The organism is Exiguobacterium sp. s56, assembly GCF_018618255.1.
In the GTDB taxonomy this organism is placed as follows: domain Bacteria; phylum Bacillota; class Bacilli; order Exiguobacteriales; family Exiguobacteriaceae; genus Exiguobacterium; species Exiguobacterium chiriqhucha.
Genome location: NZ_JACSLR010000004.1, coordinates 56,179 through 167,867 on the forward strand (window position 1 = coordinate 56,179; position 111,689 = coordinate 167,867).

Here is a 111,689-nt window from a genome sequence, read left to right on the forward strand (position 1 = left end):
AATTGGCTTTTTCGTCATACATCATATGCCCCTTTCAAAAGACGGTCAAACAGACAGGCGCGGTGCAAGCGAGGCTTGGCCCGCAGTTTCATCGAGGAAACGATTCCTGTCCTTAGCTTACGAAGGGGGTGAAAGGTTGGAAAGTTAGGTCAACACGAAAGAAGTGGTGAAAAAGATGAAAAATGTGACGAAATTGTGTCCGTAGCATATCCCATTTCTCACACTACTCGATGAATTGCACAAACCACAAAAAAACCGCAGACATGAAGTCTGCGGTTGAAGGCTTATTTGACGGCTTGGTCTTTGATTGGGAACCAGCCGGCACGTGTTGTGATGGCGTTCCAGAGCGGAGCCGGGACGGCGAGTTCGGCTTGTTTGTTCAAGTCGAGTTCGGTCTCGATTTCGTCTTCACGACCGTCTTTCACTTTCTCGAGCCAATCCGGGTCGATGATGAGTTCGCGGCCGAGCGCGGCGAGGTCGATGACGTTCAGTGCGTCTTCGACTTGACCTGGGCGCTGGAGCTGTCCGACTCCGATGAGCGGGACGGCACCGTTGATGCGTTTAGCGATGCGATCAATCGACCGCTCCGTCACGTTCTCGTTCCGCATTGAACCGATATTGAAGTTCCAGAGCGAGGCGTGGAGGTAGTCGAGATTTTCTTCGAGCAACATATCGATCAATACGTCCGTATCGTCGAGCGTGATGCCTGGCTCTTCGACTTCTTCAGGCGAGAAGCGGTAGCCGATTAAGAAATTGTCCGCGCCTTCAGCTGCACGTTTGACCGAGCGAATGACTTCACGCGGGAATGTGAGGCGTGCGTTTACGTCGCCACCGAAGCGATCGTCGCGTCGATTCGAGTGAGGTGAGAAGAACTGTTGAATCAAATACGTGTTCGCCCCGTGAATCTCGACGCCGTCAAAACCGGCCTCAATGGCACGACGTGTCGCTTCGCCGAACGCCTCGATGATGGCTTCGACTTCTTCAGTCTCAAGGGCGCGTGGTGTGGCGGCACCTTCACGGACCGGTGCGATGGCGCTGGCGCTTACTGGTTGTTCGTTCGGAACGAGTTCCGGAGGAGACATGCGTCCTGCATGGAAGATTTGAAGAATCGCTTTCGCGCCTTCCGCTCTCAAACTTTCAGCGAGCTGACGAAGCCCAGGGATGAACTTGTCGTCATTCACACCGAAGGCGTTCGGGAACCCTTTGCCGTCTTCGGTCACGTAAGCACACGCCGTGATGGCGAGGCCGACGTTCTTCGCTCGCTTGCGGTAATAGGCAAGTTCGTGTTCCGACACTTCACCCGTCGGTGCTGACGAATAATGGGTCATCGGCGCAAGTACGAGCCGATTGTGGAGCTCGACGCCGTTTTTGAATTGGAAAGGTTGTAACATGCGTTTCATAAAAAAACTCCTCCTTGTTGGTGATACCTTGAAGTCTAGTCTTCTCATTTTGAAATTGCGAGCGGGACGCTTTCTGAGGAGCAGGTTGCACACTCCGTGAGCGGGTCGATGGTTGAATGCTAGAAAATGGGGTATAATACAGGAGAAAAGTTGATAACCGGTTGGAGACTACAGAGAGACCACGACATGGGGGGCGAAGCCTTGTTTTGTTGTGGTCTCTTTTCGCATACATCGAACCGGATTCATTATAGGAGGGGACAAGATGGAAATCAGAAATTTCTCAGCAAAAGAACGTGCCAAACGATATGAACAGTTAACGGGTGAACGTCACGACGTGCTCGTCGTCGGCGGAGGAATCACCGGTGCCGGAATCGCGCTCGATGCCGCGTCTCGCGGAATGAAGACGGCCGTGCTCGAAATGCAAGACTTCGCAGCCGGAACATCGAGCCGTTCGACGAAACTCGTCCACGGAGGGTTGCGCTACTTGAAACAGTTCGAAGTCGCGCTTGTCGCCGAAGTCGGAAAAGAACGCGCCATCGTCTATGAGAACGGGCCACACGTCACGACGCCAGAACGCATGCTGTTGCCGATGCATAAAGGCGGCACGTTCGGACCGCTTTCGACCGCGGTCGGCTTGATGGTGTATGATTTCTTAGCGGGCGTCAAACGCGCCGAGCGACGTTTGATGTTGAAGCCGGATGAAGTCATTCAAAAAGCGCCGCTCGTCAAAAAAGACGGTCTTGTCGGTGGCGGTTATTACGTCGAATATCGGACAGATGATGCCCGTATGACGATTGAAGTCGCGAAAGAGGCGGCCAACCACGGCGCTCTCCTCTTGAACTATTCGAAAGTGACTGGTCTAATCTATGAGCAAGGCAAAGTCGTCGGCGTCCACGTTGAAGACCAAATCGACGGCAAGACGTACGATGTCTATGCGAAGAAAGTCATCAACGCGACCGGACCTTGGGTCGACGTGCTCCGCGAACAAGACGGCTCGAACAAAGGGAAGATGCTCCGTTTGACGAAAGGGATTCACCTCGTCATTGACCAGTCGAAATTCCCGCTCAAACAAGCCATCTATTTCGATACACCAGACGGCCGGATGGTGTTCGCGATTCCGCGTGACGGCAAAGCGTACGTCGGGACGACAGACACGTTCTTCGATAAGGATAAAGCTCACCCACGCATGACGACCGAGGACCGCGACTATATTTTAGAGGCAATCCACTATATGTTCCCAGACGTGAACGTGACGGCAGATGACGTCGAGTCGAGCTGGGCCGGGATTCGTCCGCTCATCTATGAAGAAGGCAAAGACCCGTCTGAAATCTCACGGAAAGATGAGGTTTGGCAGTCTGAAAGCGGCTTAATCACGATCGCCGGTGGGAAGTTGACCGGTTATCGCAAGATGTCAGAGACGGTCGTCGATTTGGTGGCGAAACTGCTCAAGCAAGAAGAAGGCATCGTCTTCCTCGCTTCGCGCACGAAACATATGCCGATGTCGGGAGGCCATGTCGGCGGTTCGAAAGGGTTCGATGACTTCTTGACGAAGAAGAAGGCTGAACTGAAAAACCTTGGTCTCGATGACGTCAAAGCCGAGCAACTCGTCCGTCTCTACGGATCGAACATCGATCGTGTCATCGAACGGATGGACTCGAACGCGTACGACCTTCCAGAGTACGTCTATGCACAACTCATGTACGGCATCGAAGAAGAGTCGGTCGTTCGGGCCATCGACTTCCTCGTCCGCCGCACCGGAGCGATGTTCTTCGACATCGACTTCGTCCGCAACTATAAAGACGGCGTGCTCCGTTGCATGGCCGATGTCTTCAAATGGTCGGATGCTCGTCTCGCTGAAGAGCGGGCCGAGATCGAGAAAGAGATTGATCTCGCGGTCGTCCCTGTCACGGTCGACTAACGAAATAAAAGGAACCTCGCCGCGGCGAGGTTCCTTTTCATATGCCTAATTCTTCATAATACGCCATGATGCGTTCGTCGAGCGCCTCGACGATGTCCGGTTCGCCGAACAAATACAGATAAAGATACGTGCCGTCCTCACGATCCACTTCTGTTTCGAGTGTCAGTGTGGTCGGTCGTCCTTTAAAGATGACATCGATTGTGCCGAGGGCGTGCACGTTCGCTTCGTCGAGTTCCGGATCAGAAGCCAGCTTTTTGATGCGGGCGATGTCACTGTCTGCGATTGGCTCATCGAACGTCTCGGATAAGACGGCGAACGTCTCCGGCAATTCCTCGAGATCGGTCTCGACGGCAGCGGCGAGCGGTATCTCTTCTTGGTCTTCGCTGAAGACGTTCACCACGAGTCCGACCACGCTTCCAATCGTCAAGATGAACAATATGTATAACAAATATGGTTTCATGCTTTCGCTCCTGTTCGTTTCATGTTTTCAGTATATCAGCGCACCGGGTGTTTAGAAATAGGGAGACAATGGTATTGAAAAAGATGGAAAAGAGAAAGGCGGGGGAGTTACGATGAAACGAGCATGGGCAATCGGTGGCGTCGTCCTCATCTTATTTCTCGGTTGGCAGTTCGTCGATACGAATCGGCTGTTTGCCGACGTCTACTATACGAAAGTGCCGAGCACAAACGTCACCGACCAAGGAAAGAGACATACGTATGAAACGATTGGCTATGATGAAGACGGCAAGAAACGACCAATCACGTTCGAGGCACCGATTCGGCTGGCCGAAGGCGATTTTTTGAAACTGTATGTGAAAGACGAGCAGACGGTGACGGCCTACGAGCCGGTACCTGAGTCGGAAGTACCGGCCCAGTTAAAGGACGAACAGACCGAAGAACCGGTATCGATACCGTTGCCTTGATTTCAAAATAGGTCCGTCGCCAAACGAAATCGGATTTGGTATGGTTAGACTAGTGCAAACTATGGAGAGAAGGTAGATGGATGTCACGGATGTTGATCGCAGACGACCAAGACGGGATTCGGTTGATGTTAGCGCAAGTGTTCCAAAGCCTCGGCATCGAGGTCGACACGGCGAACGACGGACAGAACGCTTGGGAAAAGCTCGAACAGAACGGATACGATTTAGTATTGCTCGATATGAACATGCCGCGCATGTTCGGTCATGAAGTACTACGCAACATGCGCCAACGGAACATCGACACCCCGGTCATGATTATGACCGCGTTCGGGGAAAAATCGACGCTCGAAGAAGTGCAACGACTTGGCATTACCGCGCAATTTGAAAAGCCGTTCGATATTTATCGGATGATTGAAAAAGTGAAGGAAGTCCTCAAAATCACGTAATTCGTCACGAAGATGACATATGTAAACGCTTGCGCAGAGCCATTTCTATGCCCGAATAGCATAGGCACAAGTTTCGACGTGTGTTATAATGGGAACGAATTGCACGGGGGCATTTTTCCCAAAGTGCACAATAGCGAACAGACAGGAGGATGTCATTATGCCATTAGTATCAATGACAGAAATGCTTAACAAAGCATTCGAAGGCAAGTATGCAGTAGGCCAATTCAACATCAACAACCTCGAGTGGACGCAAGCGATTCTTCGCGCTGCGGAAGACGAGAAATCACCAGTTATCCTCGGTGTATCAGAAGGTGCAGCGAAGTACATGGGTGGCTTCACAACAGTTGTTAAAATGACTGAAGGTCTCATGCACGACTACAACATCACTGTTCCAGTTGCAATCCACCTCGACCACGGTTCATCTTTCGACAAGTGTAAAGCAGCAATTGACGCTGGTTTCACGTCTGTTATGATCGACGGTTCACACCACCCGATCGAAGAGAACATCGAAATGACGAAACAAGTCGTTGAATACGCACACGCTAAAGGCGCTTCAGTTGAAGCGGAAGTCGGCACAGTCGGCGGCGAAGAAGATGGCGTTGTTGGCGGCGTACAATACGCTGACCTCGACGAGTGCGTACGCGTCGTGAAAGAAGCGAAAGTTGACGCTCTTGCGGCAGCACTCGGTTCTGTACACGGAGAATACCAAGGCGAGCCTAAACTCGGCTTCAAAGAGATGGAAGAAATCGCAGAAGCGACTAAAACTCCACTCGTTCTTCACGGCGGTTCAGGTATTCCTGAGCACCAAATCAAAAAAGCAATCGAGCTCGGTCACAGCAAAATCAACGTTAACACAGAGTGCCAACAAGAATGGACTCGTGCCGTACGTGAGAAGCTCAACACGGACTCGAAAGTATATGACCCACGTAAAGTCATCGGCCCTGGTGTCGAAGCGATCTACAACGTCGTTACTGGCAAAATGCGTGAGTTCGGTTCAAGCAACCAAGCATAATCCTGTCACATCAGTCGGCTCTCTTTGCGAGAGCCGGCTTTTTTTATTGAAACGTAAGCGGTTAGGGTACCGTATATAGATGAAAAGGGGGAGTTTGCATGAAGTATCAAGAACGTTCGACAGAATCATTTTGGCGCATTTTTTATATCGTCGGTCCCATCATTATAATTGGTATGACGTTGGCCTTTGCCGCGCTGCCGGTCATTCTCATCCTCATGAATCCGAAACCGTGGTTGATTCCGCTGTTGTCACTCACTGTACTCGGCGGTTACGGCGTGTATCGTTTCTTGCAACTGTTTCGCCAGCTGTTCTGGAAAGAGCGGCACCAGTCGCACTATGAAGTGACCGCGACATATATTGAGGGGACGACGTATCGGCACGAGCCGGGTGAGTCAGTCGAGCAATCGTTCCCGCTCGACGCAATCAAGCAAGTCGTCTTCTTCCCGGCCATCGTCCGAAAGACAGAAGCGGCCATGCCGCATCCCTATAGACGACGGACGATCGAGTTGTGCCCGATGCTCGCCATCATGACTGACGAGGATTCAATGGAAATCTTGTTCGACCAACGCGATCTCGCCGCGTTCGAACAGTGGATTCAGTATTTTATCGAAGATAGCGTGCCAGTTTTCTATACACCGAAACGGCTCTACTGGATCGGGGCGAACATCGCGACACGGCGGGAGCGGTTCGATATGCTCCGTCGACCCGAAGAAATCATCCCGTTCACGTATACAGGCAATCTCGTGACCGACGAAGAGACCGCGGTCGGACTTTGGATCGAGACGCATGGGTCGGAGCGCTTAAAGGAAGGGCCGTATCAAGCGTATGAGACAAAACAAAAAAACGTGAAACGATGGACGGCAGTGGGGACGCTTGTTGGCGTTGGTTTACTCATCGGATCGATGTTCGCCATCGCCGGCTTGACGTAAAGGGTGTAGCAATTCCATGACAATTTCCTCATAATAAGAAGTGTAAGCGATCACAACACCATTCGAGGAGGAATTGTACATGCGTTTTTTCATTGATACGGCAAACGTGGAAGACATCAAGAAAGCTCATCAGATGGGCGTCATCGGGGGAGTGACGACGAATCCATCGCTCGTCGCCAAAGAAGGCGTCGATTTCCATACACGGCTACGCGAAATCTGTGAGATCGTCGGGGATCTCTCAGTCAGCGCGGAAGTTATTGCGCTCGACGCAGCGGGTATGGTGGAAGAAGGAAAGGAACTTGCGGCCATCGCGCCGAATATTACTGTCAAGGTACCGATGACGCCAGCAGGGATGGAAGCGGTCAATACGTTTTCACAGCTCGGCATCAAGACGAACGTGACGCTCATCTTTAACGCCAACCAAGCGCTACTCGCGGCTCGGGCCGGCGCGTCATACGTCTCGCCATTCATCGGTCGTTTGGACGATATCGGTCAAGATGGTCTCGACCTCGTCGAGACGATTGCCAATATCTTTGCCATCCATGGTATCGATACAGAAATCATCGCAGCTTCCGTTCGCCATCCGGTCCACGCGACGAAGGCGGCTCTCCTTGGAGCCGACATCGCCACGGTACCATACAAAGTCATCGAACAGATGATGAAACATCCGCTCACTGACAAAGGGATCGAGCAATTCTTAGCGGATTGGAACAACGCTCAATCCAAATAAGTTTGTCGCAGAAAGGTTTGATCTTCGTGGAAATTCTCCATATCGTAGGACAGCAAAAACTTGAAGGAACAGTTGACATTAGCGGTGCCAAACAGAGCGCCTTGCCTTGTCTCGTCGCAGCACTTTTGACGGAAGAACCGGTGACGATTGAGAACGTCCCCGTCATTGAGGACGTCGAAGTGATGCTCAGTCTATTACAAGAACTCGGCGTCGCGATTGAACGGGACGGGGAGCGGATGACGCTTCATGCGAAAGATGCCGTCGCCATGCCGCTGCTCGGCTCAGAGACGCGTAAAGTCCGAGCCGCTGTCTATTTGCTCGGGGTGTTTGCGGCTCGTTTTGGGAAAGGGGCCGTCGGGCTTCCCGGTGGATATGCGATTGGTCCACGACCGATCGATTTACATTTGAAAGCACTCGAACGTCTCGGCATTAAAGTCGAGAACGAGTCGGGACTTTATCATGTGAACGCCGAAAAGCTGGAAGGAAATCGAATTTATCTCGATCTCCGTTCGTTCGGGGCGACAGTGAGCGCCATGCTCGCGGCCGTGCTCGCTAACGGGACGACCGTCATCGAGAACGCGGCCATCGATCCGGAAATCGTCGACGTCGCGACGATGCTCACTTCGATGGGGGCCCATGTCATCGGGGCGGGCACCGACGAGATTCGCATCAAAGGGGTCGACAAGCTCCACGGCTGTACACACACGCTCATTCCCGATCGGTTAGAGGCTGGGACGTTCATGATTTATGGCGCGGTCGCGGGTGAAGTGACGGTTCGAAACGTCATTCCGACTCACTTAGAAGGCGTCATTCAAAAACTACTGGATTACGGGGCCGACGTCGAAGTCGGGGAAGAGACGATCACGGTGCGGGCGAACGCCTTTAAACCGATTGATATCCGTGTCTTCCACTATTCGGGGTATCCGACCGACCTGCAGCCGATCATGTCGGCCGCACTGTTGAAAGCGGACGGAACGAGTATCGTCACCGACAAGCTGTACGCCCAACGCTTCCGCCATATCGCGGAAATGCGGCGCATGAACGCACAGATTACGCTCGAGGACGCTTCGGCCGTCATTCGCGGCGGGACAACGCTCGCCAATGCGGAAATGGAATGTGCAGACGCACGGAGCGGGGCAGCCCTCGCCTTAGCTGGGCTTCAAGCGAGTGGCGAATCCACGGTGATCCGTGCGGAAAAATTGAACGATTCATATGTCGATTTCGTCGGCAAACTAAAACAACTCGGCGCGCTCGTCTGGGTCGATGAGGTGTCCGAGTAAAAAGGGGAGAATTCGGGTGGAACGTAGTTTATCAATGGAATTGGTCCGAGTCACAGAAGCGGCAGCGCTATCTTCGGCTCGTTGGATGGGTAAAGGCTTGAAAGAAGAGGCGGACGATGCGGCGACGACCGCGATGCGTGAAGTGTTTGATACGATTCCGATGAAAGGGGTCGTTGTCATCGGGGAAGGCGAGATGGATGAGGCACCGATGCTCTATATCGGTGAAAAAGTCGGGAACGGCTATGGCTCGCGCCTCGACGTCGCTGTCGATCCACTCGAAGGGACGAGCATCGTCGCGACGGGAACATGGGGAGCGCTTGCCGTTCTCGCGGTCGCTGACGCCGGTGACCTTCTTCACGCGCCGGACATGTATATGGACAAGATTGCCGTCGGTCCGGAAGCGGCCGGATTGATCAGTCTCGACAACTCGATTGAAGAGAATATCGCCATCGTCGCCAAGGCGAAGAACAAGAACGTCGAAGACGTCGTCGTCACGATTTTACATCGTGATCGTCACGAAGAGATGATTCAACGTGTCCGCGCGACGGGTGCTCGTATCAAGTTGATTCCTGACGGAGACGTGGCCGCGGCCATCAACACGGCGTTCCCGAAAACGGGTGTCGATTTGTTGCTCGGTTCGGGTGGTGCGCCGGAAGGCGTCATCGCGGCCGTCGCGATGAAATGTCTCGGCGGTGACTTCCAAGGTCGCCTGCTTCCTGAAGACGAAGCCCAAGAGAAACGTTGCCAAGACATGGGCATCGCCGATACGGGCCGGATTTTGCTGTTAGACGACCTCGTCAAAGGTGAAGATTGCATCTTCGCGGCGACGGGCGTGACGGACGGGGAACTCCTCCGCGGCGTCCAGTTCACCGGGCAAGGCGGTCAGACGCACTCGGTCGTCATGCGAGCCAAGTCAGGAACGGTCCGCTTCGTCGAAGGCATCCACTCCTTGAAGAAAAAACCGAAAATGGTCATGAAACCTTAATTCTCTCGAGCTGTGGACATTGCGTCCACAGCTTTTTTGATGTGTTCCTACATATTTATTATGCGTTAGAACGGGAATAGAGAGTCAGGAGGTGTATACAAATGATCGAAGTGGAATCGCTCGTCAAAACGTTCGGGGACGTGGCGGCCGTCGATGGGATTTCGTTCTCGGTCCAGAAAGGAGAGATTTTCGCTTTCCTTGGACCGAACGGGGCTGGCAAGTCGACAACCGTGCAAATGTTGACGACGCTCGTCCGACCGACCGAAGGGAAGGCGCGGGTGAATGGATTCGATGTCGTCAAACAAGAGAAGGACGTCCGCCTGTCGATTGGCGTCGCCCTGCAAGAGACCGGAATCGACAAAGTGTTGACCGGGCGGGAACTGCTCGTCTTGCAAGGCCGGTTGTTCAAGATGACGAAACAAGAGGCGGAGACGCGCGCCGAGGAACTGCTCCGTGTCGTCTCGCTCACGGAAGCGGCCGACCGGAGAAGTGGCACATATTCGGGCGGGATGCGGCGTCGGCTCGATTTAGCGCTCACGCTCGTCCATCGACCGACCGTCTTGTTTTTAGATGAACCGACGACCGGGCTCGACCCGGCGAGCCGCATCGAGATTTGGAACGAGGTGAGACGGCTCAACGAGGAGTTCGGCACGACGATTTTCTTGACGACTCAGTACTTAGAAGAAGCGGATGAACTGGCCGACCGGATCGCCATCATCAATCATGGGAAAATCGTCAGTGAAGGGACGGCTGAGACATTGAAACGACTCGTCGGCGGCGAGACGATTGCGATGACGTTCCACAGCAATCAAGAAGCGTCTGCAGCCGCTGCGTTGTTCGGTCATACGGCGACCGGGCAACACGTGGCGTTCGAGCTCGTCAATCATACGCTGATGGAAGTCGTGCGCCAGCTCGATGAACGGTCGCTTCAACCGGAACGTCTGACCGTGAAGCAACCGTCGCTCGATGACGTCTTTTTGAAAGTGACCGGTGAGTCATATGAAGGAGGTGTGCCCGATGTGGACTGAGACATGGCTCTTCACGAAACGGAGCCTCATTACGACGATTCGGAATCCGTTTTCGTTCATCCCGAACTTGATTATTTCCGTCTTCTTCCTACTCGTTTACACGAGCGGATTATCGAGCGTCGCATCGCTTCCTCAGTTTGATGGGAGCGCCTATTTAAACTTCATCTTGCCGGTCTCCATCGTGTCCGGGGCGGTCGGTGGGGCCGGGGGGACGGGACAAGCGCTCGTCCGTGATATCGAGAGCGGCTACTTCGCCCGCTTGCTTCTGACTCCCGCGACGCGGACGGCGATCGTGCTCGGCCCGATGATTGCCGGGATGTTGCAACTGCTCGTCCAGACGCTCCTCATCTTCGGGGTAGCGTTCTTGCTCGGTTTGTCGATTCCGGTCGGTCTGCCTGGATTCTTGTTCACGGTGCTGCTTGCCATCGGATTCGGCCTTGGTTTTGCTGGTTACTCGGTCGGTGTCGCGTTAAAGACACGGAACGCTCAGGCTGCACAAGCCGGGACGCTCTTGTTCTTCCCGCTCATCTTCTTGTCGACGACGTTCGTCCCGAAAGAGTTGATTGAGGCAGAATGGCTCAAAGTAGCGGCGACGTTCAATCCGACGACGTACATCTTTGAAGGGATGCGTGCCGTCTTGACGCAACCGACGATCGACTGGAGCGCGTTATCGGCCGGACTTGCCGTCGCCGGGGCGATGAGCGTCATCATGGTCGTGTTCGCGGCGACGAACGCACGCGGTGCCTTGAAACAAAAATGACGAGCGGGGTTCAGCCCCGCTCGTCCTGGTCGATCATGAACGTCACAATCAAAAAGAGAATAAAACTGATTAACGAGACTGTGCCCCCGACGATGAAATACACAAGGGTGACGGTCTCATTCCATTGGAACGGGTTCATCGTGTAGAACCACATCCCGCTCGTCAATCCGATTGATCCGATGACGGCCGTCCACCCGTGAATCGTGACGAGCAGTTGGTTCCGGACCGCATATAAGCGATAGAAGACTCCCCAGGCGAAGACCGATAGCCAACCGGCGAGCAGAATATGGGCGTGGATCGGACGAAAGGCATAACTGCCGGCGCCCGACATATGCGACCCGAGCGCCGTCCCGATGACACCGAACAGCGCGGCGAGGCGAATCAAGCGAAGACTCCAAATCTTTTCCATGGCATAGAACAACTCCTTCAGCGTGATGGCTTTATCGTAACGAAGCCAGATGAACGGAAGATGAACGAACGTAAAAAAACGACCCAGTTCCTATGAACCGGGTCGTTTGGTCGTTTAAATTAGAGGTATGATCCTGCACCGACATAACGTGGTGCCCAGTAACCTGATGTGAAGCTCGCGTATTTCACGCCGCCTGTTTCAGAGTTGATCATTTGTGTTTTGCTGAGTGCCATTCCAACGTGTTGGATCGTGCTTCCGTTGTGTGAGAAGAACACGAGGTCGCCGGCTTGAATCGCTGACTTCGAAACTTTTTTCGAGTTAGCGTATTGCGAGCGTGAATCACGTGGGATCGATTTGTTGATGGCTTTCTTGTAAACGTGACCTGTGTAACCTGAGCAGTCAAAACCAGAAGTTGTCGTTCCGCCGTAACGGTAAGGTGTACCGAGGTACTTCTTCGACTCAGCGACAAGTTTTGTACGAGCGCTTGATGCAGAAGCAGTTGTTACTTTCTTCGCAGTCGCTGTCTTCGTGTTTGCTTTCAAGTACGTGTAAGTAGATGAAGCTGAGATATAACGGTGAGACCCTTTGTAGTTGATTTTGTAGAATGAACCAACTTTGCCAAGGTATGTATAGCGTTGGCCTTTGTTCATCGTTGTCGTGACTTTCGAGCTGAGCGACGGTGCTGTGCGGATGTTCAAGCCGTTAACTTTCGAGTAAGCGAATTTACCAGTAGCGGCTTCTGCTTGTTCACCTGTTGTGAAAGCAAGACCCGAGAAAGCGAGAGTGGCAGCGACAATAATAGATGCGAAACGCTTTAACATAGTGTATTTCCCTCCGTTTTTTAAAATAAAACCCTAAGTGGCTGTATATGATCGATGTGTGTTAACAAGATTAGAGCACAAGTTGCGGATATTACCCGGTTTCCTGTGCAAATAAACTATATCATGCGCAAGACCGATGGCATTTTTCAATCACAAGACAAAAACAGTTTTCTTGTAACATATTTGAAACAATATGCGAGAATAGAGACTTATTTGTTACATACATAGTAAAAAGGTTGTTATGTTTTCAACAACAGGGGAATAGACTGACATAAAGCCGTTTTTCAAACAGTGACGGTTTGACTGAAGTGTGATTAGATGAATGAGGAATGAACGTTTACTTTTGAAATATAGAATCATGAAAGACAGGTGACTTGAATGAGTCAAACGACTGAACCGGCTAAAAACTACACGCTTCGGGAACTCGAGACGAAGACGTTGAAAGAGTTATATGAGATTGCGAAAGAAGTGAACGTGCCTCAGTATCGCGAGGCACGTAAACGTGAGCTCATGTTCCGGATATTGAAATCACAGGCAGAATCAAAAGATCTTTATTTCCTCGAAGGAATCCTAGAGATTATTCCGCCTAACCCACAGTCGCAAAACGATGGCGGTTTTGGTTTCCTACGCCCCATCAATTACTCGCAATCGTCTGAAGACATTTATATCGCGGCTTCGCAAATCCGCCGCTTTAACCTCCGTAACGGCGACCTCGTGACGGGGAAAGTCCGGAAACCGAAAGAGAATGAACGGTTCCAAGGGCTTCTCAGCGTCGAGGCGGTCAATGGCGAGACGACGGATTCGACGCGCAACCGGGATTACTTCCCGGCGCTCACGCCGATTTACCCGGAACAACAGATGGTGCTCGAGACGGAGCCAAACCATTTGTCGGTCCGCGTCATGGACATGATTGCTCCCGTCGGCTTCGGGCAGCGAGGGTTGATCGTCGCACCGCCTAAGGCAGGGAAGACGTCCCTCTTAAAAGAGATTGCCAATTCGATCACGACGAACCATCCGAACGTCGAGTTGATTATTCTGTTGATTGATGAGCGGCCGGAAGAAGTGACGGACATTCAACGTTCGGTGCCTGGTGCAGACGTCGCCTACTCGACGTTTGACGAGACACCGGAAAACCATGCTCGCATCTCGGAGCTCGTTCTCGAACGGGCGATGCGCCTCGTCGAACATAAGAAGGACGTGGTCATCTTGCTCGACTCGATCACGCGTCTGACGCGGGCGTACAACTTGTCCGTCCCGCCGAGCGGACGGACGCTCTCCGGCGGGATTGACCCGGCCGCGTTCCATAAACCGAAGAAGTTCTTCGGGGCGGCCCGTAATATCGAGGACGGCGGCAGTTTGACGATTCTCGGCACGGCACTCGTCGATACGGGTTCGCGCATGGATGACGTCATCTATGAAGAGTTCAAAGGAACGGGCAACATGGAGCTGCACCTCGACCGCAAACTGGCGGAACGTCGGATTTTCCCGGCCATCGACATTCGTCGCTCGGGAACGCGCAAGGAAGAATTGCTGCTCGGCAAAGGCGAACTCGACTCGCTTTGGACGATTCGTCGCACGATGAACGAGTCGCCAGACTTCGTCGATCAGTTCTTGCGCCGGGTCCGCGAAACGAAAACGAACCTCGACTTTTTTGCGGCGCTTGAGGCCGATAAGAAAAAGAGTCGACGCCCGGTGAAAAAAACGAAAACGGACTTGTAAATCCTTGAACCGGGTGCTATTATATTCTAGTGAACTTTCTCTAGGTTGAAAGAATACTTAGGGCAGAAGGAGTTGAAAAGCAATGAAACAAGGAATCCACCCAGAATACCGTAAAGTCGTATTCATGGACTCGACGACTGAGTTCAAATTCATCTCTGGTTCGACTCGTTACTCTAACGAGACAATCACGATGGAAGATGGTAACGAATACCCACTCATCCGTGTCGATGTATCTTCTGATTCGCACCCGTTCTACACAGGTCGCCAGAAATTCGCATCTGCGGACGGTCGTATCGAGCGCTTCAACAAGAAGTACCAACGTTAATCGTCAACTTGTATGCACACCGCCTAGGGATTGCCCTTGGCGGTTTTTATTTTTTTTAGATAGAAGTCAACCCTTTTTCTTCAAGAAAAAGATGGGTATAATCGGGAAGCGATTAACGAAGGAGAGGGCGAAGTAGAATGATGCATGTGACGAACCGTTACGGTTGGATAGAAGTGATTTGTGGGAGTATGTTTTCTGGGAAATCGGAGGAACTGATCCGCCGTGTCCGTCGGGCGCACTACGGGAAAATCCCTGTCCAAGTGTTCAAACCGGCAATCGACGATCGGTACCACGAAGAGAACGTCGTCTCCCACAGCGGCAACTCGGTCGTGGCCGTGCCGATTCAATCGAGTCAAGACTTATACGATGCGGTGCGTGAAGAGACGCAAGTCATCGCCATCGACGAGGTTCAGTTCTTCGACGAAGGGATCGTCGACGTGATCGAGCAATTGGCGTCAGAAGACAAACGTGTCATCTGCGCAGGCCTCGACATGGACTTCCGAGGTGAGCCGTTCACGATGATGCCAGAGCTGTTGTCGCGTGCCGAATTTGTCACGAAGCTGCAGGCCATCTGTCTATCATGCGGGGCGCCAGCTTCTCGGACGCAACGATTGATTGACGGTGAACCGGCGCGTTTCGAAGACCCGGTCATCTTGGTCGGCGCTTCCGAGTCGTACGAACCGCGTTGCCGTCATTGCCACGACGTCCCGAATAAACCACGCCCAGTCCGCCATACAGTGGCCGACTGACGTCGACGGACCGCCCTTGGCGGTTCGTTTTTTGCTATAATGAAGACAGTTCGATTTGACGGAGAAAGGACGGATCATCATGTTTGACCGTTTGAGCGTATTAGAAGAACGCTATATGCAATTAAATGAGATGCTCGCTGACCCTGAAGTGCTCAGCGATGCGAATAAATTACGACAATATTCAAAAGAACAGTCGCAACTCGAAGAAACGGTGCAGGCGTACCGTCACTATAAAGAGACGAGCACGGCGTATAAAGAAGCAAAAGCGATGCTCGAGGACCGCACACTCGATGCTGATATGCGCGAGCTCGCCAAAGAAGAGATGTCACTCCTCGAGCCGGAAGTGAAGGCGCTCGAGGCGAAATTACGCGTCTTGCTGTTACCGAAAGACCCGAACGACGACAAGAACGTCATCGTCGAGATTCGCGGGGCAGCCGGCGGAGACGAGGCGGCACTGTTCGCAGTCGACCTATACAAGATGTACACGCGTTTCGCCGAGCGGCAGAACTGGAAGGCCGAATTGATTGACGCCAACTATACAGAACTCGGCGGTTTCAAAGAAGTGACGTTCCTCATCAACGGGACGGGTGCCTATTCGAAACTGAAGTTCGAGAACGGGGCGCATCGGGTCCAACGTGTCCCATCGACCGAGTCGGGCGGACGCATCCATACGTCGACGGCGACCGTCGCCGTGTTGCCGGAAGCAGAGGACGTCGAAGTGCACATCGATATGAAAGACGTCCGTGTCGACACGTTCACATCATCGGGTCCAGGCGGCCAGTCGGTCAATACGACCCAATCGGCCGTGCGCTTGACGCACATCCCATCGGGGCTCGTCGTCTCGTGTCAGGACGAGAAGTCGCAACATAAAAACAAAGACAAGGCGCTCAAAGTACTCCGAGCCCGCCTGTATGACAAGATGCAAAGCGAACACCTACAAGAACTGTCGGCGCAACGCAAATCGGCCGTCGGGACGGGAGACCGCTCAGAGCGGATTCGGACGTATAACTTCCCGCAGAGCCGTGTGACCGACCACCGCATCGGGCTGACACTCCAAAAGCTCGACCGCGTCCTCGCCGGGGAACTTGAAGATATCATCGACGCCCTCGTCATGGACGAACAGGCCCGTCTGATGGAGGATGTCGATTGATGCGGATCGCGGCGAGGCTGAAACAAGCGGAACGGGAGCTCGAGGCCGCTAATCGTGATGCCTCGATGGCGGAGTGGTGGCTCATGCACGTCCTTGACGTCGATCGGACGGGACTACTCATCCGTTTGTCCGATGAATTGACGACGGAAGAGGCGAAGTCGTTTGACGCCGGGTTCGAGCGTCTCTTGGCAGGTGAACCGGTCCAACACTTGATTGGTCACGCCCCGTTTTATGGACGGATGTTCGAGGTCAATCGTGACGTCTTGATTCCGCGTCCGGAAACGGAAGAGCTAATTGAATGGGTCGTCGAGCATGTGCATAATGTCTCCGACGATGAGATCGTCGACATCGGGACGGGCAGCGGCGCAATCGCCGTCACACTCAGTCTCGAGCTAGGTGTCCGTGTCCAAACGGTCGATATTTCCCGGGAAGCAATCGCTGTCGCCGAGCGTAATGCAGCGTCCCTCGGGGCGGATGTGTCCTTCCATGAAGGAGATTGCCTCGCGCCGATTACCGACAACTCGATTCGCGTCCTCGTCTCAAATCCGCCTTATATCGAGGCGGACGAACTGCTCGATGAGACGGTCGCGGGCTTCGAGCCTCACCTCGCCTTGTTCGGCGGAGCGGACGGGCTCGACTTTTATCGAACGATCATCGCCGACTCGATGCGCGTCTTGTGTGCCGATTGGCAATTGATTGCATTTGAAATCGGGTATAATCAAGGACAAGTTGTGAAATCGTACCTGTCCGAACGTTATCCTGAAGCAGAAACGGGTATTTTAAAAGATATAAACGGCAAAGACCGAATCGTCTACGCCGTGAGGGAAGGGATTGCGCATGGAAACGAATTGGATCAAGCCGACAGAAGTTGAGGAAGGGGTACGTCTCTTGAAGGCTGGCGAGGTGATTGCCATCCCGACGGAGACTGTCTACGGACTCGCCGGAGATGCGACGAACGATGTCGCCATCAAAAAGATTTTCGAGGCGAAAGGAAGACCGTCGGATAACCCGCTCATCGTCCACGTCGCCACGGTCGAACAGGCCGAACATTTCGCGCAAACCATCCCGCCGGTCGCGAGACTCTTGATGGAAGCGTTTTGGCCCGGTGCCTTGACCATCATCTTACCGTCGAACGGTCGGGCGTCGTCACTCGTGACGGCTGGTCTGGATTCGATTGGATTGCGGATGCCGGACCATCCGGCCGCACTTGACTTGATCCGCACGTCCGGTCTTGGACTGGCAGCACCAAGTGCGAACCGCTCGGGACGTCCATCACCGACGTCGGCCCGGCACGTGGCAGATGATTTGACCGGTCGGATCGCGGGTATTATGGATGGGGGACCGACAGGCATCGGCGTCGAGTCGACCGTAATCGATTGCACGGCAGAACCGGCGACGATTTTACGTCCGGGCGGCGTGACGAAAGAAGCGATTGAAGCGGTTATTGGCCCGGTCATTCTCGATGCCAACTTGAGCGATGAAACAGCTGCGCCACGATCACCAGGAATGAAGTACACCCATTACGCCCCGAGCGCACCCCTGTATTTAGTCGAAGGGGGACGTGAAGACCTCGTCCGTGTCGTCATGGCGCGGCAGGAAGCGGGCAAGCGAGTTGGCGCACTCGTGTTCGATGAAGCGACGACCCCGGCTGACGTCACCCTCTCTCTCGGGACTTCGATGGAGACGGCGGCCCAGCGGCTATACGAGGCGTTGCGTAAATTTGATGAGACGGATGTAGAAGAGATTTACGTGAATCGGATTGAACCGACGGGAGTCGCTCTTGCCGTTTATAACCGCCTCTACAAGGCGGCTGGCGGTAAAGTCATCCGTCCATAGGAAGAGGCTTAAGGACATAGAGGAGGATCACGCGATGTCGATGAAACGCGTATTATTCATATGTAGTGGGAACACATGCCGAAGCCCGATGGCGATGGCCCTGCTCCGTTCGAAAGTGACGGGGGACGAGTTCGATATTCGTTCAGCCGGACTTCGGACGATGCAAGGGTTTGATGCATCAGAAAATGCACTCCAAGTGTTGCGTGAACGAGGAATTGAGCTCGAGCACGTGACGCAAACGTTTGACGACGTCCTCGGACGCTGGTCGGACGTCATCTTGACGATGACACGGGCGCATCGTGAACAGATTCGGGACACGTATCCGGATTTGGCCGATCGCACATTCACATTATATGAGTTCGTCACGGGACTCGAGCGCGATATTAACGACCCGTTCGGAGGGTCGATGAACGTCTATCGCCAAGTCCGAAACGAACTCGAACCACTCGTGAATCGACTTGTGCTAAAATTGACGAATGACGGGTCAAAGGTGACGAAACCACCGAGACGCCTACCAAAGAAGACGGGGGAATGACGGAATGAAAATCGCAATCGGCGCCGATCATGGCGGATTCAATTTGAAGAAAGACATCATCGGATTATTGGAGGAGCTTGGACACGAGTATAAGGACTTCGGGACACACTCGGCCGAGTCAATCGATTATCCGGACGTAGCCATTCCAGTCGCCGAAGCAGTCGCGGCCGGTGAGTTCGACCGTGGCATCTTGATTTGCGGGACTGGAATCGGCATCGGCATTGCCGCCAACAAAGTGAAAGGCATCCGGGCGGCACTCGTACACGACTCGTTCAGCGCAAAAGCGACGCGTCAACATAACGACTCGAACATCATGACGATGGGCGAGCGCGTCATCGGACCGGGTCTTGCACTCGACTTAGTGGCGACATGGCTCGATACGGACTTCGAAGGCGGACGCCACTCGAACCGTGTCGACAAGATGAGCGCTTACGAAACGAAGTGACGACGATGAAGGCGGAGCTTTTGAACTTATTGACGGAGTTGCATGAACGGTTTCCGTTAGATGAGGAAAAGATGCTCGTCATCGGTTGTTCGACGAGCGAGGTCGTCGGCAAGACGATCGGGAAAGCGGGTTCGATTGATGTGGCGTCGGATTTAATCGAGGCGTTCCTTGCGTTTCGGGACAAGACCGGCGTCCATCTCGCCTTTCAAGGCTGCGAACATATCAATCGCGCCCTTACGATCGAGCGACGGACCTTGAAACAGTTCGGGTTGACGGAAGTGACGGTCGTCCCAGTCCGCGCGGCGGGCGGGGCGATGGCCGAGAAGGCGTACGAGCGTTTCGACGCCCCGTGTGTCGTCGAATCGATTCAAGCGGACGCCGGCATCGATATCGGCTCGACACTGATCGGCATGCATTTGAAGCCGGTCGCGATCCCGGTCCGGTTGTCGGCGAAGCAGCTCGGTGAGGCGTACGTCACGTTCGCCATCACGCGACCGAAATTGATTGGCGGCCCACGGGCCCACTATCCAGCAAAATAAAGAAAGCCGGTCTGCGCGACCGGCTTTCTTTTGCGTTATAACTCTTCACTGAACAAATATGAGATGACCATCGGGAACCGATCGCGCCAAGCGAGCTCGTTATGGACACCTTCCTCGATGACCTCGAAGCGGATATGTTCGACCTTGTCGCGCAGCAGGGCGTAGACCCGCTCGCTCGACTCGAGATACATCTCGTTCGTCGGACCGTCCGCTGACGGCTGTTCGACTTCTTTGCGGCCGACGTCCATATACAGACGTTCGACGCCGTTCAAATCACTCGCGTCAATCAATTGCTCGAGCTCGGTCTGGTTGAACCAGAACGCCGAGGACAATGAAGCCACGCGCTTGAAGACATCGGGATAGACGCAAGCGGCGTAAATCGAAATCAAGCCGCCCATCGAGCTGCCCATCATCGCCGTCTCGTCCGGCTTCGTCCGATAGTTCGCGTCAATCATCGGCTTCAACTCTTGGGCGATGTATTCAATGTAGGCCGATCCTTGTCCACCGAGCGTCACGTCTTGACCGAGCAAGCTCTCGCCGATGTACGGGTTCTCCCACGGACCGTACTCGTCGAGCCGCATCTCGCCGGGGGCGCTGTCGATGCCGACGATGATGATGTCGCGCTTCGAGGCGTCCATATACTCGCCGGCGCGCCAGCTCATCTTATAGCTCGCGTCCTCGTCGGCGAACACGTTCTGTCCGTCATGCATATAGAGCACGGGATAACGTTTGTCCGTCGTGTCGTAATCGGCCGGCGTATAAATCCGAATCGTCCGCTCGCGCTCGAACGGGGTGATGGTAATTTGTTTTGTCTCAATCATAAGTAGCCTCCTCTGATCGTCTTCTTTCATATGATACCCGACTTGCCCGTGGATTAGACGATACCCAAAAAAAGAAGCATATGTTACGATGGGGGTGTTGATTTTTAGACATTCAGAGGGGGTTTCAACATGGTAAACACGACGAAGTTGAAAGTACAGGATGCGGAATTGTTTGAAGCGATGCAACACGAGCTCGGTCGCCAACGCGAGAACATCGAACTCATTGCCTCGGAGAATTTTGTCTCAGAAGCAGTCATGGAAGCGCAAGGCGGCGTGCTCACGAACAAGTACGCGGAAGGTTATCCAGGCCGTCGCTACTACGGCGGTTGTGAGTTCGTCGACGTGGCCGAGAACTTGGCCCGCGACCGCGCCAAGGAGCTGTTCGGTGCAGAACACGCCAACGTCCAGCCGCACTCGGGTGCCCAAGCGAACATGGCCGTTTACTTCACAGTCCTTGAAGCCGGTGACACGGTGCTCGGCATGAACTTGTCGCACGGTGGCCATTTGACGCACGGAAGTCCGGTCAACTTCTCAGGCGTTCAGTACAATTTCGTCGAATACGGTGTAGACAAAGAGACAGAACACATCGATTATGACGTTGTCGCAGCCCTCGCGAAAGAACATAAACCAAAACTCATCGTCGCTGGTGCCTCGGCGTACCCGCGGACGATCGACTTCGCCAAGTTCCGTGAAATCGCCGATAGCGTCGATGCCTACCTTATGGTCGACATGGCCCACATCGCAGGTCTCGTCGCAGCCGGTCTTCATCCGAACCCGGTCGAGCACGCGCATTTCGTGACGACGACCACGCACAAGACGCTTCGTGGTCCACGCGGCGGTATGATTCTCTGTAAAGAAGAGTTCGCCAAGGCAATCGACAAGTCGATTTTCCCAGGGATTCAAGGTGGTCCGCTCATGCACGTCATCGCAGCGAAGGCCGTGGCGTTCGGGGAAGCGCTCCAACCTGAGTTCAAAGAGTATCAGGCACAAGTCATCAAGAACGCACAGGTGCTCGCGCAAGGGCTAGAAGAGGAAGGGCTCCGCATCGTATCGGGCGGTACGGATAACCACCTTCTCCTCGTCGACCTCCGCGGCATCGACATCACCGGGAAAGCGGCCGAGCATGCGCTCGACGCAGCCGGCATCACGGTCAACAAGAACACGATTCCATTCGATCCGGCATCACCGTTCGTCACGAGCGGGATTCGTCTCGGGACGGCCGCGATGACGACGCGCGGATTGAAAGAAGACGATATGCGTGAAGTCGCTCGCTTGATCGGACGCGTCTTGACGAACCATGAAGATGAAGCAGTGCTCGCGGAAGCGCACGAAGCAGTTCGCGCGTTGACGTCGAAGTTCTCGCTCTATCCTGAACGAGACTGACGAATGGACGTACGGACACTCGCAGATCGGGAACTTGCGGAACTGCCGCTCATCGATATGACGGAATGGCTCGTCCGAAAAGGCGAGCATGACCCGACGTTTCGCCTCGTCGCGAACGAGTTCGGGGTCGTGACGACGCTACTCGACCACGGGTATTATATCGAGGCAAGTGAACGGATTGTACCGCTTCTCGGAATGAAAGTGCCGGCGGCGTTTCATCGGCTCGGTCTTGCGCTCGAAGTGAAGGCGAACGGAAAGAAGGCGGCCAAGCGCCGCTTTCGTTCGTTCTCGCCGGCTGTCACCGGTCATGCGGACTTGTCGGCTTGGCGTAACGCCTTCAAATGGAACAAATCGTGGCTCGGTCTGCCGCTCGTCGTTGGTCTCGGTCTGGTCGCACTCATCTTTTGGCCGGATTCGGAGCCGCCGCCCGTGACGCCGACCGCATCAAACGAACGGGTCGAAACGGTGACGGAGGACGAGGCGCTCGCGAAACGGTTAGAAGAGCTCGAGCAAGAAGTTGCTCGACTCGAGGAAGCGAACGAGGCGCTCCAAACCGAGGACGAGACGACCGAAGCCCCTGAGGCACCGGCCGTCATCCCGCTCGGCGAAGTCGAAACGCTCGTCTCGGACAAACGGTACGAGGAAGCCGATGCGCTCCTCATCGGCAAGGCGAAAGCCGGTCAGGAACAGGCCGTCGGGTTTTATCGGTTGCTCGTCGACAACAAGCTCGGCGAAGCAGAGATCGCCGATTATGCCGCCTATGTCGACACGTATCCAGAGTCGGGATATAAGGCGGACGTCTTATGGATGAAAGGCATCGCTGAGAAGAAGGCCGGGGACGACACATACCGGACGACGCTCGCCGAAGTCGCCGCCATGGACGGGACGTATTGGGCCCCGATTGCCAAATCGGTGCTCGAGGAAGAATGAGGTCGCAGCCGTGCTGTGACCTTTTTCTCATCAAATTTTAATCTGTTTCACCGCTCTTTCTCAGCTCGCTCCCGTACAGTAAAGAAAAAGGATAAGGGAGAGGGACATATGCGCTCAACTAGCAGAGGAAAGATTGGAAGATTGATTCGAGGAGTGGCCGTCGGTGCGCTCGCATTGACACTCATGGCGGCAGGTGTCGCCGGGTTCTTATTATTCACCTTGACCGGTAACGCGTGGCTCGACCAAATCGCTCAAGTCGGGACTGATTTGGCGTTTCAGGCGGAAGGGATTGAAACGACGTTTGACCGGATGGGCGATTCACTCGAATTGCGCATCGAACAAGCGATTCCAGAAGCAGTTCGTCCGTTTTTTGACTGAGGAATCCGGGAACACTTAGAATGATGCGTCGGGCGGACTGCTCGGCGTTTTTTTTAGAAAGGATGAATGGAATGCCTACGATTCTCGTCGTTGAAGACGATGCTAAAATTGCCAGATTACTCGAACTTGAACTCATGCATGCCGGTTATCAAGTCGAGGTCGCCCATGACGGGCGGGCCGGGCTCGACCGGGCGCTCGCCGGTGGGATTGACCTGATGTTGCTCGATGTCATGTTGCCGCAGATGAGCGGACTCGAAGTCGTGCGCCGCGTCAAAGAAGAGCAGCCGCTCCTTCCCGTCTTGATGGTGACGGCACGCGGGGACCGCTACGATAAAGTGAGCGGGCTCGACCTCGGGGCCGATGATTACATCACAAAACCGTTCGAAATGGAGGAGTTGCTCGCGCGGATTCGGGCGTTCTTACGGATGCGTCAACACGTCCAAGTCGATACGAGTGAACGGGTCCTTTCCTATGAGGGGCTGACCGTCGACGTCAATCGCCATGAAGTGGTGTGTGAGGGGCAAAACGTCGACCTGACCCGAAGGGAGTTCGATTTGCTCGTCTATTTGCTCGAACATCCAGAACGCGTGCTCACGCGCGATCAACTCGTCGAGCACGTCTGGGGCTTCGATTATTACGGGGACACGAACGTCGTCGATGTGTACGTCCGCTATGTCCGGAAGAAACTCGGTGGCTCCTGGATTCAGACGGTCCGAGGCGTCGGCTATATGTTGAAGCGTGGTGAATAATATGAAGCTACGGACGAAGATCGCCTTGGCGATGGCGGGGTTCATGTTGTTTTTACTCATCACCTCGTTCGGTGTCGCCTGGCTCGTCTCGCGGCAACAGATCGTCGACGCCCGCTATGATGTCTTGCGCCAAGCACTCAGCTTGCTCGAGGAAGACGAGCGGAACCAACAAGCCGTCTTGTCGTTGCACGAGGACAGTGTCGTGCTCGAACGGCAAGCGAACGGCGATTGGGGCATCATCGGCGGCCAGGCCGAAGAGAGTTTACGTTTTCCCGTCAACTTCGGAGAACCGGCGCTCGTCGATGATTGGTTCGTCATCGCGACGTCGAACGGGCTCGGCTACGCGTTTCAAGACGCGGCCGTGAGCGAGACCCTCCAGACGCTGGCCACGATTTTTCTCATCATCTTCTTGATTGCAGTGGCGATGACGTTCCTCGGTAGCCTATGGATCGTCAGGCAAGGTCTCGATCCACTCCGCCGTCTCGAGTCGACGATGGAACGGATCACCGAGTCGGGTACGCTCGAGACGATCGATGTCGGGACGAACCGAGACGAAGTCTCGACGCTCGCGACCGGCTTCAACCAGATGATTGACCGGGTCGAAGGGTCGATGGAGCAACAGCGCCGCTTCGTCGCCGATGTTTCACATGAACTGAAGACGCCGCTCACCGTCATCGAAGGGTACGCCAAACTGCTCCGGCGCTGGGGACAGAGCGACCCGGCCGTTCGTGACGAGGCCATCGACCACATCTTGACCGAATCGCGGCAAATGCGCGAGGACTTGATTGAACCGATGCTCGAATTGAGCCGTTTCTCTTCGCTCAAAGAAGTGGAGATCGAGGTGATCAGATTGACTGAGCTGGCCGAACAATTGACCGAACGGTTCGAACGATCGCACGGTATCCACGTACCGATCGAGGCGATGGGGGAGTGGCACGGTCATCGTGATTCGTTGCAGCGGCTCGTCGTCATCTTCATCGATAACAGCTTGAAGTATGCGACTGACACACGCGTGACGATGACGCCGGACCGCATCGAAGTACGCGACCATGGGACGGCGCTCAATGAGGAGGACCGGGCACGGTTATTTGACCGGTTCTATCGACTCGATGAGGCACGGGACCGGAGCGGCAGCGGACTTGGTCTTGCTATCGCCAAAGAAGTGGCGGATTTGAACGGGTGGACGGTCGGCAGTTATGCGAATGCGCCGGACGGCAGCGTCTTCTACGTCACAAAATGACAAAACTTTCGCAGATTCTCATCATTTTCTAATGGAATCCTCGTGGTGCTCTAAGGTCACCGTTCTATGATGAAGATGTAGAACAAGTTCACCACATGAAACGAGGAGGAAACATCATGAAACTAATCGGATGGATTTTAGGAGTCGGGTTGGCGGTACTAGCCGTCGCCGGAATCGGGTTGTATGTCGCGAACGACAAGACGGACACGGTCATCGTCCCACGCGCGGTCGATAGCGTGAACAGCGGAACCGATGATGCCGCAGACGATGCGCAAGATGATGCGAGTCAAGAAGCAGCCACTTCGTCAGAAGGATCAGCATCGAGCGATACGCCGGTTCGTTCGGTCGATGACGATGATTATGAATTGTATGGTACCCTCGTCAGCCTATCAGACCGTGACGTGACGATCAGCTTCAGCGGTAAAGAATCGACGTATCCGCTCGCGGCCCGTCATGAGATTGACGACGACACACCGAAAGCCGGTGACCGCGTCAAACTCGAATTCAATCAAAACGAAGAAGTGAAGGAAGTCGACCGTGAAAGTGACGACTTCGACATTTACGGCACGTTCGTCAGCCTGTCGGATCGTGACGTGACCATCGAACGTGATGGCAAGTCAGAGACGTTCAAACTCGCGAGCCGCTACGAGCTTGACGACGAGGCGCCAAAAGCCGGTGACCGGGTCAAACTCGAGTTGAACCTTCAACAGCAAGTGAAAGAGATTGAACGCGACGATGACCGGGATGACCAAGACGATCAAGATGATCAAAACGACGATCAAAATGATGACGACCAAGATGACGACCGTGACGATGATCAAGATGATGATCGCGACGACGACTAAAAAAATGCCACGCAAGTGGCATTTTTTGTTTATTCTTCTAACAAGAGTTGTAATTATTATTGTATGATAAGGTGAAAATGAAAATTTTAGGCGATTCAAACCAAATAAATGTGAAAGGAGGGGACGGGATGAAAAACGTCATCGGACTGATGAGTATAGCCGTCATACTGTTAAGTGGATGCGGGACGAATGAAATCAATGCGCTCAATTTACGACCGCTGTCGACGTATGCGATTCAACAAGACCAAGACATTCCGTTGACGTCTGCGTTGAAGACGCGACTGTTGAATTACTGTGAGCGGCAACCGACAGACGTGTTGCCGACGCGTCGGGCCGAATTGGCGGCCATCACATTCCGCCACCCCTTCTATGACGAATTAGGTAGCAAGACCGTCAAATATTGGCGGAGCGGGGACGAGCATTACGTCTCTTGTTTGAACAGCAACGAACAAAATGAGCGCGTCTTCCGTACCGATGGAATCGAGGCGTTCGAGTCCGCGGCCGGTTCAGGGCCGAGGGAGGTCGATGTCGGGAGCACGTTATCGTTCATTCCTGAACCAGACGTCACGACCGTGGCGCGCGCCTTCGCGGTTAACGAGACGCATGAGACGATTGTTCCCGGTTCGGTCTTCCGGTATCACACACCGGACCGTGGCGCGCTTCACGTCACCTATCACGTCTATCAAGGCGGTGCCGAGGCGGGACAGCTGATTGAACCGGGACTGTTCGTTTTCGAGAGTGGCAAGAATGAAGGCGTGGCGTTCTTGACCCAGTTGGCCGATCAACGGATTACCCTCCAGATGGGTACAGCACAGGCGTGGGATCGCACCGTATTACCCAGTTCGCTGTCGAGTGAGTACGTGCAAATTGACTCGATGGAAGCCGTCTTCAATTTAGATGCCGAAGGACGTAGGCTCTTGAAACGAATCGTGCTCGCGGATGAGCCGATCGAAGACGTCTCGGAGCAGGATTCGGCCGTCTTATCGACTCGTTATGATACCGTAATCGAGGTATGGGGGGCCGTTCAACGACCAGGAGCCGGTGAATTGACGATCACATCGGAGCAAAAAGAGGCGATGCGGTTGGCGACGTACGAGACGGAGACGAAGACGGCCCACCTCGGAGGCCCGAACACGCGCGAACTGTTCGAACTTTTGTCCCGCGTGAAGACGACGAGTGCCGCACCGACGGGCGAACGACGTGGGACGCTCGTGTTATATGAGCAGTTGACCGAGCAACGGTTCGACGTTTGGACCGAGGAAGGGAAAGATACCCTTCAACTGATGGACGTCGAGTCGAAGCGGGTCTATTTGATTGATCAACTGGAATTAGAGGGATTGCTAGACACTTACATATGAGCTAAAACAAATTCTTTTCCCGTTTCATGACACTTTCATGTCGTGAGACGGGTTTTTGTTGTCAAATTGACACTATGTTTTCGTGAAAAACTATCCTATAATTTTTTTTGCGAAGGTTCAACATTACATACACGAATCCGATACATCCATAAAACACACAGCACTAACCTTCTCGTCATTTGAATATAAGAAAAGGGGGAGCAACGAGACACAACTCCATTCAACCATCATCGTCCGTCACCACGTTTTGTCAGTCATCAGGAGAGGAATAGGTAGTGAAATTGAAAAAGTTAATTATGTCTCTAACGGTAGTGTTGTTGATTGTTAGTCTGAACATGTCTAAAACGGGGGCACAAACCATGAACCCACTCGACGGTGTGAAGAACTATCAAGTGTATTATGGCCATCCAACGGCAGCGATTTTGAAAGATATGCAAAACTATGACCTCGTCATCATTGAGCCACTCCATTACACGAAAGCGCAAGTGGAGCAAATCAAAGCACGCGGGACAAAAGTACTCGGATATATTAGCGTCATGGAAGTCGCGACATGGAACACGGGTCTCATGTCAAAACTTCAGTCAGGTGACTTCTTTACGCGTAACGGACAACGTGTCCATTACTCGGAATGGGATTCGTACTTGACGAACATCGCCTCACCGAACTTCCAAGGATTGCTCCTCACGGAAATCCAGAACCAAGTCGTCGCCAAAGGCATCGATGGCGTGTTCATGGATACGGTCGGTGATATTGATAACGAACATTTGAACAATCCGACCGTGCTCAAGCAGCAACGTGACGGACTCGTCAACTTCTTGAAGCAAGCACGGGCCCGCTATGGTGAAATCGCCATGGTCCAAAACTGGGGCTTTGACACGTTAGAAACGTCAACGGCACCTTACGTCGACGGCATCATGTGGGAGAGTTTCAACGCCGACACGATCAAGAGCGACGCTTGGTCACAAAACATGATTAAGAAATTACAAGCGGTCGACGCGAAGTATTCGGTCAAGACGCTCACGATTTCGACACGTCTTAGCGCGGACAGCCACAAGCTCGCCAAAGATTCTGGCTTCATCCATTTCCACGAAGCGGATGCTTACGTGAACTGGAACGCAGGTCTCGTGACGCGCACACAGGATACGGCGCCGGCACCGGTCGCAGTAGCACCGACGACGAAGCCAGCTACGACGACAACGACGAAGCCAGCTGAAACGACAACGACGAAACCGGCTACAACGACAACAACGAAGCCAGCTACGACGACAACAACGAAGCCAGCTACGACGACAACGACGAAACCGGCTACGACGACAACGACGAAACCGGCTACGACGACAACAACGAAGCCAGCTACGACGACAACGACGAAACCGGCTACGACGACAACGACGAAGCCTGCTACAACGACAGCCACGAAACCGGCTGCGACGACAACGGCGAAGCCTGTAACAGAAACGGCGACAAAGCCTGTCACAAAGCCAGTCTCAGCTCCGAAAGCAGATGCCTCGACGGACAAACCGACCGAGTCGAAACAAAAAGCAAAAGCTGACTGGAAGCAAGAGAAGAAAGACAAAAAAGAGAAGAAGAAGGCGAAAAAGCATGCCAAAAAACATGCTAAAAAGCATGCCGCCAAGCACAGCTCGTCTAACGACCATCACGCCGCCAAAGGAAACATGTGCGGAAAAGTGAAACACAAGACGGCCGGTTTCCTAAATTTCTTCAAATTCTAAACCATGTGTCACCTGAACCCCGAGGGATCGATTTCGTTCCTTCGGGTTTCGTCTGACCTCTTAAAAAACAGAAGTTGACCCTACCTTTCTCAGAAAAGTTAGGGTACAATGCTCAAGAGAGATTGAGAGAGGAGTGAAGCATGATGGGCAAAGTACACGTTTATGACCACCCATTGATTCAGCACAAGATGACGATTATGCGTAAAGTAGAGACGGGGACGAAGCAGTTCCGTGAACTCGTAGACGAGGTTTCGTCACTCATGGCATATGAAATTACACGCGACCTTCCGCTTACCGATGTGGAAATTGAGACACCGGTCTCTGTATCGACACAGAAGATGATTGCCGGCAAGAAATTGGGAATCGTCCCAATTTTACGGGCAGGCCTCGGCATGGTGGATGGCTTCCTCAAAATGATGCCGAACGTCAAAGTCGGTCACATCGGTTTATATCGTGACCCAGAGACGCTCGAGCCGCACGAATACTATCTCAAGTTGCCGACGGACGTCACAGAACGTGACTTCATCGTCGTCGACCCGATGCTCGCGACAGGCGGTTCAGCAGCCGACGCGATTGCCGCGCTTAAAAAGCACGGTGCCAAGTCGATCAAGCTCGCTTGCCTCTGTGCAGCCCCTGAAGGTGTGGAACGTGTTCAAGCCGAACACCCGGACGTCGAAATCTATCTCGCCGCACTTGACGAGAAGTTGAACGACCACGGCTACATCGTACCAGGACTCGGTGACGCAGGTGACCGTCTGTTCGGAACAAAATAAGCATGAACCCGATGAGAGGATCCTGGTGATCCTCTCTTTTTTGTGGGAATGTGCACCAATCGGTTCAAATTAGTTGAGACGATCGAGGAGACGGCCGATAGTAGAAGAGGAAGAGACCGTAAGTCGGTCCGATGTCGGGATAAGTGAAGAGACACGATGAAGACTAAATTCTCGCTACTGCAAAGATACTTACTCATCTCCTTGATGGCGTTGTTTTTAACGAGCGTCTGGAGCTATAGCGCGTTTCAGGACATCGAGCAGGAAAATCGACGAATTGTCGAGGAAGCCATCCCGATTTCGAACGCCGCCTCGGAGCTGTTTCGGTTACTGCTCGACCAAGAGCTGTCGGTCCGGGGCTATACATATAACCAAGACGCGCAGTCGCTCGAACAGTATGAGGCGACGAAACAATCATTGGAGGAGACGATTCGTATTATTCGTGAACTCGACGAGCGTCATCCGATCATGCAGGAATTGATTCAAGACGAGGCGTTGCCGCTCATTCAAAAAATGGAGGCGTTCCATGCGTCGCAAATCGAACTCATCGAGGCGGGGGATGTCATCGCCGCGAACGCGCGTCGCTATAGCGGCATCGATTATATCAACCAGTTCCGAGACGTCGATGCGGCCCTTCGTGAAGACATCGACAACATCATCCAACAAGCCACGCTTCGGAGTGAAACTGCCTCAAATTCAGCGAAATGGGTCATCTTCATCGTCGTCGGCATTGCATTGTTGCTGTTGATGACGTTCATGCATACGTTCCGGCTCGAGCGCAGCAAACAAGCGCTCATCCATCGCTCGCTCCATGACGCCTTGACCGGGATTTGGAATCGTCGAGCTTTTGACGAGAAGTTAGAACGGATGTGGGACGAAGCGACCGATACCGGAGACGTGCTTGCGCTCCTCTTGCTTGATATCGATGCGTTCAAGACGTATAACGACACATACGGCCATTTGGCCGGAGACGCTTGCCTCGAACGGGTGGCGAACGCGATCGACAAGGCGGTCGGGGAAGACGGCATGACGGCCCGCTATGGAGGCGAAGAGTTCGCGGTGCTCCTGCGGCCACGCCACGCGCGGCAACCGAAAGAAATCGCGGAACGGATTCGACAGGCGGTGCTCAAACTGAACATCGCGCACGAAATGTACTCCCCGTTGCGAAAAGTGAGTGTCAGCATCGGCGTCGCCGAACATGCGCCAACGCCAAGTGGCGATAAGACCGACTTGATTGAGGCGGCCGACCAAGCCCTCTATCAAGCAAAACAGAGTGGGCGCAACCGCGTCTCGGTCGGCCAGGCGACGAACGTAGGTTAAAATCGGCCACAGAAAAAAGACGACCTTCCCGATTCGAACGGGAGGGTCGTCTTTCGTATAGGTTTATTGTTCAATCAATCCTTCTTGGATAAGGAAGTCGCGGGCGACTTTCTCCGGACGTTGTTTCTCGACGTCAGCAAGATAATTGAGCTCTTGCATCGTCTCGTCCGTGATTTTCCCGCTCAGCAAGTTCAATACGTCCGCGAGCTCAGGATGCTCGGCGAGCGTCTCTTCGCTGACGATCGGGACCGCGTAATACGGCGGGAAGAACTGTTTGTCGTCCTCGAGGACGGTCAAATCAAAGCGTTTAAGCAAGCCGTCGGTCGAGAAGCTGTCGATGGCGTTACTTTCATTGTTCATGAGTGCCGTGTAGCGCAGTCCGCCGTCGACCGGTTTCACGTCTTGGAAGTTGAACGGGTACGCCTCTTTCAATCCGAGGTAGCCGTCCTCCCGGTTCGAGAACTCGATTGTCGGACCGAAGACGAGCTCGTCACTCACTGCGGCGAGATCCGAGACGGTCTTTAAGTCGTACGTGTCGACGTCTTCTTGTTTGACGGCGATGGCATACGTGTTATTGAAGCCGATCGGGTCGAGCGTCCGGATATCAAACCGCTCGTTCACTTGCTTCACGACTTTGTCGTAAACGACGTCAGGGTCGTTCTCGACTTCTTGCTTCAAGACGTCGACGAACAATGTGCCCGTATATTCGACATACGTGTCAATCTCTCCGGTGCGCAAGGCGCTGAAAGCGACCTGTGTGCCACCGAGGTTCAGTTGACGTTTCACATCGAGGTCGGTCTTGTCCTCAATCAAGTCGGCGACCATGTTCCCGAGAATCAATTGCTCGGTGAAGTTTTTCGAACCGACGACAATCGTATCGTCTTCACGGGTGAAGGCGTAAATCGAACCGGCGAGGAGAAGCGTGAACGCTGTCGCGATGACGATGAGCGGCTTCGTCACTTTCTTCGCAGAACGACGTGTTTTCTTCTTCATCCGTCCATCCGCGAGGACGATGCCGTTCGGGGCGACCTTGTACTCGATGCGACTGACGATGAAGTCAATCAACAAGGCGAGCAGTCCGGCCGGGATGGCACCGGCGAGGATTTGATTGTTGTCGACGGTCTGGATTCCGGCGAAGACGAGGTAACCGAGACCACCTGCTCCGACGAACGCCGAGATGGTCATGAGACCGACGGCCGTGACCGCCGAGATCCGAATCCCGGCCATGATGATCGGCAGTGCGAGCGGAAGCTGGATTTTACTCAAAATTTGGCGGTCGGTGAGTCCAATCCCTTTGGCCGACTCAAGCGTATCGCCCGGGATGCTCGATAGTCCCGTATACGTGTTTTTCACGATCGGAAGGAGCGAGTACAAGACGACCATGATGATGGCCGGGGTCGATCCGATTCCGATGAATGGGATCAAAAATCCGAGGAGCGCTAAACTCGGTACGGCTTGGACGACGCTCGTCAGACCGAGAATCGGCTTGGCGAGACGCGGAATCCGTAAGATGAGAATCCCGAGTGGTACCCCGAGTAAGACGGCGAGCGAGACGGCGAAGACCGTCAGCTGTAAGTGTTCGAGCAAGAGCGTCCCGATTTGGTCGGTGTTGCTCGTGAAGTAATTGAAAAACGATTGAATGGCATTCATATAGTTTCCTCCTCTTGCATGAATTGCTCACTGAGGACGGAAAGCAAACTGCTGCGTGTGATCAAACCGTGAAGCATCGAACCGTCGACGACCGGGAGATACCCTTGGTCGCTCGTGTTCATGACGTCTAAAATGTCGAGGAGCGAGTCCTCGATTGAGACGAAAGCGTAATTCGTGTTCATGACTTCCTCGAGCCGCTTCGTCTTGTCTTGGATACCGTGGACATCTTTCAATTTGATGAGTCCTTGAAGGACACGATCACGGTCTGTGATCAACAAGCTGTCGACCTTGCGGGAGCGCATGATTTCAATCGCTTGAAGCACCGTCCGCTTCCCGCTGATCGATACCGGGTCGGTGATCATGATGTCTTTCGCTTTAATGAATTCAGGGCTGTTCCAAATCCGATTCTTCCCGATGAACGACTCGACGTATTCGTCTTTCGGGTTCCGGAGAATTTGTTCCGGAGTATCGAATTGGACGATTTCCCCGTCGCGCATGATACAAATGCGATCGGCCAGCTTGATCGCCTCATCCATATCATGGGTGACGAACACAATCGTCTTTTTCACTTCTTCTTGAAGATTGAACAGCTCTTCTTGGAGATCGTTTCGAGTGACGGGGTCAAGGGCGCTGAACGGTTCATCCATCAAAATGACTTCCGGGTCGTTCATGAGGGCACGGGCGAAACCGATACGCTGCTGCTGACCGCCGCTCAATTCGCTCGGATAGCGATCGATGAATTGGTCCGGGTCGAGGCCCACCATGCGGAGGAGGTGTTCGGTGCGCGCATCCATGTCTTGTTCGGCGTGTCCTTCGAGACCGGCGATCAATTGAATGTTTTCACGAATCGTCATATGCGGAAAGAGGCCGGTCTGTTGAATGACGTAGCCCATCTGGCGACGCAGTTCAATCGGGTCCATCTTCCGGGTATCCTGTCCGTTGACGATGATCGTCCCTTCCGTCGGCTCGATCAAACGGTTGATCATTTTGAGCGATGTCGTCTTCCCGCAGCCGGACGGGCCGATAAAGACGACGAGTTCACCTTTGTTGATGGTGAGGTTCATCTCTTTCAAGACGGTCGTATTCTTGAATGTTTTTTGCACTTGTTTAAATTCAATCATGCATTCACCCTTTTCAATAATTATTTTCACATAACCTTATGTGCCCGTTGTCGAAGGATTGTAAACATTATTTTTGAAAAAAGCGTTTAAAGGTCGAATAAAGCGGGGATTATTACTTCTATTTTTTATAAAAGGAGAAAAAAGAGGAACAGCACCCGGATCAGCGGGCCGTTCCTCTTGATTGGTCAGGATGACATCGCTTCGACGAGCAGGTCCGCCAAGTGGACGGCGCGCATCGATTCAGTCCCATGCTCTTGAATCCCGAGTTGCATTTGCATGTGGCAACCCGGATTTGACGTCACGATCGTTTGTGCTGCCGTGGCGTTCACGTGCCCCATCTTCATCTCGAGGATGTCGTTGGCGATATGGGGCTGCAGAATGTTGTAGACACCGGCCGAGCCACAGCAGTGGTCGGCGTGCTTCTGCTCGATATAGACGGCCCCTTCAATCGCCTGGAGCAATACCCGTGGGGCGAGCGCGCCTTTTTGGACGTTGCGCAAGTGACACGAATCTTGATACGTGATGAGTTGCTCCGGCAGGGCGAGCGGGACGCGGTCGAGGAAGCCGACCTCAAGCAAGATTGACGCGAAGTCTTTAATCTTGGCCGTGAATCGTTCCGCACGTTCGGCCCATTCCGGGTCGTGCTTCAACAGATGATCATAACCGACGAGGAACGCCCCGCAACCACCGGCGTTCGTGATGATGTAGTCGACGTCCTCGGCCTCGAACGCCGCGATGTTCTGTTTGGCGAGCGTGACGGCGCCCGCCTGTTCACCGGCATGTCCGTGAAGTGCCCCGCAGCACTGCTGCGCTTTCGGGATGACGATATCACACCCTGCCGCTTGGAGAAGTTTGATCGTGTTCGCGTTCGTCTCATAAAACATCGTATCCATCAAGCAACCGCTGAAGAAGGCGACCCGGGCCGTCGTCGCACCCGTCGCTCGAATCCGCTCGGGACGACGTCGTCGCTCCGTCTTCGCCGGGACCGTCGGTAAGATCGTCTCCATCTTTTGGAGTTGGTCTGGGAACCAGTCGAGGATGCGGAGTTTATGGGTGAGCGTCTGGACTCCGGACTGTTGATAGAAGCGGAGAAAGCCCGTCGCCGTCTCCATCTTCGCTTTGTTCAAGAACAGCCCGTCAAAGACGACTTTCCGGACGATCCGCTCGCGGACGGGCATCTGTCCCGTCGCACGTTTATGTTCGATGATGGCGGCGCGTGCGTCTTCGAGCAGAACGCTATAGCGCACCCCGGCCGGGCATGCCGGCTCACAGGCGAGGCAACCGAGGCATTCATTGAGCGTCTTCTCGACGTCCTCATCCGGTTCAATCAACCCGTCGACGACTCCTTTCATGATGGCGATGCGGCCGCGCGGGGAGGCGGACTCGTCTTTCGAGCGGATATACGTCGGGCATGTCGGCAGGCAAAAGCCGCAACGCATGCAGCCGAGCATCTCTTCATAGTCGAGTTGTTCGGTCATGCGGGTGGCAAGTTCGGTTCTTTGCTTCATGACAGCTCTCCTTGGACGATGCGTTTTTTCGCCGCTTTGGCGAACATCTTCTGCGGGTTCATGATACCGTGCGGGTCGAAGGCGAGCTTGATGCCTTTCATGACGTCTATCCCGGCCGGTCCGAGCTTCCATTCGAGATATGGGGCTTTCATCGCCCCGACCCCATGCTCGCCGGTGATCGTCCCGCCGAGATCGAGCGCGGCGGCGAAAATATCGGCGAACGCGGCCTCGACGCGCTCCATCTCTTCGTGGTTCCGGGCATCGGTCGCGACCGTCGGATGCAGGTTGCCGTCCCCGGCGTGGCCGAACGTGGCGATTTGAATGTCGTACGCCCGCCCGATTGCTTCGATGCGCCGGACCATCTCGGCGATCTCGCTCCGTGGCACGGTCGCATCCTCTAAAATCGTCGTCGGGCTGAGGCGGGCCAGGGCGGATAAGGCGATGCGCCGCGCATAGCGCAACGTCTCGGCGTGCGCCTCGTCCCGGGCCACTTCGACCGACAAGGCCCCTTCCTCGAGACAAACGGCGTGCATCGCTTCGATATCGCGCCGGACGACGTCACGCGGTCCGTCCTGTTCTAATAGAAGGAGAGCACCGACGTCTGTCGGCAGTCCGATGTTCGCATACGCCTCGACGACCTCGATCGTCTTCTTGTCCATGAACTCGAGTGTCGCCGGGATGATGCGGTTCTCGATGATGCGGCTCACCGTCCGGGCCGCGCTGTCCAAGTCCTCGAAATAGGCGAGCATCGTCTGTTTCGTCTCGGGGAGCGGGATGAGCTTGAGCGTCGCTTGCGTGATGACGGCGAGCGTCCCTTCCGAGCCGACGAGGACACGGGTCAAATCATAACCGGCGACGTCTTTCGCGAGCTTCCCGCCCGTACGGAGCACTTCGCCGTTCGGGAGCACCGCCTCGAGCGCGAGCACATAATCGGCCGTGACCCCGTATTTCAGCCCTCGCAAGCCGCCGGAGTTCTCACTGATGTTGCCGCCGATCGTCGAGATTTTCATCGAGCTCGGGTCCGGCGGATAAAACAGGCCTCTCGCCTCGACGGCTTGTGCCAAATGGGCGGTAATGCAGCCCGGTTCGACCGTCACCGTCAAATTCTTCTCGTCGATCTCGACAATCTTGTCCATATGACGGAAGTCCATGACGACACCACCGGAAAGCGGCGTCGTGCCGCCGGCAAGATTTGTCGCCGATCCGCGTGGGACGACGGGGATCCGGTGTTCGTGGCACAGCCGCAACACGGCCTGCACGTCCTCGGTCGAGCGGGGGGCGACGATCGCGTCTGGCATCGCTTGATAGTTCGGCGTCGCGTCAAATGAATAGGCGAGTCGGGTCGTCGAGTCCGTGAAGACGACATCGGCGCCGATCTCCTCGCGTAGTTGGGTCATCCAATCCATTCTAGTTCCTCCTCACACGCATCAACATGCATTCGATGCGGGCGTCGGTTTCGAAAGTCACAAAATCGACACATTTTTAGATAGCGCTTACATCGTAATCGTAGCCATTCGAACTGGTATTGTCCACCCATTTCGGGTTGATAGGAAGGGCTTTCCAGGCGATTGACCGCTCGGAAAAGGCGGTGTGATATTCATCACTACAAATTCGTCAGAACCCCTCGACATGACAAAAAGATAATCGGTATACTGATACAGGACGATGTAAACGATTTCAAAATCGGGTCAACGTTTGTTTCAAAACCTTTTGTGAACGTAAGCCGTTTTGCATTGTAATTTCCAAAACGTGAAGGTATAACTGAACTATTCTTCATCTGATTCGTAATGTGAAATGTTATAAATTCAACATTTTTATTTCACCGTTTCTTCATACTTTCTTAAAATTTGATGATTTTAATTTAGTTTGTGAACTGCGTAAAAGCCTTGATACGACTTGATTTAAAGCGCTTTTATAATTGTGAAATCAATTGACTTCTTATGCCATTTCCAGTACTCTGAACTTGTGTGACTTTTGATGGTCACGCGAGTGTGAATCCGATGGAGAAGATGCATGGCTTGGCAGCTCGAAAGGGGGATGGGGATGACGAAAAAAGACAATCGTTACCTATCTTATGCCTCGCTCGCCTCTCAAATCTCGACCGCGCTCGCTGGACCGATCGTCATCGGTTATCTCGTTGGCCAATACGGGGCGAGACGTGAAATTTGGGGCACGTTTGGTTGGAATGTGTCAGTGCTTCTCGGAATGGCTTTCGGGATCACGGCGCTAGTTCTCACCCTTCGAAGTTTACTGACAGGAGAGGACGAATGAACTTACAACAAGTGCAAGCAGACAGAAAAGCACAACAGCAGTTGATGAAACGCTATACGAAGTGGTTTATCGGATGGTTCGCCATTCTCCTCATCGGAGCGCTCATCGTCCCTATGTACAAACCGGTATTTCTCGGCTTGTTCTTAGGCGGGGTCGCCAGTCTCATCATTCTACATATGCAGAATCGAAGCGTCATTCGGATGTTTGACGTGATCGAACATGGACGACGCCCGAAGTCGCACGGGACTGTTTCAAGGATGGCAGTCGGTGCACTAGCCGTGATAGTCGGTCTCTTTTATGAGGATCGAGTATCGCTGATAGCGGTGGTAACTGGTCTAATCGCCGGCCACATCATACAATTTGGCGAGTTCACACTTGCCCAGCTCAGCAGGAAAAGAGGTGAATACTAATGGGTCATGAGTTTCCCACATATTCTCTACAACTCGGAGATTATACGTTATATGGGAGCTGGACGAACGTCATTACGGTGCTGATCGCATCACTACTCGTATTTACGTTTGCCGTTTGGGGAACGCGACGCTTGGCTATGAAGCCGACTGGTAAGCAGAACTTAATGGAATTCTTCGCAGAATTCACACGCGGGATTATCTCGAGTGCGATGGACTGGAAGACAGGTGGCCGTTTTATCGGGTTTGGAATGACGTTGATTTTGTTCATTCTCTTCTCAAACTTAATGGGTCTACCGTTTAACGTCATCTCTGGTCACTATCTATGGTTCAACTCACCGACGGCCGATCCTTACGTCACGTTGGCATTGTCGACACTCGTCGTTGCAATGTCGCACTATTACGGCGTGAAGCTACACGGTTTGAAGCACTACTCGGCGGAATTCGTGAAGCCGGTCTGGTTCTTATTGCCGATCAAGCTCATCGAGGAGTTCGCGAACACCTTGACGCTCGGTCTGCGTCTTTACGGTAACATCTTTGCCGGTGAAATCATGATTACCATCATCTTGGGACTCGCAATTACCGCAGAAGGGGCACTTAACCCGCTCGGTGCTGTGTTCGCAATTCTCCCAATGATTTTATGGCAAGGTTTCTCAATCTTTATCGGGGTTATCCAATCCTACATTTTCCTGACGCTTGCAATGGTGTATATCGGGCATAAAGCTTCTGCCGAGCATTAATTCGGGCAGGTCTCGCCAAAGCGTTGAACAAAAAAACTATTTACTTAACTTTTAGGAGGAATATACACAATGGAACAAATGAATCTTCTCGCAACAGCACTCGTTATCGGTCTTGGAGCACTCGCGGCTGGTATCGGTAACGGTCTCATCGTATACGGAACAGTACAAGGACAAGCACGTCAGCCAGAACTCAAAAACGAACTTCGTCAAACAATGTTCATCGGTATCGGTTTGGTTGAAGCCCTCCCGATCATCGGTGTGGCTGTCGGTTTCCTTCTCCTCAACTCTTGATTACGAGTTAACGAGAACAACGTAAGAGGGAGCGTGTCTCCCTCACTTATTTAGTCAAGAGGAGGGTATGCATGGATACGATGATGATTGCAGCTGGTGCTGGCGGCGAAGGCCTCCGCATCCTGGATATGATCTTTACACTTTTCACATTCCTCGTACTCTTGGCCCTGTTGAAGAAATTTGCTTGGGGACCACTCCTTGGAATGATGAGACAGCGTGAAGAGTATGTAGCGAACGAAATTGAGCTCGCCGAAAAGAGCCGCAAAGATGCGGAAACATATGTAGTCGAACAACGTGACGCGCTCAGCGCCGCACGTACAGAATCGAAAGAAATGCTTGATTCAAGCCGTCGTCAAGCAGAAGCGGAACAAGCACGCTTGGTGGAGCAGGCGCGTTTGGAAGCCGAACAAATCAAGATCGAGGCGGGTAAAGCGATCGAACGTGAGCGTGAGCTCGCGAAGCAATCGCTCCAGACCGAAGTCGTCACACAGGCGCTCTCGGCCGCACGCCACGTCCTTCAGTCAGACCTCAAAGGCGACGAAGTGAAACAACGTGCCCTCGTTACAGACTTCCTGTCTAAAGCGAAAGGTGCTAACTGATGAACACATCGTTAGCAAAACGCTATGCCAAAGCGCTCTTCGACTTAGCGCGGGAACAAGGCACGCTCGACCAAGTCGAAGCGGAAGTGCGTCTGCTCGATGAAGTGCTCCACGCGACTCCTGAACTCACGGATCTCTTAACGAATCCGGCGATCAGTGACAGCGAGCTTGCACAGCTTTTAACACATAGCTTTGGTGACATGACAGATATCGTGCTCAACACACTTCTCGTCATGGTCGAAAACGACCGTGCGAGCGAGGTTCGCGGCTTGTCGCGCTACGTCCTTGATTACATCAACGACTACCGTGGCATCGCCGAAGGGTTCGTCACGAGTGCTTACCCGTTGTCGGCAACAGAGTTGAAAGAAGTCGAACTCGTCTTCGGTCAGAAGATGAACAAGACGCTTCAATTGAAGAACGTCGTCGATGAAGACGTCATCGGTGGACTTCGTGTCCAGATCGGCTACACGACGTATGATGACACAATCGAAAACAAACTAACACGCCTCGAGCGTGAATTGTTGAATGCGTAAGAAATAGGGGTGAATTCAATGACGATCAAAGCTGAAGAAATCAGCGCCCTGCTAAAAGAGCGGATCGCTTCGTACGGTTCTGAAATCGAAGTCAGTGAGACAGGTACAGTCATTCAAGTAGGTGACGGTATCGCTCGTGCATACGGACTCGATAACGTTATGGCGGGGGAACTCGTAGAGTTCTCTAACGGCGTAATGGGCTTGGCGCAAAACTTAGAAGAAGGTAACGTCGGGATTATCATCCTTGGCGACTACAAAGGCATCAAAGAAGGCGACTCGGTAAAACGTACGGGCCGCATCATGGAAGTTCCAGTCGGTGAAGCGCTCCTCGGACGCGTCGTCAACCCGCTCGGACAACCAATCGACGGTCTCGGACCGATCGTGACGGACACATACAACCCGATCGAGCGTAAAGCTTACGGCGTTATGGCCCGTAAGTCAGTTCACGAACCGCTCCAAACTGGGATTAAGGCGATTGACGCCCTCGTACCAATCGGTCGCGGTCAGCGTGAGCTCATCATCGGTGACCGTCAAACTGGTAAGACTTCGATCGCAATCGACGCGATCATCAACCAAAAAGAAGAAAACATGGTCTGTATCTACGTCGCAATCGGTCAGAAAGAATCGACTGTCCGTGGCGTAGTTGAGACGCTCCGTCAAAACGGCGCCCTCGATTACACGATCGTTGTTTCGGCATCGGCTTCACAGCCAGCCCCACTTCTTTACCTCGCACCATTCGCTGGGGTATCGATGGGTGAGTACTTCATGGACCGCGGACAACACGTCCTCGTCGTGTATGATGACCTCTCGAAACAAGCGGCAGCTTATCGTGAGCTCTCGCTTCTTCTCCGTCGTCCTCCAGGCCGCGAAGCCTACCCAGGGGATGTCTTCTACCTCCACTCACGCCTTCTTGAGCGTGCGGCGAAGTTGAACGACGAACTCGGCGGCGGTTCATTGACAGCACTTCCGTTCATCGAGACACAAGCGTCGGATATCTCGGCTTACATCCCGACGAACGTAATCTCGATCACAGACGGTCAAATCTTCCTTCAGTCGGACCTCTTCTTCTCAGGGGTACGTCCTGCGATCAACGCCGGTCTCTCGGTATCGCGTGTTGGTGGTTCGGCTCAAGTGAAAGCGATGAAGAAAGTTGCGGGTACGCTCCGTCTTGACCTCGCGTCATACCGTGAGCTCGAAGCGTTCGCCCAGTTCGGGTCGGACCTCGACAAAGCGACACAAGCGAAGCTCAACCGTGGACAACGGACTGTTGAAGTCTTGAAACAAGACTTGAACGCACCGCTTTCGGTCGACAAGCAAGTAATCATCATCTACGCTCTCACGAAAGGTCATCTCGATGACGTCCCAGTCGAAGACATCCGTCGTTTCGAAAAAGAAATGAACGCATGGCTCGATCAAAACCGTGCGGACCTCTGCCGTGAAATCCGTCAAACAGGAAACCTTCCTGCTGACGAGGCGATGGTCGATGCACTTACGGAATTCAAAAAGACGTTCTCGCCATCGGTTTAATCCGGTGACGAGCGTCTATTAAGGTGGTGAATCGAAATGGCATCATTACGTGAGATCCAGATGCGGATCACCTCGACCCAAAGCACGAAGCAAATCACGAAAGCGATGAACATGGTGTCGGCCTCGAAATTGAACCGCGCTCAAGGGAGCAACGCCAACTTCAAGCCGTACATGACCAAGTTGCAGGAAGTCATCTCGTCGATTGCCGGCGGTACTTCAGGCGCAACACACCCGATGCTTCAAGTCCGTCCCGTTAAACGGACCGGCTATATCGTCATCACGTCAGACCGCGGACTTGCTGGTGGATACAACGCCAGCGTCCTTCGTGACGTGTATCGCGAGTTGAAAGCCAAACACGGTTCAACAGACGAATACCGTCTGTACGTGATCGGGAAGGTCGGCGTTCAGTTCTTCAAGGCCCGTAACATTCCGGTGTACAGTGCCATGACAGGACTCAACGACCAGCCATCATTCGTTGAAGTCGCAGAGATCGTCAAACAGACGGTCGGCGCGTTCAGTGAAGGCGAGATCGATGAATTGAAGCTTTGCTACAACTCATTCATCTCTGTCATCAGCCAAGAAGTGAAGATCGATCGATTGCTTCCGCTTGGGAATATCGAACAGACCGCATCTAATGTGATGTATGAATACGAACCAGAAGAAGAAACGATCTTAGCAGCGCTTCTTCCGCGTTACGCGGAAGGACTCATCTACGGCGCGCTCCTCGATGCGAAAGTATCGGAGCACGCGGCTCGGATGACGGCGATGTCGAACGCGACGGACAACGCGGATGAACTTATCCGTGGACTCAAGCTCAAGTTCAACCGCGCGCGTCAAGCGGCGATCACACAAGAAATCACAGAGATTGTCGGAGGTGCGGCTGCGCTTGAATAAGCGCACGCCCTCTAGATTGTAGGAGGCTAACACGATGAACGAATACGGCATGAAAGGCCGCGTAGTCGCAGTCATGGGCCCAGTTATCGACGTTAAGTTCGACAACCACTTACCGAACATCTACAACGCCCTCAAAGTCACGCATGTGGCTGAATCGGCGCAAGATGTCAGTGTCGACTTGACGCTCGAGGTGGCGATTCACCTTGGGGATGACACGGTCCGTACGATTGCGATGGACTCAACGGACGGCGTTCGCCGCGGCATGGAAGTACTTGACTTAGGTTCACCGATTTCAGTACCGGTCGGAGAAGAGACGCTCGGTCGTGTCTTCAACGTACTCGGTAACCCGATTGACGATAAAGAAGTATCACCGACTGTCCGTCGGTCACCGATCCACCGTCTCGCACCGACGTTCGATGAATTGTCGACAAAGGTTGAGATCTTGGAAACAGGGATCAAAGTCGTCGACCTTCTCGCACCTTACATCAAAGGTGGTAAAATCGGCCTCTTCGGTGGTGCCGGTGTAGGTAAAACCGTTCTCATCCAGGAACTCATCAACAACATCGCGCAAGAGCACAGCGGGATTTCTGTATTCGCAGGAGTCGGCGAGCGTACGCGTGAAGGAAATGACTTGTTCCACGAGATGACGGACTCAGGCGTTATCAAGCAAACGGCGATGGTCTTCGGTCAGATGAACGAGCCGCCGGGCGCGCGTCTTCGCGTAGCCTTGACGGGTCTTACAATGGCAGAATACTTCCGCGATGAGCAAGGACAAGACGTTCTTCTCTTCGTCGATAACATCTTCCGTTTCACACAGGCAGGTTCGGAAGTTTCGGCCCTTCTCGGTCGGATGCCATCTGCCGTAGGTTACCAACCGACACTCGCGACGGAAATGGGTATGCTTCAAGAGCGGATCACGTCAACAGCTAAAGGATCGGTTACATCGATTCAAGCCGTATACGTACCAGCCGATGACTATACTGACCCGGCTCCAGCGACAACGTTCGCTCACCTTGATGCAACGACTAACTTGGAGCGTCGTCTTTCGGAGATGGGGATCTACCCAGCCGTTGACCCGCTCGCATCGACTTCACGTGCCCTCTCGCCTGACATCGTCGGACCAGAGCACTACGAAGTAGCCCGTAACGTCCAGCAGACGCTTCAGCGTTACAAAGAGCTTCAAGATATCATTGCAATCCTCGGTATGGACGAGTTGTCTGAAGACGATAAGCTCACGGTTCACCGTGCCCGTCGTATTCAGTTCTTCTTGTCACAAAACTTCCACGTGGCTGAGCAGTTCACAGGCCAAAAAGGTTCGTACGTACCAGTTAAAGAGACAGTTCGCGGCTTCAAAGAGATCCTCGATGGTAAACACGACGATCTTCCAGAAGATGCATTCCGTCTCGTTGGTCCAATCGAAGACGTCATCGAAAAAGCGAAGACGTTGGTCTAAGACCTACACGGAAGGGGGAAACTAGACGATGAATACTCTTCACGTCAACGTCGTCACCCCGGATGGTGCAGCCTATGAGGGCGAGGCACGGATGGTCGTCGCCAAATCGGTGACCGGTGAACTCGGTATCTTACCGAAACACATCCCGATGGTGACACCGCTCGATATCTCAGTTCTCAAACTGCGCCACGAAGATGGTGGACGCACGCTGATCGCACTCAGCGGCGGTTTCATGGAAGTTCGTCCCGACACGGTGACGATCTTAGCTGAAACAGCCGAAATGGCGGATAAAATCGACTACGACCGCGCTTCTGCGGCGAAAGTTCGTGCCGAGCGTCGTCTTCAAGACACGAAGCTCTCGGACCTCGAATTCCGTCGTGCGGAGCTCGCGCTCAAAAAAGCGATTAACCGTTTGAGCATTCGCGATATCAAAGAATAACCGACATCTCTCCTGCAGCCGCAGGGGAGATTTTTTTGTGGATGGACCGAATGAATCACGTTCCTTCTATATATATAGGTCCAAAGCATCAAAAGTTTTACGCCCAAATAGTGGAAGACAGACATCTCTTATCCGATAATATAGGTGGGAACTACGGTAAAGGAGACAATGGGATGAAAGTTTATGTTGCGCGCCAACCGATCTTTGATCAAAAATTACGCGTCTGTGGCTATGAACTGTTATATCGCCGCAGCGAGAAAAATATATTTGAACATGTCGATGACGCACTTGCGACCGCCGACGTGATTCATAACGCCTATCTCGTCTTCAACTTTCGGGAGTTGACGGAAGGGACGAGAGCGTTCATTAACTTTCCGCAAAACTTGATTGAGAGCGAGGTACCGGCTTTATTGCCGCGGCAGACGCTCGTCGTCGAGGTGCTCGAGCATGTCGAACCGACGGAGAAAGTCTTGGCGGCGTTACGTTCGTTACGTCGGAAAGGCTATACGATCGCCCTCGACGACTTCGTGTTCGAAGAGAAGTATCGGCCACTCATCGGACTCGCCGATATCATCAAAATCGACTACCAGGCGACACCGATCGACCAACAGAAGCGGCTCATCGACGCCCTCGGCCATCGCGTCGAATTTCTAGCGGAGAAAATCGAGACACCGTTCGAATATGAGATTGCCAAGAAGCTCGGCTATCACATGTTCCAAGGCTACTTCTTCAGTCGGCCGACGGTCGTCCACGGTGCCGAGGTCCATCCGCTCCGGCATACGCTCGTCGAAGTGCTGAAGGAACTCGATAAGCCGGAACCGGACTTCCGACGCATCGCCAGCCAAATCGAACGAAGCGTCGACTTGTCGTATAAAATGTTACGCTCGGTCAACACGGTTTATCAAAAGGGACGTCACACGATTCAATCGATTGAACAGGCCGTCGCGCGCATCGGGCTCGATGAGATGCGGCGTTGGTCCTACTTGATGTTGTTGCGTGAGTTGCAGACATCCGAATCGAAAGAATTGATTAAACAGAGTGTCATCCGCGGCAAGATGATGGAACTGATCGCGGCCGAGACGCTGCCGCACGTGACGGCGTTCGACGCGTTCATCACGGGTATCTTCTCGTCGCTTGACGTCATCTTGGACGAGACGATGCATACGCTCGTCTCGGAGCTTCCGGTCGAACCCGTCGTCAAAGCGGCGCTTCTCGGGGAAGACAACGAGTTGCGCGGTTTGCTCAATACGGTGCTCGCCTATGAGCGGTTGACGGTCGACGTCGATGAGACGATGCCGGACTTGTCTCGATACTACGTCGAAGCCATCCGTTGGAGCCAAACTTATGATGCTGAAGTGAATAATGTTTGAAATGTTGAAGGGACGTCAATTACTGTACTAAGGCCATGCGCCGATTGACGTTCCTTTTTGTATGCGGTTTATGGAGAGAAAGCGAGTTGATCGGATGAACCCATTCCACCACTCACTTAAACGCTAAGTCTTTTTTTCTCTGACGTGACATGCTATGATTAAAAATGGTACGAATTTTTGAAAAGAGGGGAATCGTCGATGTTGAACACCGTGTTATCGCTCGTCATTTACGTCGTAGCGATCTACGTCGCTTGGTGGGCACTCATGCCGGTCAAATGGGACCGCCTGCTCAATCAAGTGAGGAGTCCGCAAGCAGCAGTCTTGCGTGTCCTCGTGGCCGTCGTCTTCGGTTCACTGATCGCCCAGTTCTTTTTGGAGTATATCCGATTGGCCCAGGCGCTCGCACCATTACAGTAGGCAGGGAAACGATTACTAAACTGTAATCCTGCTGTAACGTTTCTTATATGTTTATCGTGTAGGATAAATTCGTCTGACATGACGAATTTTTCATCAGAATTTTATGAGTGCTTTTATTATTATTTTTCTCTCTGATGAAGCGTCACGTGTTACAAACCATCGTAGTAATCGACATAACCACATCCGGTAGAGGATATCGACGTATAAAACAAAAAAACAACGAAGTTGGAGGACAAAGAGAGATATGAAGGATTTGATTGTAGTCCGTGGAGGACGTAAATTGTCAGGTACTGTGCGTGTTGAAGGAGCTAAAAACGCCGTACTCAAAACATTGGTTGCCACTCTTTTAGCAAGCGAAGGAAAGTCGGTACTTCAAAACGTGCCACGCCTCGCTGATGTGTACACGATTAACAAAGTACTTCGCCACCTTGGTGCAGAGGTTGCGTTTGACGAAGCAAATAACGAAGTCACTGTCGATGCGTCGGGCACAATCAAAGACGAGGCGCCGCTTGAGTACGTCCGCAAGATGCGTGCCTCGATCCTTGTCATGGGTCCTCTCCTTGCTCGTCTTGGGCATGCGCGTGTCGCAATGCCAGGCGGTTGCTCGATCGGGTCACGTCCGATTGACCTCCACTTAAAAGGCTTCGAGGCAATGGGCGCGAAGACGGTCATCGGCAACGGTTTCGTCGAAGCTTCGGTCGACGGTCGCTTGAAAGGTGCGAAGATCTACTTGGACTTCCCATCTGTCGGCGCGACAGAGAACATCATGATGGCGGCAGTCCTTGCTGAAGGAACAACGGTCATCGAAAACGTCGCCAAAGAACCTGAAATCGTCGACCTTGCCAACTTCTTGAACGGTATGGGCGCACACGTCCGCGGTGCCGGTACAGAAACGATTCGAATCGAAGGCGTGGAGAAACTCCATGGTGCCGAGCATTCAATCATCCCTGACCGCATCGAAGCCGGTACGTTCCTCGTTGCTGGAGCGATCACAGGTGGCGACATCGAAGTCATCGGCGCTGAGCGCGAGCACCTTCGCCCACTCATCTCGAAGATGGAAGAAATGGGCGTCAAGTTCGAGGATACGTCAGAAGGCATGCGTGTCATCGCATCGGATGTGTTGAAGCCGGTCGACGTGAAGACGATGCCACACCCTGGTTTCCCGACTGACATCCAAGCACAAATGATGGCGCTCGTCTTGAAAGCTGGCGGCACATCGGTCATCACCGAAACAGTGTTCGAGAACCGCTTCATGCACGTCGAAGAATTCCGCCGCATGAACGCAGACATTAAAATCGAAGGACGCTCGGCAATCATCAAAGGCGGCGTTCGCCTCCAAGGTGCTGAAGTCGTCTCGACTGACCTTCGTGCCGGAGCAGCCCTCGTCCTCGCGGGACTCATCGCGGACGAAGAGACACGCGTTGGCGATCTCTACCACATCGACCGTGGCTACGTCGACTTCCACAAGAAATTGCAAGCGCTTGGTGCTGACATCGAGCGAATCCAAGGGAACGTCGAAGTTGCCGAAGAAATGGTCAAGAACTAATTAATAGACTCATAGGAGCGAGGAGAGACTCTTCTCGCTCTTTTCAATGAAGTAACGAACGGAGGAACCTACACACCATGTTTTCAAAAGATATCGGGATTGATTTAGGAACAGCAAACGTCGTCATCCACGTCAAAGGTCGAGGCATCGTCCTCGACGAGCCATCCGTCGTTGCCATCAAGCGTTCGACAGGGAAAGTACTCGCTGTCGGAACGGAAGCGTATCAGATGGTCGGACGTACGCCAGGTGACATCGTCGCCATCCGTCCACTCCGTGATGGGGTCATCGCTGACTTCGCGACAACCGAAGAGATGCTTCGCCATTTCGTCGAGAAGATCCAAGTCCGCGGTTTCTTTGGCGGCATCCGCATGCTCATCTGTACACCGGCAAACGTGACACCGGTTGAAGCGAAAGCGATCCGTGAGGCGGCCGAGAAGGCCGGCGCGAAAGAAGTCTTCCTCGCCGTAGAACCGAAGGCAGCAGCCGTCGGTTCAGGCATGGACATCTGGAAGCCGGTCGGTCATATGATTGTCGACATCGGTGGCGGGACGACAGACGTTGCCATCCTCTCGATGGGCGATATCGTCTGCGGCGAAACGATTAAAATCGCCGGGGATCGGTTCGATACGGACATCCTCCGCGCCATCAAAGACAAGCATAAGCTCGTCATCGGTGAGCGGACGGCCGAGCAAATCAAGAAAGAGATTGCGACGGTCTTCCCAGGCGGACGTAACGAGACGATGGATATCCGAGGTCGTGACATGGTGCGTGGGCTTCCGCGTACGGTAACCATCACGTCGGAAGAACTCCGTGAAGCGATGGCTGAATCGGCAAATGAGATCGTCGAAGCAACGAAGCGCGTCCTCGAACAGACGCCTCCGGAACTTGCGGCCGATATCATCGACCGCGGCATCATCATGACAGGTGGCGGCTCGCTCCTCCACGGGATCGACCAGCTCGTCGCCGAGCGTGTCGGATTGCCGGTCATGATTGCCGAAGAGCCGACGCTCAGCGTCGCGCATGGCACGGGCATCATGCTCGAGCACTTGGATCGTTTGAAGTAAGATCATCTAAAGGCACGACGTCAGTAGGCGTCGTGCTTTTTTTGCGTTCAACACTGTCTGAATTTCCTGGAAATGGATAGAATAAGAGAGGGAGGGCTGCAGATGAATCCATTGATTGAGCGATTGACGGCGAAAGGAGTCGAGGTCACGGAGGTTGAAGACCGAGGTGAGGAAGCGCGTCAGACATGGGTGGCGCACTTCATACGACCGGAACAGCGGACACGGCTTTCCCCTTATCTATGGGAGGATATCGGGGCAGGGGCTGACGGCTGTCTCGTCGGAACGGCTGCTGAGCATGCGTTCGAACGGGCAGGGAAGTGGAAAGCGATGCTCTTTTTTCAACACTCGAACGATGTGCTCGAACTCGACTTGACGAAAGCACAACCACTTGCCAGGAAAGAGTTGATTGTCGAAACCATGGACTATGCGGACATCTATATCGTCGACCCGGCTTACACGTGGACGTATGTCATTCCGCACGAAGCGGACTGGGGACCGTATTTTCTCACCAAATTAGGGACTAAAGGGGATCATTAAATGACACGACCACTCACACTCATTACCGGCGTCAGTCGGACGCAAGGCATCGGGGCAGCCATCGCGCGAAAACTCGCTACGTCAGGCCATGACTTGTATCTCACGCATTGGAGCCCGTTTGACGGCACGGAAGGCGTCGGAGCGGAACCGGACTTCATCGACGGCTTCGTCGACGAATTACGGGCATCAGGGGCCCGTGTCGCACACGAAGCGTATGATTTGGCGTCTGGAGACGCAGAAGGGCTACTCAACCGCGTCGAAGCGGCGCTCGGTACTCCGAGCCGTCTCATCAACAACGCGACGTATGAACGGCACGTGAGCGTCGATACGTTCACGACCGAGACACTTCGCCGGCATTATCTCGTCAACAATGAAGGGACGCTCGGTCTGACGTTCGCCTTCATCGAGCGATACAAACAGGCTGGGCATACGGACGGACGCATCCTGTTCATGGTGTCCGGGGGAGCAGATGCATCCAACTTGGCTTATATCGCCACGAAAGGCATGTTAATCGCCATCACGCCGGCGCTCGCTAACGGGGCAGGGCAGTACGGAATCTCTGTGAATGCGCTCGACCCGGGCCCGACCGATTCGGGTTGGATTGATGACGGGCTCCGTCAACAACTCGTACCGCTGTTCCCGCATGGACGTGTCGGGACACCCGAAGACACGGCCCGCTATATCGCGTTCCTCATGGGGTCGGACGGGGCCTGGGTCAATGGGCAACATCTTCACGTCGACGGTGGCTTCGTCGGACGCTAAAAAGAGCTTCTCCCAATTCAAGGGAGAAGCTCTTTTTAATGCCATGTATAGTCTTTGTCGACGAAGAGTCGAGTGGACAAATCCGTTTGCGGGAACGGCTTTTCTTTCGCATCTAACCAGTCATGGTAATCGCAAAGACAGACGTCGTCCAAATGGAGCGAGTAGCCGTTGTTGATCGTCTGGACCGAGATACTCAAATCATACTCGGCGAGCGTCTTCTTCAAGCGGTAGACGAGGTTATAGACGTTGTGGAGCGCCCGCTGCGGCTCATCAATCTCTGGATAGAGCGTCTCGGCAATCAGCCATTTATTGACCACTTTATCACGATGGAAAATCAAGTAGGCGAACAGCTCCTCGGTCTTCTGTGTCGGCCATTTGACGAGGTCACCGTCTTGCGTCTTGACCGAGAAGTGGTCGAGACATTGAATCGTACACGTCCGGTGATGCTCGGTCGACATTGTCTCCTTGTATCGTTTCTCGACGCGAGGAATGAGGTCGTGAATCATCTGTTCGGTAATCGGTTTGAGCAGATAGTGCGTCGCTTGCAGGTTGAACGCATCGACCGCGTATTGGCTGTGCGCCGTCGTGAAGACGACTTGAGTCGTCTCGGGCAATCGTTTGGCGAAATCGAGACCGTTCATCTGGGGCATCTCGATATCGAGAAAGACGAGGTCGACTTCCTGGTTTGCTAAAAATTCAAGTGCTTGGAACGGATCGTGGAACGACCCCATCCATTTCAAGTTTGGTTCAGCTTGGATGAGGCGTTCCATCATCCTTAAAATATGGTGCTCATCTTCAATCAAAATCGTGCGCATGTTGCTCGTTCATCCTCTCTCGTTTTGGGAGTCGGATATGCACATGCGTTCCGACCCCTGGTTCAGAATTTAATTTAAATGTGGCATCTGATATGAAGTCGATCCGATTCTTGACATTCGGGATACCAATTCCATTCGATTTTCTCAAGTGCGGTGTCGGATTGAACCCGATGCCGTTGTCGGCAATCCGGATATCGATTGCATCATCTGAGGACTGGATCGACAACATGAGCCGTTTGATACCTGGTTGCTTCATCAACCCATGCTGTACCGCGTTCTCGACGAGCGGTTGCAATAACAGCGGTGGAATCAAGGCGTTGAGGACGGATTCGTCGATATCTTTCGTGATGGTGAACGCATCATTGAAGCGAGTCTGCTCAATCATCAAATACGAGTCGATGACGTCGAGTTCTTGCTTGAGCGAGATATCGTTCTCGGTCCGCCCATTCTCGAAGATGAAGCGGACATATGTGCTCAAATGGCTGAGCAAACGTGCCGCCTCGGTCGGTGCCGTGTAACAGAGCGCAATCACGTTCCCGAACGTGTTGTATAGGAAGTGCGGCTTGATTTGGGCGTTGAAGAACGAAATCTCACTTTGGTTGGCGAACGTCTGCACTTCACGCTTTTTCCGTTTATCCGTCGACAAGTGAATCGGGAGCAACGTGAACATGAGCAGGAAGTAAATGAGCGACATGACGCTCGTATACAGTTCTTGGTTCGGGTGGTCAATCAGAACGTTGATCAACTGGCCGACATAGCCGATGATGAGTGAGATCGTGAACACGAGAAATTCGAACGGATAGCCGTCGTTTTTTCGTTCGAACAGCCAATTGATGTTCAGCCCGGTCCAGAAGAACGTGATGAACAAGACATACACCCAAGGGAATTGGTCGAACGTCGCGTGCGCACCTTCTGGCAGCACCAAGGCGATCAGACTGAACGCATAGAACGGGTAGGACGCGTACTTCAAAAAGTGTCGAAACGGGACGCGTTCGAGACGTAACGCAAAGTTGATTAACATCGCGACACTCAGTAATGCCGTAATCAAATTTAATTTATGGGCCAAAACGTAAGACATCATAGGGACGATTTCGAATACGATCATTTGATCATTCGTCATAAGCGAGACGCTGACGAGGAAAAAGAAAGCAGCCCCATATAAATAGAGCGATTCCTTACGATGGAACAGCCGAACGATTGCGTAGAATGAAAAAATGAGGAGCGAGATGAGGATAATCACGAACTCATAACTGAAGTATTGATTATGATAGGTCATCATATTGCTCGTTGGACCGATGAGCAGGCTATCGGAAATTCCAGTCGAGAGCTCATTCGTCTCAGCCGTTTGAATCGTCAGACGGAACGTCGGGGTATGCGTATCCAGAAGAACGAGGTAGGCATGCCGAAGGTCTTCATCTGTCGATGCGTAGACGGGTGAAACAGCTTCTCCATCAATGAGAAGGTTGACATGTGGGTGGTTACGCGGCACACGCAAAGCGTATTGTCCGGGAGGCAGTGAAATGTCAGCTTCATAAGTAGCCATCTTGTGTGGTGTCACATGCGGGAGTTGTCGATAAGACTCGCGGTCGACTCGCTCGAGCAGGCTCGATTGAAAGCGCCACGTCCCATCGAGACGCATGAGTTGTTCGGTCACACGAGAATCGGTCAAATCGGCCGTTCCTTGTGTGACGGTGACTGAATCGTCAATCGTCTGTCCGCGCGTTAAGGCGAAGCCGCCAACGAGCGCGAAGAAGACCATCAACATGACCAGCCCAATCGATTTAGGGGTCATCTGCATATTCCCTTCGTGGTTTGTGAGTTTTTTGTGAGAAACGAACGATATACTGACACTAATCGTTCACATATTAACGTGACGAATGTTTTCTTATCGTACACGAAACTGACTTTTTTGAATAGCCGAACATACGAAACTATCTAATCCGATTAATCATCGATATGAAAGAAGGCTATATATGAAACGCTGGATTGAACAACGAATTAGCCGCCAAGTCCTCACCGTGTTTTATGTATTGATTGCCTTAATCACGTTGACGTCACTCGGCACATACTTTTATACCCAGCAGGCGATCCGCGAAACCACGGTCGAGCTTGAGCGGATCAGTGAACATCGTTCGCGGGCGACTGATTTGTTCGAGACATGGCAGTCGATGCAATACGAGATGCGCGGCCACGTTTTACTTGGGGAGGATGCATTGCTAGCAGAAGTCAAGCAAGCCCAAGACCGAATCGACGACCAGACGAGCTGGTTTGAACAGAACGCCGAGACGAACGAAGAGACGACGTTCGCGGAAGAGGCGCGTTTGCTCTTTACCATCTATACGACGCGCGTCATGCCTGGTCTCGAACGTTACGTTGTCGCCAAAGCGAACGGCGAAGTCGATGAGCCGTTCTTACAGATGGCGACCGTCGGCCAACTCATGCCGAAGAATGCATCGTCGAATCAGACACGATTCAAATTCAATTCGAATAGTGCGGCCGATATGAGTGCGAGCATCGTCGACATGGAATCGGTATTCACGGACTATCGCTCCGAGCTCGACTTTCAAGAGTCGGGTCTCCGGGAAGAACTGTCGGAGCAGCTCGCCAAAGCCCAATGGATGTGGCTACTCATTTTGCTCGGCGCGTTGTTCATCCTCTTTGTTAGCCTACAACCATATATTGTGCGGTTGACGAAACAGCTTGAGGCGCTCATCACGAACAGTGAACGGCTGGCCGTCGATCCGCATGCCACGCTTATTCCAATCAATCCAATGAAAAACGAGGTTGGTCAACTATCGAAATCGTTCACGGAGATGTCGAGCTCGTTGATTCATCAACATACTGAACTTGAGAAAGAGCGCGAGAAGACGGCCCGCATTTTGCATACGATGCGCGACGCGATTGTCTTTGTCGAGGTAGACACAAACCAACGCTTCGCCAACGAGGCGCTGTTCGAACTGTATGAGCAGCCGTTCCCGTTCGGCGACCGTCAGAGCTTGTATCCGATTGACGCGTTTTATGAGCCGTTCATGGACCAAATCGATGATCAGGACGGTCTCAATCGCTTCACACACCGGGCTAAAAACTGTGGAATCTTCGATGAAACGTTTACGTATTCGATGCAAGGGGGAAGACGTATCATACGGATGTACGCCGAACCGATTGAACTGCAGGACGAACGTTTCGGCGTGATGTTTGTGTCGCGGGACATTACGAAAGAGATTGAGATTGACCGCTTGAAGACGGAACTCGTCGCGACGGTCTCACACGAACTTCGTACCCCGCTCACATCCATTCTTGGTTTTACCGAACTGCTTGAACACCGACAGGTCGACGAAGAGAAGCGGAAACGCTACTTGAGTATGATTCATAGCGAGACGACCCGGCTCGAGCGGCTCGTCAGCAATCTGCTCGACGTGCAGAAGATAGAGTCCGGTAACGCGCAGCAAGACTTCAAAGTCGAGAGTTTGTTCGAACTATTGTCCGATATTCTTGAGATTCATGCCGGTTCGACCGAGTTGCATGCGTTCCATTTCGATTGTGATGAAACGATTCGCGTCTCCGGGGACCCGGCGCAACTGCGTCAAGTGTTCTCGAATATCTTGAATAACGCCATTAAATATTCACCCGACGGCGGCAATATAGCCGTCAACGTCTCGTGCGATGACGATGTCATCCGGATCGCCATCGAAGACGAAGGCATGGGTGTGGCACCCGCAGATGCCGAACGACTGTTTGAGAAGTTCTACCGTGTCCAAAACGAACAGAGTCGCAATATTGGAGGCACCGGCCTTGGGCTTGCGATCTGTAAGGAGATTATTGAATCGCACGGCGGGACGATCAGCGTTCGTTCTGAACTTGGGAATGGGACGATTATGACGGTCGAACTCCCGATTGTCGCTTGACGAAAACCACTTCACATTGCGAAGTGGTTTTTTTTAGTTTTTTTTCAAAAAACGGTGAATGAAACATTCATTTGGTACGATATACAGAGTGAAGACTTTGAACGATGAAAGGAAGACGAACCATGTTACGCGGATTATATACGGCGGCGGGCGCGATGAACGCGCTCCAACGTCAACAAGAGATTTTGAGCAATAACCTTGGAAACGTCCGGACACCTGGATTCAAGGCATCGAACGGCGTCGTCCGCTCGTTCCCAGAAATGTTGCTCGCCCAAGTGAGCCACCCGGGAAATTCGGGTTCACGCGTGCAAGGTGAAGTTGGCACGTTATCGACAGGTGTCTACCTTCAAGAGACGATGCCTCGGTTCTCGAGCGGGAGCATCTCGGAGACGGGCAGCCCGACCGACGTATATATGAAGGTGCCGGCTGACGCGACGGGTGCCGCCATGTTCGCCGTCGAACAGAACGGCGAGACGCTCTATACGACGAACGGACGCTTCGCGGTCGATGAGGAGCGTTTCTTACGCTCGGCGGATGGCGGTTATATCCTCTCTGACGCAGGCGAGCGCATCCAGCTGCCGTCAAGTGAGTTCACGCTGTCGGTCGATGGTCAAATCACGTCGCTCGGTGAGAATGTGGCGACACTCGGTGCCGTCCAAGTTAATGACTTAGCGACGCTCGAACAGGTCGGGAACGATTACCGGGTCAACGGAGACGCACCGCCAGCAGCGAACGTCCAATTCCAACAAGGATTTATCGAAGAGGCGAACGTCGACCTCGATCGGACGATGGCCGACTTGATGACGACGTACCGTCAGTTCGAGGCGAACCAAAAAGTCGTCCAAGCGTATGACAAGAGTGCCGAGCGGGCCATTGAGATCGCTCGGATTCGTTAAGGAGGAAGCCTATGCAATCGATCTATAACTCGGTCTCGTCGCTCACGCAGCTTCAGCGCCAGCTCGATGTGACCGGTCATAACATCGCCAACGTCGACACGGCCGGCTATAAGCGGGAACAGACCCACTTCGCCTCGCTCTTGTCGCAGGCGTACGACAATCAACCGCGTGCCGAGCTTGAAGTCGGACGCGACACCCCGAACGGGATTCGCATCGGCGTTGGCGGCCACGTCGCTGACATCAGTCAACAGTTCAATATCGGCCAAATCCGGAAGACGGACCGTGGTCTTGATGTGTTCTTGAAAGCGAGCCGCCAGTTCTTCGCCGTCGAGACAGAGAACGGTGTCGGATTGACCCGAAGCGGGAACATGCAGCTGTCGGTCGGTGATACGACGACGCTCGTCGACGTGAACGGCAACGCCCTCCTGGGTGCGGACGGGAACCCGATCGTCATGCCGAATGAGGCGACGGCGCATCGCGTCCGTCAAGATGGGATGGTCGTCGCCAGCGTGAACGGGGCCGAGCAAGAGTTCGGCCGTCTCGATATCGTCGAGGTGCGCAACACGTCAGCGCTCCAACCACTCGGCAACAACGTCTATGCGGCTGATTTGGCGGCGGACGTTGACCGTCCGCTCGGCAATCTGTTGATCGAAGGGACGCTCGAATCGTCGAACGTCGATTTGACGAAAGAGATGACCGACATGACGATTACGCAACGTGCCTACCAGATGAATTCACGGGCGTTGTCGATGAGTGACCAGATGATGGGACTCGTCACGTCACTCCGTTAATCACAGACCGTTCTTCTTCGGAAGGGCGGTTTTTGCATTACACTGAATAGGAGGAGGGATGGACATGCGAATTGTCGTGGCGATGGATTCGTTCAAAGGGTCGTTGACGAGCGTGGAAGCGAATCGGGCGGTTTGTCGGGCACTCGCTGGACACGATGTCATCGAGGTGCCGATTTCAGACGGAGGCGAAGGATTTTTAGATGCGTGGCTCCTGACACATCCGGATGCCGAGACCATCACGCAAGAAGTCATGTCGCTTGATGGGACGATGCGACAAGCACGGTACGGTTGGTTAGAACTGACGCGAGAAGCAGTCATCGAAGTCGCCGAGGCGTCCGGGCTCACACTTGTCGATACACTGGACCCGTGGCGCTACAGCTCCTATGGGACGGGGCTACAAATCAAGCATGCGCTCAAGAGCGGGGCGAAGCGCATCACTGTCGGCCTCGGCGGGAGCGCGACCGTCGACGGGGGAAAAGGTTTGCTCGAGGCGATCGGTGTCCGCTTCTTCGATGAGTTTGGACATGTCATTGGACCGTTCCCGCATCACATCGAGCGCGTCAGTCGTATCGACTGGTCAGGGCTCCTCCCGGAAGCACGTCAAGTCGAGTGGCGGATGGCCTCGGACGTGACGAACCCGTTGCTCGGACCAAAGGGGGCGGCGGCCGTGTTTGGACCACAGAAGGGACTGGCCCCACAAGACGTCGTTAGCTACGAGGAACGACTTTCCTCATACGCCCGTTGTTTCGAGCGTGATGTGACGGGAGAACCGGGAGCGGGTGCGGCCGGCGGGATTGGTTTCGCGCTCTATCAGCTCAGGGCCGTGTATGTGAGCGGAATCGAGGACGTCGTGCGGTGGTCGAATCTAGAGGAGACGTTACGGACGGTCGACTGGTTGATTACCGGAGAAGGCCACTTCGATGCGCAGTCGCTTCACGGGAAAGCGCCTTACGGGTTGGCACGTCTTGCCCATACGTACGACGTACCGACGCTCGTCTTCGCCGGACAATCGGAACTGATTGCCGTCCCGGACGTGGGGATTCAGGCCGTCTTCCCGATTGTTTCCCGGGTGATGACGCTCGAGGAAGCGATGCAGCAAGCGGCAGCGCTCTTGACGGACGCCGTCAGCCGAGCGTTCCGGTTAATCGACAAAGACGCCTGAACCAACTTCGGTTCAGGCGTCTTTGGGTCACGAGCGTTCTTTTAATAGGTCACGAATCTCCGAGAGGAGCTGTTCTTCACGCGACAGTTCCGGCTCCGGTGTCTCTTCGACCGCTTTTTCTCGCTTCAGACGGTTCAGCACTTTGACCATCATGAACAAGGCGAAGGCGACGAGGAAGAACTTGACGATTTCTTGCAGGAAGTTGCCATACGTTACCTTCACGCCGAGCACCGACACCGCGAGCGTCGAGAAGTCGATGCCGCCGATGAGGATGCCGAGGAACGGCATGAAGATGTCATTGACGAGCGACGTGACGATGGCCGTGAAGGCGGCCCCGAGGATGAAGGCGACGGCCAGGTCGATCACATTGCCTTTGATTGCAAACTCTTTGAATTCTTTCCACATAAAAATAAACCCTCCTAAATGATGAATACTCTTATGGTAGCACAGCATAGGCGGAAGCGGGCAGTATTTTTCACAGAAGCGTCGCCCTTGCCCTAGGCCGGGCGCTTGTTCGACGTATGGTAGATACGTTACACTTATATAGAACTCATGCAATAGTTTTAATACCAGGTACTAATATGTTATGATTAATTCAGCTGAAAGGATGTATGGACGTGGCGAACGAAGAACAGAACGGCTCGGAACAGACCGAGTCCAAAGAGCGGACGGAGCGGAAGCGATTATCGAACCATCGACGTTTCCCGATCTTGTTACGCGTCATCGTTGTCCTGCTGTTGGCTTTCGTGATGCTTGCGATTGGGGCCATCATTGGGTACAGCGTGATTGGCGGAGGCGAGTGGAAGGACGTGTTCAACATCGACACGTGGCGCCATATCACCGATTTTTGGCTAACATCATAAGGGTGGTGGAACCATGTACACGATTGAACAGATTAAAGAAGTGATCCCGCATCGGTACCCGTTTTTGCTCATCGACCGAATTCTTGAAGTCGAAGAAGGCACACGGGCCGTTGGATTAAAGAATGTGACGGCGAATGAAGAGTTCTTCAATGGACATTTCCCGGACTATAACGTCATGCCTGGCGTCTTGATCGTCGAAGCGCTCGCGCAAGTAGGCGCGTTCGCGATGCTCAAGCAAGAGTCGAACCGCGGCAAGCTCGCGTTCTTCGCAGGCATCGACGGATGTCGCTTCAAACGTCAAGTCGTCCCGGGCGATCAATTGCGCCTCGAGGTCGAAATCTTGAAAGTGCGCGGACCGATCGGTAAAGGACGCGCCGTGGCGACAGTCGATGGAGAAGTTGCTTGTGAAGCGGAACTCACTTTCGCCTTGAAGTGAGGAGAGAACGAGATGCGCGTATTGGTGATTGCCTTGATTCTCGGATTGGCGACCATCGTCGGTTGCCAACAAGTGCAAGATGATCCGGTCGAGGAGAACGTCGTGTTCGAACAGGACGTTGATGATGCGATGATCGACAAGCGAGCCGGCCAATCGGAATCGATTGCGGTCTCGCTCGAGCGGACGAACAGCTCAACGATGTTGTTCACGATTCGGATGCTCGAAGACCGTCGCCTCGATCCGACGACGATCATTAGTTATGAAGTCGACGGCACGCGTGTCCCGATTCCGTTCGGTGAACTCGTCGCGGAACGCGAAGGGGATGTGCGAACTTACGTCTATCAAGCGGATTTAAACCCCGATCTATTCGTCACCGAGACGCTGCCTCTCTTCCATGTCGGAGAAGAGGGCGAGGCTGAGGTGTCGATGCCGCTCGAGGTTGTAGATTCGACAAATGAATGAACGAACGGATGATTTTTGTCGAAAATCATCCGTTTTTTTGTGCAGTTTTTCGGAGATTGTCCGATACATACAGTAAGGACGAATGGAGGGAATCACATGAAACGAAATAAACCACAATCGCTACAGACGCGGATTTTGGCGATGATGTTGGCATTCATCACGCTACTCATCGTCACATTCGGCGTGTTGCAGTACGTCAGTACGAAGCATACGGTACAGAGCTCGATGCAAGCCGTCCTGTTGGCGGACGGGGCCCGGATTAGCGAGGCGATCGACGCGGAAGCGTATGCTTCATTTTTACAGAACCCTGCGAAAGATGAACGGTTCGAGCAGTTTCGAGAACAGCTCGATACGTATCGCACGCAAATCGGGGCGATGTACGTCTATACACTCGCGGCCGACGGGGAAGAGCTTCAAATCATCGTCGACGGTATGAGCGCGAGCGATGCGGTCGAAATCGGCACGCCGACGACGGCGACGTCTTTCGAAGATGCTAAAGCGGCGTTTGAGGGTGGGACCGTCACGACGCCGATCGTCGAGGACCCGGAATATGGAGACTATATGACCGTGCTCGTCCCGATCAAACAAGGTGGGGACGTCATCGGTGTCCTCGGAATCGACAAAGGGGCGAGTGATGTCGCGGCGGTGACGGAAGACGTGCTCCAAGAGAGCTTGCCCCCGATTCTCATCGGGCTCGTTATCTTGCTCGGGGTGGCTTCAGTCATCATTTGGCGCTACCTTGGCTGGAAACTTCGTCCGCTCCGGGAGCTCGAGCGTGTCGCGACCCATATCGCGAGCGGGGACTTGGCGACGGCGGCTCGTGAGATGGACAACATCCAGTTGAAGGCGAATGACGAAATCAAGCGGCTCACCGCCTCGATGGATCAGATGACGAAAATGCTCCGCGACTTGATCTCCGGATTACAAACGTCCGCCCAGACGGTGCGTGACGAGAGCGGCAACGTGGCAAGCATCTCGGAAGAAGTGAACGATGCCTCGCGTCAAATCGCGTTCACGATGGAAGAAATCGCGGGCGGTGTCGAGAATCAGAGCGTGCTCACGATGAAACTGTACGGACATATGAATGAGTTCTCGGGACTCGTCGACCAGACGGCGCACGACGGGAACGGCGTGAGCGAACAAGCGGAAGTCGTCAGTCGTGTGACGGCAGAAGGGCTCGAACTGATGGAGGATGCCGTCGGCAAGATGACGAACATCCATCTGCAAGTGCGCGAGTCGCAAGGCCAGGTGAAGGACTTCGAGCAACAGGCGGACGAAGTGACGGCGCTCGTCACGATGATCCGTCAAATCTCTGAGCAGACGAACTTGCTCGCCTTGAACGCGGCCATCGAGGCGGCTCGTGCCGGGGAGCATGGAAAAGGCTTCGCCGTCGTCGCTTCTGAGATTCGCAAGTTATCCGATAGCGTTGCGCGGTCGGTCAGTGAGATTTCGGAAATCGTTGGTAGCGTCAAACGAAACTCGATCGCGCTCGGTGAGACGTTCACGGACAGCATGCACGCTGCCGAGGACGGCAAGCGGACGCTCGAGGAGACGAAGCGCGCCTTCAATGAGATTGAACAGAGCGTGCGAGAGATGCAGCGCCTGACGAACTCGATGCAAGGGCAGCTCGGACGCGTCAAGACGAACCAAGACGACATCAAACGTGGTCTCTCTGATATCGCGTCGATTTCTGAAGAGAGTACGGCTGGTAACGAGGAAGTGGCCGCCTCGACCGAACAGATGTCGGCGACGAGCGAGACGATGAACCGGCTCGTCAAAGATTTGTCGCACACGGCCGAGGACATGCAACGCATGAGCCGACAGTTCAAGTTGTAAACAGTCTCAAGTCAGACATACCTCCATTGCGTCCGTTATACTAGGCGCAAGGGAGGTTTTTTCATGCAACGCGTCTCAAGTGAACTCACACAATTCCGCGGCAGTCACTATGACTTTGGCCGCTTTCAAGGACAATACATCAAGCGCAGCAAACTGCTCGAGAACCGGACCGACCAGTGGAAGCTCCGCGTCCCGCGCTTTGAGATTGACGAGCGCGAGGCGAAGCAGGCGTTCGACCGGTTCGCCCCGAAGATTTGGGAAGAACTGCTCGGACTCCAAGACGAGCTCGAGTTGACGCTCGCCGACACGCTCCTTCACTTCGGTCATTTCCGGGTCAATAATCCGATCAGTGGCTGTTCGATTTTGACGGGCGACAACTTCCTCGTCCGTAACTATGACTATCACCCGATGACGTACGACGGACGCTATAACGTGTTCCAGCCAGATGAGGGTTACGCCGTCATCGGTCCAGTCTCACGTGTCACCGGCCGGATGGACGGGATGAACGAGAAAGGGCTCGCCATGGGTTATAACTTCATCAACCGTCGGCGGCCTGGAGATGGGTTCGTCTGTCAGATGATTGGCCGAATGATTCTCGAGACGTGCGCCACGGTCGAGGAAGCGGTCGATTTGCTTCAAGAGATTCCGCACCGCGGCTCGTTCACGTATGTCGTCCATGACAAGTCGTCGAAGACACGCGTCATCGAAGCGACACCGCGTGACGTTCGTGTCCGCGAGTCGAATATCTGTACGAACCATTTCGAGCTATTGCAACACGAGAATCGTTACCATCTCGACGATTCGACGCGCCGGATGATGGAAATCAAGATGTATCAACATATCGTCCAGGACGCCGAGAGTGCGTTCCGGCTCATGAACGACTCGGACAAAGGCGTCTTCTCGGAGCTGTACAAGAGCTGGGCCGGCACGATTCACACGGCGGCTTACTTCCCGGAGACGCTCGAGACGTGGTTCGCCCTCGGTGGCGACCGCGACCCGGTCATCTTCGATTTTCAGGAGTGGCTCGACGGCAAAGATTTCGATTTACATGCCCTCGATGGGGAAATCGCGACCGACATCGAGTTCGCGAACACGGTCCAACTTTGGCGGTAACAAAACACAAGCAGCGGCTCATGATGAGTCGCTGCTTGTTTCGTTGAATCGAATCACGTGACTTGAAGTCGAGGTATCGTATGGGATGAAGCCGAGCGATTCATAGAACTGTGCCCCTTGCATCGTATATGTCCGGAGAATGACGGTGAGGAAGGTCCATTTCGCTTCGAGCAACAATGCGTTCGCGAGACGTCTCCCGATACCTTGTCTGCGATAATCCGGCAAGATATAAAACCGCCTCAACCGCCCGACCGGAAGTCCTGGAGAATATGGGTCTTGATTCAATCCTCCGATACCGAGCAGATTGCCAGAGTCGTCAAAAACACCTAGCAGACACTCGCCGGGTTGATCGAACCGGTTGCGTCCATCTCGAAAGTCATTCACCAATCGGTCGAGCATACGAAAGCCTTCCTGACGACTGGCGACAAGCAAGTCGGTCAAATCGACGAGGCTGAGGTCAAAAATGTGTCGAATCGAATAGGGGGTCATGGTCTCATCTCCATTCGCGTGTCGGGCGGTACAGTTTTCTGTAAAAGCGGGAATACTCATAGCAGGAGGGATTCAGATGAAACGAATCGGATTATTAGCCATCATGCTAAGCTTGATTGTCGTCCTCGGCGGCTGTGTGCCGGGTGACGGGACGTACACGACTGACCCAGCCGGATTCTTTTGGGGCGTCTGGCACGGTTGGATTGCACCGGTGTCACTCATTTTAGGCTTGTTCAATGATACGTATCGCGTCTATGAAGTGAACAACACCGGCTGGTTCTACGATTTAGGGTTCTATATCGCCATCATCAGCGGATTTGGCGGGGTAGCCGTGACACGGAAGAGCCGGGGATGACGTTAAACTGGCTTACGTCCCGTCACGGCGACCGTATGATAATCGCGCGAGTCAGGTCCTCGGCGTTCTTGAACGTCAATGAACCCGAGCGCAGAAGCAGCAGGAATCAACTGTTCACGCACGATTGCCGTGATACCGTCCCAGTTCACGTCACCTTTCCCATCACAGTACGTGATGAAGAATGACCCGCCTGGTTTGAGGACACGGTCGATGGCGGCAAGCACCGCGAGTACGTCTTCCCAAAAGTAGAGCGTATGGATGCTAAAGACGTGGTCAAACTGTTCGTCTTGGAACGGAATCGTCCCGATGTTTCCTTCGACGACAGCAGCCCGTTGTCCGCGGACGGCCGCGCGATTCCGTCGGAGCGCCGAGCGGACGATGGTCGCGGAACGGTCGAGCCCGGTCACATGTATCGTGTCGTCCGTCTGAAGTAGCCGAGCCAGTGCGTCCCCAGCGCCGCATCCGAGGTCAAGGATGAGGTCGTATGGTTGAATCTGAAGTTGCTCAATCGTCCAATCGACTTCGACCCGATGTTGCCGGACCATTTTCTCACCGATGTACGTCCCGACGATGCCGCGCGGGTTCTCGTATTGACTGTCAATCCATGTTTGAAGACGCGTGAAGCGCATCGAACCATTCCTTTCCGAATCCAGTAGATGTAGATTGAGTGTAGCATAAACATTTTGGGAGGGGAGTTGAATCGATGCGTTCCTTTTGGATTTTCGGCAATCAGTTGTCGCACGAGCTCGAACTATTCGATCACGTTGAGAACGATGACGTTATCGTCATGATCGAGGCGACGTCACGGGCGACGTGGCGACCGTACCATAAACAGAAACTCGTCCTCATCTTCTCGGCGATGCGCCACTTCGCTGAGGAACTGCGAGAAAAGGGCTACACGGTCGACTATCATGAGGCCGACTCGTTCCAAGACGCATGGGACGACCACTTCACACGATATGAACCGGAAGAGATTCATTATACGGCTGTCACCGACGCCGCGATGGAGAAGAAGTTGCAACAGTTAGGTCAGAAGCACAAGCTCGTCGAACATACGGACGTGCCGCTCTTCTATTTAACGAAAGCGGAAGCCGTCGACACGATCGGCAACGCGCCGTGGCGGATGGACCGCTTTTATCGTCAGATGCGGAAACGGTTCGACGTCTTGCTTGAGGACGGGAAACCGCGGGGTGGCAAATGGTCGTTCGATGCGGACAACCGCCAGCCCCCGAAAGACGGACTGACGTTCCCGGCCCCGATCCATTTCCGACCGGATGCGATCACGAAAGACGTCATTGAAAAGGTAGAACGAGATTTCGCCGACCATCCAGGGGACATCACCCCGTTCGTCTGGCCGGTGACACGCAGTGAGGCACGGCGTGCGCTCGCGCGTTTCGTCGAGGAGCGGTTCGCGAAGAACCAGCGCATGAAGATGATGGTCCGCAACTGGCAAGGCCGCGACGATGACGTCAAAGCTGATATTTTGGCGAAGGCAAGGCAGACGCTCGATGACACCGACTCCTTATGAGTCGGTTTTTTACGTCTTCTTCACAAAAATTTGCATCGGCTTCACGGCCGCTTTACATTCATCCGTTACGATATGACTTGTGAGACCCCTCATGCCAAGTGAATAGCAACCGGTAGAACATTCGAGAGACCAACAGAAGCCCGTACGTCGATGACGTCCTGTTTCTGTTGGTCCTTTTTTTAGGGAAGGATGATTCAAGTGAATGAAACGCTCCGCACGATCGGACAAGAGAAGATGATTGCCTCCATCAAATCACCGAAACAACTCGAGAAGTTCCTGCAGTCGGACGTGACGACGACGTTCCTCATGATGGGGACGCTCAGCACGCTCGACCGCTATGTCGCCCATTTGAAGCGCGAGAATCGGACCGTGTTCCTGCACGCTGAACGCATCAACGGCATCAGTCTCGACCGTGACGGCATCGACTATTTGGCGAAACGCGTCGGCGCCGACGGGATTGTGACGACGAAGGCGTCTGTCATCCAACACGCCAAACGGGCCGGCCTGATGACGGTGCAGCGCCTGTTCCTCGTCGACTCGGACGCCATCTCGTCAGGCATCAAGATGGCGAAAGACCAACAGCCGGACGCGCTCGAACTGATGCCGGGTCTCATTCCGAGTGTCATCGAGCACGTCGCGGAACACGTCTCGTTGCCGATTGTGACGGGTGGGATGATTCGAAAACCGATTCACGTGCATGAAGCACTTTCTCACGGGGCGTTCGCCGTCTCGACCGGGGATGAGCGATTATGGGCGTCGCAAGGAATGAAGGAGGATATCATATGAAATCGATTCAACTGCAGAATATCAAAAAGTCATACGACGAGACGGAAGTCATCCGTGGCATCGACGTGACGATCGAGGCCGGTGAATTCTTCGCCCTCGTCGGACCGTCGGGTTGCGGGAAGAGCACGATGCTCCGGATGATTGCTGGGCTCGAGTCAATCACGAGCGGGACGCTCCGCATCGACGGCGTCGCCGCGAACGACTTGAAACCGAGCGAACGCCAACTGTCGATGGTGTTCCAAAACTATGCGCTCTATCCGCATATGACCGTCGAGAAAAACATCACGTTCGGGTTACATACGAAAGGGCTGACGAAGCTCGAGCAGCGCGAACGTTGCTTGGAAGCGGCCGAGACGCTCGGACTGACCGACTATTTGAAGCGAAAGCCACGCGAGCTGTCGGGCGGGCAACGGCAACGGGTCGCACTGGCCCGGGCCATCGTCACCGAGTCACCGATCTGCCTCATGGACGAGCCGCTCTCGAACTTGGATGCGAAACTTCGGGCCAAAATGCGCTCGGAGATCCGGCAGCTGCAACGCAAGCTCAAGCTGACGATGATTTACGTTACGCACGACCAAGTCGAGGCGATGACGATGGCCGACCGGATGATGCTGTTGAACGATGGCGAGGTCCAACAAGTCGGTCAACCGCTCGATTTGTACAACAAGCCGGCGAACACGTTCGTCGCCTCGTTCATCGGTTCACCGCCGATGAATTTGACGCCGGTGCAGCGGAGTGACAAGGGCTGGGTCGCCTCGGACGGACGCCTGTTCCATCCGAACACTCTGACGCGAGAAGATACGGCGACGCTCGGTATCCGTCCGGAACAAATCACGCCGGCGAAAGAGGATGTCACGTTCTATGCCGAACTGAAGAACATCGAGGTGCTCGGCACGGAGACGATTCTCGCCTTCGATATGGGTGGCGTCGAATGGCTCGCCAAATGGCCGGGACAATGGCCGCTGTCGATCGGGGAGAAGATCGCCTGTTACGTCGACCCGAAACAAATATCTTTGTTTGATACGAACGGCAATCGTATCGAACCGCGGCAACCGAAACTGTTCGAGGCGTTGGAGGTGTTCCAATGACGGTCGCCCTTCCGAGACAACGCGTCCGGACCCGATTATCGGACGCGACGAGCGGGCTCCTCTACTTGTCCCCGTCGATCGCGTTATTTGGGATTTTCCTCGTGTATCCGCTGTTCCGGACGATTTACTTGAGTTTCTTTCAAACGGACACACAAGGGACGCCGCTCAGTTACGTCGGCGGCGAGCATTACGCCAAGCTGTTCACGAGCGCCTCGTTTTGGCAGAGCATTCAGGCGACGGTCGGCTTCGTTCTGTTGACCGTCCCGCTCACAATCATCATCGCGCTCGGTCTGGCGCTCCTCGCCAACGAGAAGCTGCGCGGGATTGGCATCTTCCGGACGGCGTTCTCGGCGACGATGGGGATGAGCGTCGCAGCCTCATCTGTCATTTGGATGTTCATGTACAACCCGTCCATCGGCATCTTCAACCGTTTCTTGGAAGCGATCGGAACGAGCGGGGTGCAGTGGCTCCTCGACCCGCAGTATGCGCTCCTATCCGTTTCGCTCGCGACCGTCTGGATGAACATCGGCTTCACATTCTTGATTCTTCTCGGCGGGCTGCAAAACATCGACCGGACGCTATACGAGAGTGCGGACATCGCCGGGACGGGGTATTGGACCCAGCTCCGAGCAATCACCATCCCGATGCTGTCACCAACCCTCTTCTTCGTCGGCATCATCTCGCTCATCAATGCGTTCCAGACGTTCGGGCAGATTGATTTGCTGACGAAAGGCGGGCCGACGAACTCGACGAACGTCATCGTCTACGCCATCTATAAGGACGCGTTTATCAACTATAACGTCGGCGGGGCGAGTGCGCAGGCCGTGCTCTTGTTCCTCACGGTCCTGACATTGACGTGGCTCCAGTTCAAGCTCGTCGAAAGGAAGGTGCATTACCAATGACGCTTCGGAAAGTAGTCACGTATACGCTCCTCGTCTTGAGCGCCGTCGTCATGCTGTTCCCGATTGCCTACGCGTTCTCGATCAGCCTGATGGATGGGAGTGAGGTGTTAAAAGGCAACCTCATCCCGCGCGACGTCACATTCGACAACTATGTCGCCGCGTTCGAGCGGATTCCGCTCATGACGTACTTATGGAACAGTCTCGTCGTCGCACTCCTCGTCATGGTCGGTCAAGTCGTCTTGTCGAGTCTTGCCGCCTTCGCGTTCGTCTTCATCGACTTCAAAGGGAAAGGGCTCATCTTTATGCTCTTCCTCGCGACGATGATGGTGCCTTGGGAAGCGACGATGGTACCGAACTTCTTGACGATTCAGTCGCTCGGCTGGCTCAACTCGGTGTGGGGGCTGTCGGTGCCGTTCTTCGCGCTCGCGTTCGGGACGTTTTTGCTAAGACAACAGTTCAAGACGATTCCGTACGAGATGTACGAGGCGTCACAAATCGCCGGCATCAGCCGCTTCCGTTTCTTTTGGAACGTCGTCTTGCCGGTGTCGAAGACACCGCTCGTCACGTTGTCGGTATATAGCTTCTTGACGACATGGAACATGTACTTATGGCCGCTCCTCGTGACAAACACGGAGCAGGCCCGCACGGTGCAAATCGGGATTAAGCAGATGCAGTCGAACGAGGTCGCCTCGGATTGGGGTGTCGTCATGGCGGCGGTCATCTTGATCATCATCCCGACGCTGATGCTGTTATTCGCAGGACAAAAGCAGTTACAGGAAGGCTTGACGCAAGGTGCGATCAAATAATAGGGGGAAACGTTCATGAAAAAGAAAGCATTATTCGCAGGGTTGGCCAGTTCGGTATTATTGCTCGGGGCATGTGGCAGTCAAGAAGCGGAAGAGGCAGCGGCGACCACGACGACGGATGGGAAGACAGAAGTCGTGTTTTGGCACGCGATGAGCGGGGACTTAGAGACCGCACTCAACAACCAAGTCGACGCTTTCAACGAGTCACAGGACGACTATGAAGTGAAATCGGTGTTCCAAGGCACGTATGAAGAGGCGCTCACGAAGTTCAACGCCGTCGCAGGGTCACCGGACGCACCGGCCATCATGCAGACGTTCGAGGTCGGCACGAAGTATATGATCGACTCGAACAAAATCACGCCGGTCCAGGAGTTCATCGACAAAGAGGACTTCGATACGGGCGTCTGGGAAGAGAACATCTTGAGCTATTACCAAGTCGACGGCAAGCAGTACTCGATGCCGTTCAACTCGTCGACACCGGTGCTCATCTACAACAAAGACGCGTTCGAAAAAGCAGGCCTCGACCCAGAGAAAGCGCCGCGCACGTATGACGAGCTGAAGCAAGCGGCGAAGGCACTGACGACCGACGGGCAGACCGGCTTCACGATGCTCAACTACGGTTGGTTCTTCGAGCAACTTGTCGCCGCGCAAGGCGGGCTCTATGTCGACAACGACAACGGCCGTAGCGGGGCACCTACGAAAGCTGTCTTTGATGGGGAAGAAGGGCAGAACGCCTTCAACTTGATTAAAGAGATGTATGACGAGAAGACGTTCATGAACGTCGGTCAAAACTGGGACGACATGCGTGCCGCTTTCCAATCAGGGAAAGTCGCCATGTATCTCGACTCGTCGGCCGGGATTCGCACCGTCGCGGATAACGCCGACTTCGAGGTCGGGGCATCATACTTGCCGGTGCCGAACGAAGCGGAGCGGGAAGGCGTCATCATCGGTGGAGCCTCGCTCTGGATGGGTGACGGCATCGCCGACGAGACGAAGCAAGGCGCATGGGAGTTCATGAAGTATGCGGCGTCGAAAGAAGCACAGGCCAAATGGCACGTCGAGACGGGCTACTTCGCCATCAATCCGGAGGCGTATGACGAGCCGATCGTCAAAGAGATGTGGGCCGAATATCCACAACTGAAAGTGACGGTCGATCAATTGAGCGAGACGACAGCCTCACCAGCGACACAAGGAGCGCTCATCTCGACGTTCCCGCAGTCCCGTCAAAGCGTCGTCAATGCGATGGAAAGCCTATACCAAGGCGTATCGGTCGAAGAGGCGTTGAAGCGCGCGGCCGATGAGACGACTTCCACCTTGGGACAATGATATGTTGATTTACGCACATCGCGGCTATAGCGCCAAGTATCCGGAGAACACACTAAGCGCGTTCAAGGCGGCGTTGCCTCACGTCGACGGCATCGAACTCGACGTCCAATTGACGCGCGACGGACGCCTCGTCGTCATCCATGACGAGACGGTCGACCGGACGACGAACGGGAGCGGTTTCGTCAAAGACATGACGCTCCGGCAGCTCCGCTTGCTCCGGACCGAGAGCGGGGAACGAATCCCGACGCTCGAGGAAGTGCTCGTCTTACTCGAACCGACCGACGTCACGCTCAACATCGAGCTGAAGACGGACCGGTTCGACTATGACGGGATCGAGTATCTGACGTGGCTCGCCGTCACCGAGTTCAAGCTCGAACAACGTGTCGTCTTCTCCTCGTTCAATCCGGACACGCTCATCCGATTGCGGAATATCGCCCGTGAGGCGAGGATTGCCGTCCTGACAACTGACGGGCATCCGAATTTGATCGAGTTCGTCGAGCGGATCGGGGCCGAGGCCGTCCACGCCCAGCCGGAGTTTATGGGGACAAGAGACTGGATGACGCTCCGCGAACAAAATCGGTTGCTTCGCCTGTATACCATCAATGACCCGAGCGAGCTGCCAGACATGACTGGTGTCGACGCCATCATGACGGACGAGGTCGAGCGGTTCCAATCGAGGTCGCATCATTGAAGTGAGGCTGGGATATAACTCAATCGATATGTAAGAAAGAGGCCAGCTGGCGCGACGTGTTCGCATCAGCTGGCCTTTTCTCATGGCAATTCTCTAAATTTAGTATTCTTTGTTCAGCGTGGTAAATTCATCTTCTTTCAAAGGTGAATCGCCTTTTGAATTATGTCCATAATAGGTGACGACGTACTCTTTCTCTTGATTGGTTTTGACGAAAAATTCATACTCGACTCTCTTTTCGTCCTCGAAATTCAAGCGATATAAGTACCCAAATTGATTCATGCTGAACTCGACATCATAGGCGTTCTTATCGATTGAAAAATGCTCAGTTAACGTTTCATTCAAAAAATTTTCTCGCTGATCTACCTCATGAAGAAGGAAAAAGACACCTCCTAACATGAGTAAAGCAAAAGCGAATTGAAACTTGGGTAAAGGTTTCCTAGATGTCATCTACATCGGCCTTCCTTAATGAGAGTGATTAACTGCTACCGTACGAGACACAGATATATATGACAAGGACCGCTCAATGAAGCGGGCTTTGTCATGTCTTCTTCGGCGAATCACTAAAAGCGAAATATATCCCGACGCCAATCGCGAGCCCAATCAAGTAGTTGTCGAGGGCGATGGCTAACGAGATACCGATTGCGAGGGCGAGCGGGAAGGCATAGCTGCCGGTCGTCTGTTTATTGGACATAGAGAACTCCTCCTTTGTCCAATTTGTACGGATGTCGCCTCAAAAAGTTTCAAGCTTTCTTCTTCGTCCCTTGGAACGCGAAGAACATCGCGATGCCGATCCCGAGTCCGAGCCACCAGTTATCGAACAACAAGCCGAAGATGAGGACAAAGGCGACGGCGACCGGGAGTGCTAAAAATCCACGTTGACGTTTCACAAAAATCATCCTTTCTGCTTCTCTCTGTTCGACTGTTCCCGGTTTCGAATCATTTCATTCTAAAAGCAAGCGTTTTCATAAAAACGGCTCAACGCCAACGTTTGTCTAAAAGATGAACAGTTATATTTTCATGTGAAATCGTGAGCAAAATCATCTATTCAACAGCCGAGGACCCTGCTATATTAATCATGTGATATATTTCACATGAAGAAATCGTAAATCACTTATATATAGGAGGACCACCCGATGGTTACATTTTTCATTGCTTTAGGATTATTATTGCTCGGTTATATCATCTACGGCCGTTACGTCGAGAAGACGTTCGGTATCAAAGAAGAGCGGACGACGCCCGCCTATGCGTCACAGGACGGCGTCGACTACGTGCCGATGGGGACGAAGCGAAACTCGATGATTCAGCTGTTGAACATCGCCGGTGTCGGTCCGATCTTCGGTCCGATCATGGGTGCCTTGTATGGCCCGGTCGCGTTCCTTTGGATCGTGCTCGGTTCGATTTTCGCCGGCGCGGTGCATGACTATTTGACCGGGATGATCTCGCTTCGCAACAACGGGGCGCACTTGCCGCAGCTCGCCGAGAAGTTCCTCGGCCGGTCGCTCCGCCACGTCGTCAACGGCTTCGCGTTGCTGTTGTTGCTCTTAGTCGGGACCGTGTTCGTCACGTCACCGGCCAATATGATCAACAACTTGTTCGACGGCAACGGCTCGACGCTCGCCATCGTCACGTTCGGCATCTTTGCCTACTACATCTTGGCGACACTGCTCCCGGTCGATAAAATCATCGGCCGCATCTATCCGTTCTTCAGGGCGCTTCTCTTGTTGAGCGCCGTCGGCATCGCCGTCAGTCTATTCACGCAAGGCTATCAAATCCCGGAGATGACGTTGACGAACATGCATCCGGACGGCTTGCCGCTCTGGCCGCTCATCTTCTTCACAATCTCGTGCGGGGCACTGTCAGGCTTCCATGCCACTCAGTCGCCGATTATCTCGCGGACGACGATGAAAGAGAGCAACGGTCGCAGCATCTTTTACGGCATGATGATCGTCGAAGCGGTCATCGCCATGATCTGGGCGGCTGCCGCCATGGCCATCTTCGAGCCGGGTGAACTGCTCGCCATGATCAATGCCGGCACGCCGGCGCTCGTCGTCCAAGAAGTGGCGACGCTCATGCTCGGTAGCATCGGCGGCACGCTCGCCATCCTCGGCGTCATCGTCTTGCCGATCACGTCGGGCGACACGGCGTTCCGGAGTGCCCGCATGATCATCGCCGACTACTTGAACATCGTCCAGAAGAAGTTCACGTCACGGTTGTGGATCGCGCTCCCGCTCTTCGTCCTGTCATTCATCTTGACGAAAGTCGACTTCCGTCTGTTGTGGCAATACTTCAACTGGGCCAACCAGACGACGGCGGTCATCGCTTTGTTCGTCGGTGCGACGTACTTGTATATCAAAGGACGGAACTACTGGGTCGCCTTGTTGCCCGGGACGTTCATGTTGTATGTCGTCTGGTTCTACATTTTGACGGCTCCGATCGGCTTCAAGATGGACGGGGTGCTCCCGTATATTTTGGCCACAATCGGCACGGTCACACTGTTCGGCTTGTTCTTCCGCCACGCGAAAGCGATGCGCGAACAAGGGCTCGAGTGCGACATATCAAGCGATCAAGCAGCATGACAAAAGGGTTTGGCCTCGGCCAAACCCTTTTTAGTCGGTTGTCTCTTGTTCCGTGAGTAGCGTCGTACTCGTTGTGCTGTGGGAATACAGATAGATGGAGAACGTTGTCCCTTCTCCGTACACCGAGTCGGCGTGAATGCCCCAACCGTGTGCCTCGGCGATCCGTTTGCAGATGCGGAGGCCGAGCCCAGTCCCTTTGATCGGACGGTGGGCGTCCGAGTCGACTCGGTAGTATTCGTCGAACACGTACGGGATGGCGTCGCTCGGGATGCCGATCCCCGTGTCCCGTACCGACAGGACGTACGTGTCGCCCTCGGTCGTCATCTCGACATAGACCGTGCCGCCGTCCGGAGAGTACTTAATAGCGTTGCCAATCAAGTTGTGAAGCAACTGCAACAGTTTTTCCTCGTCGGCCTCGATCGTCACGTCGTCGGCTGACAAGATGACGTCGTGCTGGGGAGAAGTCGCCTTGTAGTGGGCGACGACGTCCTCTAGCACCGGTCGCAAGGCGAACGTCGACATCGATAACAGTTCTTCGGAATAGTTCACCCGCTGATAGTCGAGGAAGTTGTCCACGAGGCGCTCGAGCCGCTCGGCTTCCCGTTTGACGAGCGTCAACATCCCGTGCGTCTTGTCGTTGTCGCTATGCTGGTACATGAGCAGTTCGGCGTAGCCGTTGATGGCTGTGAGCGGGGAGCGGAACTCGTGGGACAGCTCGGCGAGGAAGGCATCCTTCTGTTCCTCGAATCGGATCGAGTCGGTGATGTCGCGCCACATGATGAAGACGCCACGCGGGGTGTGCGTGAAGTTCGAAATGACTTGCATCGTCCGCTCGCCGATGCGGAGCGACTTCGCATCCATGCTCGGGCAACAGCCGAACCGGTTCGTCAACAGCTCATCCCAAAACAGCGTCACGTCGGTCATATCGGCCCCGTTCCGCTCGAGCGTCTCATAAAAGAAACGGGTCATATCGTCCATGCTTGGAAAGCGACGGGTCTCCATCGACGGACAGATGGCACGGAGCTGTTCATTCGAATACAGATGGTTCCGTGTGAAGTCGATATAGCAGACGGCATCCTGCACCTCTTCGACGAGCGAGGCGATCGGGAAGGCGTGAGGGGGGCGGGCGCGCTTCGTCACGACGGATCGACTGCTCGCGGACCGTCCATGATTTCGCCGTGCCGGATAAAATGACTTTCGATTCATGAGAGAACCTCCTTTCCATCAAAGGTTATATTATGAAAGTAAGTAAGTGCGTAGCATTCCCATTCATTATACGATATTCCGGCTTAATTCCCTATACCACCCATAGGCCTAGCTAAAAACCGGTCATGATCGGGACACTTGGACGATTCGTTCTCGATTCTAGGAAAAAACGCCTCCCTCGAGGATGCGAGGAAGGCGTCAGGCTTAGAAGAACGTGTATGGGTTGACGCTATTGGCAGCCGTCGAGCTGCTATAGACGTATTTGTTTTTATGGACCTCGAAGTGGAGATGGTTCCCGAACGAGTTGCCGGTGTTGCCGACCGTACCGATTTTCCCACCCTTGGCGACCTTCTGTCCTTTGACGACGTTCAAGCGGTCCAAGTGGGCGTAGACGGTCGTATAGGCTTGACCGTTGATCGTGTGTGAAACCATGACGTGGTTGCCGTAGGCGCCGTAGTTCCGGGCGACGATGACTTGGCCGTATGCTGCCGATTGGACCGTCGTGCCTTTGGCGGCCGCCAAATCGATGCCGTTATGGAACGTGTAGCCATATTTTCCGCTCGCCGGGCCGTACCCTTGCGTCAACGTACCTTTTGTCGGCATGAGGAGCTTGCCCGCTGTCGCCGTTTGGAGTGATGTGCTGCTATATTTTTTTACATATGTACTCGAGACGTATTTTGTACTGCCGTTATAATTGATTTTCGTCCATGAACCGGTCGCGCCGAGATAGGTGAACGTTTGGCCGAGTTTGGCACTGCCGACTTTTTGGTAAGACGTCGATGGGCCGCTCCGCACGTTCAGGACATTCGTCGTGACTTTGACTTTATACGATGTAGCTGCCTCTACCGGTGTCGAAGCGGGAAGTGTCAAGCCGGAAACAAGAAGGGCGCCTAATGTAATCGTCATCAGTTGTTTTTTCATAGTATGGTAAATCCTTTCAATTATGTAACAATGCGACAGAACAATGATAATTACCTTACAAAAAAATTTTACCATCAAAAAATAGATTCTAATATGTCATTTATATTTCAAAAAAGTATAATCGTTATGAAAACGACAGTGTAGTGGGAAAAGTCGAGTTATACCAACGTAATTGAGACATACAACGTTTTGTTGGTAAAAGAATATATGCCTAATATTCAAAAAACTCCGATTTTTCATAGTTTAGCTTTTGAAAAACAGGGTAATTTTAATTAGTTTGGCCTAAATAAAAAAGACCGATGAGAATCAATTATTTTTGTCAGTTGTTTCCTTAAATGCTTCCTCCTATACATAAGAAAACCGAGGCAGGAGCCTCGGCTTAGTTTGCCTGTCCTTACGGAGAAGGCGTGACCACGTTCAGATGAATATTTCGATTATGGTGCCGACAGTTCTTCCTCGGTGACCCATTTATGATTGGTCACTTCTTCACCTGATTCTAACGTGAAGTCGACCATATAGACGGTCGTCTTTTCAGCCGAATCGACGGTTGCCGTCGTGCCGCCCATTCCTTCCATATGTTCAGCCTCGACATCGATCTCATCGCCGACCTCATATGGTTCGGTCGTGGCGTTTTTGACTTCTTCATGGATAATCCATTTATGGTCTTCGATACGTTCACCCCCATGCGTCGGATCATACGAGATGCTGTATACGACCGTGTCGTAAGCACCGACAATCGTCGCTTCGGCTCCTTCCATACCTGGCATATGGGCTTCTGTGATGATGGCCGTGTCACCGACCGCGAACGTCGGGTTCTCCGCTGACTTCAAGCCTTCGGGGACGTCACCAGACCCGGACATATCCATTCCTGAATGGTCGTTTCCGTCCATCGTCTCTTCCATCTGGTCATTCATGTTCGTGTCATTGTTCGTCGTTTCATCTTCGCCGCAAGCAACGAGCAAACCGCTCAGTGAGAGTGCCATCGTCATCATTCCAAGTTTTTTGTTTATCTTCATTCCTATTCCCTCCAATTAACGTGTGATTAGTTTACTTTCAACTGTCCCATCATCCCGTTTTCTTCATGTTCCAGGATGTGGCAGTGATACATGAACGTCCCTGTCTCCCGAAACGTCATTTCAATTTTTACTTTTTCGCCCGGTGCGACAGCGACCGTATCTTTCCAACCGCGTTCGTTGTCAGGCGGGGGTTGGCCGTCCCGTTCAAGTATCCGGAATTGGACGCCGTGGACGTGGAACGGGTGGGTCATCCCGCCCATCATGTCTTCTCGATTATAAATTTCCCATATCTCGGTCGAACCTTGTTGGACATTGATGTCGATTCGATCGGGATCGAATTGTTTGCCGTCAATCGACACCATGTTGCCCATCCCGAACAACGTGAGGCGTCGGTCGGCAACGCTTGATTCGTTAGACGCAGACGTTCCGTCAAAGGCATCGCTCCATTCGCCGTCTTGATCGACCTCGTCACGCACCGTGAACGTCGTGAACGGAATCCCATCCGCTTGAAGAGCGAGATCGTCTCCGAGCGACAAGTCTGAGAAGTCGATTAATATCTCGGCACGTTCGCTAGGTGTGAGCGTCAACGTTTTGAGTGGTACGGGTTTGTCGAGGAACCCGCCGTCGGTCGCGATTTGAGTGAATGACGATCCGTTCGATAATGAGAAGTCGATGTTCCGAGCGTTAGAGCCGTTAACGAGACGGACGCGTAACGTGTTCGTGGTCACGTCGAACGTCGTATTGATGGCACCGTTCGCAATCAACGTATCGCCGACCGTCCCATCGACGTTCATCTGGCGATCGTAATCGAGTTGTCCGTCGTCTGTGAAGAGACGGTCTTGGACGATGAGCGGAATGTCATCGACACCGTACTCGTTTGGCAACCCGTTCTCCGCTTGGTCCGTTACGTACAAGAGTCCGGCCAGACCAAGGTATACTTGTTCGGCCGTTGCGCCCATCGGATGCGGATGGAACCAAAGCGTGCCCGGTTCTTGGTCAATCTCGAGACGAACTTGTTTTTGCTCACCGGGGCCAATCAGTTGGTGCGGTCCGCCGTCTTCTTCTCCAGGGATGACGAGACCGTGCCAATGGAAAGAGGTCGGTTCGGCGAGCTGATTGATCGTGTCGATATACACGGTCTTCCCAGCCGGCAACTCAATCATTGGGCCGAGTAAAGTCCCGTTATAGCCAAGCGTCTCGGTGTTGACGCCTTCGTCGAAGAAGCGATGCTCGCCACGTTCAGTGCGGACCGTATAATAAAGCGCCTCGTCTGTGACGCGGTCAGGTTGTAGCCGTTTCGGAATCGGAAGCGGTTGAGCTGGTTCGTCGGAGGTGATGAGGTCGATCGTGTTCCCACGTCCCATCCCACCATTGCCGTGCATCATGCCGCCATTGTCCCGATCTCCCATGAATGATCCGTTTCCCATCATCCAGCCTCCAGGAGCGAACGTGAACAACAGGAGGAGCAGTCCAATCACGATACTTACGATAACCATCCCGATAATCCATTTCATGACGCGGCTCATAAGGCATCATCCTTTCTAGGTAAAGCGAGAGCTTATTTAGTTATACCAACAACTTATGAAATTTTTGTTAAACGGAAAATTTAGTTTTTATATACTATATAGGGGTATATGGTATACATAGAAGGTGGTCAACGTGGAACATTCACACCACGCGTCATCTCATCATGAACACGGAGAAGCGCATGACTCGCACACCGGCGGACATGAAGGGATGATTGAAGAGTATAAACGTCGATTTTTCGTCTCGTTAGGACTGACGATTCCAATCCTCATCTTGTCGGACATGATTCAAGAGTGGGCCGGTTTCGAACTTACGTTTCCTTATGAAAAGCAGACGCTATTCGTGTTGGCGACGATCGTGTACGTCTATGGAGGGTGGCCGTTTTTGAAAGGGAGCATCGACGAATTGCGTCAACGAAACCCGGGGATGATGATGCTGATTGGACTGGCCATCAGCGTCGCGTACTTCTATAGTGTCGCCATCGTGTTCGGGTATGGGCATGGACATGACTTCTTTTGGGAGTTGGCGACGTTGATCGTGATCATGTTGCTCGGGCATTGGATTGAGATGCGCTCCATCATGGGTGCCTCGAACGCGTTGCAACAGCTCGTTCGTCTATTACCGAGTGTGGCGCACCGCATCAACGGGAGTGATATCGAAGACGTTCCCGTCTCGGCGCTAGCAGCCGGAGATTTGATTCTCGTCAAACCGGGCGAGCAGATCCCTGTCGACGGGGAATTGCTGAAAGGGCGGACGACGGTCGATGAGTCGATGCTGACGGGTGAATCGATGCCTGTCGAGAAAGAAACGGGAGATGTCGTCATCGCCGGGTCAATCAACCAGGAGGGCAGTATGACGATCGCAACGACGAGCACGGGGGAGAGCACATACTTGTCGAAAGTCATCGACTTGGTCAAAGAAGCGCAGGAATCCAAATCGAAAACGCAAAATTTGGCCAATCGGGCCGCCAAGCTGTTGTTCTATATCGCCGTCGGGGCGGGTGTGCTGACGTTCGTCATTTGGCTCGCTCTCGGTTACCCGGTCAGTATGGCCATCGAGCGAATGGTCACCGTCATGGTCATCTCATGTCCGCATGCGCTCGGCCTTGCCTCTCCGCTCGTCGTGGCGGTCTCGACGGCTCTTTCGGCGAAACGCGGGCTGTTGATTCGGAACCGGACCCAGTTCGAAGAGGCGCGTCATCTCGATGCGGTCATTTTCGATAAGACGGGCACATTGACACAAGGTGACTTCGGGGTGACAGACATTGAGGCCATATCTTCGTATACGAACGACGACGTGTTGCGTCTAGCCGCCGCGGTCGAGACGGCATCGCAACATCCGCTCGCACGTGGCATTCTTCGTGAAGCGGAAGCACGCAAATTGACGTTGCCAGAAGTCGTCGATTTCGCCTCGATCACGGGTGTCGGACTGGAAGGTCGCGTGGACGGAGCACACGTCCAAGTGGTCAGTCCCCGCTATATTCGGGAGCACGAGCTCTCAATCGACGAAGCGGCGTTCAATCGGTTATCCGCAGCCGGCAAAACCGTCGTCTTCACGATTCGCGACGGGGACTTGGTCGGTATGATTGCTTTGGCGGACATGGTCCGCGATGAAGCGAAAGAGACGGTCCGTGCCTTGAAAGATCGGGGCGTCCGCTCGATTATGCTGACTGGGGACAACCGGAAAGTGGCCGATTGGGTCGCGTCGCAACTTCATATCAAGGAAGTTTACGCCGAAGTGCTACCAGACGATAAATCCCGGCAAGTGCAAACCGTCCAAGCCGACGGCAGCAAAGTGGCGATGGTTGGGGACGGCATCAATGATGCGCCGGCTTTGGCCCAAGCGGACGTCGGCATCGCCATCGGAAGCGGGACCGACGTCGCCGTCGAAACGGCCGATATCGTCCTCGTCCGGAGCAACCCGAAAGACGTGCTGTCGATTCTCGACTTGTCTCGCAACACGTACAACAAGATGATTCAGAATCTATGGTGGGCCGCCGGTTACAACATCGTTGCCATCCCGCTCGCGGCAGGTGTGTTGGCACCGATTGGCATCATCTTGTCTCCGGCCGTCGGTGCCGTGCTCATGAGCCTCAGTACGGTCATCGTCGCGCTCAATGCCCGGACGCTCAAACTTTAACAATTCTTTCATCTTTAGTCTCTATAATGAGTAGGATGCTAAAAATGGAGGGAACTAGAATGAAACGAAAGCTATTCGTACCGATGTTCGTGACGACCGTATTACTTGCCTCGTGCGGTGCGGATCCGACAGAGAATCAGACCACTGCACCGGTTGTTGAGAAAGAGAAATCGACAACCGAACAGACGACAGACCACTGGACAGCGACAAAAACAGGCACCGCGGTCTCCCATATTCACGGTGCCGGCTTTTGGCCAGACGGGCGTCCGGTCATTGCGACGCATACGGGACTGATGGAATTCAGAGAAGACGGCTGGTACGAATTGTCGTCGAACCGTCACGACTATATGGGCTTCGAGCTCGTCAAAGACGGATTCTATGCGAGTGGTCACCCGGCACAGGATTCGCCGTATAAAAATCCCCTCGGTGTCGTCCGTGGGACCGATAAAGGGGAGACGCTCGAGATTCGCTCGTTAGAAGGTGAGGCCGATTTTCACTATATGAGTGCGGGTTTCGAATCCGAGAGCCTCTACGTGTATTTGGAAACGGCGACCAGTGAACTCGAACCAGGTTTTTATCGGTCGCTCGACGGGGGTACGTCGTTTGAGCCGATGGAGATGGATGGCATCGAAGGTCGAGGCATCGCCGGCATCACGGCCGATGCAAGTGAACCGAAACGCGTCTTCGTCTATGGTCCGGACGGCATCCTCGTCTCAGACGACGGGGGAGACACGTTCGAGCCGTTCCTGGAACAGAAGAATATCGTCACGATGGCATCGACGAAAGAGAAATTGGCGTCAATCACGAAAGACGGTGCCTCGTTCGATCTTGTGGTCTCGGATTTGACCGACGAGACGGAGACGACCGTTGAGCTGCCCTCGCTGAACGCGGACAGCGTCCCGATCGAACTGGTCAGCCAAAACGGGCGATTGTTGCTAGCGACATCGGATAACAGTGTGTATGTCTTTGAAGACGAGGAATGGACGCAACTGTTGCAAGCAGGGAAAGTGAAATGAAAAAAATCCGGCGCCTGAGCTCAGGTGCCGGATTTTTTTAGTGGAGCGGAAGCGTGATGGTGAACATCGTCCCAGATGAATCAGAGGCGACGGTCAACGTACCATCATGCAACCGGATGATTTGATGGGCGATGGCAAGCCCGAGTCCACTGCCACCCGTACGACGGGAACGTGATTTTTCGACCCGGTACAGGCGATCGAAGATGTGAGGCAGATCTTCTTGAGGGATACCTTTCCCATCGTCTTGAATCGTGAAGTGAAGTGCTTCATCCGTAAGTTGCATATCGAATCGGACGTGGCGTGCCTCGCTATGTTGAATCGCGTTGTGGGCGATGGAGCGGAACACTTGTAAGATGCGATGTCGATCTAACTGTAAGACGACGTCCTTGGAGGAGCAATCGGTGCTACTAGCAAACGCGATCGGTGTCACTCGGAACATCGTGGTGAGCACGCGTTGCAAATCGTCGCAGAGCGCATCGACGGCCACGGGTTCGCGATGCAACGTGAACGTGTTCTCGTCCAACTGGGCGAGCTGGAACGCGTTCTCGACGAGCTCGGTCAACGCTTGGCTCTCTTCGAGAATCGTCTGAATCGACTGTTCTTTTAACGACTCTGGCGTCTGCGGTTTGGATGCGATTTCGGCATATCCTTGCAGATACGTGAGCGGCGTTTTAATCTCGTGGGCGAGGTCCGACAAGAACTGATTTCGTTCTTTCCGGAGACGATCCAGTTCAAGCGACATCGCTTCAATTGAACGGGCCAACTCTCCGATCTCATCTTCTCGGGACGTCGGCAGGGTCAACGTTTCGGGATTCGTCAAGACATCCTCGGTCGCTCGGCGCAACAGCTGAATCGGGTTTGAAATCAACCGGCTCAGCAAGACGAACGTCATGATGGTGATGACGAGGGCGATGCCGGTGATATAAAGAAACCGGAGTTGGAGCCGATGGCTGATGCCATGAATAATCTCGGTCGGTAGAAACATATACACATACCCGTAACGGGTGTCATTTTCCATCGCATCAATCGGGGTCCGTACTGCGAGATACGGTTCGTTCTCCCAATCGTCTTCGAGGATGGTCGTCACATCGGCATCCCCTCGCTCTGCTTCAGTTTGGACGAGCACCGAGAGCGGGTCGGGGAAGCGGTTGGATGTCTGTAGAATCGAGTGGTCGGGAGCGGTGATGGCGACTTTCGTATCGGTCTCGCTCTCCATCGTCGCGACGTGGCCAATCGTCTCCTCGTCAAAACTCATCGCCAGCACGCTCGCATGGCTTTCCGCTCTCGATTCGAGCCGGTCGATCTCTTCGACGACACGTTCACCGAGGAGCGTATGGTAGAGCAATAAGAACAAGACACCTTCAATCAATAACGTCGTCAATAAAAAAATCAGACTGATTCGGAACGGGAGGCTGTTGCGTCGGAATGTCATGAGTCCGACCGCTCCTCGGTCCAGCGATAGCCGCGGCCCCACACCGTCTTCAAATAATCGTCAATCGGGAAGCCGGCCTCGCCGAGTTTGTCGCGAATCATGCGGATATGGGCATCGACCGTGCGCGGGTCCGACTCGGACGAGTAGGGCCACACCAAGTCGTATAAATCCATCCGATTATATAGCCGGTTCGGATGTTGCAAGAACAGTTTCAAAATGGCCGTTGCTTTCGGCGTCATGACGACTTCTTGTTCTTGATAGAGAATCCGTCCGCTCGCTTCTTCATAGCGCAGCTGTCCGTAGTTCACATTGGTGACACGGCTCCGTCGCAACACCGCACGAATCCGGGCCAGGAGCACATTTCCTTCGAACGGCTTCGTGACATAATCGTCGGCACCTGCGTCCAACCCGCGGATCGTTGTCTCACTGTCCGAGCGGGCCGTCAACAAGACGACGGGCAGTTCGGCATCGAGCGCCTTGATTTGGCGGCACAACGTGATTCCATCGACGCCGGGCATCATGATGTCGAGCATCACCAAGTCCGGACGTTCGGAAATCCGTTCCATCGCTTCTCGTCCGTCAGCGGCCTCGATACAGGTGTAGCCGTCGCCTTCTAAGAATAGGCGGAGCAATCGTCTCATTTTCATTTCGTCATCGACAATCAAAATTTTCATATATGGTCCTCCTATGATTCTGAGCCGTCTCGTCTACGTAACGGTTTCGAGAGAAGGGGAACGTTCTCCTTGTCCCTCAGGGCAGTTCGGGCGATTGAAGAAAGCGTCGGACGAGTGCGGGTTCGTCGAACGGTACGGCCTCGTCTCCGATGCGCTCGACGCGGTCATGCCCTTTCCCGAATAAGACACCACAGTCGTAGCCGTCCATCCGTTCGCAGAAGAACCGGATGGCTGCTTCGCGTTCGTCGAAACGTGCAAGCTCGGCAGATTGTCCCGTCGCCAAATCGTCAAGGATTTGTTGCGGATCTTCGTGACGTGGGTCATGGACCGTCAAAATCATATCCGCGCCTGAAGCAACGACGACCTCTGTCATGATGTTTCGCTTCATTCGGTCACGTTCGCCGGCAGCACTGAGCAGCACGAGTACACGAGGATAGCGGGCCGTCAATGCCGTCACGACTTGTTTGATGGCGTCCGGCGTATGTCCATAGTCGATATAGACCGATTGTTCGATTCCGGTCACTCGTTCGAGGCGTCCGCTCGGCAACGTCAACTTCTTAACATGAGGAAGGACCTCTGCCAACGGAACCCCGGTTTGCAGGACGATGCTGATGGCGCACAACGTGTTATCGAGGTTATAGTCCTCATAGAATGGGAGGGGAGATTGGACCGCTTCGTCACCCAATTCGAGCATGAACTGCTCGTCTTTTCGATGCCCGACCAAGTCCGCGGCAGTCGACTGACGGCTGAACAAAAACGAGTTGGCGGCGGACGGTGCCATCGACAACATGAGCGTGTGATGCGGATCATCTTCATTGACGATCCCACATCCAGACTCCGTCAACTGTGCAAACAACTGGGCTTTCGTGTAGGCGTACGTCTCCATCGTCCCATGATAGTCCAAGTGATCGTGGGACAGGTTGAGGAATGAAGTCGTCTCGAATTCCAAGCCGGCAATCCGTGCCTCCGCGATGGCTTGGGATGAGACTTCCATCATACAATCGGTGACACCGGCCTCGACCATGGCATGAAGGTGGCGATTGATGGTCAACGGGTCAGGCGTCGTGTTCGGTGTCTGAAACGTCTTCCCGGCGTACGTGATGCCGAGTGTGCCGATGAGTCCGGCTGACATGCCGACGTGATCAAACAATTGATGGGCGAGCGCCGTCGTCGTCGTTTTTCCGTTCGTCCCGGTGACGCCATGCAGACGAAGTCGCGTCGAGGGATGGTCATAAAACGCACTGGCGAGTTCGGCGAGGGCATGTTTCGTATCTTTACAATAGATGACAGGTACCCGGGCCTCAATCGGACGTTCGGCGACGATGGCGACCGCCCCGTTATGAATCGCCTCGTTCACGTAGTCATGGCCATCATGGCGATAGCCTGAGATACAAACAAATAAAAAATTTTGTTTAATTTCTTTTGAGGAGAAGGAAATGCCCTCAATCATCGTTTCGGCAGGGTTGTCTAAATACGTCCATGTCACGAGCTGTTTCAGCTCTGTCAACAGATCTTGCAAGGTTTTCAACACTTCGAATTTCTCCTTTGTCGGCAAAGTCCATTTTGACAGTATAGCCCTTGTTTGTGAAAAAGAAGTGAAATGAGAGGAGGTCTCGTGTCGTGCATGAGGTCTCGATGTTTTAACAAAAATGGATTAGGCAATCGATTATGTAGACAGACCATCAGCAAAGGAGGAGTAGACGATGAAACCTTACGCAAAATTCGGAGTGATGATTCTCGTGTCGACATTCCTCATGTATTGGCTCATGTATTTGAACGTGTTCCAACTCGACCACGTCTTCTTCAGTCAGACACGTCTCTATATGGCGCTCATCATGGGCTCGGTCATGGCGTTCGTCATGTTGCTGTTCATGTGGGGGATGTATAAAAACAAGAAATTGAACGCCGTCATCTTAGGCGTGAGCGCGCTCGTGTTCGGACTCTCCCTATGGCTCGTCCGGAGCCAGACGACGGTCGATGACGTCAGTTGGATGAAGGCGATGATTCCGCACCACTCGATCGCCATCTTGACGAGCGAGCGGGCCGAGATTGAGGATCCGCGCGTGAAACAGTTGTCGGAAGAGATCATTAAAGCACAAGAACGGGAAATCGCCGAGATGAAGCGGTTGATTGAAGAGTTAGAAAAAGAAGAAGAGGAAGCAGCAAAAGAAGCTAAATCGACAACAACAGCGACCGAGTGATGCGGTCGCTGTTGTTATGTGTCGGGATGAAGTTGGGCCTCAATCAGTTCGACGGCGATTGTCAGCGCTTGAATACGCCGTTTCGCGAGTGACAGTTGTGACTTGTAGCGCTCAGGGGATTCTTTCGCCTCGAGCGTCGTCACCGTCTCGTTCAGTTTATGAAGAATCGAATCGATTTGACGTTTCGCTTCCGTCAGTTCTGTGGCTGAATAATCCATGTGACCTCCTAAATGATTTTTCCCCAGTATACATAAGAAAACCGAGGCGTGTGCCCCGGTTTAACGTGTTTGCGGTATATATTTTCTAGTACGGCGGTTTGTCAAGCGCGGTGCGACGAGGAAGAAGATTCCTAACATCACGCCGACTCCAAGTCCCCAAAGACTGTTGAACAAAAGCATCAACACGATCCCGAAGACGAGTCCAATACTCACATCACCCATACGGTCAAACATTTATAACCACCTTTTCTGTGTTTGCTAGACTAAAGGTTTACCCACAATTGAGAAGTGAACCACCTGGGAGGCTAGCACGTCTCCCTTTGGTTATACGTTTTTGTCCTGTCCAGGTTTCGTTTTATAGAAACTGTAGACGACACTAATCAAGATGACAAGTACGATTGTGCCGAGCGACATCCAGATCGGCATTTTGTAAACATCACCGAAAATCATCTTCGTCCCGATGAAGACGAGCATGAAGCTGAGTCCGTGCTTCAAGTAGTAGAAGCGGTCAATCAAGTTGGCGAGGACGAAGTAGAGACTACGAAGTCCAAGAATCGCCATGATGTTCGCATAGAAGATGACGTACGGGTCACGCGAGTAGGCGAAACTGGCTGCGACCGAGTCGACGGCGAAGACGATATCCGAGATCTCGATAAAGATGAGCGCGATGAAGAGCGGCGTGAAGAAGAGTTTGCCGTTGATTCGCTTCGTGAACTTACCAGACGAGATGTCTTGCGTGATCGGTAAGCGTCGCTCGAGCCAGCGAATGGTTTTGTTCTCTTCGAGCGACTCGTCCTTGCCGATATTTTTGAACATCATCCAACCTGTGTAGACGAGGAAAGCGCCGAACACGTAGTAAATCCAACCGAAGTTTTCTAACAACGACACCCCGGCGACGATAAAGACGGCCCGGAAGAAAATCGCCCCGAGAATACCCCAGAACAACACCTTGTGCTGATACTTGAGCGGAATCGCGAAGTAGGCGAATACGAGCGAGAAGACGAACACGTTATCGATGGCGAGTGCCTTCTCGATGAAGTAGACGCTCGCATATTCCGTCGCGACCGTGCTGCCTTGCGAGTAGAACAACCAACCGCCGAACGCGATGGCGATTCCGATCCAGACGAACGTCCATGTCCATGCCTCGCGGAGCGAGACGTCGTGTGCCTTGCGGTGGAACACCCCGAGGTCAAGTGCGAGCATGAAGATGACGAGTGCCAAAAAGGCGATGAGTAATGTCAACAATAATTCCTCCTTTTTAAGTTCGTGTGAACTCTATATGTTTAATTTAAGGTCATAAGAATTTAAAGTCAAGAGGGTAAACTGCGATTCCACAAAAAAACACTCCGAATCGATTTCGGAGTGTGCAAACTTAACGCTGTTCAGAGTGACGTGACCAGATGACCCGGACGATGAAAGCGCCTAGTCCGAGAAGGATGACGGCGAGGACGCCATACATGACATGCGAATACGTCTCGATATGGCCGAGCCACACTTGCCAATTCTCCCCGACGTACACGCCGACAAAGATGAGCACCGTGTTCCAAATGAGCGTCCCGAGTGTCGTCAGCATCAAAAATTTGACGAACGGCATGTTCGACATGCCGGCCGGAATCGAGATGAGGCTACGGACGACGGGGACGAATCGACCGAAAAAGACGAGTTTCGGTCCAAAGCGGTCGAACCAGCGATCGGCCATGCGGACGTCATCCACTTTCAAAAAGAGACGTTTGCCGTAACGCGCGACCCATGACTCGAGACGCTCCTTGTCGAAAAATAATCCGACGCTATACAAAACGATGGCTCCGATGACCGCACCGACCGTCGCGGCGAGAATCATCCAGACGGGTGTAAGCGTGGTCGTTGTCGTGAAGAAGCCGCCGAATATTAAAATGAGCTCGGACGGGATAGGTGGGAAGACGTTCTCGATAAAGATGAGGAAGAGCACGCCCCAATAGCCGAACTGCTCAATCATTTGTTGAATCCATTGTTCCATAAATCATTTCTCCTTGCGTATCATGACATCTCTGTCTACTTTACCCGACGGCAAGGAGTTCGCCTATACGACTTGAGGTTGAATTTTGACTCAAATCGCACCGACGACCGCGTGCGGCACGTACGGTTCTTCGAGCGAGGCCATCTCGTCTGGCGTCAACGTGACGGCCAACGCACCGACCGCCTCGTCCAAATGACGCGCTTTCGTGGCCCCGACAATCGGCGACGTGACAGTATTTTGTTGCAAGAGCCAGGCGAGAGCGACCTGTGTCCGCGTGATGCCCCGTGTCTCGGCAATTGCGGCGACCCGTTCGATGATGAGCCGGTCGGCGTCCATCGTCGCGTCATACTTCGAACGTTGAATCACATCCGTCTCGGAGCGGTGGGTCACGGTCGACACGTCGCGGGTCAATCGGCCCGAGGCGAGCGGACTGTATGGCGTCACACCAATTCGTTCTTCCCGGCAGAGCGGTAGCATCTCGCGCTCTTCTTCGCGGTAAATCAAATTCAAATGGTTTTGCATCGACACGAACCGGGTCCAGTTGTTCCGCTCCGCCACGTGGAGCGCTTTCTGGAACTGCCAGGCGTACATCGCCGAAGCCCCGATATAGCGGGCCTTCCCGGATTTGACGACGTCATGGAGCGCCTCCATCGTCTCTTCAATCGGGGTGTCATAGTCCCAGCGATGGATGATATATAGGTCGACATAGTCGGTACCGAGCCGTTTCAGACTGTGATCGATTTCCGAAAGAATCGCCTTCCGCGACAAACCGCCGCCGTTCGGACCGTCATGCATCCGACCGTGAACTTTCGTCGCGAGCACGATCTCGTCGCGGTTCGCATAATCCCGAAGCGCACGTCCGACATATTCCTCGCTCGTGCCTTTCGAGTAGATGTTCGCCGTGTCGAAGAAGTTGATGCCGAGGTCGAGCGCTTGTTTGATGATTGGGCGGGTGGCCGCCTCGTCGAGCACCCAATCGTGAATCCAACGGCTCGCGTCGCCGAAGCCCATGCAGCCGAGACAGAGCTGCGAGACGTCGAGTCCCGTATTGCCAAGTTTTACATATTCCATGAAAATACCTCCTTCAAAGTTGGTACGTGGAGAGGAACCGTTCGAACTCATCCACGGTGCTGTCGTCGTTGACGGTCAATCGTAATTCGGTATGGGTGTCGATCGGAAGCGCTAGCGCCTCGACAAGTGCCTCTGGCGTCGGTTCGAGTCGGAATGAATCGAGCCGAATCACCACGTTATGGGCAAGTGCGAAATGCGCACAACGGGTGAGCAATGTCGCGAAGCCACGTTCGACCGTCACGTGATACGTCTTTTCCATGTCGATTCCCCTCCTTTGCCACCAGTATGACGCGAGATGTGGGGCGGGCGTTAGCGCGTTCATGTCGTGTTTTTGCCTAATCCTCTCAACAGGTTGGACAGGGCTCGTCCAAGAAAACAATCTGCCGTATACTGAAGGGGAGAAAACCGAGGGAGGGTGAACGACATCGAGACACGACTGCAACTGATTGACATCATCACACGACACATACCGGGGGACGGGGTGCATCCGACGATCGTCCCGGCGATGACGTTCATTCATGAATCAATGGTGACCGAACCGATCACACGCGTCAATGAACCGTCATTTTGCCTAATCCTGCAGGGGGGGAAAGAGATGTTGTTCGGTGACGAACGGCTCGTCTACGAGGGCGGACATTACCTCGTTGCCTCGGTCGACTTGCCTGTGACGGGACAAGTGACGAAAGCGAGCGCAGACGTCCCATACGTGGCGTTGAAACTCGAGTTGACGATTGACGACTTGATCGATGCCGTCGGGCACGTCGAGCTGACCGAGCCGCGTGAACCGAAGCGGGGCATGTATATCGCCGATGCCGACGAGGCGTTGTTCGATGTCTCGCTCCGTCTCGCTCGTCTCGTCGACACACCGGATCATGTGGCACTCGCGCCGCTCTATAAGCGCGAACTCCTGTATTGGGTGGCGCAAGGGTCGAACGGGGAGATGCTGCGGCAGTTAGCGTTCGAGGGGAGTCAGGCGTTCCGGATCAAACGCGTCATCGACCACATCATCGCGAACTTCAACGAGACGATTCGAAGTGAGGAATTGGCCCGCGTCGCCAACATGAGCGTCTCGACGCTCCACCGTCATTTCAAGGAAGTGACGGCGATGAGCCCGCTCCAATTCCAAAAACAGTTACGGCTCCAAGAGGCGAGACGGCTGTTGCTCATGCAGGCGACGGACGTGGGCGAGGCGGCGTTCCAAGTCGGCTACGAGAGTCAATCGCAGTTCAGCCGCGAGTATGCCCGGTTGTTCGGGCTGTCGCCACGGGCCGACGTGCGGCAACAACGACAGCTTTGACAAAGGAAATTCGCGAGCGGTATGCTTGAGGGGAAAACGACATACATCAGGATTGTTACTGGATTGCCAGGCAAAACCTAAACTGGGCGCACATGTTGCGTCTGGTTTAGGTTTTTCTTGTATTCAGGACAAAAAGGAGGACATTATGCGACACATCATCTTTCTAGACGTCGACGGCACGCTCGTCGATGACCACGGCAATATCCCGGAATCGGCCAAAGAGGCCGTCCGCCAGGCGCGACAGAACGGCCATCTCGTCTTCTTGTCGACCGGGCGCTCGAAGGCCGAGCTGTTCTCGGACATTCTCGACGTCGGCTTTGACGGCATCATCGGGGCCGCCGGGGGCTACATCGAACTCGAGGAAGAAGTGTTGTACCACCAACAAGTCTCCGTCGATGATTTGAGCCACCTCATCTCCTTCTTTACGGAACACGGCATCGATTTCTATCTTGAGTCGAACGACGGCCTGTTCGCCGGCGGCAACGCTAAGGCACGGGTGGCGACGATGATTGACGAGTTGATGGCGAACAATCCGGAGGCGAGTGCGACAATCGAGCGCGGCTTGAAGCCGTTCCATGACGCGATGATGGAAGGGGTCGACCTCGTCCGTCCCGACGTGAACAAAATCTCGTTCCTCGGCTCATCCGTCCCGCTCGACGTCATCCAACAAGAGTTCGCATCTCGTTTCACCGTCATCCCGAGCACGGTCGCCGTATTCGGGGCCAACAGTGGGGAGCTGTCCATCCCGGGCGTCAACAAAGCGACGGCGATCGCGACGCTGCTCGAACATCTAGGGCTCGAGCGAGCGCAGACGTTCGCCTACGGGGACGGGTTGAACGACATCGAGATGCTCGAATACGTCAAGGTCGGTGTCGCCATGGGCAATGCCAAACCCGAGGTCAAGCGTGTCGCCGACGATGTGACGGACGCGTGTGACCAAGACGGGCTTGCGAATAGCTTCAAAAAGTATCGACTCATCTGAAAAAAAAGCCAAGCAACCTCTCTTCAGGTTGCTTGGCTTTTCGTCGCGACATCGTTCACGACATCGGCGAGGGTCACATGCTTCAATACCGATTCCATCGCCGATTGGGCGTGGATAAAGATCGGCTCGATCGTCGCTTGGATATGTTGGCCGACGGGGCACGCCGGGTTCGGGTTGTCATGGATACTGAACAACTCGTTCTCCTCGACGACACTGACGGCGCGATAAACGTCATAGAGCGAGATCTCGTTCAAGTCTTTCGTCAGTTTGGCTCCGGCGACGCCAGGCTTCACTTCAATCAAGTCGGCCTTCTTCAACATGGCCATGATTTTTCGGATTAGGGCCGGGTTCGTGTTGACACTGCCGGCCAAAAAGTCAGACGAGGTGACGCCGTCCTGATTGACCTCGATCAACGTCAAGATATGAATGCCGACCGCGAAACGGCTACTGATGGACATAGGCTACCACCTTTCTGCACAAGTCATGTAAGTGAATTGGTTACATCTTCAGTATAACAGGGAACAAACAATTGACAAACGAAGATGCTGTAACTATTATGATTACATGTAACTGATTTAATTACAGGTTAAAAGGAGGAAATGATTTATGAAATACTTAGTCACAGGTGCAACCGGGAAACTCGGTTCGAAAATTGTCGATGTGTTACTCAAGTCGGTACCCGCAAGTGAACTCGCGGTCAGCGTCCGCAATCCGGAGAAAGCGGAAGCACTGAAAGCGAAAGGTGTCGATGTGCGACATGGGGACTTCGACAAGCCCGAGACGCTCGATGAAGCGTTCAAAGGTGTCGAACGACTGCTCATCATCTCGGCGGACGGGGACAACGACACGCGCATCCGTCAACATGCGAACGCCGTCGAGGCGGCCGAGCGCGCAGGCGTATCGTTCATCGCCTATACGAGTCTCGCCGACGCGACAGAGAGCCAAAACTTGATGGCACCGCCACATGTCGAGACCGAAGGCGCAATCGAGCGGACGGGGATCCCTCACGCGTTCTTGCGCAACAACTGGTACTTAGAAAACGAACTTGGTAGCATTCAAGGTGTGCTTGCCGGCGCACCTTGGGTGACGGCAGCCCGTGACGGCAAAGTCGGTTGGGCGCTACAAGAAGATTACGCTGAAGCGATCGCGAACGTTTTGATGGCAGACGATTTCGAACAAGACATCTTTGAATTGTCAGGTCCGCTCCATACGCAAGCCGAACTCGTCGAGGCGCTCAGTGAAGTGCTTGGCCGTGAAGTGACGCTCCAAGAAGTGAGTAACGACGCTTACGCTGGCGTCATGCGCGGCGCCGGGGTGCCGGAAGGAGCGATTCCGATCGTCGTCGGCATTCAAGACAGCATCCGCAACGGCTCGCTCGAGGTCGAGTCGAACGATTTCGAGTTGGTGCTCGGTCGTCCGGTGACGCCGCTCAAAGAGGCGCTTCAAAAGCTCGTATCAACGTTATAAACGATAATAGTGACGTCACGTTTTCGATAATTGAGAACGTGACGTTTTTTGATGAATATTAGTGATTTGTCTTCACATATTTGTGCACACGTCATCCCCATCCTTTATACTAACAATAAATGGATAATCATAGATGTACATAGGAAGGATCAATCACATGAAAAACATGATGTTTCTAATGGCCGTTGTCCTCGGATTAGCAATACTTTTCGGGTTGAGATATGAATTCAATGTCATCGGGGATATGGGCTTTAGAATCGCGGCCATCCTTATGCTCGTATCGGTACTCATCATTCGGTCGACTGCAAAAATTTCATTCTTCAGCCATTCATAAAAACAGACCGCGAATCCACATTCGCGGTCTGTTTTTTAGTTCGCTCGGGCTTCGAGCTGACCGGTCACGTCTTCTAACGTGCTCGCGGTCGAGGCGAGGCGGTCCGACATGTGGCTCAACTCTTTTTGGATGGCGACTTGTTCCTCGGTCGCGGCGGCGACGTGCTGAATTTGTTGCTGCAGTTCGCTCGCCGCTCGTTTCGTCGTCGCAAGGCGCGCCTCGAGCGTCTCCATCTGAGACGTCACGCGTTGACGTGTCTCTTGAATCGAACTGATTTGACCGTCGATTTCAGAGACGTCTTCGGTCAAACGATGGAACACGGCCGTCACATCGGCCGAGACGGTTTGACAGTTCTCGGTCGCGCGTTTGAATAACTGTGCCGAATCGCGGACGACGATCGTATCGTCCATCAGTCCACCGAGAACGCGGGTCATCTCGGCTGCATAATCTCGGGACTGGACGGCGAGCTTGCCGACCTCAGAAGCGACGACGGCGAAACCACGACCGGCGTCACCCGCCCGTGCGGCTTCAATCGAGGCGTTCAAGGCGAGCATGTTCGTCTGGTCGCTGATTGTCTCGACGTGCTGCAGGATGGCTTGAATTTCGGTCGATCGGTTCGACATCGTCGTGACCACGCGTTCGAGTCGTTCCGATTCGCTTATGATTTCTTCGACTTTCGCCTCCATCCGTCGCATGTCGCCGTCCCCGGCGATGGCGTCGGCCGCAATCCGTGACGAAGCGGCAGCTGTTTGGGCCATCCGTTCTTGGATAAGAGCCGTGAGGGAGCGAATCGATTGAATCTCCTCGGCCCCGTGGTTCATCGACGTCTCTTGCTCGGTCGCGTGGGCGACGATCGGATCGACGGTGACGGCGATTTGTTCCCCGGACTGGAGCGACTGGTTGGCTGCCGTCTCGAGTTCGGTCGCATGTGTCTTCAATGTCATGACGAGTTGACTGGCGTCGGTGACGGCTTGCTGTAACAGACGGTGCGTCTCATCTTCCTGTACTTTGACACGCGACGACTCGAGGTTACGGAAGTGAATCTGCGCGATAAGCACGGCGCTCAGTAGGATGAGATAAATCGCATGGACGAGAAATAGGCTGAACGGATAATCGGCCGTCCCGCAAATGATTTCAGGAACCAAGAAATATCCAGCGAGATGTTGCACGGCGAAGATGACCGTACTGTAGACGATCAAATCGATGCGGCGCATGAACGACAAAATCGCCAAGACGACGAAAATCGAGAAATGATATTCGACGAGCCCTTGCCCACCGGCGACGGTCGAGATGCTCGCGAACGTGAGCGTCAGCATCATCAAGTACGGGAAAAGATGTGGTTTTACGCGCTGGCTGACGACCATGGCGATCAATAGTACGATTGGGACTGCAAACAGGACCCATGTCGCGATGGGATATGCGTAGCCGACGGCACCGTTTCGGAGCACGGTGTACGTATAGGCAAAATCCGTGAAGCGGTGGAGCAGATGGACGATAACAGACGTCAAGACGATGACGAACGTGGTGACGAGCATCAATTGATTGCGTTTCGTAGAACTCATATAGATTCCTCCTGGTGATGGGTCAATATAGCTACTAGAGTATCGTCCGATTGGCACGAATGTTTATCGTTTTTACACGCCGAAGCAAAAAAAAGAGAAGCGGATGCGCTTCTCTAGTCTGACGTGAGTCCGAGCCACCGTTTGACGGGTTCCCGGAAATAGTAAGTGACACCAATCAACGTGACGAAGACGAGGGCGGCGATGACGACCAAAGTGATACTTCCCGAGGCGAGACTCGCCCCGAGAAAACTGTAGGCGAGCGTCCCTGGAATCATTCCGAGGACGGTCGCGAGGATAAACGACCGGAACCGGACCTTAGCAATCCCGCCCGCGTAACTGAGCAAATCGAAGCTGACGAGCGGGATGAGCCGCAAGACGAACACGTATAGGAAGCCACGTTGCTCCATCTGCGTGAACAGCTTCTCCGACCATGGATAGCTCTCGACCTTGAGCACGGACCTGCCGAACAGTCGGGCCATGACGTAACCGGTCACGGCCGCCGCCGTCGCCCCGAACAGGATGTAGAGGACACCCGGCCACACCCCGAAGGCGAGACCGGCCCCGAGTGACAGTACCGAAGTCGGCAAGAAGATGATTGGGCCAATCGCATAGATAAGGAAAAAGACGACAGGACCCCACCAGCCGAACGACAGGACGATGTCACGGATATCGGATGGACGGAGTTCATAGTGGAAATGAGTGATGTAGAAGATACTCCCGAACACAATGAGCATGAGACTAAGTTTGAGCCAGCGGGGCACAGATTACGCCTCCTTTCCATCAGTTCTTTTGTTTATCGTATCGCATTCCGTCTCCAAATGAAGGTGAGCCAGCTTACAAATGCGTCGGCAATGTGCGATTGTGCTCAATAGGGTGGCTAAAAATGGAAACATAGGTCAACGCATGTGCCGAGGGACTTCATTTTGAAGCTCTTTCCTACGATAAATCAGGTAGGGAGGGATCATCGTGAAAAATTTGAAGATGTCTAAAAAACTGACAGTACTGATCAGCGTATTCATCGCGACACTCGTTCTCGTCGCAGCACTCAGCCACGTCTTCATGGGACGCATGGCCGATGCGGGAGAATCGATTTATGAAGATCGGTTATTGCCGATTCGCGCCCTCGGTCAAATCCGGACGGATAACCGTGCCTTGGACGGGTATTTGCTCGAATTGATGCTGACGACGGATGCGTCTCGAAATGAAGAACTAGAGGCAAGTATCGAGGAACGGCGTGACAGCATCGGGACGAACCTCGAACTGTTCAACGAGACGTTCGCCTCAACAGATGCCGAGATGCAAGGTCGAGTCGAAGACTTGAATGCCGAGATTGCAGCATATCTCGAAGGGACCGAGCTCGTGCTTCAGCCGGTGCTTCGGAATGAGAACACGGCGGCCTATCGCGTCTATATGAGTGACTTGCGACCGGTCCGTCAAGACTTGGTCGAGACGGCAACGGTCGTCATGGACGGCATCAATCAAGAAGCCGAGACGGCAAGCACGACGATGCAGAACGAGCGGACGGAATCGGTCACGTTGTTCTGGGCGCTTGTCGCCATCGGGGCACTCATCTCAATCGGGCTCGGCGTCTACATCACGCGCCTCATCGTCCGTCCGGTCCGTGAGTTGAATGGACTCATGAGCCGTGCCGGAGCTGGTGATTTGACGGTCGACAGCACGTACACGTCACGATGGAAGAGATTGCATCCGGTTCGGTCCGTCAATTGACGCGTGTGAAGGAATCGAACAGTACGCTCACCGAACTGACGAATGGGATTCATCACGTCTCAAATAGCGCCCAACACATGACCGAACTGTCAGACGGGGCACTTCAAAAAGTCGGGACCGGCAACGAGTTGATTGAGACGCTCGAGTCCCAGCTCGAGGCGATGAACGAGAAAGTGAAGGCGTTGCAGACGGTCATCGGCCAACTCGACGTCCGCTCCCAAGAAATCGGCAGCATCACCGGTACGATCTCCGGTATCGCCGAACAGACAAACTTGCTCGCCTTAAACGCGGCCATCGAAGCGGCCCGGGCTGGCGACCAAGGACGCGGATTCGCCGTCGTTGCCTCAGAAGTCCGGAAACTTGCTGAAGAGTCGGCGATCGCGACGAAGCGAATCTCTGGTTTGATTGGAGATACGCAGACGGAGACGAAACAAGCCGTCCAGACGATGCATGTCGTCGAGAGCGAGATGGGCCATAGCGTCACGAACGTCCAACAGGCGGGCGTCGCATTCGAGGACATCAAGCGGGCCATCGAAGAAGTCGGTCAAAAAGTCGAGGAAGTGTCAGGTTCTGTCCAAGAGATGGCGGCCGGTGCGACCGAGATTTTGAGATCAGTGAACGAGATTCAAGGCATCACGGAGACGACGGCGACCGATACCGAGAATACGTCGGCGGCGACGGAAGAACAGATGGCGTCGATGGAAGAGATTACGGCATCGGCCCAAGAGTTGTCGAACATGGCAGACGAGATGCGCCAAATGACAAAACGATTTAACGTGTAACGAACAGGCAGGTCGCCATCGACCTGCCTGTTTTTGTGAATTCTGTTCTATTACCACACTTCGTTTCGAACTTCGTTTTTAAGAAACAGAGCAATCTAAGGACCCTGGACACGATTCAAATTAATCTATCAGGCGAGAGGTCGTGTATAGATCGATTGATGATAGTTAATTCGTAATGAGGAGAAACATACTTTTTATGTAAAAAGAATCAAATTGTAATAATATGTTATTTATCGATTGAATTTAATGGATGGTATGTTAGGTTTTAAATTGTACTAACCTTTCTCACTTCAAAATACTAACAGGAAAGAAGGAATGTGTTATGAACAAGAAGACAAAACGGTTTACTAGCTCAGCTTTAGTAGTCGGTGCGCTTTTATTAGGTGCAGGGTCTGCCTCGGCAGCAACTTTCGGTACTGCCTCTAGTGGAGCCTCTACAGAAGAGTCTTTCCAGATTAAGTACAACGGTGCTGCTTGGAATTACAGTAACTCAGCATACAAATGGACTTCGTTTAAATACACACGTGATGGGAGAACTTTGTTGAGCAAAGTCGCCTACAGCAGCAAAGTGACAGGGTCTGTTTGGGATGATTTAAGATGGGGAGATAAGTACACGACAAAATTCGGCTGGGCCCGTGGCGCACTAAAATAAGACTTTGTCGTTTGAATTTTTTAATTACTAAGCACGTAGGGGACGTGAATCAGGCCCGAGAGGTATGTTCCTACAGGGCCTGATCTTATACCGATGCGATTTGATTTTTTTCTATTTTAACTGGAAGATCAGCTTGTTTTTCTTGATGATCAGTTAGAACTCACAGTTTTTTTTAGCTAGGTAGTTGGCATTTAATTATACGTGTTACCATAAATTTATAAATGCCGTCTGTAAGGAGTAGGTCATGAAATATTCTTTATTTAGATTTAATGATGTGTTTGAAGCTTTTGCCATTTACTTCTTCTGTTTCGTTTCAAATTTAATATTACTTTATGTAAAAGTTACAGATTTAGAGGGCTCATTTATTTTAATGTCGTTCATTGAAAGCATTATCGACTATCAATTTGTAATCAGTATTGTTCTCACTTTTATTATGATGATTTTTCATTATCAATTTTTAAATCGGAGAAAAGTAGAGATATCCTGTCGCATCCTCGTCGGTGACACAAAGCAAAAGATTATGATTCGATATATGTTGAATAGCCTGGCGATCTTGCTGTTCACCTTTTTACTATCACTTTCATTGAACTTCTACTTGGATTTGAATATAACCAGCAATCTCTACCTCGTTTTGCTGTTTATCGTATACATATTAATTAGTGTAGGTCAGGTGAATAGAGAATGAGAATTTTACACTTTTTTATAACTAAAATATTTTTGAAAAGGTGGATCCTTGTTTTTGGAATGATCCTATTACTTTTTCTAGCGAATTATCTCTCGTTTAGTGCCACGCGTTCGATTATTTCGACTGTACAAGGTTATCAAGAAATTGAAACGTTTAACCAAGAAGGGAATTATATCGCCAATCTGGACCCGGACAGTGAAGCTGATTTCGCTCGAATTGAAATCGAGGATACACGCAAGATTTATGAGGATTTAAATAACAATTATACATACGCCCTACAAGCTGATGGTTTTACGACCTCGTTAGAGAATGAACATGATATGGAAGTGTCGTTCAATTACATCAATGATGAGGCTTACCAACTTAATCAGTTCAAATTGGCGCAAGGTGATCATTTGAGCTTCGATTATCAATTTCAAAAAGATGAAATTCCGGTCCTGATAGGTGGGGGTCTGGCCTCGACGTATCCTGTAGGATCAAAAATCGAGATTGCTGATCCGGTTACCCAACAGGTAGTCGATTTGAAAGTTCAAGGAATCTTGGAGAAAAATACGCACCGCTCTAATTTTTATGCGCCCAATTCAAAGAATTACTACAATTTTTCAATTTTCGTACCCGTCAATGAACAATTTATTCAAAGTGCAGGGCTTGACCTCCATTTGAATGGTTTGATGGACATCGTGTTGCTCGATTCGACGAAAGAAGAAGCAACGAAGTTGAATGAACAGATTCAGAACAATCTAGGGTTGGACTTTAACTTTTTTAGCCAACAAGAAAACTTTAATTACTTTGAAGATTATTATGTAAGCTCTTTGAAGATGATTAGTGCGATTACGCTCGTGTTACTCGTCGTCATTGTGTGTCTGGCGACTTGGAATACATTAATCAGTGTTCGGCTCATGATTAAAGATTTTACGGTCAATTTATTAGTGGGATTAAGTTACTCCAAACTGAGAACCATTTTTTATAGCTACTTTGCGATTTTGTTCTCGATCAACCTCGTCATCTTATTCGCAATCACCGCCTTCAATCGATACGGTTTTTGGATGAGGAAAGATTCGATTTTTGCCACGTATGGGGTATTTGGCTTAATCAGTATGGATTGGATCGCTTTCTTAGGTGTTCTATTGATTGACGTGATCATAGGGGTGATGATTGTGGAACTGGCGCTCAAAAAAATCAAGGGTATTCCAATCTCGGTGGGGGTTTTGCAATGAGTAGCATCATCAAGTTAGAAATTCAGAAAAAAGCGTTCGATAAGAAAGGATTTTCCATCCTGCATGATTTTGAATTAGAGGTTCAACCGGGGGAAAAGCTCTCGATTATAGGGGAGTCTGGCGTAGGGAAGACCTCGTTGCTCAATATAATCGGGTTGCTGGATACACGTTACCAAGGGAGCTATGAGCTATTTGATTCATCTGTTCAGGGGCTGTCACGGGATACATTAGCGAAATGGCGCAATCAAAAGATTGGATTCGTGCTTCAGGAATCGGCACTCATTGATTCGCTGACCATCGAGGACAATATTAAGTTACCGCTCATGTATGCCAATCTTGAAAAAGACCCACGCGCCCAGGAACACTTCAAGCGGATTGTGAGTAAGATTGGAATCGAGTCCATTTTGAAGAAGAAACCGTTGGAATGTTCGGGCGGACAACGGTCGCGAGCTGTTTTTGCGAGGGCTGTCATTATGAATCCCCAAATCATTTTATCCGATGAGCCGACTGCGTCACTAGACCCGGAAAACAAAGAGCGCATCATCGATTTGTTGTTTGAGATGAATCGCGAGTTCAATACGACAGTGATTACCGTGACACATGATTTGGACGTGGCCAATCGTCACGAGCGAATCATTAAGCTGAAAAGGAGCGAATAAAATGGGATTCATCGCAATGGTCTTGTCCTTCCTATTCGGTATCTTCTTTACCGTGATTGGTGTGGTTCGTAGAAAACAAAACATGTTTTACAAATTGTTGATTGTCTTAGGGGTAGCTCTCCTAGTTGTAGCAGTATATCTGGCAAGGCCGCAATGAGGACGGACTCAATCCGTTTCCGACTATGGGGGAAGCGGGGAAAATAAGGAATGCCAAACAGGCAGGTCGACAATCGACCTGCCTTTTTTAACGTGACTCGTACGCCGCAATCCATTGTTCTGGTGTCATCTTCGAGACGAGTTCACCCATCAACTCATATGGGATATGCTTCACGTTTTTGAAGCGGATACAGCTCTTGCCCATGTTCAATTTCGTCGGCACTTGGGCGGCGTATGACTCCTCGAACCAGCGGAGCAGTTCCGGGTCGCTATAGACGCCCATATGATACACGGCGACATGGTTCTTCTGGGCGATGACGCTCAAGAACGGGAGCGGGGTGCCCGGCGTGACGTGATACCCGGACGGATACGTCGATAGCGGGACGACATAATGGATGCCGTTCCCGTCGGTCGTCTTCTCGAACCCGGCCGGTAAGTTCGCATCGATGACGTCAATTAAACGGATGAAAGCGTCGAGCCGCTTGTCGTCGACGAGTGTCGTATAGTCCATCAGACGTCGCCTCCTCGTAAAATCTTCGCCATCGCTTTGCCTTTGGCCAGTTCATCGACGAGTTTGTCCAAATAGCGAATCTCGCGCATGAGCGGCTCCTCGACATTCTCGACGCGGACGCCGCAGACGACGCCTTTGATGAGGGCGCGGTCTTCGTTCATCTTGGGCGCAGCGGCGAAGAATGTGTCAAAGTCGACCTCGGCAGCGAGTTGGCGCTCGAGTCCGGCCTCGTCATAGCCCGTCAACCAGCGGATAATCGTATCGACTTCGTTTTTCGTCCGGCCTTTCCGTTCGGCTTTCGCGACGTAAAGCGGATAGACGCTCGCAAAGCTCGTCGTGTAAATGCGGTGTGCCATGAAATCCCCTCGTTTCGTGGAATGATACCTTCATTTTCTCACACATTCGAAAGACGTACCGAGAATATTTTTTGTTGCAAATGCAACCAAAACAACTATACTAGACGTAACGTATTGTAAATACAACAATCAGGAGGACTATATGAGAGACCAGTTGCGTGAAATCGGGATGATTGCCCGTTCCCTCGACTCGATCAGCAATATCGAGTTCAAGGAGCTCGAGCTGACGAAAGGGCAATATTTGTATTTGGTCCGGATTTGTGAGGAGCCGGGCATCATTCAAGAGAAGCTCGCCGAATTGATTAAAGTCGATCGGACGACGGCGGCGCGGGCGGTTCAAAAGTTGGAAACGAACGGGTTGATCACGAAGCAGGACGACCCGCACAACAAGAAAATCAAGCGGCTCGTCCCGACTGAACGGGGCAAGGCGCTGTACCCGGTTATCATCCGCGAGCATGAGCATTCGACTAACGTCGCGCTCGCCGGGCTGAGCGACCAGGAAGCCGAGCAGCTGCTTCGGCTGTTGAAGCGGGTCCGCCACAATATCGAAGGGGACTGGGATGCCGTGAAAAAAGGGAAGAAACGAGACTACTAGGGGGAACAATCATGATCACCATCAAAGCTTGTACAATCGAAGACGTTGACGCACTTCGCACCATCAGCATCGAGACGTTCACGGAAACGTTCGAAGCCGAGAATGACCCGGCGCATCTGGCCGCGTATCTAGAGCGGGCGTACAACGTGGCGCAACTTGAACAGGAGCTTTCGAATCCGGACTCACAGTTCTTTTTCGCCATGCTCGATGGGGAAGTGGCCGGCTATCTAAAAGTGAACGCCAACAACGCCCAGACCGAGGCCATGGGCGAAGAGGCGTTCGAACTCGAACGAATTTACGTGCGACGTGCCTTCCAAGGAAGCGGTGTCGGCAAGGCGCTGTACGACCAGGCCATCCGCTGTGCGAACGAACTGAAGAAGCGTGAAATCTGGCTCGGTGTGTGGGAACATAACCACAAGGCACTCGCCTTTTACCGAAAGCACGGCTTCGTCCAGACCGGGGCGCACACGTTTTATATGGGTGACGACGCTCAAGTCGATTTGCTTATGGCCAAGCCGCTTCGTCCGTGACCCATTCCAGTATGCCTGACAAGTCCTCGTAGACGGCGTCAGGGGCCAGGTCGGGCATATCGACCGGTTTGCCGTCGCGGTTAATCCAAGCCGTGTGGAACCCGAAGTTCTTCGCACCGGCGATGTCCCAACCGTTCGAGGATAGAAACAGCACCTCGTCCCGCTTCAGTCCGCTGTTTTTGAACCAATGCATGTAGGCGGCCGGTGACGGCTTGGCCTGTTTGATGCCGTCGATGCTGACGAGTTCATCGAACAGGTCGGTGAACCCGGCGTTATGGATGAGCGCCTCAAGCATCGCGTCCGTCCCGTTCGAGAGAACGATAGTCTGTTTATGATGAAGTTGTTGCAAGACGTCTTCAACCTCTTCATATGGCGACAGGTCGGCGTAAGTGGCAATCAATGCGTCCTCCGTCTCGATCGTCCACGTCACTTCGGCCGCTGACAATGCATACCGGAGCGCGTCGCGCGTGACGACGGAGAAGTCCTCGTAGCGCCCCATGATGTGGCGGGTAAAGAAGTAGTCGAGCTGTTTCGTCCGCCACGCCTGGCTGATTTGGTCACCTTTTCCGGGGAACTGTTCGTCACACGCCGTCTTGACGGAATGGACGTCGAACAAGGTCCCATATACATCGAACACGAATGCTTTAATCGTCGGTTTCATAGAGATCCCTCCTTAGTTGAATCGCGTCATCTACTCTTTACCCTAGTTGGCATGAATTATACGGGAGGGCCAGTCAGTTGATCAACGAACCAGACAGGAGGAATACGATGTACGTCCCAAAACTTTACGCCGTGAACGATCCGAGAGAAGTGCACGATTTCTTGAAGGCGCATCCGTTCGGCACCATCGTCACGTATGATGGCCAAAAACCGATCGCGACGCACGTGCCACTCCGTTTCCATGAGGAAGAGGGCCGCGTCTGGTTCACCACACACATCGCCAAAAACAATCCACAGTGGCAAACGATTGAAGACCAGACCGTCCTCTTGATCGTCCAAGGCCCGGACGCCTATGTGTCGGCGTCGTGGTACGGACATGAGGACGTATCGACGTGGAACTATCAGGCCGTCCATGCATACGGACAGGCCACCATTTTAAATGCGGACCAACTTGAGGAAGACTTGGCCGGACTGCTCCACGACCATGAAGGGGACCGCGAGCACGCCGTCGTCTGGGAGGAACTATCTGAGCCGGTGCAACGGCAGAAATATGGCGTCGTCGGGTTCCGCATCGACATCGAAGACATGCAGGCGGCGTTCAAGCTGAGCCAGAACCGGAACGAAGCGGACTATAATCGTATCGTCTCTGAGCTCGAGAGGGAAGGGTGTCCGATGGCGGATGTGATGCGTAAGCAACGATAATTTCGATTCATTGACCGGACGTTCGATTCTCATCTACCCAAGGGAAGTGTTGAGGCGTATCATCAATCGTGGAATCAAATTCAATGATGAAGCGAGCGAAGACAGATGAACAAGAAACGGTTGATGAGGTTGCTAGGTTGGCTGATTGTCATCTTGGCTTTGGTTGAACTGGCGACGGATTGGCCAGACCCACCGAACCCACCGATTGAACACCAGTTTGAAGAGCCGATTGCGTTTCCGTTTGAGATCACTCGGCGCTACAGTGAAATTGATATCGCAAAACCGCACCACATGCATCAATTCGTGTTTCACTATGTGAACGAGGAGACGACACAGGAGTTGCGCTACATCGTCCATAAAGTCGTCGATGAACCTGATGACATGGAAGATATTTCGTCATACGGAGACCAATATGTACTTGCGGACGGGACATCTGCTTTCTATGATGAGGCGGAATCGACGTCCCAAGGGTTATGGTGGATCAACAAAAATGGCTTTACTGCCCGAATCATCTACTACATCGATGGCAACTCCATCGAACTTGACGACGAGACCCGCTTACCGGTCCAACAACTGATCAACTTGGCCAACCAAACGTTATGACGTCAGCCTGCATCTCACCATTTGAGAGATGCAGGCTGTTTCTATTTTTCACAAGATATCTTGAAGTTCAGATTGACAGCACGCCCGGATTCATCCTATACTCATAAATGATAATGATTATCAATGTCGGCGTAAAACGTTGTCATACAGAAAAAGGGGACTAGGACATGAACAGCTACAAGAAAATGCTACATATGTTCATCATCATGTCTGCTTTCGTGCTCGTGCTCGCAGGATGCGGCTCGAACAATGAAGATGCAGCCACGACAGATGAATCTGCTGAAACGGCAGAAGGCTATCCAATCACAATCAAACACGCGTTAGGTGAGACGGTCATCGACAAGAAGCCAGAACGCGTCGCAACGGTCGGTTGGTCGAACCAAGACGTGGCGCTCGCGCTTGACGTCGTACCAGTCGGTTTCTCGGCTGCGAACTACGGTGTCCAAGACGGCAGCGGCATGTTGCCGTGGACGGCTGACAAGTTGAAAGACCTCGGTGAAGAAAACCCGAACATCTATCAAGATACGGACGGTCTCGACTTCGAAGCGATCGCCGACTCACAGCCGGACGTCATTCTTGCCGCCTACTCAGGTATTACGCAAGAAGATTACGACACGTTGACAGAAATCGCACCGGTCGTCGCATACCAAGAGACGCCTTGGGTGTCATCATGGCAGGACACGGTTCGTTACGACTCAATGGCCATGGGCATGGAAGAAGAAGGCAAACAGTTGATTGAAGACACAGAGAAACTCATCGCTGACAAGGCAGCTGAAGTACCGGAGATGAAAGGGAAGAAAGCGGCATTCGTCGCGCTCAGCCCAGACGATCTCTCGAAGTTCTACATCTACACGACGGGTGACCCACGCGGTGCCTTCATCGAAGAGCTCGGCATGGAGTACCCTGAGAACATCACAAGCCAAATCAAAGATGAGAACAGCTTCTACCTCGAGCTCAGCTCAGAGAACGCTGACATCTTGAACGACGTCGACATCTTCGTCGCCTACGGGAACGAAGAGACGTTGAAAGCACTTCAAGCTGACCCGCTCTACAGCAAAGTGCCGGCCATCAAACGCGGTTCGGTCGTCATGATCGAAGATAACACGCCGCTCGCGGCTGCTGGGACACCATCACCACTCTCGATCGAATATACGATTGACGACTATGTGAAACTCGTGTCAGAAGCACTCGCGAAAGTCGAGTAATCAAATGAATATGCCGAAGAAGTTACACACGCCGAAACGGTTCGGGCTCCTCCTCGTAGGGTCGCTCGTCCTGCTCGTCGTCTGTATGCTCGCTTCGCTTGCTTTCGGCTCACGGACAGTCGGATGGGATGAACTGCTTGACGGTTTATTCCGTCCGGCTGTTCAGTCGTATGAAGCGGACATCGTCCGGCAGCGGGTCGTTCGGACGGTGTTCAGTTTCATGTGCGGGGCAGCACTCGGTGTCTCGGGCGCATTGATGCAGTCGGTGACGCGCAACCCGATCGCCGACCCGAGCATTCTCGGGGTCAACACGGGAGCAGCGCTGTTCGTCGTCGTCGGGATTGCCTTCTTCAACATCTCGACCGCGAGCGACTATATCTGGTTCGCGCTCGCCGGGGCACTCTTGACGGCGGCGTTCGTGTTCGGCATTGGGTCGCTCGGTCGGGGCGGTTCGACGCCACTCAAACTTGTCTTGGCCGGCGCGGCGACGAGTGCGGCCTTGTCGTCACTCGTCATGGCCATCATGATTCCGCGCTCGAACGTCATGGACCAGTTCCGGTTCTGGCAAGTCGGTAGCGTCGGGGCCGGGACAATGGATTCGATTATGACGTTCCTGCCATTCTTTATCGGCGGTATCATTATCGCCATCTTGGCGGCACCGTCCCTCAACATCTTGGCGCTCGGGGAAGAGCTCGCCACAGGTCTTGGTGTCCGCATCGGCACGTTGAAATTGATTGCCTCGTTCGCCGGTGTGATCTTGTGCGGGGCGGCGACGGCACTGGCTGGACCAATCGGCTTTATCGGTCTCTTGGCGCCGCACCTCGTCCGCTTGGTCATCGGAGCGGATGAACGCTATATCATCCCGATGTCGGCACTCACCGGCGCGATTTTATTGACGTTCGCTGACGTGGCAGGGCGCTTGCTCGGCAGTCCCGGGGAACTCGAAGTCGGGATTGTCACGGCGTTCGTTGGGGCACCAATATTGATCGCCTTGACGATGAAAGTGAAGGTGCGTGGCGTATGACGAACCAATCGATTCAACCCATCATCCATAACAGTCGCAAGCGTCGGCAACGGACCGTCTTCGTGACGCTCGTCTTGTTCGCGCTGGCCCTTACGTTGAGCGCGACGATGCTCATGCTCGGCAATACGATTTATCCCGTCGCAGACGTCATCCGTGTCTTGTTCGGGGAACAAGTACCGGGCGCCTCGTTCGCCGTCGGCACGATCCGTCTGCCGCGCATGCTCGCCGGCGTCTTCGCCGGACTCGCGTTCGGAATCGCCGGCACGGTGTTCCAAACGATGCTCCGTAACCCGCTCGCCAACCCGAACGTCATCGGCATCACGACCGGTTCGAGTGCGGCAGCCGTGTTCGGTATCGTCGTCTTACAGGCGAGCGATACGTTCGTCTCCATCATCTCGATTATCGGCGGGTTATTGACCGTCCTCGCCATCTACTTCTTGTCGAAAGGCGCCGCCTTTTCAATCGGCCGGCTCGTCTTAGTCGGCATCGGGATTCAAGCGATGCTGACGGCGGTCATCAATTATCTGCTGCTCATCAGCCGCCAAAACGATGTCGGGACGGCGATGCGCTGGTTGAGCGGTAGCTTGAACGGGGTGAAGATGGAGACGCTCCCGCCGCTCATGATCGCGGTCGCACTCTGTCTGCCGGTCATCCTCCGACTCAGCCGACAGCTCCAGATTTTAGAGCTCGGGGAGATGACGGCGACGTCGCTTGGCGTTAAGACGAACCAGACGCGCGTGTTGCTCATTGTCGCCTCGGTGCTCATGCTCGCGCTCGCGACGGCGACGACCGGCCCGATCGCCTTCGTCGCGTTCTTGGCGGGACCGATCGCCAAGCGGCTCGTCGGGGACGGGCGTTCGACGATCATCCCGGCGGCACTCGTCGGGGTCATCTTGGTGCTCGCGGCCGATCTCATCGGTCAGTTCGCCTTCACGGCCCGCTACCCGGTCGGTGTCATCACCGGCATGGTCGGGGCGCCGTATTTGATTTATCTCTTGATCCGGATGAACCGGAGAGGGGAGCTATAACGAGAAATGAGCCACATCCGGCGTCGGATATGGCTCATTTTTTGGTTTAGTAGGCGGTCCAACCACCATCGATGGCGACGACTTGACCGTTGATGAAACTCGATTCGTCCGAGCCGAGGAAGAGGGCGAGTTGAGCGATCTCTTCCGGTTGTCCGATGCGTGGGTTGATGGCCATCCCGAGTTGCTGGCGACCGAACCCGGCCTGGCTCATGTTCGTCATCGTCGAGCCGATGTTCGTCGCGACCGCGCCCGGTGCGATTCCGTTACAACGGATGTTTTGATCGGCATACATGAACGCCGTGTTCTTCGTCAATCCGACGACGGCGTGTTTCGACGCCGTATAGGCCGCTCCGGCCCGAGCGCCGTACAAGCCCCCGGCCGAGATGTTGTTGACGATGACGCCGTGACCTTGCTTCGTGAACAAGTCGACGGCAATCCGCATCGATTTCATGACCGACACCGTATTGACGGCAAAGATTTTCTCCCAGCGCTCGTTCGAAATCTCACCGACCGGTTCCATCCCGTCCATGATGCCGGCGTTGTTGACGAGGATGTCGACTTGACCGAACGTCTTCACCGTCTCATCGAACAACTGCTGCAACGCTTCTTCAGACATGACGTCCGTCTGGATGGCGAACGCTTCGCCCAAAATCCCCTCTACGACGGCCTGTGCCCCGTCGAGATTCATATCCGAGACGACGACGCGAGCTCCTTCTTTCGCGTAAAGCTCCGCGATCGCTTTCCCCATTCCTGATGCTGCACCTGTGACAATCGCCACTTTCCCCGATAACCGCATGACTGTCTCCTCCTTTAATTGAACATGTGTTCAATAACTATTATAATGAACGATAGAAATCGCTTACAATCATCAAAAAAGAGACGTTCTGTTGAGTAATCAACACTTTAGGCCATAACTGTTGAGAGGAATGTGCGAATCATGAAGGCGGACTTGCGCGTCATCAAAACAAAACGAGCGCTCCATGAGGCGCTCGTCGAATTATTGAAGAATCATTCGCTCGAACAAGTGACGATTTCAGCACTTTGTCGTGTGGCAAATGTCAATCGGGGCACGTTTTATTTGCACTATGCCCGGGTCGAGGACGTGTTCGAGGAGTACTTCCAAGAGATCACGGCCGACCTCGCCAAGTCGTACGAGGAGCCGTATCGTCATGTGAAGTTGCTCAATCCGCGTGAACTCGAGCCGTCGACGATCCGCATCTTTCACCACGTCCAGACGTACGTCGACTTCTATCGCATCGTCTTCTCGAAAAACGTACCGCTCGCGTACTATTACATGTTGTTCGACGAAGTGCGCAAGTTGCTCCTCCGCGACACGGCGGCGCACAAGCAAGACGAGATTGACCATGCGTTGTTCTGTTCGTATCAAGCGAACGCCATCGTCGGGATGATCATCCATTGGGCCGAACACGACTTTGCGGCCAACCCGGACGAGATGAACGAGCAGTTGGCGCACATATTGCGCCTCGATTCCGGCCGCCGTGTTTAGGTGGCCGTTTCCCGTTCATCGAACAGCTCTAAAAATGTTGAGGCGACGTTCGACAGGCGACTCCCGCTCTTCCAAATCAAATGGACGGAAGACGTGAGCGGGGGATGGAGCGGGACGAACACCAACTCGGTCCCTTGCGTGTTGATGATCCCGTCGAGGCAGAGCGCGTGGCCGATGCCTTCCCGGACGAGGAGCGAGGCGTTATAGAGCAGGTTGTACGTCGCGACGACGTCGGCTTCAGTCAAATCGACGCCGAGCCGGGCCGACAAATGCCGGTCGACGAGCGATTGCTCTGACAAGATGAGCGACAAATCGAGAAGATCCCCGGTCTCGATGGCATTCTTTTGTCCGACCTGACTGTCACGGCGGGTCAAGATGCCCCAACGGTCGACGTGGGGGAGCTCGCGCGAGGTGTACGTGGCGAGATTGATTGGTTCGATGACGACCCCGAAGTCGAGGATGCCCCGGTCCAACTTGTCGATGACATCGTCCCCGTTGCCGCTATACAGGCGTAACTTGACGTCGGGATGAAGCTGTTTCATCTGTCGGAACGTCTCGACGACCGAAGTGAGCGTCTCCGTCTCACCACCGCCGATGTACAGTTCTCCGCTGACGGGTGTCGCCGTGTTCAAGTTGATCGAGATCTTATCGGCCAGACGGACCATCTCTTTGGCGTGTTCGGCCAAATAGTAGCCTCGTTCCGTCAGCGTGACCCCGCCTTGGCTCCGCTCGAACAACGGTCCACCGAGACTGTCCTCGAGCTGATGGATTTGTCGGGACAGCGCAGGTTGCGACAGCCGTAAGTGTTCGGCAGCGCGCGTGATGTTCTTTTCGCTCGCGACGGCGAGGAAGTACCGTAGTTGTTGTAGCTCCATGTCATCCCTCCATGCGTTTTCGTTATGGTTCTTAATCAAATAGTAGCATTAGACATGACGCTTGTCCGTTCCTATACTAGAGTCATTCAAAGGAGGAATGGATTATGACCATCAACAAAGTTGTCATCATCATGGGGGCGTCGAGCGGGATCGGCGAAGCGACGGCCCATCTATTGGCCGAACGGGGCGCGAAACTCGTGCTCGCCGCCCGTCGTCTCGACCGGTTGGAAGCCATCCAAGCGAAGCATCCCGAGGCTGACATCGTCATCCAGCAAGCCGATGTCACGGACTACGCAGCTGTCGAGGCGGTGGTGAAGACTGCACTCGACACGTTCGGGCATGTCGATGTCTTGTTCAACAACGCCGGGATCATGCCGACCGCGCCACTTGTCGACGGGCGCCGTGACGAGTGGCAGGCCATGCTCGATGTGAACGTGACCGGGGTGTTGAACGGGATTGCCGCCGTGCTTCCAATCATGGAACGTCAACAGTCGGGTCATATCATCGCGACGGATTCGGTGGCCGGCCACGTTGTCTATCCGGAGTCGGCCGTCTACTGCGGGACGAAGTTCGCGGTCCGCGCCATCATGGAAGGCTTGCGCCAAGAACAGCGGGAGAACAACGTCAAATCGACGATCATCTCACCGGGAGCCGTCCAGACCGAGCTGTACAACACGATCAGTGACAAACAAGCCGCCCAGGCGCTCCATGAGGCGCAAACCGAGTGGGGATTGACGAGCGAGGACGTGGCTGAAGCGGTCGTCTACGCCATCGACACACCGGACCGGGTCTCTGTCAGCAACCTCATCATCCGTCCGACGAAACAACAGGTGTGATGATGGGTAGCGGATTGAGAGAACGCGTGTCCGGTCGAACGATCGCTGCGGGCGAAGCCGTCTTTGAAGAGATTCATCACATTCAACGAGCCATCGAGCCGACGCTCATGCGCCTGAATTATCAGTACTTGCCGAAAGACGAGTTCCAGCGGACGCTCTCGGAGTTGCTCGGGCAAGACGTCGCGGACTCGGTCACGGTGCTACCGCCGTTCTATACCGATTTCGGGAAACACATCACGCTCGGGACAGACATCTTCATCAACCGTGGCGTCATGTTCACCGATCTCGGCGGCATCGACATCGAGGACCACGTCTTGATCGGCCCGTTCGCCAAGTTACTGACGGTCAATCATCCGACCGACCCGACCGAACGGCGCGGCTTGATCACGAAGCCGATTCGCGTGAAACGTAACGCCTGGATTGGGGCCGGGGCGACGATTTTGCCGGGTGTCACCATCGGCGAGAACGCCATCGTCGCAGCTGACGCGACGGTGACAAAAGACGTCCCGGACAACGTGACGGTCGCCGGGACACCGGCCCGTATCGTTCAGACGTCATGAACGTCATCCGCCTCGGATTGGTCGCTTCCATGTTGTTTCTCGCTGGGTGTGGGGACGACACGGTGAGGAAGCCGGAGAATCAGGAAGGAGTGACGTCACAAGTGGAAGAACTAAACGTCTCAATACGTTTCGAAACCAACCCGACAGCCGAAGCGCTTCAAGCCCGTCTGCCACTCACGTTGTCGATGCAGGACTTGCATCAGAACGAGAAGTATTTCTATTTCGACGAACCGTTCCCGACGAACCCGGAACGTGTCAGCTCGATTCGGGCTGGGGATGTCATGCTGTATGGGGATGACTGTCTCGTCTTGTTTTATGAAGACGTCGAGACGAGCTATGCG

Annotated in this window: 124 protein-coding genes (2 of these 124 only partly in view); 85 read left to right on the forward strand and 39 right to left on the reverse strand. The window is 53.5% G+C overall.

Features of this window, described 5'->3' with window-relative positions:
- Both KNP71_RS05635 and KNP71_RS05640 read right to left on the reverse strand, forming a co-directional pair.
- Positions 1–18, reverse strand: the 5' end (the start) of a protein-coding gene (locus KNP71_RS05635; protein ID WP_029594656.1) for a hypothetical protein. Its footprint begins 195 nt before the window's first position; the window shows 18 of its 213 coding nt (coding positions 1–18); the start codon lies at positions 16–18; its stop codon lies beyond the left edge, outside the window.
- Positions 19–284: 266 nt separating this feature from the next.
- A complete protein-coding gene (locus KNP71_RS05640) occupies positions 285–1,400 on the reverse strand; it encodes an NADH-dependent flavin oxidoreductase (protein ID WP_214830273.1) in 1,116 nt (371 codons plus the stop codon).
- Positions 1,401–1,662: 262 nt separating this feature from the next.
- Here KNP71_RS05640 and KNP71_RS05645 point away from each other — a divergent pair, with 262 nt between their 5' ends.
- A complete protein-coding gene (locus tag KNP71_RS05645) occupies positions 1,663–3,318 on the forward strand; it encodes a glycerol-3-phosphate dehydrogenase/oxidase (RefSeq protein WP_214798688.1) in 1,656 nt (551 codons plus the stop codon).
- 37 nt (positions 3,319–3,355) lie between these two features.
- Here KNP71_RS05645 and KNP71_RS05650 read toward each other — a convergent pair whose 3' ends face one another.
- Positions 3,356–3,778, reverse strand: coding sequence for a hypothetical protein (locus tag KNP71_RS05650; RefSeq protein ID WP_214798691.1), 423 nt, complete (start codon positions 3,776–3,778; stop codon positions 3,356–3,358).
- A gap of 112 nt (positions 3,779–3,890) precedes the next feature.
- On the opposite strand from KNP71_RS05650, the gene KNP71_RS05655 reads away from it, so the two are divergent.
- The 9 genes from KNP71_RS05655 to KNP71_RS05695 all read left to right on the forward strand — a co-directional run bounded on the left by KNP71_RS05655 (position 3,891) and on the right by KNP71_RS05695 (position 11,408).
- Positions 3,891–4,241 (forward strand): YxeA family protein, encoded by a 351-nt coding sequence (locus KNP71_RS05655; protein WP_029594660.1) that lies wholly within the window; start codon positions 3,891–3,893, stop codon positions 4,239–4,241.
- A gap of 80 nt (positions 4,242–4,321) precedes the next feature.
- Entirely contained in the window at positions 4,322–4,684 is a 363-nt protein-coding gene (locus tag KNP71_RS05660) for a response regulator (RefSeq protein WP_058764844.1), read from the forward strand.
- Positions 4,685–4,841: 157 nt separating this feature from the next.
- Positions 4,842–5,696: a class II fructose-1,6-bisphosphate aldolase gene (fba, locus tag KNP71_RS05665; RefSeq protein ID WP_021066099.1), complete on the forward strand. Its 855-nt coding sequence runs from the start codon at positions 4,842–4,844 to the stop codon at positions 5,694–5,696.
- Between the two features lie 98 nt (positions 5,697–5,794).
- A complete protein-coding gene (locus tag KNP71_RS05670; protein WP_214830275.1) occupies positions 5,795–6,625 on the forward strand; it encodes a hypothetical protein in 831 nt (276 codons plus the stop codon).
- A 79-nt stretch (positions 6,626–6,704) separates the two neighbouring features.
- Entirely contained in the window at positions 6,705–7,355 is a 651-nt protein-coding gene (gene fsa / locus KNP71_RS05675) for a fructose-6-phosphate aldolase (RefSeq protein WP_021066101.1), read from the forward strand.
- A 26-nt stretch (positions 7,356–7,381) separates the two neighbouring features.
- Positions 7,382–8,635 (forward strand): UDP-N-acetylglucosamine 1-carboxyvinyltransferase, encoded by a 1,254-nt coding sequence (gene murA, locus KNP71_RS05680; RefSeq protein ID WP_214830277.1) that lies wholly within the window; start codon positions 7,382–7,384, stop codon positions 8,633–8,635.
- 16 nt (positions 8,636–8,651) lie between these two features.
- Complete coding sequence (glpX, locus tag KNP71_RS05685) at positions 8,652–9,620, forward strand: class II fructose-bisphosphatase (RefSeq protein WP_029594665.1); 969 nt, start codon at positions 8,652–8,654, stop codon at positions 9,618–9,620.
- 101 nt (positions 9,621–9,721) lie between these two features.
- A complete protein-coding gene (locus KNP71_RS05690) occupies positions 9,722–10,648 on the forward strand; it encodes an ATP-binding cassette domain-containing protein (protein ID WP_214714448.1) in 927 nt (308 codons plus the stop codon).
- On the forward strand, positions 10,638–11,408 hold the full coding sequence (locus tag KNP71_RS05695) for an ABC transporter permease (RefSeq protein ID WP_131471449.1): 771 nt from the start codon (positions 10,638–10,640) through the stop codon (positions 11,406–11,408). The genes KNP71_RS05690 and KNP71_RS05695 overlap by 11 nt, the downstream gene beginning before the upstream one ends.
- Before the next feature lie 10 nt (positions 11,409–11,418).
- Here the strand turns inward: KNP71_RS05695 and KNP71_RS05700 are convergent, their stop codons facing one another.
- Positions 11,419–11,817 carry a hypothetical protein gene (locus tag KNP71_RS05700; protein ID WP_131471447.1) on the reverse strand — a complete coding sequence of 133 codons (399 nt, stop codon included), beginning with the start codon at positions 11,815–11,817 and terminating at the stop codon, positions 11,419–11,421.
- 119 nt (positions 11,818–11,936) lie between these two features.
- Positions 11,937–12,638: a C40 family peptidase gene (locus KNP71_RS05705; RefSeq protein ID WP_131471445.1), complete on the reverse strand. Its 702-nt coding sequence runs from the start codon at positions 12,636–12,638 to the stop codon at positions 11,937–11,939.
- 378 nt (positions 12,639–13,016) lie between these two features.
- Here KNP71_RS05705 and rho point away from each other — a divergent pair, with 378 nt between their 5' ends.
- From rho to KNP71_RS05750, 9 genes are all read left to right on the forward strand, one after another.
- The gene (gene rho / locus KNP71_RS05710) at positions 13,017–14,357 is read left to right on the forward strand and encodes a transcription termination factor Rho (protein ID WP_021066108.1); all 1,341 of its coding nucleotides are present in this window, start codon (positions 13,017–13,019) and stop codon (positions 14,355–14,357) included.
- An 82-nt stretch (positions 14,358–14,439) separates the two neighbouring features.
- Positions 14,440–14,682 carry a type B 50S ribosomal protein L31 gene (locus KNP71_RS05715; protein ID WP_021066109.1) on the forward strand — a complete coding sequence of 81 codons (243 nt, stop codon included), beginning with the start codon at positions 14,440–14,442 and terminating at the stop codon, positions 14,680–14,682.
- Between the two features lie 137 nt (positions 14,683–14,819).
- Positions 14,820–15,431 (forward strand): thymidine kinase, encoded by a 612-nt coding sequence (locus tag KNP71_RS05720; protein WP_021066110.1) that lies wholly within the window; start codon positions 14,820–14,822, stop codon positions 15,429–15,431.
- Positions 15,432–15,510: 79 nt separating this feature from the next.
- Positions 15,511–16,581, forward strand: coding sequence for a peptide chain release factor 1 (gene prfA, locus KNP71_RS05725; protein ID WP_029594669.1), 1,071 nt, complete (start codon positions 15,511–15,513; stop codon positions 16,579–16,581).
- Complete coding sequence (gene prmC, locus KNP71_RS05730; protein ID WP_214714504.1) at positions 16,581–17,453, forward strand: peptide chain release factor N(5)-glutamine methyltransferase; 873 nt, start codon at positions 16,581–16,583, stop codon at positions 17,451–17,453. The genes prfA and prmC overlap by 1 nt, the downstream gene beginning before the upstream one ends.
- Positions 17,419–18,417 (forward strand): L-threonylcarbamoyladenylate synthase, encoded by a 999-nt coding sequence (locus KNP71_RS05735; protein WP_214714446.1) that lies wholly within the window; start codon positions 17,419–17,421, stop codon positions 18,415–18,417. The genes prmC and KNP71_RS05735 overlap by 35 nt, the downstream gene beginning before the upstream one ends.
- A gap of 40 nt (positions 18,418–18,457) precedes the next feature.
- A complete protein-coding gene (locus tag KNP71_RS05740) occupies positions 18,458–18,952 on the forward strand; it encodes a low molecular weight protein arginine phosphatase (RefSeq protein WP_241764566.1) in 495 nt (164 codons plus the stop codon).
- Positions 18,953–18,956: 4 nt separating this feature from the next.
- Entirely contained in the window at positions 18,957–19,397 is a 441-nt protein-coding gene (gene rpiB, locus KNP71_RS05745) for a ribose 5-phosphate isomerase B (protein ID WP_021066115.1), read from the forward strand.
- Positions 19,394–19,936 carry a TIGR01440 family protein gene (locus KNP71_RS05750; protein ID WP_087576458.1) on the forward strand — a complete coding sequence of 181 codons (543 nt, stop codon included), beginning with the start codon at positions 19,394–19,396 and terminating at the stop codon, positions 19,934–19,936. The genes rpiB and KNP71_RS05750 overlap by 4 nt, the downstream gene beginning before the upstream one ends.
- Positions 19,937–19,971: 35 nt before the next feature.
- Here the strand turns inward: KNP71_RS05750 and KNP71_RS05755 are convergent, their stop codons facing one another.
- Positions 19,972–20,757, reverse strand: coding sequence for an alpha/beta hydrolase (locus tag KNP71_RS05755; RefSeq protein ID WP_029594673.1), 786 nt, complete (start codon positions 20,755–20,757; stop codon positions 19,972–19,974).
- A gap of 129 nt (positions 20,758–20,886) precedes the next feature.
- Between KNP71_RS05755 and glyA the strand changes: the two genes are divergently transcribed.
- The 10 genes from glyA to KNP71_RS05805 all read left to right on the forward strand — a co-directional run bounded on the left by glyA (position 20,887) and on the right by KNP71_RS05805 (position 31,463).
- Positions 20,887–22,140: a serine hydroxymethyltransferase gene (gene glyA / locus KNP71_RS05760; protein ID WP_214714444.1), complete on the forward strand. Its 1,254-nt coding sequence runs from the start codon at positions 20,887–20,889 to the stop codon at positions 22,138–22,140.
- Between the two features lie 3 nt (positions 22,141–22,143).
- Positions 22,144–23,070, forward strand: coding sequence for a hypothetical protein (locus KNP71_RS05765; RefSeq protein ID WP_029594674.1), 927 nt, complete (start codon positions 22,144–22,146; stop codon positions 23,068–23,070).
- Between the two features lie 108 nt (positions 23,071–23,178).
- Positions 23,179–23,448, forward strand: a complete 270-nt coding sequence (locus tag KNP71_RS05770) for a hypothetical protein (protein WP_144060654.1) — start codon at positions 23,179–23,181, stop codon at positions 23,446–23,448.
- Positions 23,449–23,519: 71 nt separating this feature from the next.
- Entirely contained in the window at positions 23,520–24,197 is a 678-nt protein-coding gene (locus tag KNP71_RS05775; protein ID WP_214714442.1) for a response regulator transcription factor, read from the forward strand.
- Between the two features lies 1 nt (position 24,198).
- Positions 24,199–25,437 (forward strand): sensor histidine kinase, encoded by a 1,239-nt coding sequence (locus KNP71_RS05780; RefSeq protein ID WP_029594677.1) that lies wholly within the window; start codon positions 24,199–24,201, stop codon positions 25,435–25,437.
- 116 nt (positions 25,438–25,553) lie between these two features.
- Positions 25,554–26,282, forward strand: a complete 729-nt coding sequence (locus tag KNP71_RS05785; protein WP_242678953.1) for a hypothetical protein — start codon at positions 25,554–25,556, stop codon at positions 26,280–26,282.
- 128 nt (positions 26,283–26,410) lie between these two features.
- Positions 26,411–27,640, forward strand: a complete 1,230-nt coding sequence (locus KNP71_RS05790; protein ID WP_029594679.1) for a hypothetical protein — start codon at positions 26,411–26,413, stop codon at positions 27,638–27,640.
- Positions 27,641–27,999: 359 nt separating this feature from the next.
- On the forward strand, positions 28,000–29,373 hold the full coding sequence (locus KNP71_RS05795) for a glycoside hydrolase family 191 protein (protein WP_214830279.1): 1,374 nt from the start codon (positions 28,000–28,002) through the stop codon (positions 29,371–29,373).
- A 143-nt stretch (positions 29,374–29,516) separates the two neighbouring features.
- The gene (gene upp, locus KNP71_RS05800) at positions 29,517–30,146 is read left to right on the forward strand and encodes a uracil phosphoribosyltransferase (RefSeq protein ID WP_021066126.1); all 630 of its coding nucleotides are present in this window, start codon (positions 29,517–29,519) and stop codon (positions 30,144–30,146) included.
- 156 nt (positions 30,147–30,302) lie between these two features.
- Positions 30,303–31,463 carry a GGDEF domain-containing protein gene (locus tag KNP71_RS05805; protein WP_058764808.1) on the forward strand — a complete coding sequence of 387 codons (1,161 nt, stop codon included), beginning with the start codon at positions 30,303–30,305 and terminating at the stop codon, positions 31,461–31,463.
- A 63-nt stretch (positions 31,464–31,526) separates the two neighbouring features.
- Here KNP71_RS05805 and KNP71_RS05810 read toward each other — a convergent pair whose 3' ends face one another.
- From KNP71_RS05810 to KNP71_RS05825, 4 genes are all read right to left on the reverse strand, one after another.
- The gene (locus tag KNP71_RS05810; RefSeq protein WP_214830281.1) at positions 31,527–33,113 is read right to left on the reverse strand and encodes an ABC transporter permease/substrate-binding protein; all 1,587 of its coding nucleotides are present in this window, start codon (positions 33,111–33,113) and stop codon (positions 31,527–31,529) included.
- The gene (locus KNP71_RS05815) at positions 33,110–34,234 is read right to left on the reverse strand and encodes an ABC transporter ATP-binding protein (RefSeq protein WP_029594683.1); all 1,125 of its coding nucleotides are present in this window, start codon (positions 34,232–34,234) and stop codon (positions 33,110–33,112) included. Before KNP71_RS05815 ends, KNP71_RS05810 begins: the two co-directional genes overlap by 4 nt.
- A gap of 185 nt (positions 34,235–34,419) precedes the next feature.
- Positions 34,420–35,742: a (Fe-S)-binding protein gene (locus tag KNP71_RS05820; RefSeq protein ID WP_251132756.1), complete on the reverse strand. Its 1,323-nt coding sequence runs from the start codon at positions 35,740–35,742 to the stop codon at positions 34,420–34,422.
- The gene (locus KNP71_RS05825; RefSeq protein ID WP_251132767.1) at positions 35,739–37,139 is read right to left on the reverse strand and encodes an FAD-binding oxidoreductase; all 1,401 of its coding nucleotides are present in this window, start codon (positions 37,137–37,139) and stop codon (positions 35,739–35,741) included. Before KNP71_RS05825 ends, KNP71_RS05820 begins: the two co-directional genes overlap by 4 nt.
- 616 nt (positions 37,140–37,755) lie before the next feature.
- Here KNP71_RS05825 and KNP71_RS05830 point away from each other — a divergent pair.
- The 16 genes from KNP71_RS05830 to KNP71_RS05905 all read left to right on the forward strand — a co-directional run bounded on the left by KNP71_RS05830 (position 37,756) and on the right by KNP71_RS05905 (position 50,592).
- Positions 37,756–38,013, forward strand: coding sequence for a hypothetical protein (locus tag KNP71_RS05830; RefSeq protein ID WP_251128686.1), 258 nt, complete (start codon positions 37,756–37,758; stop codon positions 38,011–38,013).
- The gene (locus KNP71_RS05835; RefSeq protein WP_029594687.1) at positions 38,010–38,423 is read left to right on the forward strand and encodes an ATP synthase subunit I; all 414 of its coding nucleotides are present in this window, start codon (positions 38,010–38,012) and stop codon (positions 38,421–38,423) included. Before KNP71_RS05830 ends, KNP71_RS05835 begins: the two co-directional genes overlap by 4 nt.
- A complete protein-coding gene (gene atpB, locus KNP71_RS05840) occupies positions 38,423–39,160 on the forward strand; it encodes a F0F1 ATP synthase subunit A (RefSeq protein ID WP_021066134.1) in 738 nt (245 codons plus the stop codon). The genes KNP71_RS05835 and atpB overlap by 1 nt, the downstream gene beginning before the upstream one ends.
- 78 nt (positions 39,161–39,238) lie before the next feature.
- Positions 39,239–39,451 carry a F0F1 ATP synthase subunit C gene (atpE, locus tag KNP71_RS05845; protein ID WP_024370837.1) on the forward strand — a complete coding sequence of 71 codons (213 nt, stop codon included), beginning with the start codon at positions 39,239–39,241 and terminating at the stop codon, positions 39,449–39,451.
- A 71-nt stretch (positions 39,452–39,522) separates the two neighbouring features.
- Positions 39,523–40,050 carry a F0F1 ATP synthase subunit B gene (gene atpF, locus KNP71_RS05850; protein WP_021066136.1) on the forward strand — a complete coding sequence of 176 codons (528 nt, stop codon included), beginning with the start codon at positions 39,523–39,525 and terminating at the stop codon, positions 40,048–40,050.
- Positions 40,050–40,583, forward strand: coding sequence for a F0F1 ATP synthase subunit delta (locus KNP71_RS05855; protein ID WP_021066137.1), 534 nt, complete (start codon positions 40,050–40,052; stop codon positions 40,581–40,583). Before atpF ends, KNP71_RS05855 begins: the two co-directional genes overlap by 1 nt.
- An 18-nt stretch (positions 40,584–40,601) precedes the next feature.
- Positions 40,602–42,110, forward strand: coding sequence for a F0F1 ATP synthase subunit alpha (gene atpA, locus KNP71_RS05860; RefSeq protein WP_029594689.1), 1,509 nt, complete (start codon positions 40,602–40,604; stop codon positions 42,108–42,110).
- A 36-nt stretch (positions 42,111–42,146) separates the two neighbouring features.
- On the forward strand, positions 42,147–43,004 hold the full coding sequence (atpG, locus tag KNP71_RS05865) for an ATP synthase F1 subunit gamma (RefSeq protein WP_021066139.1): 858 nt from the start codon (positions 42,147–42,149) through the stop codon (positions 43,002–43,004).
- A 34-nt stretch (positions 43,005–43,038) separates the two neighbouring features.
- Positions 43,039–44,457 (forward strand): F0F1 ATP synthase subunit beta, encoded by a 1,419-nt coding sequence (gene atpD / locus KNP71_RS05870; RefSeq protein ID WP_021066140.1) that lies wholly within the window; start codon positions 43,039–43,041, stop codon positions 44,455–44,457.
- Between the two features lie 28 nt (positions 44,458–44,485).
- On the forward strand, positions 44,486–44,896 hold the full coding sequence (locus KNP71_RS05875) for a F0F1 ATP synthase subunit epsilon (RefSeq protein WP_021066141.1): 411 nt from the start codon (positions 44,486–44,488) through the stop codon (positions 44,894–44,896).
- Between the two features lie 173 nt (positions 44,897–45,069).
- Positions 45,070–46,266: an EAL and HDOD domain-containing protein gene (locus KNP71_RS05880; protein ID WP_029594690.1), complete on the forward strand. Its 1,197-nt coding sequence runs from the start codon at positions 45,070–45,072 to the stop codon at positions 46,264–46,266.
- A gap of 198 nt (positions 46,267–46,464) precedes the next feature.
- Positions 46,465–46,683 carry a DUF1146 family protein gene (locus KNP71_RS05885; protein WP_021066143.1) on the forward strand — a complete coding sequence of 73 codons (219 nt, stop codon included), beginning with the start codon at positions 46,465–46,467 and terminating at the stop codon, positions 46,681–46,683.
- Positions 46,684–46,927: 244 nt separating this feature from the next.
- Entirely contained in the window at positions 46,928–48,229 is a 1,302-nt protein-coding gene (gene murA / locus KNP71_RS05890) for a UDP-N-acetylglucosamine 1-carboxyvinyltransferase (protein ID WP_214830285.1), read from the forward strand.
- Between the two features lie 77 nt (positions 48,230–48,306).
- Positions 48,307–49,293: a rod shape-determining protein gene (mreB, locus tag KNP71_RS05895; RefSeq protein WP_021066145.1), complete on the forward strand. Its 987-nt coding sequence runs from the start codon at positions 48,307–48,309 to the stop codon at positions 49,291–49,293.
- A 102-nt stretch (positions 49,294–49,395) separates the two neighbouring features.
- Complete coding sequence (locus KNP71_RS05900; RefSeq protein ID WP_051627671.1) at positions 49,396–49,830, forward strand: DUF4275 family protein; 435 nt, start codon at positions 49,396–49,398, stop codon at positions 49,828–49,830.
- Complete coding sequence (locus tag KNP71_RS05905; protein WP_029594693.1) at positions 49,831–50,592, forward strand: SDR family oxidoreductase; 762 nt, start codon at positions 49,831–49,833, stop codon at positions 50,590–50,592.
- A 35-nt stretch (positions 50,593–50,627) separates the two neighbouring features.
- On the opposite strand, the gene KNP71_RS05910 is transcribed toward KNP71_RS05905, so the two are convergent.
- Positions 50,628–51,407, reverse strand: coding sequence for a response regulator (locus KNP71_RS05910; protein ID WP_029594694.1), 780 nt, complete (start codon positions 51,405–51,407; stop codon positions 50,628–50,630).
- Entirely contained in the window at positions 51,388–53,199 is a 1,812-nt protein-coding gene (locus tag KNP71_RS05915; RefSeq protein WP_029594695.1) for a sensor histidine kinase, read from the reverse strand. Before KNP71_RS05915 ends, KNP71_RS05910 begins: the two co-directional genes overlap by 20 nt.
- Positions 53,200–53,380: 181 nt before the next feature.
- Between KNP71_RS05915 and KNP71_RS05920 the strand changes: the two genes are divergently transcribed.
- The 4 genes from KNP71_RS05920 (at position 53,381) to KNP71_RS05935 (ending at position 58,161) form a co-directional block, all read left to right on the forward strand.
- Positions 53,381–55,312, forward strand: coding sequence for a sensor histidine kinase (locus KNP71_RS05920; protein WP_029594696.1), 1,932 nt, complete (start codon positions 53,381–53,383; stop codon positions 55,310–55,312).
- Between the two features lie 122 nt (positions 55,313–55,434).
- Positions 55,435–56,208: a flagellar hook-basal body protein gene (locus KNP71_RS05925; protein ID WP_214830286.1), complete on the forward strand. Its 774-nt coding sequence runs from the start codon at positions 55,435–55,437 to the stop codon at positions 56,206–56,208.
- 11 nt (positions 56,209–56,219) lie between these two features.
- Positions 56,220–56,999 (forward strand): flagellar hook-basal body protein, encoded by a 780-nt coding sequence (locus tag KNP71_RS05930; RefSeq protein ID WP_131471421.1) that lies wholly within the window; start codon positions 56,220–56,222, stop codon positions 56,997–56,999.
- A 64-nt stretch (positions 57,000–57,063) separates the two neighbouring features.
- Positions 57,064–58,161, forward strand: a complete 1,098-nt coding sequence (locus tag KNP71_RS05935) for a glycerate kinase family protein (protein ID WP_251132757.1) — start codon at positions 57,064–57,066, stop codon at positions 58,159–58,161.
- Between the two features lie 27 nt (positions 58,162–58,188).
- Here the strand turns inward: KNP71_RS05935 and mscL are convergent, their stop codons facing one another.
- A complete protein-coding gene (gene mscL / locus KNP71_RS05940) occupies positions 58,189–58,566 on the reverse strand; it encodes a large-conductance mechanosensitive channel protein MscL (protein ID WP_029594700.1) in 378 nt (125 codons plus the stop codon).
- A gap of 206 nt (positions 58,567–58,772) precedes the next feature.
- On the opposite strand from mscL, the gene KNP71_RS05945 reads away from it, so the two are divergent.
- The 5 genes from KNP71_RS05945 (at position 58,773) to KNP71_RS05965 (ending at position 62,871) form a co-directional block, all read left to right on the forward strand.
- A complete protein-coding gene (locus KNP71_RS05945; protein ID WP_029594701.1) occupies positions 58,773–59,024 on the forward strand; it encodes a DNA-directed RNA polymerase subunit beta in 252 nt (83 codons plus the stop codon).
- A 13-nt stretch (positions 59,025–59,037) separates the two neighbouring features.
- Entirely contained in the window at positions 59,038–59,460 is a 423-nt protein-coding gene (fabZ, locus tag KNP71_RS05950; protein WP_029594702.1) for a 3-hydroxyacyl-ACP dehydratase FabZ, read from the forward strand.
- Positions 59,461–59,472: 12 nt separating this feature from the next.
- Positions 59,473–59,922: a hypothetical protein gene (locus tag KNP71_RS05955; protein WP_214719364.1), complete on the forward strand. Its 450-nt coding sequence runs from the start codon at positions 59,473–59,475 to the stop codon at positions 59,920–59,922.
- A 96-nt stretch (positions 59,923–60,018) separates the two neighbouring features.
- Complete coding sequence (locus KNP71_RS05960; RefSeq protein ID WP_214756113.1) at positions 60,019–61,758, forward strand: methyl-accepting chemotaxis protein; 1,740 nt, start codon at positions 60,019–60,021, stop codon at positions 61,756–61,758.
- Between the two features lie 63 nt (positions 61,759–61,821).
- Positions 61,822–62,871, forward strand: coding sequence for a C45 family autoproteolytic acyltransferase/hydrolase (locus KNP71_RS05965; RefSeq protein ID WP_058764784.1), 1,050 nt, complete (start codon positions 61,822–61,824; stop codon positions 62,869–62,871).
- Between the two features lie 18 nt (positions 62,872–62,889).
- Here KNP71_RS05965 and KNP71_RS05970 read toward each other — a convergent pair whose 3' ends face one another.
- Complete coding sequence (locus KNP71_RS05970; protein ID WP_084158352.1) at positions 62,890–63,360, reverse strand: GNAT family N-acetyltransferase; 471 nt, start codon at positions 63,358–63,360, stop codon at positions 62,890–62,892.
- A 76-nt stretch (positions 63,361–63,436) separates the two neighbouring features.
- Here KNP71_RS05970 and KNP71_RS05975 point away from each other — a divergent pair, with 76 nt between their 5' ends.
- Entirely contained in the window at positions 63,437–63,715 is a 279-nt protein-coding gene (locus KNP71_RS05975) for a membrane protein (RefSeq protein ID WP_029594708.1), read from the forward strand.
- Between the two features lie 2 nt (positions 63,716–63,717).
- Here the strand turns inward: KNP71_RS05975 and KNP71_RS05980 are convergent, their stop codons facing one another.
- The gene (locus KNP71_RS05980; protein WP_029594709.1) at positions 63,718–64,344 is read right to left on the reverse strand and encodes a class I SAM-dependent methyltransferase; all 627 of its coding nucleotides are present in this window, start codon (positions 64,342–64,344) and stop codon (positions 63,718–63,720) included.
- A 74-nt stretch (positions 64,345–64,418) separates the two neighbouring features.
- On the opposite strand from KNP71_RS05980, the gene KNP71_RS05985 reads away from it, so the two are divergent.
- The 7 genes from KNP71_RS05985 to KNP71_RS06015 all read left to right on the forward strand — a co-directional run bounded on the left by KNP71_RS05985 (position 64,419) and on the right by KNP71_RS06015 (position 70,842).
- Positions 64,419–65,243 (forward strand): cryptochrome/photolyase family protein, encoded by an 825-nt coding sequence (locus tag KNP71_RS05985; RefSeq protein WP_241764568.1) that lies wholly within the window; start codon positions 64,419–64,421, stop codon positions 65,241–65,243.
- A gap of 189 nt (positions 65,244–65,432) precedes the next feature.
- Positions 65,433–66,029, forward strand: a complete 597-nt coding sequence (locus tag KNP71_RS05990; protein ID WP_029594711.1) for a glycerol-3-phosphate responsive antiterminator — start codon at positions 65,433–65,435, stop codon at positions 66,027–66,029.
- Positions 66,026–67,117, forward strand: coding sequence for an ABC transporter ATP-binding protein (locus KNP71_RS05995; protein ID WP_029594712.1), 1,092 nt, complete (start codon positions 66,026–66,028; stop codon positions 67,115–67,117). Before KNP71_RS05990 ends, KNP71_RS05995 begins: the two co-directional genes overlap by 4 nt.
- Positions 67,114–68,019 (forward strand): carbohydrate ABC transporter permease, encoded by a 906-nt coding sequence (locus KNP71_RS06000; protein ID WP_029594713.1) that lies wholly within the window; start codon positions 67,114–67,116, stop codon positions 68,017–68,019. Before KNP71_RS05995 ends, KNP71_RS06000 begins: the two co-directional genes overlap by 4 nt.
- On the forward strand, positions 68,016–68,825 hold the full coding sequence (locus KNP71_RS06005) for a carbohydrate ABC transporter permease (RefSeq protein ID WP_029594714.1): 810 nt from the start codon (positions 68,016–68,018) through the stop codon (positions 68,823–68,825). Before KNP71_RS06000 ends, KNP71_RS06005 begins: the two co-directional genes overlap by 4 nt.
- Positions 68,826–68,840: 15 nt before the next feature.
- Complete coding sequence (locus tag KNP71_RS06010; protein WP_051627672.1) at positions 68,841–70,151, forward strand: ABC transporter substrate-binding protein; 1,311 nt, start codon at positions 68,841–68,843, stop codon at positions 70,149–70,151.
- A 1-nt stretch (position 70,152) separates the two neighbouring features.
- Positions 70,153–70,842, forward strand: a complete 690-nt coding sequence (locus KNP71_RS06015; protein ID WP_029594716.1) for a glycerophosphodiester phosphodiesterase — start codon at positions 70,153–70,155, stop codon at positions 70,840–70,842.
- Between the two features lie 99 nt (positions 70,843–70,941).
- Here KNP71_RS06015 and KNP71_RS06020 read toward each other — a convergent pair whose 3' ends face one another.
- The 3 genes from KNP71_RS06020 to KNP71_RS06030 form a co-directional block, all read right to left on the reverse strand.
- Positions 70,942–71,184, reverse strand: a complete 243-nt coding sequence (locus KNP71_RS06020; protein WP_125317992.1) for a hypothetical protein — start codon at positions 71,182–71,184, stop codon at positions 70,942–70,944.
- A 196-nt stretch (positions 71,185–71,380) separates the two neighbouring features.
- A complete protein-coding gene (locus KNP71_RS06025; RefSeq protein ID WP_198662218.1) occupies positions 71,381–71,533 on the reverse strand; it encodes a hypothetical protein in 153 nt (50 codons plus the stop codon).
- A gap of 49 nt (positions 71,534–71,582) precedes the next feature.
- A complete protein-coding gene (locus KNP71_RS06030; RefSeq protein WP_167491745.1) occupies positions 71,583–71,729 on the reverse strand; it encodes a hypothetical protein in 147 nt (48 codons plus the stop codon).
- 246 nt (positions 71,730–71,975) lie between these two features.
- On the opposite strand from KNP71_RS06030, the gene KNP71_RS06035 reads away from it, so the two are divergent.
- On the forward strand, positions 71,976–73,418 hold the full coding sequence (locus tag KNP71_RS06035; protein ID WP_214830287.1) for a carbon starvation CstA family protein: 1,443 nt from the start codon (positions 71,976–71,978) through the stop codon (positions 73,416–73,418).
- A 30-nt stretch (positions 73,419–73,448) separates the two neighbouring features.
- On the opposite strand, the gene KNP71_RS06040 is transcribed toward KNP71_RS06035, so the two are convergent.
- The 4 genes from KNP71_RS06040 to KNP71_RS06055 all read right to left on the reverse strand — a co-directional run bounded on the left by KNP71_RS06040 (position 73,449) and on the right by KNP71_RS06055 (position 78,087).
- Entirely contained in the window at positions 73,449–74,624 is a 1,176-nt protein-coding gene (locus KNP71_RS06040) for a sensor histidine kinase (RefSeq protein ID WP_214830288.1), read from the reverse strand.
- A 204-nt stretch (positions 74,625–74,828) separates the two neighbouring features.
- Positions 74,829–75,545, reverse strand: a complete 717-nt coding sequence (locus KNP71_RS06045) for a peptidoglycan DD-metalloendopeptidase family protein (protein ID WP_029594720.1) — start codon at positions 75,543–75,545, stop codon at positions 74,829–74,831.
- A gap of 434 nt (positions 75,546–75,979) precedes the next feature.
- Positions 75,980–76,561: a YdhK family protein gene (locus tag KNP71_RS06050; RefSeq protein ID WP_029594721.1), complete on the reverse strand. Its 582-nt coding sequence runs from the start codon at positions 76,559–76,561 to the stop codon at positions 75,980–75,982.
- A 26-nt stretch (positions 76,562–76,587) separates the two neighbouring features.
- Positions 76,588–78,087 (reverse strand): multicopper oxidase family protein, encoded by a 1,500-nt coding sequence (locus KNP71_RS06055; protein ID WP_214830289.1) that lies wholly within the window; start codon positions 78,085–78,087, stop codon positions 76,588–76,590.
- Positions 78,088–78,370: 283 nt separating this feature from the next.
- Between KNP71_RS06055 and KNP71_RS06060 the strand changes: the two genes are divergently transcribed.
- Together KNP71_RS06060 and KNP71_RS06065 are read left to right on the forward strand one after the other, a co-directional pair.
- Positions 78,371–80,227 carry a heavy metal translocating P-type ATPase gene (locus tag KNP71_RS06060; protein ID WP_483299384.1) on the forward strand — a complete coding sequence of 619 codons (1,857 nt, stop codon included), beginning with the start codon at positions 78,371–78,373 and terminating at the stop codon, positions 80,225–80,227.
- Between the two features lie 59 nt (positions 80,228–80,286).
- The gene (locus tag KNP71_RS06065) at positions 80,287–81,243 is read left to right on the forward strand and encodes a F510_1955 family glycosylhydrolase (protein ID WP_214830290.1); all 957 of its coding nucleotides are present in this window, start codon (positions 80,287–80,289) and stop codon (positions 81,241–81,243) included.
- 37 nt (positions 81,244–81,280) lie between these two features.
- On the opposite strand, the gene KNP71_RS06070 is transcribed toward KNP71_RS06065, so the two are convergent.
- From KNP71_RS06070 to KNP71_RS06080, 3 genes are all read right to left on the reverse strand, one after another.
- A complete protein-coding gene (locus tag KNP71_RS06070) occupies positions 81,281–82,675 on the reverse strand; it encodes a sensor histidine kinase (RefSeq protein ID WP_029594725.1) in 1,395 nt (464 codons plus the stop codon).
- Complete coding sequence (locus tag KNP71_RS06075) at positions 82,672–83,349, reverse strand: response regulator transcription factor (protein ID WP_029594726.1); 678 nt, start codon at positions 83,347–83,349, stop codon at positions 82,672–82,674. The genes KNP71_RS06070 and KNP71_RS06075 overlap by 4 nt, the downstream gene beginning before the upstream one ends.
- A 76-nt stretch (positions 83,350–83,425) precedes the next feature.
- Complete coding sequence (locus KNP71_RS06080) at positions 83,426–84,880, reverse strand: UDP-N-acetylmuramoyl-L-alanyl-D-glutamate--2,6-diaminopimelate ligase (RefSeq protein WP_051627675.1); 1,455 nt, start codon at positions 84,878–84,880, stop codon at positions 83,426–83,428.
- Between the two features lie 172 nt (positions 84,881–85,052).
- Between KNP71_RS06080 and KNP71_RS06085 the strand changes: the two genes are divergently transcribed.
- Positions 85,053–85,550: a DUF305 domain-containing protein gene (locus KNP71_RS06085; protein WP_029594728.1), complete on the forward strand. Its 498-nt coding sequence runs from the start codon at positions 85,053–85,055 to the stop codon at positions 85,548–85,550.
- A 14-nt stretch (positions 85,551–85,564) separates the two neighbouring features.
- On the opposite strand, the gene KNP71_RS06090 is transcribed toward KNP71_RS06085, so the two are convergent.
- The 6 genes from KNP71_RS06090 to KNP71_RS06115 all read right to left on the reverse strand — a co-directional run bounded on the left by KNP71_RS06090 (position 85,565) and on the right by KNP71_RS06115 (position 89,094).
- Positions 85,565–85,768: a hypothetical protein gene (locus tag KNP71_RS06090; protein ID WP_029594729.1), complete on the reverse strand. Its 204-nt coding sequence runs from the start codon at positions 85,766–85,768 to the stop codon at positions 85,565–85,567.
- A 60-nt stretch (positions 85,769–85,828) separates the two neighbouring features.
- The gene (locus KNP71_RS06095) at positions 85,829–86,002 is read right to left on the reverse strand and encodes a hypothetical protein (protein WP_214714414.1); all 174 of its coding nucleotides are present in this window, start codon (positions 86,000–86,002) and stop codon (positions 85,829–85,831) included.
- A 90-nt stretch (positions 86,003–86,092) separates the two neighbouring features.
- Positions 86,093–87,010: a TerC family protein gene (locus tag KNP71_RS06100; protein ID WP_029594730.1), complete on the reverse strand. Its 918-nt coding sequence runs from the start codon at positions 87,008–87,010 to the stop codon at positions 86,093–86,095.
- 130 nt (positions 87,011–87,140) lie between these two features.
- A complete protein-coding gene (locus tag KNP71_RS06105) occupies positions 87,141–87,764 on the reverse strand; it encodes a DedA family protein (RefSeq protein ID WP_029594731.1) in 624 nt (207 codons plus the stop codon).
- A 90-nt stretch (positions 87,765–87,854) separates the two neighbouring features.
- Entirely contained in the window at positions 87,855–88,835 is a 981-nt protein-coding gene (locus tag KNP71_RS06110; protein WP_214714412.1) for an aldo/keto reductase, read from the reverse strand.
- Between the two features lie 13 nt (positions 88,836–88,848).
- Complete coding sequence (locus KNP71_RS06115; protein WP_214714411.1) at positions 88,849–89,094, reverse strand: hypothetical protein; 246 nt, start codon at positions 89,092–89,094, stop codon at positions 88,849–88,851.
- 156 nt (positions 89,095–89,250) lie between these two features.
- Here KNP71_RS06115 and KNP71_RS06120 point away from each other — a divergent pair, with 156 nt between their 5' ends.
- Positions 89,251–90,132, forward strand: a complete 882-nt coding sequence (locus KNP71_RS06120; RefSeq protein ID WP_353048043.1) for an AraC family transcriptional regulator — start codon at positions 89,251–89,253, stop codon at positions 90,130–90,132.
- Positions 90,133–90,277: 145 nt separating this feature from the next.
- Positions 90,278–91,114: a Cof-type HAD-IIB family hydrolase gene (locus KNP71_RS06125; RefSeq protein ID WP_214714409.1), complete on the forward strand. Its 837-nt coding sequence runs from the start codon at positions 90,278–90,280 to the stop codon at positions 91,112–91,114.
- Between the two features lie 23 nt (positions 91,115–91,137).
- On the opposite strand, the gene KNP71_RS06130 is transcribed toward KNP71_RS06125, so the two are convergent.
- The gene (locus KNP71_RS06130) at positions 91,138–91,572 is read right to left on the reverse strand and encodes an Rrf2 family transcriptional regulator (RefSeq protein ID WP_214830292.1); all 435 of its coding nucleotides are present in this window, start codon (positions 91,570–91,572) and stop codon (positions 91,138–91,140) included.
- Positions 91,573–91,720: 148 nt separating this feature from the next.
- Between KNP71_RS06130 and KNP71_RS06135 the strand changes: the two genes are divergently transcribed.
- On the forward strand, positions 91,721–92,581 hold the full coding sequence (locus tag KNP71_RS06135; protein WP_214714407.1) for an SDR family oxidoreductase: 861 nt from the start codon (positions 91,721–91,723) through the stop codon (positions 92,579–92,581).
- A 369-nt stretch (positions 92,582–92,950) separates the two neighbouring features.
- On the opposite strand, the gene KNP71_RS06140 is transcribed toward KNP71_RS06135, so the two are convergent.
- Positions 92,951–94,477 carry a methyl-accepting chemotaxis protein gene (locus tag KNP71_RS06140; RefSeq protein ID WP_214830294.1) on the reverse strand — a complete coding sequence of 509 codons (1,527 nt, stop codon included), beginning with the start codon at positions 94,475–94,477 and terminating at the stop codon, positions 92,951–92,953.
- Between the two features lie 113 nt (positions 94,478–94,590).
- Positions 94,591–95,238: a TVP38/TMEM64 family protein gene (locus KNP71_RS06145; RefSeq protein WP_021066195.1), complete on the reverse strand. Its 648-nt coding sequence runs from the start codon at positions 95,236–95,238 to the stop codon at positions 94,591–94,593.
- A 205-nt stretch (positions 95,239–95,443) separates the two neighbouring features.
- Here KNP71_RS06145 and KNP71_RS15855 point away from each other — a divergent pair, with 205 nt between their 5' ends.
- The 5 genes from KNP71_RS15855 (at position 95,444) to KNP71_RS06165 (ending at position 100,200) form a co-directional block, all read left to right on the forward strand.
- Entirely contained in the window at positions 95,444–96,205 is a 762-nt protein-coding gene (locus KNP71_RS15855) for an MCP four helix bundle domain-containing protein (protein ID WP_353049138.1), read from the forward strand.
- Positions 96,169–96,987, forward strand: coding sequence for a methyl-accepting chemotaxis protein (locus KNP71_RS15860; protein WP_251132758.1), 819 nt, complete (start codon positions 96,169–96,171; stop codon positions 96,985–96,987). Before KNP71_RS15855 ends, KNP71_RS15860 begins: the two co-directional genes overlap by 37 nt.
- 322 nt (positions 96,988–97,309) lie before the next feature.
- Positions 97,310–97,639, forward strand: coding sequence for a hypothetical protein (locus tag KNP71_RS06155; protein ID WP_021066197.1), 330 nt, complete (start codon positions 97,310–97,312; stop codon positions 97,637–97,639).
- 681 nt (positions 97,640–98,320) lie between these two features.
- Positions 98,321–99,541: an ABC transporter permease gene (locus tag KNP71_RS06160; RefSeq protein WP_214830296.1), complete on the forward strand. Its 1,221-nt coding sequence runs from the start codon at positions 98,321–98,323 to the stop codon at positions 99,539–99,541.
- Complete coding sequence (locus KNP71_RS06165) at positions 99,538–100,200, forward strand: ABC transporter ATP-binding protein (RefSeq protein ID WP_029594744.1); 663 nt, start codon at positions 99,538–99,540, stop codon at positions 100,198–100,200. Before KNP71_RS06160 ends, KNP71_RS06165 begins: the two co-directional genes overlap by 4 nt.
- 244 nt (positions 100,201–100,444) lie before the next feature.
- Here the strand turns inward: KNP71_RS06165 and KNP71_RS06170 are convergent, their stop codons facing one another.
- Both KNP71_RS06170 and KNP71_RS06175 read right to left on the reverse strand, forming a co-directional pair.
- Positions 100,445–100,867, reverse strand: a complete 423-nt coding sequence (locus tag KNP71_RS06170; protein ID WP_131471386.1) for a DUF1801 domain-containing protein — start codon at positions 100,865–100,867, stop codon at positions 100,445–100,447.
- Positions 100,867–101,223 carry a DUF2200 domain-containing protein gene (locus KNP71_RS06175; RefSeq protein ID WP_131471385.1) on the reverse strand — a complete coding sequence of 119 codons (357 nt, stop codon included), beginning with the start codon at positions 101,221–101,223 and terminating at the stop codon, positions 100,867–100,869. The genes KNP71_RS06170 and KNP71_RS06175 overlap by 1 nt, the downstream gene beginning before the upstream one ends.
- Positions 101,224–101,365: 142 nt before the next feature.
- On the opposite strand from KNP71_RS06175, the gene KNP71_RS06180 reads away from it, so the two are divergent.
- Together KNP71_RS06180 and paiA are read left to right on the forward strand one after the other, a co-directional pair.
- On the forward strand, positions 101,366–101,818 hold the full coding sequence (locus KNP71_RS06180; RefSeq protein WP_214714399.1) for a MarR family winged helix-turn-helix transcriptional regulator: 453 nt from the start codon (positions 101,366–101,368) through the stop codon (positions 101,816–101,818).
- 8 nt (positions 101,819–101,826) lie between these two features.
- Positions 101,827–102,348 (forward strand): spermidine/spermine N(1)-acetyltransferase, encoded by a 522-nt coding sequence (paiA, locus tag KNP71_RS06185; RefSeq protein WP_214830370.1) that lies wholly within the window; start codon positions 101,827–101,829, stop codon positions 102,346–102,348.
- Here paiA and KNP71_RS06190 read toward each other — a convergent pair.
- The gene (locus tag KNP71_RS06190; protein ID WP_214830298.1) at positions 102,323–103,009 is read right to left on the reverse strand and encodes a haloacid dehalogenase type II; all 687 of its coding nucleotides are present in this window, start codon (positions 103,007–103,009) and stop codon (positions 102,323–102,325) included. The genes paiA and KNP71_RS06190 overlap by 26 nt on opposite strands.
- Positions 103,010–103,116: 107 nt before the next feature.
- Here KNP71_RS06190 and KNP71_RS06195 point away from each other — a divergent pair, with 107 nt between their 5' ends.
- The 5 genes from KNP71_RS06195 to KNP71_RS06215 all read left to right on the forward strand — a co-directional run bounded on the left by KNP71_RS06195 (position 103,117) and on the right by KNP71_RS06215 (position 107,570).
- A complete protein-coding gene (locus KNP71_RS06195) occupies positions 103,117–103,710 on the forward strand; it encodes an FMN-binding negative transcriptional regulator (RefSeq protein ID WP_214830300.1) in 594 nt (197 codons plus the stop codon).
- A 105-nt stretch (positions 103,711–103,815) separates the two neighbouring features.
- The gene (locus KNP71_RS06200) at positions 103,816–104,313 is read left to right on the forward strand and encodes a hypothetical protein (protein WP_214830302.1); all 498 of its coding nucleotides are present in this window, start codon (positions 103,816–103,818) and stop codon (positions 104,311–104,313) included.
- 167 nt (positions 104,314–104,480) lie between these two features.
- Positions 104,481–105,518 carry an iron-siderophore ABC transporter substrate-binding protein gene (locus tag KNP71_RS06205; protein ID WP_021066227.1) on the forward strand — a complete coding sequence of 346 codons (1,038 nt, stop codon included), beginning with the start codon at positions 104,481–104,483 and terminating at the stop codon, positions 105,516–105,518.
- Between the two features lie 10 nt (positions 105,519–105,528).
- On the forward strand, positions 105,529–106,542 hold the full coding sequence (locus tag KNP71_RS06210; RefSeq protein ID WP_470295451.1) for a FecCD family ABC transporter permease: 1,014 nt from the start codon (positions 105,529–105,531) through the stop codon (positions 106,540–106,542).
- Positions 106,539–107,570, forward strand: a complete 1,032-nt coding sequence (locus tag KNP71_RS06215) for a FecCD family ABC transporter permease (protein WP_029594756.1) — start codon at positions 106,539–106,541, stop codon at positions 107,568–107,570. Before KNP71_RS06210 ends, KNP71_RS06215 begins: the two co-directional genes overlap by 4 nt.
- Before the next feature lie 46 nt (positions 107,571–107,616).
- Here the strand turns inward: KNP71_RS06215 and KNP71_RS06220 are convergent, their stop codons facing one another.
- Positions 107,617–108,366 (reverse strand): SDR family oxidoreductase, encoded by a 750-nt coding sequence (locus KNP71_RS06220; RefSeq protein WP_214830304.1) that lies wholly within the window; start codon positions 108,364–108,366, stop codon positions 107,617–107,619.
- Between the two features lie 138 nt (positions 108,367–108,504).
- Between KNP71_RS06220 and KNP71_RS06225 the strand changes: the two genes are divergently transcribed.
- Positions 108,505–109,077, forward strand: coding sequence for a TetR/AcrR family transcriptional regulator (locus tag KNP71_RS06225; RefSeq protein ID WP_214830372.1), 573 nt, complete (start codon positions 108,505–108,507; stop codon positions 109,075–109,077).
- On the opposite strand, the gene KNP71_RS06230 is transcribed toward KNP71_RS06225, so the two are convergent.
- Positions 109,074–109,952 carry a LysR family transcriptional regulator gene (locus tag KNP71_RS06230; RefSeq protein ID WP_214830306.1) on the reverse strand — a complete coding sequence of 293 codons (879 nt, stop codon included), beginning with the start codon at positions 109,950–109,952 and terminating at the stop codon, positions 109,074–109,076. The two genes, KNP71_RS06225 and KNP71_RS06230, sit on opposite strands and share 4 nt — an antisense overlap.
- A gap of 104 nt (positions 109,953–110,056) precedes the next feature.
- Between KNP71_RS06230 and KNP71_RS06235 the strand changes: the two genes are divergently transcribed.
- The 3 genes in view from KNP71_RS06235 to KNP71_RS06245 are tightly spaced (each overlapping or abutting the next) and all read left to right on the forward strand, a layout consistent with a single transcriptional unit that may run on beyond the window.
- Positions 110,057–110,788: an SDR family oxidoreductase gene (locus KNP71_RS06235; RefSeq protein ID WP_021066233.1), complete on the forward strand. Its 732-nt coding sequence runs from the start codon at positions 110,057–110,059 to the stop codon at positions 110,786–110,788.
- The gene (locus KNP71_RS06240; RefSeq protein ID WP_198922689.1) at positions 110,788–111,348 is read left to right on the forward strand and encodes a sugar O-acetyltransferase; all 561 of its coding nucleotides are present in this window, start codon (positions 110,788–110,790) and stop codon (positions 111,346–111,348) included. Before KNP71_RS06235 ends, KNP71_RS06240 begins: the two co-directional genes overlap by 1 nt.
- Positions 111,345–111,689, forward strand: partial view of a cyclophilin-like fold protein gene (locus KNP71_RS06245; protein WP_214830308.1) — the 5' portion only. It continues 87 nt past the right edge of the window; 345 of the gene's 432 nt are visible here — the first part of the coding sequence; its start codon is at positions 111,345–111,347; its stop codon lies beyond the right edge, outside the window. The genes KNP71_RS06240 and KNP71_RS06245 overlap by 4 nt, the downstream gene beginning before the upstream one ends.

Excerpts from the sequence above, each read along its gene's own strand:
- KNP71_RS05640 (WP_214830273.1), bottom strand. The coding sequence starts at position 1,400 with ATGAAACGCATGTTACAACCTTTCCAATTCAAAAACGGCGTCGAGCTC.
- KNP71_RS05645 (WP_214798688.1), top strand. The coding sequence starts at position 1,663 with ATGGAAATCAGAAATTTCTCAGCAAAAGAACGTGCCAAACGATATGAA.
- KNP71_RS05650 (WP_214798691.1), bottom strand. The coding sequence starts at position 3,778 with ATGAAACCATATTTGTTATACATATTGTTCATCTTGACGATTGGAAGC.
- KNP71_RS05655 (WP_029594660.1), top strand. The coding sequence starts at position 3,891 with ATGAAACGAGCATGGGCAATCGGTGGCGTCGTCCTCATCTTATTTCTC.
- KNP71_RS05660 (WP_058764844.1), top strand. The coding sequence starts at position 4,322 with ATGTCACGGATGTTGATCGCAGACGACCAAGACGGGATTCGGTTGATG.
- fba (WP_021066099.1), top strand. The coding sequence starts at position 4,842 with ATGCCATTAGTATCAATGACAGAAATGCTTAACAAAGCATTCGAAGGC.
- KNP71_RS05670 (WP_214830275.1), top strand. The coding sequence starts at position 5,795 with ATGAAGTATCAAGAACGTTCGACAGAATCATTTTGGCGCATTTTTTAT.
- fsa (WP_021066101.1), top strand. The coding sequence starts at position 6,705 with ATGCGTTTTTTCATTGATACGGCAAACGTGGAAGACATCAAGAAAGCT.
- KNP71_RS05690 (WP_214714448.1), top strand. The coding sequence starts at position 9,722 with ATGATCGAAGTGGAATCGCTCGTCAAAACGTTCGGGGACGTGGCGGCC.
- KNP71_RS05695 (WP_131471449.1), top strand. The coding sequence starts at position 10,638 with ATGTGGACTGAGACATGGCTCTTCACGAAACGGAGCCTCATTACGACG.
- KNP71_RS05700 (WP_131471447.1), bottom strand. The coding sequence starts at position 11,817 with ATGGAAAAGATTTGGAGTCTTCGCTTGATTCGCCTCGCCGCGCTGTTC.
- KNP71_RS05705 (WP_131471445.1), bottom strand. The coding sequence starts at position 12,638 with ATGTTAAAGCGTTTCGCATCTATTATTGTCGCTGCCACTCTCGCTTTC.
- rho (WP_021066108.1), top strand. The coding sequence starts at position 13,017 with ATGAGTCAAACGACTGAACCGGCTAAAAACTACACGCTTCGGGAACTC.
- KNP71_RS05715 (WP_021066109.1), top strand. The coding sequence starts at position 14,440 with ATGAAACAAGGAATCCACCCAGAATACCGTAAAGTCGTATTCATGGAC.
- KNP71_RS05720 (WP_021066110.1), top strand. The coding sequence starts at position 14,820 with ATGATGCATGTGACGAACCGTTACGGTTGGATAGAAGTGATTTGTGGG.
- prfA (WP_029594669.1), top strand. The coding sequence starts at position 15,511 with ATGTTTGACCGTTTGAGCGTATTAGAAGAACGCTATATGCAATTAAAT.
- prmC (WP_214714504.1), top strand. The coding sequence starts at position 16,581 with ATGCGGATCGCGGCGAGGCTGAAACAAGCGGAACGGGAGCTCGAGGCC.
- KNP71_RS05735 (WP_214714446.1), top strand. The coding sequence starts at position 17,419 with ATGGAAACGAATTGGATCAAGCCGACAGAAGTTGAGGAAGGGGTACGT.
- KNP71_RS05740 (WP_241764566.1), top strand. The coding sequence starts at position 18,458 with ATGAAACGCGTATTATTCATATGTAGTGGGAACACATGCCGAAGCCCG.
- rpiB (WP_021066115.1), top strand. The coding sequence starts at position 18,957 with ATGAAAATCGCAATCGGCGCCGATCATGGCGGATTCAATTTGAAGAAA.
- KNP71_RS05755 (WP_029594673.1), bottom strand. The coding sequence starts at position 20,757 with ATGATTGAGACAAAACAAATTACCATCACCCCGTTCGAGCGCGAGCGG.
- glyA (WP_214714444.1), top strand. The coding sequence starts at position 20,887 with ATGGTAAACACGACGAAGTTGAAAGTACAGGATGCGGAATTGTTTGAA.
- KNP71_RS05765 (WP_029594674.1), top strand. The coding sequence starts at position 22,144 with ATGGACGTACGGACACTCGCAGATCGGGAACTTGCGGAACTGCCGCTC.
- KNP71_RS05770 (WP_144060654.1), top strand. The coding sequence starts at position 23,179 with ATGCGCTCAACTAGCAGAGGAAAGATTGGAAGATTGATTCGAGGAGTG.
- KNP71_RS05775 (WP_214714442.1), top strand. The coding sequence starts at position 23,520 with ATGCCTACGATTCTCGTCGTTGAAGACGATGCTAAAATTGCCAGATTA.
- KNP71_RS05780 (WP_029594677.1), top strand. The coding sequence starts at position 24,199 with ATGAAGCTACGGACGAAGATCGCCTTGGCGATGGCGGGGTTCATGTTG.
- KNP71_RS05785 (WP_242678953.1), top strand. The coding sequence starts at position 25,554 with ATGAAACTAATCGGATGGATTTTAGGAGTCGGGTTGGCGGTACTAGCC.
- KNP71_RS05790 (WP_029594679.1), top strand. The coding sequence starts at position 26,411 with ATGAAAAACGTCATCGGACTGATGAGTATAGCCGTCATACTGTTAAGT.
- KNP71_RS05795 (WP_214830279.1), top strand. The coding sequence starts at position 28,000 with ATGAACCCACTCGACGGTGTGAAGAACTATCAAGTGTATTATGGCCAT.
- upp (WP_021066126.1), top strand. The coding sequence starts at position 29,517 with ATGGGCAAAGTACACGTTTATGACCACCCATTGATTCAGCACAAGATG.
- KNP71_RS05805 (WP_058764808.1), top strand. The coding sequence starts at position 30,303 with ATGAAGACTAAATTCTCGCTACTGCAAAGATACTTACTCATCTCCTTG.
- KNP71_RS05810 (WP_214830281.1), bottom strand. The coding sequence starts at position 33,113 with ATGAATGCCATTCAATCGTTTTTCAATTACTTCACGAGCAACACCGAC.
- KNP71_RS05815 (WP_029594683.1), bottom strand. The coding sequence starts at position 34,234 with ATGATTGAATTTAAACAAGTGCAAAAAACATTCAAGAATACGACCGTC.
- KNP71_RS05820 (WP_251132756.1), bottom strand. The coding sequence starts at position 35,742 with ATGAAGCAAAGAACCGAACTTGCCACCCGCATGACCGAACAACTCGAC.
- KNP71_RS05825 (WP_251132767.1), bottom strand. The coding sequence starts at position 37,139 with ATGACCCAACTACGCGAGGAGATCGGCGCCGATGTCGTCTTCACGGAC.
- KNP71_RS05830 (WP_251128686.1), top strand. The coding sequence starts at position 37,756 with ATGGCTTGGCAGCTCGAAAGGGGGATGGGGATGACGAAAAAAGACAAT.
- KNP71_RS05835 (WP_029594687.1), top strand. The coding sequence starts at position 38,010 with ATGAACTTACAACAAGTGCAAGCAGACAGAAAAGCACAACAGCAGTTG.
- atpB (WP_021066134.1), top strand. The coding sequence starts at position 38,423 with ATGGGTCATGAGTTTCCCACATATTCTCTACAACTCGGAGATTATACG.
- atpE (WP_024370837.1), top strand. The coding sequence starts at position 39,239 with ATGAATCTTCTCGCAACAGCACTCGTTATCGGTCTTGGAGCACTCGCG.
- atpF (WP_021066136.1), top strand. The coding sequence starts at position 39,523 with ATGGATACGATGATGATTGCAGCTGGTGCTGGCGGCGAAGGCCTCCGC.
- KNP71_RS05855 (WP_021066137.1), top strand. The coding sequence starts at position 40,050 with ATGAACACATCGTTAGCAAAACGCTATGCCAAAGCGCTCTTCGACTTA.
- atpA (WP_029594689.1), top strand. The coding sequence starts at position 40,602 with ATGACGATCAAAGCTGAAGAAATCAGCGCCCTGCTAAAAGAGCGGATC.
- atpG (WP_021066139.1), top strand. The coding sequence starts at position 42,147 with ATGGCATCATTACGTGAGATCCAGATGCGGATCACCTCGACCCAAAGC.
- atpD (WP_021066140.1), top strand. The coding sequence starts at position 43,039 with ATGAACGAATACGGCATGAAAGGCCGCGTAGTCGCAGTCATGGGCCCA.
- KNP71_RS05875 (WP_021066141.1), top strand. The coding sequence starts at position 44,486 with ATGAATACTCTTCACGTCAACGTCGTCACCCCGGATGGTGCAGCCTAT.
- KNP71_RS05880 (WP_029594690.1), top strand. The coding sequence starts at position 45,070 with ATGAAAGTTTATGTTGCGCGCCAACCGATCTTTGATCAAAAATTACGC.
- KNP71_RS05885 (WP_021066143.1), top strand. The coding sequence starts at position 46,465 with ATGTTGAACACCGTGTTATCGCTCGTCATTTACGTCGTAGCGATCTAC.
- murA (WP_214830285.1), top strand. The coding sequence starts at position 46,928 with ATGAAGGATTTGATTGTAGTCCGTGGAGGACGTAAATTGTCAGGTACT.
- mreB (WP_021066145.1), top strand. The coding sequence starts at position 48,307 with ATGTTTTCAAAAGATATCGGGATTGATTTAGGAACAGCAAACGTCGTC.
- KNP71_RS05900 (WP_051627671.1), top strand. The coding sequence starts at position 49,396 with ATGAATCCATTGATTGAGCGATTGACGGCGAAAGGAGTCGAGGTCACG.
- KNP71_RS05905 (WP_029594693.1), top strand. The coding sequence starts at position 49,831 with ATGACACGACCACTCACACTCATTACCGGCGTCAGTCGGACGCAAGGC.
- KNP71_RS05910 (WP_029594694.1), bottom strand. The coding sequence starts at position 51,407 with ATGCGCACGATTTTGATTGAAGATGAGCACCATATTTTAAGGATGATG.
- KNP71_RS05915 (WP_029594695.1), bottom strand. The coding sequence starts at position 53,199 with ATGACCCCTAAATCGATTGGGCTGGTCATGTTGATGGTCTTCTTCGCG.
- KNP71_RS05920 (WP_029594696.1), top strand. The coding sequence starts at position 53,381 with ATGAAACGCTGGATTGAACAACGAATTAGCCGCCAAGTCCTCACCGTG.
- KNP71_RS05925 (WP_214830286.1), top strand. The coding sequence starts at position 55,435 with ATGTTACGCGGATTATATACGGCGGCGGGCGCGATGAACGCGCTCCAA.
- KNP71_RS05930 (WP_131471421.1), top strand. The coding sequence starts at position 56,220 with ATGCAATCGATCTATAACTCGGTCTCGTCGCTCACGCAGCTTCAGCGC.
- KNP71_RS05935 (WP_251132757.1), top strand. The coding sequence starts at position 57,064 with ATGCGAATTGTCGTGGCGATGGATTCGTTCAAAGGGTCGTTGACGAGC.
- mscL (WP_029594700.1), bottom strand. The coding sequence starts at position 58,566 with ATGTGGAAAGAATTCAAAGAGTTTGCAATCAAAGGCAATGTGATCGAC.
- KNP71_RS05945 (WP_029594701.1), top strand. The coding sequence starts at position 58,773 with ATGGACGTGGCGAACGAAGAACAGAACGGCTCGGAACAGACCGAGTCC.
- fabZ (WP_029594702.1), top strand. The coding sequence starts at position 59,038 with ATGTACACGATTGAACAGATTAAAGAAGTGATCCCGCATCGGTACCCG.
- KNP71_RS05955 (WP_214719364.1), top strand. The coding sequence starts at position 59,473 with ATGCGCGTATTGGTGATTGCCTTGATTCTCGGATTGGCGACCATCGTC.
- KNP71_RS05960 (WP_214756113.1), top strand. The coding sequence starts at position 60,019 with ATGAAACGAAATAAACCACAATCGCTACAGACGCGGATTTTGGCGATG.
- KNP71_RS05965 (WP_058764784.1), top strand. The coding sequence starts at position 61,822 with ATGCAACGCGTCTCAAGTGAACTCACACAATTCCGCGGCAGTCACTAT.
- KNP71_RS05970 (WP_084158352.1), bottom strand. The coding sequence starts at position 63,360 with ATGACCCCCTATTCGATTCGACACATTTTTGACCTCAGCCTCGTCGAT.
- KNP71_RS05975 (WP_029594708.1), top strand. The coding sequence starts at position 63,437 with ATGAAACGAATCGGATTATTAGCCATCATGCTAAGCTTGATTGTCGTC.
- KNP71_RS05980 (WP_029594709.1), bottom strand. The coding sequence starts at position 64,344 with ATGCGCTTCACGCGTCTTCAAACATGGATTGACAGTCAATACGAGAAC.
- KNP71_RS05985 (WP_241764568.1), top strand. The coding sequence starts at position 64,419 with ATGCGTTCCTTTTGGATTTTCGGCAATCAGTTGTCGCACGAGCTCGAA.
- KNP71_RS05990 (WP_029594711.1), top strand. The coding sequence starts at position 65,433 with ATGATTCAAGTGAATGAAACGCTCCGCACGATCGGACAAGAGAAGATG.
- KNP71_RS05995 (WP_029594712.1), top strand. The coding sequence starts at position 66,026 with ATGAAATCGATTCAACTGCAGAATATCAAAAAGTCATACGACGAGACG.
- KNP71_RS06000 (WP_029594713.1), top strand. The coding sequence starts at position 67,114 with ATGACGGTCGCCCTTCCGAGACAACGCGTCCGGACCCGATTATCGGAC.
- KNP71_RS06005 (WP_029594714.1), top strand. The coding sequence starts at position 68,016 with ATGACGCTTCGGAAAGTAGTCACGTATACGCTCCTCGTCTTGAGCGCC.
- KNP71_RS06010 (WP_051627672.1), top strand. The coding sequence starts at position 68,841 with ATGAAAAAGAAAGCATTATTCGCAGGGTTGGCCAGTTCGGTATTATTG.
- KNP71_RS06015 (WP_029594716.1), top strand. The coding sequence starts at position 70,153 with ATGTTGATTTACGCACATCGCGGCTATAGCGCCAAGTATCCGGAGAAC.
- KNP71_RS06025 (WP_198662218.1), bottom strand. The coding sequence starts at position 71,533 with ATGTCCAATAAACAGACGACCGGCAGCTATGCCTTCCCGCTCGCCCTC.
- KNP71_RS06035 (WP_214830287.1), top strand. The coding sequence starts at position 71,976 with ATGGTTACATTTTTCATTGCTTTAGGATTATTATTGCTCGGTTATATC.
- KNP71_RS06040 (WP_214830288.1), bottom strand. The coding sequence starts at position 74,624 with ATGAATCGAAAGTCATTTTATCCGGCACGGCGAAATCATGGACGGTCC.
- KNP71_RS06045 (WP_029594720.1), bottom strand. The coding sequence starts at position 75,545 with ATGAAAAAACAACTGATGACGATTACATTAGGCGCCCTTCTTGTTTCC.
- KNP71_RS06050 (WP_029594721.1), bottom strand. The coding sequence starts at position 76,561 with ATGAAGATAAACAAAAAACTTGGAATGATGACGATGGCACTCTCACTG.
- KNP71_RS06055 (WP_214830289.1), bottom strand. The coding sequence starts at position 78,087 with ATGAGCCGCGTCATGAAATGGATTATCGGGATGGTTATCGTAAGTATC.
- KNP71_RS06060 (WP_483299384.1), top strand. The coding sequence starts at position 78,371 with ATGATTCAAGAGTGGGCCGGTTTCGAACTTACGTTTCCTTATGAAAAG.
- KNP71_RS06065 (WP_214830290.1), top strand. The coding sequence starts at position 80,287 with ATGAAACGAAAGCTATTCGTACCGATGTTCGTGACGACCGTATTACTT.
- KNP71_RS06070 (WP_029594725.1), bottom strand. The coding sequence starts at position 82,675 with ATGACATTCCGACGCAACAGCCTCCCGTTCCGAATCAGTCTGATTTTT.
- KNP71_RS06075 (WP_029594726.1), bottom strand. The coding sequence starts at position 83,349 with ATGAAAATTTTGATTGTCGATGACGAAATGAAAATGAGACGATTGCTC.
- KNP71_RS06085 (WP_029594728.1), top strand. The coding sequence starts at position 85,053 with ATGAAACCTTACGCAAAATTCGGAGTGATGATTCTCGTGTCGACATTC.
- KNP71_RS06090 (WP_029594729.1), bottom strand. The coding sequence starts at position 85,768 with ATGGATTATTCAGCCACAGAACTGACGGAAGCGAAACGTCAAATCGAT.
- KNP71_RS06095 (WP_214714414.1), bottom strand. The coding sequence starts at position 86,002 with ATGTTTGACCGTATGGGTGATGTGAGTATTGGACTCGTCTTCGGGATC.
- KNP71_RS06105 (WP_029594731.1), bottom strand. The coding sequence starts at position 87,764 with ATGGAACAATGGATTCAACAAATGATTGAGCAGTTCGGCTATTGGGGC.
- KNP71_RS06110 (WP_214714412.1), bottom strand. The coding sequence starts at position 88,835 with ATGGAATATGTAAAACTTGGCAATACGGGACTCGACGTCTCGCAGCTC.
- KNP71_RS06115 (WP_214714411.1), bottom strand. The coding sequence starts at position 89,094 with ATGGAAAAGACGTATCACGTGACGGTCGAACGTGGCTTCGCGACATTG.
- KNP71_RS06125 (WP_214714409.1), top strand. The coding sequence starts at position 90,278 with ATGCGACACATCATCTTTCTAGACGTCGACGGCACGCTCGTCGATGAC.
- KNP71_RS06130 (WP_214830292.1), bottom strand. The coding sequence starts at position 91,572 with ATGTCCATCAGTAGCCGTTTCGCGGTCGGCATTCATATCTTGACGTTG.
- KNP71_RS06135 (WP_214714407.1), top strand. The coding sequence starts at position 91,721 with ATGAAATACTTAGTCACAGGTGCAACCGGGAAACTCGGTTCGAAAATT.
- KNP71_RS06140 (WP_214830294.1), bottom strand. The coding sequence starts at position 94,477 with ATGAGTTCTACGAAACGCAATCAATTGATGCTCGTCACCACGTTCGTC.
- KNP71_RS15860 (WP_251132758.1), top strand. The coding sequence starts at position 96,169 with ATGGAAGAGATTGCATCCGGTTCGGTCCGTCAATTGACGCGTGTGAAG.
- KNP71_RS06155 (WP_021066197.1), top strand. The coding sequence starts at position 97,310 with ATGAACAAGAAGACAAAACGGTTTACTAGCTCAGCTTTAGTAGTCGGT.
- KNP71_RS06160 (WP_214830296.1), top strand. The coding sequence starts at position 98,321 with ATGAGAATTTTACACTTTTTTATAACTAAAATATTTTTGAAAAGGTGG.
- KNP71_RS06165 (WP_029594744.1), top strand. The coding sequence starts at position 99,538 with ATGAGTAGCATCATCAAGTTAGAAATTCAGAAAAAAGCGTTCGATAAG.
- KNP71_RS06170 (WP_131471386.1), bottom strand. The coding sequence starts at position 100,867 with ATGGACTATACGACACTCGTCGACGACAAGCGGCTCGACGCTTTCATC.
- KNP71_RS06175 (WP_131471385.1), bottom strand. The coding sequence starts at position 101,223 with ATGGCACACCGCATTTACACGACGAGCTTTGCGAGCGTCTATCCGCTT.
- KNP71_RS06180 (WP_214714399.1), top strand. The coding sequence starts at position 101,366 with ATGAGAGACCAGTTGCGTGAAATCGGGATGATTGCCCGTTCCCTCGAC.
- KNP71_RS06190 (WP_214830298.1), bottom strand. The coding sequence starts at position 103,009 with ATGAAACCGACGATTAAAGCATTCGTGTTCGATGTATATGGGACCTTG.
- KNP71_RS06195 (WP_214830300.1), top strand. The coding sequence starts at position 103,117 with ATGTACGTCCCAAAACTTTACGCCGTGAACGATCCGAGAGAAGTGCAC.
- KNP71_RS06200 (WP_214830302.1), top strand. The coding sequence starts at position 103,816 with ATGAACAAGAAACGGTTGATGAGGTTGCTAGGTTGGCTGATTGTCATC.
- KNP71_RS06205 (WP_021066227.1), top strand. The coding sequence starts at position 104,481 with ATGAACAGCTACAAGAAAATGCTACATATGTTCATCATCATGTCTGCT.
- KNP71_RS06210 (WP_470295451.1), top strand. The coding sequence starts at position 105,529 with ATGCCGAAGAAGTTACACACGCCGAAACGGTTCGGGCTCCTCCTCGTA.
- KNP71_RS06215 (WP_029594756.1), top strand. The coding sequence starts at position 106,539 with ATGACGAACCAATCGATTCAACCCATCATCCATAACAGTCGCAAGCGT.
- KNP71_RS06220 (WP_214830304.1), bottom strand. The coding sequence starts at position 108,366 with ATGCGGTTATCGGGGAAAGTGGCGATTGTCACAGGTGCAGCATCAGGA.
- KNP71_RS06230 (WP_214830306.1), bottom strand. The coding sequence starts at position 109,952 with ATGGAGCTACAACAACTACGGTACTTCCTCGCCGTCGCGAGCGAAAAG.
- KNP71_RS06235 (WP_021066233.1), top strand. The coding sequence starts at position 110,057 with ATGACCATCAACAAAGTTGTCATCATCATGGGGGCGTCGAGCGGGATC.
- KNP71_RS06240 (WP_198922689.1), top strand. The coding sequence starts at position 110,788 with ATGATGGGTAGCGGATTGAGAGAACGCGTGTCCGGTCGAACGATCGCT.